A 115,343-nucleotide genomic window follows, 5' to 3' on the forward strand; every position below is an offset into this window, starting at 1 on the left:
AAAAGCAAAAGCAAAAGCAAATATTAAAAATACTTGAAAAATAGAAAGCTTAAGTAAGTATTTTAAAAATAATAAATAAAATCTATATATTGGAAAATATTTTAAAACATAATTAAAAATATAGGAGATTTTTATACTGGGATAGGTTATAATATTACTTTGGAGGTGATAAAATGAGTATACTTATTTGTCCTATAAACTATTTAGCAGCATAATAGATTTATTGAATAGGTCATTTAAGTTGAGCATATTAGAGGAGGAAAATCTTGGAGAAATATTTGAAGAACCCGATTACATGGATTGGATTAGTTCTTGTGGTTACGTGGTTTTTAACTAAAAGTAGTGAATTTTTGATTTTTGGTGTGTGTGTCTTGTTGTTAGTATTTGCTAGTCAAAGTGATTAAATAGAATTCATATCCAATTTATTTTTTTCTTAACAAGGGAGGTGTTTTTTAACATGACTAAAGTAGGGTATGCACGTGTCAGTAGCAAAGAACAGAACTTAGATAGACAACTGAAAGCGTTAGAGGGCGTTTCTAAGGTCTTTTCAGACAAAGCAAGCGGTCAATCGGTCGAACGCCCACAATTACAAGCTATGCTTAACTATATTCGTGAAGGGGATATAGTTGTTGTTACTGAATTAGATCGATTAGGACGAAATAATAAAGAATTAACAGAATTGATGAATCAAATTCAAATTAAGGGGGCAACCCTGGAAGTCTTAAATTTACCCTCAATGAATGGTATTGAAGATGAAAATTTAAGACGGCTGATTAATAATTTAGTGATTGAATTGTATAAGTACCAAGCGGAATCTGAACGCAAACGAATTAAAGAACGCCAAGCCCAAGGAATTGAAATTGCTAAGAAAAAAGGAAAATTCAAAGGGCGACAACTGAAATTCAAAGAAAATGATCCACGTTTACAACACGCTTTCGATTTGTTTTTGAACGGTTTATCCGATAAAGAAGTTGAAGAACAAACTGGAATTAATCGCCGAACGTTTAGAAGGTATCGATCAAGATACAACGTGACAGTCGATCAAAGAAAAAACAATGAAAAGAGGGATAGTTAATGAGTACGGTTATTTTAGCTGAAAAACCAAGCCAGGCATTAGCCTATGCAAGTGCTTTAAAACAAAGCACCAAAAAAGACGGTTATTTTGAGATCAAAGACCCAATCTTTGCAGATGAAACGTTTATCACGTTTGGTTTTGGGCATTTAGTCGAGTTAGCAGAACCAGGTCATTATGACGAAAAGTGGCAAAATTGGAAACTTGAATCATTGCCGATTTTTCCTGATCGATACGATTTTGAAGTGGCAACAGATAAAAAAAAGCAGTTTAAAATTGTTGCTGAACTTTTAAAACAAGCAAATACAATCATTGTCGCAACAGATAGCGACAGAGAAGGCGAAAACATTGCCTGGTCGATCATTCATAAAGCAAATGCCTTTTCTAAAGATAAAACGTATAAAAGACTATGGATCAATAGTTTAGAAAAAGATGTGATCCGTAGCGGTTTTCAAAATTTGCAACCAGGAATGAATTACTATCCCTTTTATCAAGAAGCGCAAACACGCCAAATTGCCGATTGGTTGATCGGCATGAATGCAAGCCCTTTGTATACGTTAAATTTACAGCAGAAGGGCGTACAAGGTACATTTTCACTAGGACGTGTTCAAACGCCCACCTTATATCTTATTTTTCAGCGCCAGGAAGCCATAGAAAACTTTAGAAAAGAACCTTTTTTCGAGGTGGAAGCTAGTATAAAAGTAAACCAAGGGTCATTTAAGGGCGTTATAAGCCCCACACAGCGCTTTAAAACCCAAGAGGAGCTTTTAGCTTTTGTTTCTTCTGAACAAGCTAAAATAGGCAATCAAGAGGGGATAATTGCTGATGTTCAAACCAAAGAGAAGAAAACGAATAGTCCGAGTTTGTTTTCTTTAAGTAGTTTGCAATCAAAAGTTAATCAGCTTTATAAAGCGACAGCGAGCCAAACTTTAAAAGCTATGCAAGGACTGTATGAAGCAAAATTATTGAGTTATCCAAGAACAGATACACCATTTATTACAGAGAACGAATTTGCTTATTTAAAAGCGAATTTTGGCAAATATAGCGGTTTTTTAGGACTTGATCTTGAAATGGTTCAAACAGAGCCTAGAAAGCGTTATGTGGACGGTAGTAAGGTACAGGAACACCACGCCATTATCCCAACAAAACAAGTACCTACCGAATCTGCATTAGCGAAAATGGACGATTTACAACGAAAAATATATGCTTTAGTCGTTAAAACGACCGTTGCCATGTTTCTACCTGATTATTTGTATGAAGAAACTAAGATACAAACCAAAGTAGCCGACTTACTTTTTCAATCAATAGGCAAGACACCAAAGCAAGAAGGTTGGAAAATTCTTTTCAAACAACAAACCAAAGAAGAAGAAGAGGACGTTCAAACGTTACCCTTGGTTATCATTGGAGAACATGCCGAGGTTGACGTTAAGAGTGCCGAAAAAGAAACACAACCACCGAAAGCTTTTACAGAGGGTACATTATTAACTGCTATGAAAACGGCGAATAAAACGGTTGATGATGAAGAAGCAATCAAGATTTTACAAGAAGTTGAGGGGATTGGAACAGAAGCGACAAGAGCAAGCATTATTGAAGCCTTGAAACAAAAAGAATATATCCAAGTGATTAAGAATAAGCTTGTTGTAACTGAAAAAGGAAAATTATTGTGCCAGGCAGTTGAAAGTCAGCACCTTTTAACGAGTGCTGAAATGACGGCTAAATGGGAAACGTATTTAAAAAAAATCGGTAAAAGAGAAGGCAATCAAGAGAACTTTATTACGAATATCAAAAAATTCATTGTTCATTTACTGGAAGCTGTACCTAACGATATAGAAAAACTAAATTTTTCTGATTACCAGGAACAGAAAGAAAAAGAAGCAGAAAAAAGTATTGTAGGAAAATGTCCTAAGTGTGGCAACAATATTGTATTAAAAAAATCGTTTTATGGTTGTTCAAATTATCCTGAATGTAAGTTTACTTTAGCTGAACATTTTAGAAAGAAAAAACTCACCAAAACAAATGTAAAAGAATTACTAGAGGGAAAAGAAACCCTGGTAAAAGGAATCAAAACGAAAGATAGAAAGTCCTACAATGCCGTTGTAAAAATCGGAGAAAAGGGATATATTGATTTTATATCTTTCTCAAAATAAACATAAAAGCCCTTTAAAGAGGGCTTTTATATATTAATCACAAATCACTTATCACAAATCACTTGTGATTTGTGATTGTTGATGATAAAATAAGAATAAGAAGAAATAGAAAGAAGTGAGTGATTGTGGGAAATTTAGGCGCACAAAAAGAAAAACGAAATGATACACCAATCAGTGCAAAAAAAGATATAATGGGAGATAAGACGGTTCGTGTTCGTGCTGACTTGCACCATATCATAAAAATCGAAACAGCAAAGAATGGCGGAAACGTAAAAGAAGTTATGGAAATAAGACTTAGAAGCAAACTTAAGAGTGTGTTGATAGTGCAGTATCTTAAAATTTTGTATAATAGGAATTGAAGTTAAATTAGATGCTAAAAATTTGTAATTAAGAAGGAGTGATTACATGAACAAAAATATAAAATATTCTCAAAACTTTTTAACGAGTGAAAAAGTACTCAACCAAATAATAAAACAATTGAATTTAAAAGAAACCGATACCGTTTACGAAATTGGAACAGGTAAAGGGCATTTAACGACGAAACTGGCTAAAATAAGTAAACAGGTAACGTCTATTGAATTAGACAGTCATCTATTCAACTTATCGTCAGAAAAATTAAAACTGAATACTCGTGTCACTTTAATTCACCAAGATATTCTACAGTTTCAATTCCCTAACAAACAGAGGTATAAAATTGTTGGGAGTATTCCTTACCATTTAAGCACACAAATTATTAAAAAAGTGGTTTTTGAAAGCCATGCGTCTGACATCTATCTGATTGTTGAAGAAGGATTCTACAAGCGTACCTTGGATATTCACCGAACACTAGGGTTGCTCTTGCACACTCAAGTCTCGATTCAGCAATTGCTTAAGCTGCCAGCGGAATGCTTTCATCCTAAACCAAAAGTAAACAGTGTCTTAATAAAACTTACCCGCCATACCACAGATGTTCCAGATAAATATTGGAAGCTATATACGTACTTTGTTTCAAAATGGGTCAATCGAGAATATCGTCAACTGTTTACTAAAAATCAGTTTCATCAAGCAATGAAACACGCCAAAGTAAACAATTTAAGTACCGTTACTTATGAGCAAGTATTGTCTATTTTTAATAGTTATCTATTATTTAACGGGAGGAAATAATTCTATGAGTCGCTTTTGTAAATTTGGAAAGTTACACGTTACTAAAGGGAATGTAGATAAATTATTAGGTATACTACTGACAGCTTCCAAGGAGCTAAAGAGGTCCCTAGCGCCTACGGGGAATTTGTATCGATAAGGGGTACAAATTCCCACTAAGCGCTCGGGACCCCTTGTAGGAAAATGTCCTAAGTGTGGCAACAATATTGTATTAAAAAAATCGTTTTATGGTTGTTCAAATTATCCTGAATGTACCTTCACTTTAGCTGAACATTTTAGAAAGAAAAAACTCACCAAAACAAATGTAAAAGAATTACTAGAGGGAAAAGAAACCCTGGTAAAAGGAATCAAAACGAAAGATAGAAAGTCCTACAATGCCGTTGTAAAAATCGGAGAAAAGGGATATATTGATTTTATCTCTTTTTCAAAATAAGCATAAAAGCCCTTTAAAGAGGGCTTTTATATATTAATCACAAATCACTTATCACAAATCACAAGTGATTAATCACAAATCACTTGTGATTTGTGATTCCTAATGATACAATATTACTATACAAAAAAAGAATGGGGCGTAGTTATGGAGAAGGAAGAACTCAAAATACTTGAAGAATTAAGACGTATTTTAAACAGTAAAAATGAAGCGATTGTTATCTTAAACAATTATTTTAAAGGTGGTGTTGGAAAGTCAAAATTATCGACTATGTTTGCTTACTTGACAGACAAATTTAATTTAAAAGTTTTAATGATCGATAAGGACTTACAAGCAACATTGACAAAAGACTTAGCAAAAACATTTAAGGTAGAATTGCCACGTGTTAATTTTTATGAAGGACTGAAAAATGGAAACTTGGCTTCTTCTATTGTTCATTTGACTGATAATTTAGACTTGATCCCTGGCACGTTTGATTTGATGTTACTGCCAAAATTAACTCGCTCATGGACTTTTGAAAATGAAAGTAGATTGCTTGCTACTCTTTTAGCACCTTTAAAAAGTGACTATGATCTCATTATTATTGATACTGTACCAACGCCAAGCGTTTATACAAATAATGCAATCGTGGCAAGTGATTACGTTATGATCCCTTTACAAGCAGAAGAAGAAAGTACAAACAACATTCAAAACTATATTTCCTATTTGATTGATTTACAAGAACAGTTTAACCCTGGACTAGATATGATCGGTTTTGTTCCTTATTTAGTTGATACGGACAGCGCAACGATAAAATCAAACCTGGAAGAACTGTACAAGCAACATAAAGAAGATAACTTGGTTTTCCAAAATATTATCAAGCGAAGTAATAAAGTAAGTACCTGGTCTAAAAACGGAATTACAGAACACAAAGGCTATGACAAAAAAGTTTTATCCATGTATGAGAACGTATTTTTTGAAATGCTTGAGCGAATCATTCAATTAGAAAACGAAAAAGAATAGAATCACAAATCACAAGTGATTAATCACAAATCACTTGTGATTTGTGATTGTTGATGATAAAATAAGAATAAGAAGAAATAGAAAGAAGTGAGTGATTGTGGGAAATTTAGGCGCACAAAAAGCAAAACGAAATGATACACCAATCAGTGCAAAAAAAGATATAATGGGAGATAAGACGGTTCGTGTTCGTGCTGACTTGCACCATATCATAAAAATCGAAACAGCAAAGAATGGCGGAAACGTAAAAGAAGTTATGGATCAAGCCTTAGAAGAATATATACGGAAATATTTACCTGACAAACTTTAAAAGGAGTGAAAATGAAATGGCAGTTACGTATGAAAAAACATTTGAAATAGAGATCATTAACGAATTATCGGCAAGCGTTTATAATCGAGTATTAAACTATGTTTTGAACCATGAATTAAATAAAAATGACTCTCAATTATTGGAAGTCAATTTATTAAACCAATTAAAGCTTGCAAAACGTGTAAATCTTTTTGATTATTCTTTAGAAGAATTACAAGCCGTTCATGAGTATTGGCGGTCAATGAATCGTTACTCAAAACAAGTTTTGAATAAAGAGAAAGTGGCTTAATATGGCAAATATAGTCAATTTTACTGACAAACAGTTTGAGAATCGCTTAAATGATAATTTAGAAGAATTGGTTCAAGTAAAAAAGCGGTTGAATCGCCAACCGCTTTTTTACTTGGTGGGCAATCAGGGTCAGGGAAAACCAGTTTGCGAAGAAGATGATTGAGCAGGCAGGAACAAAGTGATAAATTCAAATTGTGAGGGAAAATACAGATGAATCAAGGAAGAATTATTGTGATTACAGGCTCACCGGGGACAGGAAAAACAACAACTGCGTCAATTGTCGCAAAGGAATCAGATATGGATAAATCAGTGCATATGCACACCGATGACTTTTTTCATTACTTAAGCAAAGGCGCAATACCACCACATTTGCCAGAATCCAACAAGCAAAATCTGGTTGTCATTGAAGCCTTTTTAGAAGCTGCAAAGCGATATGCTCGTGGCGGATATGATGTAATTGTAGATGGGATTGTCGGGCCATGGTTTTTGGAGCCATGGAAAGCTCTTGCCCAAGAAGATTACGAGGTACACTATATTGTATTAAGAGCGAGTAAAAAAGAAACTATGAAGCGAGCTGTGGAACGCTCAAAATTAGATAGAAAAACAAATATTGAATTAGTGGAAACAATGTGGGAGCAATTTTCCGGTTTGGGGATATATGAATCAAATGTCATAGACACAACTACATTCACAATTAAAGATACGGTTTCCGCAATAAAAGAAAGAGTTGCATGTGGGACGTCTTTACTATCTTAGACATTCCCATTTGTCAGGAAGATAGCAAAGCCAGCCGAGCCAGTCAACGGTCAAGATGAACGGCGCATTTCATGCGCCGCCGTTGACAGTCACGCCCGTCTTTGCTAAAAAGTAATCAAGGCGGGAAAGCCCTAAAATGGCTTCCCGCCCATTTCAATTTTTAGAAAAGAAACGCTCCAAAATCAGAAAGAGAGCGTCCAAGCACTTTGAGGGATTGGCCGCCTTGTCCACCCATTCAGCGGGACAGCGGGCGGAGGTCAAGGCCGGGTGTAAACCCGTTCATTTCAGCTTAGAAACCCTTCATAAAACGGGCTTATTTAGCGATATAAGGCTTTATAATAGAGAAGGAGTGAAACTTCTATTCAAGTTTAGAAACGCCTTCCATTAGTCCGAAAGAGACCTTAGAAAGAGAATTAAATCGTAAAGTATCAGGGAAAGAAATTCAACCGACTTTGGAGAGAATAGAGCAAAAAATGGTTCAAAATCAACACCAAGAAACCCCTGAATTTAAAGCAATTCAACAAAAATTGGAAAGCTTGCAGCTACCTACACCACCAATACCCAAAACACCTAAACTTCCAGGACTTTAAACCTTAAAAAAGGAAAAGAGTAGTTACCAAAAAACGGTAACTACTCTTTTTTTATAAAAACCTTTCCTCATGTTTGAAAAGCTGATCGAGAAATAAAGCACACAACGGTATTCTTTCTTTTTTCAGTTGGTACATTTTGCAGTCTGTAACGTGTCATTTACTGTTTGTTACCTTAACATATCCAGTCGAAAACACAAGGGTATATAAACGAGCAAGCTCGCCCTTGTGTTTTCTTTGTGTCTATGTTGCGTTCTCGTCACAGCAAACGACACGAACACACTGGCGAAAATGAACCAACAAAACGAAAAAAGAAAGGAGCGTATACTGTAATTTATTTCTAGCTTTTAAAACATGAGGAAAACAGCTTCACTTCCTCAAACGCCTAACAAAAATGGTTGTCAAAAAACTAAAAATCAAAAAAAAGAAAAGAGGAAAAGAAAATGGAAAAAACAAAAAAATTACAATTAGAAGATTTTACAGAAAATGAGTTTTTTGGAACACAAGAACAGAAATATCTAAAAGCTCAAGTAAGAGAAGAGCTAAAAGAGCAAGGCTTTATCATAGATAGCAGTTTTGAGGGCGATTTTAAAACATGGATAGGTGTATACGCAAGACCAAAAGATAAACCGACCTACTTAGACCCTCAAAACGATAAAGAAGCAGAAGAACAAGAGCAATATTCTATTAACGGCTTTAAACAAGATTTTAGCGAATGGTTTGAGTGGGAAATAAAAAATTTGAAAATTAAAGAAATGTAAAAAAAAAGCCTAGCAAAAAAAGCTAGGTTTTTCTTTTAGGTAAAACACCAAAAAGAAAAACCTAAGAAGGATAAAATAAGTTGTTCCACTTGCGGTGCAGTTGCTCCTCGTTCCAAACCCAACTTATTTCTTTGCAAAGATATTTGTATTTGACTAACACCTTTCCTCGAATGGTAAAAGCTAACCGTTCGTTACTCTACCTCAGATACTTTCTTTTTTCAGTTGGTACATTTTGCAGTCTGTAACGTGTCACTTACTGTTTGTTACCTTAACATATCCAGTCGAAAACACAAGGGTATATAAACGAGCAAGCTCGCCCTTGTGTTTTCTTTGTGTCTATGTTGCGTTCTCGCCACAGCAAACGAAACGAACACACTGGCGAAAATGAACCACCTAAACGAAAAAAGAAAGGAGCAAGATATGTAGAACATTCACAGCTTTTACCATTCGAGGAAAACAGCTTCACTTCCTCAAACGCCTAACAAAAATGGTTGTCAAAAAGCCAAAAATAAAAAAGAAAAGGAATGATAAAAATGAAATACATTAAAAACGTTGAAACATTGGAAGAATTGAAAAAAGCCTACAAAAAGTTAGCTTTGAAGTTACACCCCGATTGTGGCGGGAATGAAGAAGAAATGAAAATTTTGAACAATGAATATGACGAACTGTTTAGCAAACTTAAAAACACTCATAAGAATAAAGAAGGTGAAACTTACACCAAAGAAACAACAGAAACACCCGAACAGTTTAAGGATATTATTAATAAATTGTTCAACCTAAAAATGGACGGCGTAGCAATCGAAGTAGTAGGAACATTTATATGGCTAACAGGTAATACAAAACCTTATAAGGACGACATAAAAGCCCTAGAATTTCGTTATTCACCAAAAAAATACGCATGGTATAAAGCACCAAGCGATTATAAAAAACGTAGTCGAAAAAATTATGATATGGACACAATAAGGGGAATGTATGGAAGTCAAAAGGTGAAGGAAGATAAAGAAGAAAAAAAATACTTACAAGCCAATTAAGGCTTGTAAGTTTATCAGAAAGGAAGTTTTAAAGTGGATATTAAAATAAAAAAAATAAATTTTGAAGGTAATATTTTAAAAGTTATAAAAGCGATAGTAACAGAAATGAGAGGAATAAATAATCATCAAAAATATGATTTTGATTTATATCAAATAGAAGCACGTTCGCCAATGTCAACAAGAGAAATAACTTTAACAGTTGATTTTATAGAAAAAAAAGTATCAGGTGATATTATCGCTTTTGGTGATTGGTACGATTTGGATATAGAATCAGTAAATGAAATATTAAAGCAATTAAAAAAGGAAGAACAAACATTAAGAACAATCAATTTTATTTAAAAAAGTATCAAAAAAAGGAAAATTATTTTTCCTTTTTTTGATACTTTTTAGGTTTATTTGCTTTAATATATTCAGAAAAAATTTTTAAAAATTCTTCCGTTTCTTCTACAGTTAAATAGTCAATTTCAAAATACTTTTCTAATAAAGCACCTTTTTCAATTAGACGCTTTGTTCTTCTTTTTCTGTTAATATTTTGCTCGCTATTCGCTCGCAAAATATTTTTTTGAATTTTTAGTTTTTCTATTCTTTTGTTGATGTCATTTAAATCATTATTTACCATAACTATTTAAGTAATTCAGAAAAATTTTGACTATTCGCATTTAATAAAGTTTCTAATTCGTCATAGAATAATTCTTTGTTTTCTTCAATCGATTCAATAGAAATATCATTTTTTGAAAGAGTAGAAAGGACAAAATCACCAATATCTGCTTTTGATTTTAGAATTAATTCTTCTTTCTTCTTTTGTAATTCTTTAATTTGAAGTTCAATATCAGAAACAGTTTTTTTCTTTCTCTTTTTTGGTTTTGTTTTTGGAATGATTTGTTCATTTTCTGTCTTGATGTTTTGATCTTGGTTTTCCATAAAATACCCCTCCTAATAATTTATATATGTCTATCATATTATATTATTTTTCTAAAATCAATAAATATAAATGGAAATGTCAGGATAAACATATTTACTTTTATAATGATAAGTGGTAAAATTAATTTATTAAGGATTCCCTTAGACGATTTACTAAGGGCGCACTATGCCATTACATTTATATCTATGATACGTGTTTGTTTTTTCTTTGCTGTTTAGCGAATGATTAGCAGAAATATACAGAGTAAGATTTTAATTAATTATTAGGGGGAGAAGGAGAGAGTAGCCCGAAAACTTTTAGTTGGCTTGGACTGAACGAAGTGAGGGAAAGGCTACTAAAACGTCGAGGGGCAGTGAGAGCGAAGCGAACACTTGATTTTTTAATTTTCTATCTTTTATAGGTCATTAGAGTATGCCAAATTGTCCTAAGTGTAATGGAGAATATACATATGACGATGGAACTTCTTATGTGTGCCCAGATTGTTTCTATGAATGGACGCAAAGAGATATGGAAATTCTTTTAGAAGAAGCTACAATAAAAGATGCATTTGGAAATGAGCTAAAAGATGGTGATAATGTAACAATAATAAAAGACCTAAAGGTTAAAGGTTCATCAGATGTATTGAAGCAAGGTACGAAAGTAAAGGGAATACTTTTAAGAGATGCAGGAGATGGTCATGACATCAGCTGTAAGATTGCAGGCTTTGGAAGTATGAATTTGAAGTCTGAAGTAGTGAAAAAAATATAACTTTAAGCCTCTTGGATAATTATCTAGGAGGTTTTTTGTGTAATTAAGTCAAAAATAGTATATAATACTAATATATATAGAAAAGAGGAAATATGGAAGAAGTAGAATTTAAAAAAATGGAATTAAAGAAAGAGATTTTAAAGGCAATAGATTTATTAGGCTATAAAAATCTAACTAGAGTACAAAAGGAAACAATTCCTTATGTCTTGAAAAAACAAGATCTAGTTGTGAAATCAGAGACTGGAAGTGGAAAAACACTATCATTTGCTATACCTATTTGTAATGATGTTATTTGGGATGAAAGAAGTCCACAAGCCTTAGTGATTGTTCCAACACGTGAATTAGCAATACAGGTAAAGAAAGATTTCTTTGAAATAGGAAGACTAAGAAGATTAAAGACAGTAGACATATATGGAAAATCTCCATATATGAGACAGGAGACTGCTCTTAAGGCTAGAACGCATATAGTAGTAGGTACTCCAGGTAGAATAATAGATCATATTGAAAGAGGAAATCTAAGAACTGACAAAATAAAGTACTTGGTATTAGATGAATCAGATGAGATGTTGAATATGGGATTTTTGGAGCAGGTAGAAACAATAATAGAAAACCTTCCAAGTGACAGAACAAATCTACTTTTCTCTGCAACTATGCCAGAAGATATTGAAAGATTAGCTTCTAAATATATGAATAAGGCAGAGTATATAGAGATAGAATCTAGTGAAAATGCATTTGATAGAATAGAACAAATATCCTATGAAGTAACTGCATCAAACAAATTAGATAGTTTAAGAAAGATAACTATATCAGAAAATCCAGATAATTGTATAGTATTTTGTAATACTAGAGATACAGTTGAAGAAGTGTATGATTATTTAGAAGAGGATTCTTATAGAGTAGATAAGATACACGGTGGTATGGAACAAGATGATAGAACTAAAGTAATGCAAGATTTTAAAATGGGTAAATTTAGATATCTAGTTGCTACTGATGTTGCAGCTAGGGGAATTGATGTTGAAGATATAACTCATGTAATAAACTATGATATACCAAGAGATATAGAGCCATATATCCATAGAATAGGAAGAACTGCTCGTAAAAAGAAGACTGGAAAAGCAATAACATTCTCTAGAAGCAATCAGAGCAAGTTTTTATCTGAGATAGAGTCTTATACAGGAAGAAATATAATAAAAAAAGATATTTCAGAAGTAATAGTAGAAGATGAAGATATAAGAAGCTTTGAAGATAAGATGAGAGAAAAGCAGGCAGGATCTAGATTAAAAGAAAAAGAATTAAATAAGGGTATCTTAAAACTACATATAAATGCTGGTAAAAAGACAAAGATGAGAGCAGGAGATATAGTAGGAGCAATTTCCAATATTGATGGTGTTAATGCTGAAGATATCGGTGTAATAGATATTATTCCAGTTTCGAGTTTTGTTGAAATCTTGAATGGTAAGGGAGAATATGTATTAAAAGAGCTACAGAATGTAAAGATAAAGGGTAGATTAAGAAACGTAACAAAGGCAACAAGACAATAGTAGGTTGCTCAAATATACTTTATTTAAAAATTAAATGTTGTAAATTAAAACTGGAATTTTAATATTAAAAGCTTAATTAATTTTTTTAAAATATTGGAATATTATATTTAAAATAGTATAATATAATCAGTTTGAAGCAAGTACAGCTTATTGTATTAATGAAAAATCTGAATTTTAGCTATACTTATTTATTTTTAAAATATGGAGGTGCTTTATGTTATTAGTAAATACAGACTATTATAGTGGTAAGGAAATTGAGATGTTAGGACTTGTAAGAGGTTCAACAATTCAGAGCAAAAATATAGGAAAAGATATTGGACAAGGATTAAAAACAATAGTTGGTGGAGAACTTAAGTCTTATACAAAGATGATGGATGAGGCAAGAGATATAGCAACTCAAAGAATGATAAAAGAGGCAGAAGGTTTGGGTGCAGATGCAATTATAAGCATAAGGTATGCAACATCTGCTATAATGCAAGGTGCTGCAGAAGTAATGGTATATGGAACGGCAGTAAAATTTAAATAAAAATAGTGGGAGGGATTCAAGGAATTTGAATTCCTCTTTTTTTATGTAAAATAAATACAATAGATATCTGTGTAAATCATATTTGTGTAGAATACCTTTGTATCCACTTGTAACATAATATGACCGTTTATCAATAAATGATTGAAATGAAACTGTTCAGATTGTACAATCAAATTAAATCAGTACTGAAGCATTTAAAATAATAAGGAGGATAAATATGTTTATAGGAAATATAGTAAAAAATGGTATGTTTTTTATATTCAAAATTTTTTAGTAGCTATGACAATGATATATTTTATTGCTGAATTCCGTAATGTATAATAAATATTAATAAAAATCAGAGAAAACTAGAATCCTATAATGGATAATAAAATATATAAAAGAGAATGCATATATAAGAGTGCATTCTCTTTTTTCTTATTTTCAGAAAAAAACGCCAACTTTATACCAAAAATTTAGTATAGTCAGAATATTGTAAAGATGTCAAGATATTGTCCTAACAATTTTAGATAAAAAATAAAATCATATAAAGCTTGAAATTTCAAGCTTATAAGAGATATATAATATAAAAATATTATAATTAAATTCGAAAAACAGAATAAACGTTGAGAAAGCTGACATATTATTATCAATAGCCAAAATAACTTATTATTTTGGCTTAACTAACTAAACTTTATAAGTAAAAAAGTTATTTATATAATAAGTTTTGCTAATAAATATACATATTGTTAAAAAACAGACTATTGGCATGATACTTGCATTATAGTATGATAGATAAAAAAAATGATAGATATTTATTAAAACAATACTAACTCTATCTACTAATTATAATTTTATAGAATATTTTTTATAGGAGGCGATATTATGGGGTTGGGTCCGAGTATCAAGATGACAACGCTGCATCACTTTAACTGCCCAATTACGAGGCTTTTACGAAATGAAGAAAATCTTGAGTTTGTAGGAATAATAGTAGATGGAGTATCAGAAGTATATGATGATAAAGTCTATACTGCCAAAAGAACAGCAGATCTTGCACAAGCAATGAGAGCCGATGCTGCAATAGTATCTATAGATGGATGGGGAAATCACCATGTGGATTTTGTAAATGTAATAGAAGAATTAGGTATAAAAAATATTCCCTCAGTAGGTCTTAGTTTTATAGGTCTACAGGGGAGACTTGTGTGCACTAATAAATATGTAGACTGTCTAGTAGATTTTAATAAGGGAGAAAGTGGTTATGAAAACTGTATTGTAGGAGATAATAATCTTACTGAATACGATGCTATGAAAGCTATAGCACTCCTAAAATTAAAGCTAAAAAGATCAGGAAAAGAAGTGGATAGTAAAGAATTTGAAAAAAAGATTTTAAAAAGATTGCTATTTAAAGAGTATGATATTAAAAAAGTTGAGTTTGGAGATGAAACTAAAATTTCTAGGTCTCTACTTACAATAGATAAAGATATAGCAGACAAGTTTAAAGATATGGAAGAAAGAATAGAAAATATAAAAGTCAATATAATAAAACCTTTTGAACATAATATTTTCGTTAACTCTAATTTGGATTTTATGCCAATTGCCTGCAAAGTTAGAGGGGAGTTGGGAGAGGGGATTAGCTCTTTATTGTCCGGAGTAAGTCTTATGTTGACAGGTGTTGAAAAAGTATCTGGCTATCAACCTTCGAATATTGGTTCATCAGAAGGAATGTTAGACAAGATAGTGAAATTTGGTCAAGATGGAACTCCAGAAGCTTCTGATTATATAATCCATGTAGATATTGAGTTTAGAGAGGGAGAAGGAAGAACAGCAGAGGGAATAATGGCAGCACATAAAATAGCTGATATGATTCTTTCTGATATAAGAAATGAAATTAAAAAAATAGATGATATCCCATATAGAAAAGAAGAGTTTTATGACTTAGCTAAAGAAAATAAAAGAAAAGTAGTTCTAATAAAGATTGTGTCTGGGCTTGGAAATATGTATGATACATCAATGTTTCCATATGAGCCAGGTGGATTTATTGGGTCTAGACAAATGATGAATTCTAGTAATCTTCCTTATGTAATTTCACCTAATCAATGCAAGGACGGAGCTATACATTCATTGTTATAAATTTAAGGGGGTATTCGAATGCAAAAGATGTATGAATTTCCACTTGTTCAAGGGGTGGGAGCAGCTAGTGAAGCAGTAGTAAATGAAGGAGAAAGAGTTTTAAGAGGTCAGTTGATAGCAAAATGTACAGATCAAAGTCTAGGACAAAATATTCATTCAAGTGTTACAGGAGTAGTAGATAATCTAGATAAAGAAAAAATAATTATTTTAGCAGATGAAGTTCAAAGTGATGACTTTGTGAAGCTTAAATCTACAGATCCTTTGGATATTATAAAGGAGGCTGGGATAGTTGGTCTGGGAGGAGCAGGATTTCCAACTCATGTAAAGCTAGCTAAAGCCTTTGAAAAGGGTGGAGTTGTAATAGTAAATGCAGCTGAATGTGAGCCGATATTAGATCATAATATTGAATTTATAAATGAAAACCCTGATTATGTTATCAAAGCATTAAAAACAGTTATGAAAATAGTTAATGCCAAAGATGGGGTAATAGGTATAAAGAATCTACATAAAGAAGAGATAGATTTACTAAATAAAAATATAGATAATAAAAATATTTCAATAAAAGGGCTTGAAAATATGTATCCAATGGGAGAAGAAAGAGCTCTAATAAGAGAAGTATTAGGAGTAATTTTAGAAGTTGATAAATTACCGATGGCAGCAGGTTCTATAGTAATAAATTTGGAAACTATATGTAGAATACAGGAAGCCATAGATTTAAAGAAACCTTTGATAGACAAGGATTTGACTGTTGGTGGAAAAATAAATGGTGATCTGATTAAAACTTTTAGAAATGTTCCAATAGGTACAAAAGTTGGCGAAATGATAGAAAGAGCTGCTGGCATATCTTCAAGTTATGGCGAAATCATAATGGGAGGGCCTTTTACAGGAAAGAGAACAACTCTTGATTCGCCAGTCGTTAAAACTACAGGAGGAATTATAGTAGCAGAAGAATTCTGGAAGGGACCAGAAAAGATTGGCTTGTTGGTGTGTGCTTGTGGTGCTAATAAAGAAAGATTAAAAGAAATAGCAGACAGCATGGAATCTAAAGTAGTAGGTGTTGAATATTGTAAGCAAGCAATAGAAATGAAAAACAAAACTCATAAGTGTGAAAATCCAGGAGTATGTCCAGGACAAGTACAAAAGGTTATGGCTTTGAAGAAAGAAGGAGCACAGGCTCTTTTAATAAGTAATTGTACAGACTGTTCAAATACAGTTATGTCTTGTGCGCCACAATTAAAATTGCCAGTATATCACTGTACTGATGGTGCACTTAGAGCAGTAAATATGAAATTGGTAAGAAGAATGAAGTAGAACTTTCCATCTCATTATAGAGGGATGTTAAGATAAATATTTTGGAAGGAGTGGTGAAAGTGTCAATAACACAAGAAACAGTAAAAGCACATTTGAAAGATCCAGCTATTTTCTGCTGCCGTAGAGATAAGGGGACTGTTATTAGTCCAGCAGATCTAGAAGACCCAGCTTTATTCGAGGATATGGTGGATGCTGGATTATTAACACTAACTGATGATGGTCTAACAATCGAACAGGTATTAGGAAAAACTTTGGTTGAGGATTGTGAGGCCTTGACTCCAATTACATCAAACATATTAGACGGTGTAAATGAAGTTGAAGAGTCTGTTGAAAGTGCAAAAAAGCCAGAAGAAATTGAAGTGATAGCCCCAGAACAGAAGGAAATATTTGGAGGAGGAAATGGTATGATTCATGTAAAAATCGACAAGTTAGAAGGACTTACTCTTGATATTCCAGCAGGAACTTCTTTAGGAGGTACTCCGCTTGCTGGAGAAGCTAGAAAAGCTGAAGAAAAAGTAGGCGAAAAAAAGGTTATAAGAAAATTATTAAAGCAGCATATAAAGATAGATGATGCCGAAATAGGAAAAGAAACTTCAATAAAAGATGGTAAGATAACTATAGATGAAGAGATAGTGAAAAAAGCTGTTTTAGAAGATAGTCTATGCAAGAGTTTGACTCTAGATATTATAAAGCCTGAAGATCGTCATATATACACAGAAACTATAATGGACGTTGTTCCTATAGCGACAAAAGTTGACGGTGAAATAGGTAGTGGTGTAACAAAGGTTGCAGACGGCGTAGTATTTATGCTTACTGGTGTTGATGAAGATGGAGTCCAGATACATGAGTTTGGTTCTTCAGAAGGATATCTTGATGAAAAGATGTACTTTGGTCATCCAGGTTGTGCTGATGAAGGCGATATAATAATTCGTTGTCATGCAGTAATAGAAAGACTATCAGGTATGACTAGACCAGGACCTTTCGCAGCTCACAAGTGTCAAGATTATATTATTCAGGCAGTAAGAGAAGAACTTAAGAAATATGAAGGTGAAGTAGTTCGTGAAGAAGTTTGTGAAGACGTTAGAAGAAAGGGTGCTCCTAGAGTTGTTCTAATTAAGGAAATAATGGGACAGGGAGCAATGCATGATAATGTACTTTGCCCAATAGAACCTTGTGGAGTAGCTGGGGGACAGAAAAATGTTGATATAGGTAACGTTCCTGTATTACTTACTCCAAATCAGGTAAGAGATGGTTCAATACATGCACTTACTTGTATAGGACCTGCAACTAAGGAAATGACTCGTCATTATATTCGTGAGCCATTAGTTGAAGGACTTGCTACAGATAGTGAATTTGACCTTATAGGTGTTGTATTTGTAGGTTCGCCTCAGGTAAATGATGAAAAACTTTGGGTATCTGAAAGATTAGGATCTCTACTAGAAGGTCTAGATGTAGATGGTTGCATAATCACAACAGAAGGATTTGGAAATAACCATATTGACTTTATTGAACATATCGGTCAGGCTGGAAAGCGTGGAATTCCAGTAGTTGGTGTATCATTCTGTGCATATCAGGGACAGCTAGTTGTAGGTAATGAATATGCTACAGCTATGGTTGAAGAAAATATGGACATGGGCGGATTTGAAAATGACGTAGCTGGTTGCTCTTGTGTTACTCCAGAAGTTGCAGTACGTGCTATACAGATGCTTAAGAATGAAATGCTAGGAATAGAAATAAAGCCAGCAGAGAAAAAATGGAATAATGATGTAATAAATGCAAACAACAAACTTTTAGGTCTACCAGAGACAGAGCTACTAGATAGCGGTACTCTTCACTAAGATGTTAAACTATCAAATAAATCCTGTACTAATGGGTGGAAAGGTGAAAAGTATTTCTGCAGAGGGAGTAGTAAAAATAAACCTTAATGGTAGACTAGGTGTTATTAAAGTTCCCCAAAATCTATTTATAAATAATGAAGAGTTGGACGTAGGTAAAAAGCTAAGATTCTTTTTTAGCTATGTAAAAGTAGTTGACAACTGTTTAGAATTTGATAATTCAGATCTTAATGCAGAATATGGAGTAGAACCAACATTATTAGGTGGCGTATTTAAAGAAGTTAATGATACAGCCGTTGAACTTTCTATTATGAATGGACAGGGCAGTGTAGCTGTGCCACGTCGTTGGATTTTTACAGAGAAAGAATTAGAAGAAAATTTTAACTGCGAGTTATATTTAAGTTGCATAGAAGTGCTAAATTAATATTACTCAAATATATATAAATTTAAGGAGGAAAATTTCATGAAATTAACAGGCAAAGAAGGAATGCAATCAGAAATATTTGTTCCGCTAACTCCTAAGGCAGTATTTACAGAATTAAAGAAGCCTTTAAGTGAGTGTAAGGTGGCATTTATTACTGCAGGAGGAATTCACATAAAGTCACAAACACCATTTAATACATCTGGTGATTTCTCATATAGAGCAATACCATTTGATACACCTTCATCAGAATTGATGGTTACTCATGGTGGATTTGATAACTCTGATATAAACAAAGACGTAAATGCAATGTTCCCTATAGATAGATTACATGAATTAGTTAAAGAAGGCTTTATAGGCTCTTTACCTAAAGAAACTTATACATTTATGGGCGGCGGAGGAAATGTTGAAAAATTCCAAAATGAAACTGGTCCTGAAATAGCTAAGAAATTAAAAGAGCAAGATGTTGATGTAGTACTTTGCACAGGTGGTTGTGGTACTTGTCATCGTTCTGCTACAATAGTAACTCGTTGCTGTGAAGAGCAGGGAATGAGCTGTGTTGTAATAGCTGCACTTCCTCCAATCGCTCGTCAGCAGGGGGCTCCAAGAATAACAGCTCCACATGTTCCAATAGGATCAAATGCTGGAGAACCAAATAATAAGTCAATGCAAACAGCAATACTAAAGGAATCTTTGGAATGGGTAAGAGATTGTCCAAGCTTCAATAATACAAAGATACTACCTTACGAATACAGACACAATGTATAGTATTTCAATTTTGCTTTATTAAAATAAATTCTCGAAAAATAGTGGTGATACCAAAGTATCACCACTATTTTGATTGGTGCTCAAAATAAAAATCAAATAAAAATTATTTTTCTACTATTTTATTTACTATTTTTTCAGCTAGAGGTATAAAAATATTAGCAAGTGGAACAGAGATAGCTGTACCTACAAGTGCAGATTTCAAGAATGCTATTAAAAAACCTTCTTTAAATCCATAATTTATTATTACCATTGCTAAAGAAATAGGTACAGAAATAAAAACAGCAGCAAGACATGAAAAAACAACGTTTCTGTATTTTTTATTGATTCTCAAAATGATCATCCTTTCTAGAAATAAAAGAGATTTTATTGTATTATAAATAATGTATATACAATTTGAAAAATTCCTAATAATACAATTATACTATAAAAAACGCCCATTTAAATAGAAAATCAAGATAGATTAAATTTATTTTAAAAAAGTGTTACATAAAAAGATAATTTGTATTAATCTATATATTATAGAATTAAATATTGTAGAAAAATAATTAAAATATTATAAATGTAGACTTAGTTTAAAGTATTAATACAAAGTTAGAGGGAGGTAAGAAATGATAAAAAATAGTTGGTATGCAGTTCTAAGTTCAAGAGAAATAAAAAATAATAAACTTTTATCAGCAAAAAGGCTTGGAAAAAATCTGGTTTTTTTTAGAGGAAAAGATGGAGAATTATCTTGCTTTATGGATAAATGCCTTCATAGAGGTGCAGCTCTAAGTGGGGGTAAAATAAAAGAAAATTGTATACAATGTCCTTTTCATGGGATTGAATATGATAAGGATGGAAAATGTGTATTTATACCTAGTGAAGGAAAAAGTTCTGAGAAAGATTTTTCGAGATTTAATTTAGAAAAGTTTCCTGTAAAAGAAGTTAATGATATGATATATCTATGGTATGGAGATGAAGAAGTAATAGGAGAACCTGATTATTTTGATGAAGTATCCAAGGAAGGCTATGTTTATAGTGAACTAGTAGACCATTGGAAAGTACATTATTCAAGAGTAATAGAGAATCAGATGGATGTATCTCATCTACCTTTTGTTCATTATAATACAATAGGAAGAGGTAATAAAACTCTTGTAAATGGTCCAAAGACGATTTGGATAGATGAAAATACCTTACAAACAAGTGCCAATAATGAAGTGGATAGAGGTCAAACTCCGCTAAAATCCGAGGAAAGTGTAATAAAAAGTACTAACTTAAAATTTAAATTTCCAAATAGTTGGCTAAATACTATAAGTGAAAAAATTATGGTAACAGCATATTTTGTTCCCATTGATCAAGAAAATACATTGCTTTATATCAGATTCTACAATAGGATAACACCTATAAAAGTTTTAAATAAGTTAATATCTTATATTGCTAAGTTTGCTAACCTTAAAATAGAGAGACAAGATAAAAAAGTGGTTGAAACTCAAATGCCAAAGGAAAGTTCGCTGAGAATGGGTGAGATGCTTCTTTCAGCGGATAAAGCAATTATAGAGTACAGAAAAAGAAGAGAAAAATTAAAAAATAATATAGAGAATTAAAGAAAAGATTTATGAAAATATAAGGAATTATTATTTGAAAACAGTAAATTAGCTCTTATTCTTTTATAATAGAAAGGAATAGTAATGATTAAAAAATTTGAAATAGAAGATCTAGATGAAATAATGAATATATGGCTAGAAACAAATATTTCAGCACATGGTTTTATAAAAGCATCTTATTGGAAAGAAAATTTTGAAATGGTAGAAGAAATGATGATGAGTTCGGAAATATATTTATATAAGGAAGATAATAAAATATATGGCTTTATAGGATTAATTGATGATTATATTGCAGGTATTTTTATAAAAGATAAGTATCAATCGCGTGGAATTGGAAAGAATTTGCTAGACTATGTAAAATCCAATAGAAATAGATTACTTCTATCTGTTTATAATAAAAACAATAGAGCGATAGAATTCTATAAGAGAGAAGGATTTATAATAGTCAAGAATGAAATCGATGAAGCTAATAATGAGAAAGAATTTGTAATGGAGTGGCAGCTTTAAAATATTTCTTATTGATATAAGGGAAGGAGAGTGTAGCTTTGTATACAGTAAATAAAATATTAATGGTAATTTTTGTTTCAGGGATGTTTGCCTGCTTTATAGCGATGGTTCTACTTTTAGCAAGTATGTTTGTAAAGAGCTTAAAGCTTAGGAGAAAATATTTAGCTATATTTTTTGTGATATCTATGGCAGTATTTTTTATCTCATCAATAGGATATACTAAAACATTATCAAAAGAAGAGATAAATGAGCTTCAGAAATATAATAGAGATATAAGAAATGATCAAAAGAAAATTGATTAAGAATTATTTTAAAACAAAAAACTAGAAAGTAATAAAGAGATAAGGTAATAAAGATAAAAAATTCTAAAAAATAAACTAAAAAGAAAGTTATATATAAAATTGACTTTTTAAATAAATGATGATATTCATTATTTAATGATATAAATAGGCTCGGTAGGTAAGGCTACTATGAGGATACGGATTGTTGCCGCGAAGTAATGGAGACATTATAAGTAGGTTTGAACAGTCAAGGTCGAGATTAAGGCCTTGAATAATACAATTTCATTGCCTCATAGAGTTAAAGCTCAAACAGGATTAATCGGTTTATTACCCACAGATATCTTGGAGATTTTTGTTTTTTTATATTATTAAATGGAATAGGAGGTGCGTATATGAGCATATATGATTTTGCAATAAGGCTATTGGCATCAATATTTTTTGGACTTATAATAGGTATAGAGAGAAATCTTACTGGTCATGCTGTCGGTATCAAAACAAATGTCTTAGTATGTATGAGTTCTTGTATGTTTGTTTTGTTCCCTACAATAGTTGGCTAGCCAGATATCGTAAGAAATTCAGCACAGGTAATAACAGGAGTTGGTTTTCTTGGTAGTGGTATAATATTTAAAGATGGGAGAAATGTAAGGGGAATTAATACTGCAGCTACTATATGGTGTACAGCAGCTGTAGGCATGATTACAAGCTCAGGAAAGATAACATTTGCGGCTCTTTCTACACTTTTACTGATTCTTATCAATTTATTATTAAAACCACTTGCAGAAAAATTGGATCCAAACTATGAATTTGATGAAGATGGAAATATATATCAAATATCAATTACATGTGATGATAAAAAAGAATTTTTTGTAAGGTCAATGATTATTAATGAAATGGAAACTTCAGCATTTAAGTTAGTTTCTTTGGAAAGTATTGATGTGTCTTGAGCAAAAGTAAAGATTATAGCAGAATTTTTGTGTAGTAAGAGAAGAGATCAGATAGCGGAGAATCTAATAGCGAAAATCAGTATGGAGGAGGGTGTATTTAATACTTACTGGAAGTTGGTATAGCATTATAAATACATTAAATACTAAGGAGAATATATTAATTATTATATTTAAGATAAAGCTTAATACTAAAGATAAGAGTTTAAAACAGAATTTAAAAACATAAATTAAAACAGAATTAAAACGGAAATTGGAAAGTATTAATAAAAATGACCTGCTAATAGTATTAAAAAATGATAGATATCTATAAGTAAATTGAAATTTGGAGGATATTATGATTGGAATTGAAGATTTTAATAAAGTAGAAGTAAGAGTAGGAACAATAATAGAGGCAAAAGTAAATAAAGGAGCTAGAAAGCCAGCTTATGCATTAAAAATAGACTTTGGTGAGGAAATTGGAGTTAAAAAATCATCTGCACAAATTACAGAACTTTATACAGTAGAAAATTTATTAAATAAACAGGTAATATGTTGTGTAAACTTGACGCCAATGCATGTTTCATCTGTAAAAAGTGAGGTTCGTATATTGGGATCTGATTCAGAGCAAGGGATTGTTCTTTTATCCCTAGATGAAAAAGTAAAAAATGGAGACTTAATTTGCTAGAACTCTATTATAAAAATATATTATACTGATTATGCTAGAAAATAGAGGATGGAAAATAAAAAAATATCAATAAATAGTTAATATGATTTTATAAGATTATCCAGATTTTAGTACATAATATAGAAAATTAAAGAAAAAAATTATGAAAATATAAAGAATTATTATTTTAAAATAGTAAATTAGATCTTATTTCATTTATAAATAGAAAGGAATAGTAATGATTAAAAAATTTGAAATAGAAGATCTAGATGAAATAATGAATATATGGCTAGAAACAAATATTTCAGCACATGGTTTTATAAAAGCATCTTATTGGAAAGAAAATTTTGAAATGGTAGAAGAAATGATGATGAGTTCGGAAATATATTTATATAAGGAAGATAATAAAATATATGGCTTTATAGGATTAATTGATGATTATATTGCAGGTATTTTTATAAAAGATAAGTATCAATCGCGTGGAATTGGAAAGAATTTGCTAGACTATGTAAAATCCAATAGAAATAGATTACTTCTATCTGTTTATAATAAAAACAATAGAGCGGTAGAATTCTATAAGAGAGAAGGATTTATAATAGTCAAGAATGAAATCGATGAAGCTAATAATGAGAAAGAATTTGTAATGGAGTGGCAGCTTTAAAATATTTCTTATTGATATAAGGGAAGGATAGTGTAGCTTTGTATACAGTAAATAAAATATTAATGGTAATTTTTGTTTCAGGGATGTTTGCCTGCTTTATAGCGATGGTTCTACTTTTAGCAAGTATGTTTGTAAAGAGCTTAAAGCTTAGGAGAAAATATTTAGCTATATTTTTTGTGATATCTATGGCAGTATTTTTTATCTCATCAATAGGATATACTAAAACATTATCAAAAGAAGAGATAAATGAGCTTCAGAAATATAATAGAGATATAAGAAATGATCAAAAGAAAATTGATTAAGAATTATTTTAAAACAAAAAACTAGAAAGTAATAAAGAGATAAGCTAATAAAGATAAAAAAATCTAAAAAATAAAGAGTGCAGAATAAAAGTAATAGAAGAAAAAATGATAGAAAAGAAATCAAAAAATATAGATTAAAAAAACAGAGGCTCATAGAAGTAATAAAATAAAAAAGTGTAAAATAGAAAGTGGATATCTAGAAAATAAAAAAACATAAAAATAGAAAGGGGATTTTAGTCTTCTTTCTATTTTTTGTTTTAAAAAATATTAATATAAAATTAAAATGATAATAAAATGAAAATATATACTAGATATTGATTCAATATATATCCTATGATAGAATTATATTAATATAATGTGTACTTTGGATTGTAAAGGAAAAGATTATGAAGCTAAAAAAGAAAAAATTCTTAGAAGATGTGAGGAAAAAATTAATATCTTTAAATCTACCAAAAGATACAATTGATCAGATTATATCTGAGATAGATGTAAAGTATAATTTTGAAATTGAAAGAGGAAAGTCAGATGAAGAGATAATAGAAAGCTTTTCAGGTGCAAGAAAAATAGCTGAAAAGTATGCTTCTATATTTGGGTATAATAAAAGTCATGTTCATAAATTCAAAGATAATATGGAATTAAGTATATTTGATATTTTTAAAGAAATAAAAAAAGAAGAGCTTAATAAGAAAGAAATAAAAAATGGAGAAGAGAATAAAAGACAGAAAAATAAATTGATATATAAAAATAGTAAGTAATAATATTTTGTATCTTTAGTTTGTATGTTTAGCTAGTTTTATGTATTTAAGCAATAAAGCGAATATTTTAAAATCCTATATTAAAAAATTCTAAGTCTAGGCTTCTATTTGATGTTTGAAAAATATATTATATTAAGGGGGAAAAATAGTGTCGTATAATATTAAAGCTATGCAGGGGGTATCCTCTCATATAGAGACATTGAAGATGAGTGAAGCAAGAAGTAAGACGTGGTGTATTAATTTTAATAACAAAGAAAAGCTTTGCAAGAAGAGACAGTCTGTATTTTACGGAAAATCTTGTAGAAATGTAAGGTATTGTCAATTTTATAAAGTTTCAAAAAAGGGTAAAAGAGCTTTTGAAAGAGATAGTATTGAAAGTAAAAGTAAAAGGAATTTGGATACAGAAGAAAAGCTAAAGAAAATATATTCTGAAAAAGGAAAAAAGATAAATCATATTAATTATGAAGCGGTAATACTAAATGGTGATAGAATAAAGGTTGAAAATCTGAAAAATAATGAAATAAAAACATATAGTATAATAATTAAAAACGATTTTAATAAATCTCCAAGAATATCTAAAATTTGTTATAAAAAACAAAAAGGTGATATTTTTGAATATAATAATCAACAGTATAAAATTATTGCTCATGGAAGATAAGTAAAGTCTATAAAAAATATGATATATAAAAGGCAGTCTATAATTAAGGGTCTGCCTTTTTTTTGATTTTGAAATATTTAAATCTAAGATTTGATTATTTTAAAGAGTTTATAATTTAAGCTATATATAAAAATCTAGATTAAGATATAAAAACAAAGTTATAAGCAAAAGTATATATAGATTAATAAATATAGATAAAAGCATAAATAAAAAATATAAATGATATTGGTAAAAAAGATATTACAAGAGTTTATTATATTTTTTGTATGTATATCATTTATTATACATTGAATAATTAAAAATAATATAGCGAAGAAGGTTTGATTATAGCAGTAATAAAATAAATTCTATAAAATATATAAAAAATATTAATAAAATATAATAGTATTTTAAAATTTATATTGCAATTATATATATTATGAGTATATAATAGTAATTAGTCAGTTAGCTTTTTAACAATAATAATCTTAAAAATAAGGAATAATAAAATGAAATATCTAGAAAACTAGCTTATAGATAAGTTGATGAATATAAATACTATATTAATTAAAAAGTTTTTCTGGCAAACTTTATCTAAAATTTATTTAAGAAAGTAGGAGGAAGAGTATATGTTAAAATTAATACGTGCACCACACAAATATGTTCAAGGTAAGGGAGCTTTAAATGACTTCTATAATCAAACAAAGGATTTAGGAAAAAGATTTTTATTTATTTGTTCAAACAGTGGAAATAAATACTGTAGTGGAGACATAAAAAATAGCTTTGAAGATGATAATGCATACACAAGATTTGAAGTATTTGGTGGAATCAGTTCCAATGGCGAAATAGATAAGATGAGAGAAATTGTAAAAGATGATAATATAGACGTTGTTGTAGCCTTAGGTGGTGGATCAGCAATTGATACAGCAAAGGCAACTGCATACTTTGAAAATAAAAAGATAGTGATAGTCCCAACAGTAGTGGCAACAGATGCACCATGTACAGGACTATCAGTAATATACAATGATGATGGGACTTTTGACAGATATATATTTTATCCAACAAATCCAGACGCAGTAATAGTAGATACTCAGGTAATAGCTAATGCACCAACAAAATTCTTAGTAGCTGGAATGGGAGATGCTTTAGGAACTTATTATGAAGCAAGAGCTTGTGTTCGTGTAGGAGCTCCTTCACTTGAAAATGGTGGAATCTCTAATTCAGCAATGGCACTATGTAAGCTTTGCTATGAGATACTACTTGAAAATGGAGCTATGGCAAAGGAAGCAGCACAGCAAAAGTTAGTAACTCCAGCGGTAGAATCAATAGTAGAAGCGGCAACATATTTAAGTGGTGTAGGTGCTGATAATGGTGGGTTGGCAGCGGCACATTCTATATATAATGGATTTACAAGTCTAGAAGAATGCGAAAAAACTAACCACGGTGAATTAGTTGCTTTTGGTACAGTTGTACAGTTGATATTGGAAAATGCACCAAAATCAGAAATAGATGAAGTAATGAACTTTATGGCTAGTGTAGGATTACCTTTAACTTTGGAAGAAGTAGGAGTTCAAGATTTATCTAGAGTAATAATAGCTTGTGAGAAGGCTTGTGCAGAGGGCGAAACTATACATAATATGGTTGGAGATATGACAGCAGAAGTATTAAGAGATGCTGTTTTGGCTGCTGATATATTAGGTAAAAAATATTATAGTGAATGTAAGTAATTTAATTAATTAGGCTACTCTTTATGAGTGGCCTTTTTATTTGGGAAAATTTCTATTATAAACTAGCAATTATATATTTGATAAAGATTAATTTAAAGTTATATTAAATATAAGAAAATTTATCCTTTAAACTCATGTATTTAATGGATAATTTATAATTTGTATTGATTGGGTATAACTCTTATTGATTATAAAAAGATGGCTATATTTAATAACTATCGAATAATATATATCTATTGAGAAAAGCTATTATAATTATAGATAAAGTGATTGATTAAAAACTTAAAGCTTGCTATAATTAAGTTGTTGAGCGTTATTGATGTGGTAAGACTGATGATATTCTATATTATTAGATGTGGTTGTTGTAATGAAAAATTATGCAATCTATAACTTAAATTATTCTGTATGAAGGAGGGCTTTGCCCTCCTTTTAAGTTTTTTGAAAAGAATAAATTTAACTATATATTAATTAGGCTTATATAAGATACTTTTGTATAAGTTAATATATAAGTATTTCTATGCAAGATAATATAGAAGTTTTATGAATGGAATGTATAAGCATTTTATGTAATATAATTTAGAAACATTATTATGCAAGCTTATATAGAAATATTTTGCGGAAAATAATTATAGAAAATTTTTTTCTTATTTATATTTAAAAATTTAGGCAAGTTATTACAAATAAAAAGAGATATTGGAACTCCAATATCTCTTTTATTTATAATAACTATTTATCATTATTCTAAGTTAAGTTTCCTACTCATTATATAAACTACTAGACCACCAGCAATTAATATATAAACTACAGATAGTAAATTTGACTTAAGCATAACATTTTGCATAAATGATGTCATTTCAACTAAGAATTTTCCGCCCTGATCAGCAGCAAATTGTTTAGACTCAAAGCTAGTAGACATATCTTTAAATAAGAAGTTAGATAAAACTGAAGATGAAATGTTAAAAGCAAAGTAAGTTAAAAATCCATATATATACTTATGATTTATACACTGTCTTAAATGTGCAACTGAAACAGAAAGATAAAGAACCAAAATTGAAGATATAGTAGAAATTATCATACCTATTACAATTTGGAAAATTAATAAAGGCATATTTAGATTTAGCTTATTTGCCTCTAAAATCATACCAGAAAAAGCTTCCTGTAGATTGAACATATCTATTTTAGAAATATTAGGAGCAGCGAATAATAAAACTGCTACTATAAATACAAGTATAGATATAAATGTATAAATAAGCATAGTAATCGCTTTAGAAGACATAAGTGTAAATGGGCTTACAGGAAGGGTGTTTGATAAATATCCCTCATCTCCAAATATGGATATTGAAAATCTTTTAATAGTCACATATAAGTTAACAAATATAAAAATTGCAATGATGGCTATTAATAGTGCAATCATAATTCCTGTAAAAATATTTCCGCTTCCATCGCTGATTGTGAAGCCATTAATTAAAAATATTGAGACAATGGCTACATATAAGGGCACGAAATATCGCGCACAAGCTTTAAATTCATATTTTATAAGTTTTCCTAGCATTTAAATACCTCCCTAAACAATGCATCTACTGACATACCTTTCTCTGTTCTTATGTCATCTGTATTTTCGTGTATAACAATTTCTCCGTTATTTAAAAATGCAACTTCATCACAGATTCCCTCGATTTCAGAAATTAAGTGAGTAACGATAATAAGAGTAGCGTCCTCTGGGTAATTGTTCAGTATAGTTTTTATAACATAACTTCTAGCTGCAGGATCGACACCGCCAATAGGTTCATCTAGAATATAAAGTTTTGCCTTTCTAGACATAACCAATATTAGTTGAACTTTTTCCTTTGATCCTTTTGAAAGATTTTTGATTTTTGAGTCTAGAGAAATATCTAAATCTTCTAGCATATTGTGCGCTCTTTCTACATCAAAATCTTCATAAAAATCCTCGAAGTATTCCACTATATCCTTAACCTTCATCCAGTCGCTAATATAAGTTCTTTCAGGAAGGTACGATACGAAACTTTTAGTTTCTGTACCAGGAGCTAGACCATCTATTAATACACTTCCTGAATCAGGTGTTAATAGGCCGTTTACTATTTTTATTAGCGTTGACTTACCACTTGCATTTGGTCCCATCAAGCCAACTATTTTTCCACTATCAATACTTAAATTAATATCTTTAAGTACATTTTTACTAGCATAGGATTTTTTTAGTCCTTGAATTTCTAAAATTTTACTCATTATAAATCCTCCTTTAATAAATGTTTAAGAGAAGTATAAATCTCTTGTTTTGAATATCCTTGAGAATAGAGTTTTTCTAACATAACTTTTATCTCTATTTCAATTTGTTTATCTCTTACAGATGAAATTAAATTACTGTCATCTGTAACAAATTTCCCTACAGCTCTCTTTGAATGAACTAAGCCTGATAACTCAAGATCTGAAAGTGCTCTTTGAACTGTATTTGGGTTGACCTCATACATATCTGCATAAGTTCTTACAGATTCTAATTTTTGGTTGGGCTCAAGCTTTCCAGAAATTATTTGGTTCCTAATTATTTCAGCTATCTGAATATATATAGGTATATTTGTATCAAATTCTTGCATAAAAAGCCTCCTAATAATATTTATTTTATAGTTTGACCCTATACTTGCTAAGCCTATCTTTATATATAGATAATAGCAAGCATTAGTTTGAGTCGTTGTATCACTGTATTAATTGATTAATACAATAATACAACGATACAGTTATCTTGTCAATAGATTTTATAAAAAATAATTAAGTTTTGGGGAAAATATTTAGTTTTGTTTAGAGTGTATCTTTTGTATAAAATTTTAAAATGGAAATCTATTGAAATTAGTGATAAAATTGTATAAAGAAAAATTTTAGAACTATTTTTAGAATTGTAGATAAAAGTGGAGGTAATTATGGCTATTAAATATGAAATAAAAGAAAATATAGGAACTTTATCAACTTCAACAAAGGGTTGGTTAAAAGAATTAAACTTAGTTAGTTGGAATGATAGAGAAGTAAAATTTGATATAAGAGAGTGGAGTGAAGATCATAGTAAGATGAGCAAGGGAATAACTCTTACTAATGAGGAAATTCGTACTCTTAAAGAGCTATTAAATAATATGGATATATAACGCTAGGGAGAAAAAATAGATTATATGTAAAGTTTATTAATTTTTATAGCTGAAAATTATAAAATTTAAAATCATTACTTAAATAAGAGCAGACTATATTTTAGAGATATAAATAAGGTCTGTTCTTTTATTTATTTAATAAGATATACTTGAAAAAATAAAATAAGAATGTTTGGAATTATTAGACAATTAAGTCTCTATGCCTAAAAATTGAACAAATAATAGGAAGTATCCAATGAAAGGAGTATGTATAAGCCTTATCATATATATAAATAGACAACAAAGATTACTCAATATGAGATCTAAAAGTTGTATATATCAATTAATAATATTTTATGAAAGCGGGGCATTATTATGAAACTTAAAACTTTTGATGACAGACTAACTCTTACAAATGGTAGTTATCACGCACTTGTAAATACAAGAAAGCCAAAAGGTATAGAAGATAAGAGTGCATATTTAGTGGGTACAGGTATAGCATCTTTGGCAGCTGGATGTTTTCTTATAAGAGATGCACATATGGATGGTAGTAAGATAACATTTTTAGAGCAGTTAGAACTTCCAGGTGGATCACTTGATGGTGAAGTTCTTGCTAATGTAGGATATGTAGCTCGTGGTGGACGTGAAATGGGACAACACTTTGAGTGCCTATGGAGCTTATTTAGTTCACTTCAATCAGTAGAAGATCCAAATATGTCAGTGCTTGATCATTTATATTATACAAATTACGATGATCCAAACCATAGTAATTGCCGTATTACAAAAAATAGAGGGGAAAGACATGACAATGGTAAATTTAATTTAGGACAGAAGTTGGCTACTGAGCTAGCAAGCTTTGTAAGTATGTCTGATGAGGAATTAGAAAATAAATCAATCGAGGAATTTTTCTCAGAAGATCTTTTAAATACAGATTTCTGGACTTTCTGGAGGACTATGTTTGCATTTGAAAACTGGCACAGTGCTTTAGAGATGAAGTTATATATGAATAGATTTATACATCATGTTGCAGGTCTTCCTGACTTGTCAGCACTTCAGTTTACTCGTCATGATCAGTTTACTTCTATGGTAACACCAATGGTTAACTATTTAAAAGAACACGGAGCAAAATTCGAATATGGTGTAACAGTTGATAATGTTGAATTTACTATATCAGATAATAAGAAGGTAGCTAATAGAATACATGCCTTGGATAAGAATGGGAAAGAAATATCTATAGATTTAACAGAAAATGACCTAGTATTTGTAACAAATGGTTCTATTACAGAGGGATCAGGATACGGTGATGATAATAATCCTGCACCTTTCAAGAAAGAACCACAGGGATGCTGGGAATTATGGAGAAATATAGCAGCTCAATGCGACGAATTTGGACATCCAGATGTATTCTGTACTGATACAGAGAAAACAAATTGGGAATCTTGTACAGTTACTTGTCACGATGAGAGAGTTCCTAAGTATATAGAAAAAATAATTAAAAGATCACCATATGGTGGAAAAACTGCGACTGGTGGTATAGTATCTGCTGTGGACTCTTCTTGGTTGATGAGCTGGACTATAAATCGTCAAGAACAATATTATGGACAGCCTGAAAAAGATATAGTTGTTTGGGTATATGGATTATTTACAGATGTACCAGGAGATTATATCAAGAAACCATTGAGAGATTGTACTGGTAAGGAAATAACAAAAGAATGGCTATATCATATAGGAGTTCCAGAGAATGAGATAGAAGAATTAGCAAATTCTTGTACAGCAATTCCGGTAATGATGCCATTTATAACTGCACAATTTATGCCTAGAGCAGCTGGAGATAGACCATATGTTGTACCAAAGAATGCAGTCAACTTTGCTTTCTTAGGACAGTTTGCTGAAACACTAGATGATCCAGGACGTGATACAGTATTTACTATAGAGTACTCTGGACGTACTGCTATGGAAGCTGTATATGTTCTAACAGGAGTAGAAAAGGGAGTGCCAGAAGTCTATGCATCAAGATATGATATTAGATACCTATTAAACGGAGCTCATAGCTTGTTAGATGGAGAAAAGCCTGATATTCCAATGTCACCTCTAGCTAAGAGAAAGATAAAGAAACAGTTGGCAGGAACAGATATAGAAAAATTATTGAAAGAATTTAATATTATTTAGTTCTATAATATGATTAAATAAAAAATAAAAATATATGATGACCAAAATCCCGTTTTGTATAATTCGGGATTTTGGCATATATAATTAGCTAAGGAGAATAAGTTATGACAAATATCTATGAAAATCATAATTCGCATATTCCCTCAATTAAAGAATTAAGAGCAAAGTATAGAGAAGAAAAAAGATACATATTAGAAATTAAAGAAAAAGAATCTATGGAAAAAAGCATAGATAAGGAAGGCAGTTTTTTTAATACTTTTAGAAAGTATGAATTTGAAGAGATAGAAAAATTCAATTATAAAAATGAGTATTATAGTAGATACAAGAAGTATATAGAAAGTGAGTTTATATCTAAGTCTAAAGAGATTGCTAGGATAAAGAACTGTATAGCTTATGAAAAGTTTTTTCTAGAATGGGAAAGAAAGCTTATATTTGATAAGGAAAATTCTTTTCTTAAATCTAATCCTGCAACAAGGTATAGAGTGGATAGGATTAAAAAATTGGAAGAGGAACTAGATGAGCTTATAACAAAATCTGAAATTGCTCACACTGTCTACAATAAAGAAAAGTTATTGGATGATATAGAAAATCAGAAAAATAAGAAACTTGTAAATGTAGACTATGTATTAGATGCAAAAAATAAGGTTAAAAGTTCACTTAAAAAGGGAGTTCCCGTAAATATAATAGGACATCTTGGCAGCGGTAAGACAGCACTTGCCACAGAGGCTGCGGTAGAGTTTACTATAGAAAATATGATACAGGAGCTTTTAGAAAAAAAGATGGAAGAATGGTATTTAAATAATAAAAATGCTAGCTTTGAAGAAGTTTTATCAGCGTTTGAAAGCTTTAATACTAGTATTCGAAAAAGATATAAAGAAATCTTAATAAATGGGAAAAAAGAAGATTTAGAAAAAATACAACCATTATTTATATCTGGGTCACATAATCTTAGCTATGAGGATATGTTTATAGAAAAAACACTTTCTTTAAACAGTAGCTTTTCTGGTGAGGATTTTGAGTATTATTTAAACTACTTGAGTGAGAATTTCTTTGATTGGATAGATAATCATCAAAAAGAGTTAGAAGAGATCCCAAGTAAAGAGGAGTTTCAAATAAAGGTAGAGATTTGGAAGTCATTGTCAGATTTATTGGTAGCTAAGAATAGCGCATTTGGTACAGAAATAAAAAAGATAGAAAAAGAAATACTAATAGCTGTAAAAGAAGGTAGGCCAGTAATAGTTGATGAACTAAATGCAATAGCTATGCAAAATTTAATAGCTCTAAATGATATATTACAAAAAAATATTGGCAGTACGGCTTATGTAACAGGCATAGGTCCAGTAAAGATAAAAAGAGGATTTGCATTTATAGGAACAGGAAACTTATCTACTAGATTGGTTAGCTATGAAGGAACAAATGAACTAAATCCAGCGTTTAAGTCAAGATTTATGACTATAGAGTACAATTACCTTCCACAAAGTTTAATAGGATCGTTATATGATCAAAGCGATAACTCTAAAAATGAACTATTTAGGGTCATTATTACTAGATTATTAGACGGAGAAGGGAACTTACATATAGGGAATCCTAGAAAAACACTGGATGAGCTTTTTAGATTTGCTCAGTTGAGTAGAGTAACACAGAATGTATTTATGGGAAAATGGAAAGATGCTGGAGATGAAGAGTCCACTTTAAATGAACTAGAGTTAAAAGAATCTGTTTTATCAATTAGAAATATACTACATATATTAGATGATTGGAATTTGGGTGAAGAAAAGGATATAGACTTAGCTCTCTGGGACTCATTTATTAGCTCAATTACCTACCCAGATGATCAAAGTTACATATTATCTCAATGTTTAAGATTTGGATTTTTTGCAGAAAGCGAAGGCTGGAAGGTAAAAACAAAGTCAATAGGAGAGGCAACTACTACATATGATGAGATTAGAACTAGACCTTACCAATATACTCGTCCTAAGATAGAAATACTAAGTTATTTAGATGTACTTGATATTATATTTGGGAAAAAAGAATTTAAAGAAGATGAAGCTCTAATGGAATTTCTAGAGTTAGATTCTGAGAATGATTCTATAAGCAGAGATGATTTACAAAAACTAGATAAAAAGATAAGGAAACTAGAGTATTCAAAAGACATTATGGACTATCTTTATAAAGAAAGAGATGGAGAAGAAAATGAAAGATAAACTACATAATGAGATAAAAGAATATACGAATCAAGTATGCAAGCTAAGAGAAGAATTTAATGAGATTAAGAAAACAGGTGTTCTAGAGGAAGACTTTGAGAAAAAGATAAATAGAGTAAACTTCAATCAAAATAATATATTAGAAAAGTTAATACCTTATTATAGGCAGGAGAATATAGAAAATACTGAAGTACTCTTTAAGGAATTAGAAAAAATAGGAAGCTTTGAAAATACGGCGATTATAGAGTCAACTATAGTGTTTGATGAGTCTAACTTGATAGTGAGCAATTCTAAAGGTGAGTTGTATATAGTAAAAATTGATATCAATATGTATATGGTAGAATGGTCAGAAAAATTGGATATAAATATCAAGTGTTCATATATAGAGAAAATATCAGAAGAAAGAATACTACTTTTAGGTCAATCTGGTGAAATGATTCTTTTAGAAATCTTAGAAAGAAAGCTCTATAATACATCTAAGAAAAGCTTTAAGCTGATTAGTCAAAAAAATAGGATAGATGAGTATGGCTTTTTAGATATTTTAAAAATAGAAGAGAATAAATATATAAGAAAAAAGGAAGAAAACTTACTGGAGATTTTCGAAATAGAAATTTCATCAAATAAAGTAGATATTGTAAAAGAAAAAAGACAGGAAATATATATAGAAAAAGAGATAATATCTTCAAGCTTAGTTCTTGGATTAGATAGAATTATTATAGGAACAGATTCTGGAAATGTGTATATATATAGGAAAAATAATAGTGAATATATATTTGATTATAGTCTGGATATATTTAATCAAGAAGTATCAAACATATCAAAGCTTGATAGTGATGGCAAAGATATAGCTATTTTTTCATCGGACGGTAATTTTAAAGTATATTCTTTTAATAATAAGGAGATACATCTAAAAGAAAATAAAAAAATAGATGGGAGTATCTTCGAGTTAGAGTCGAAAGAGTCTACTGGACTAATGATTGGACAAGAAGGAGTCGCATACATTATAGAAGAAAATATGGGAAGTTGGTATGTGAATTCAAAAAAAATAGAAAAATTCTTTATAGAAATACTGGCTCATGAGAAAGAATATTATTTATTGTTTGATTTAGATAGCAATATATATCTATTATATATTGACAGAATTAGATCAGTTGAAGATATGTATAATAAAATAAAGTTTAGTTAGGTGATGTTATGGTTGATTTATTAGATGAAGAAAAATTAATAGAAGTTTCTAAAAAAAATTTGGAAGAGTTTTTGGATAAAGAAGCTAGAGCATTAGCAAGCTATACATTAGATTCAAGTCTTATGTATCTAGCTGAAGCTAAACTAGAAAAATTTGTTTTTAATGCATCAAAGGGAATATTATACTTACCCTTAGCAAGTTTTTTGGAAGATGACATAGATCATCAACAAATATTATGGCATATATATTATGAACTTGCTTTATATCCTGATTGGAAGAAAAATACAAAACGGTATGCAAAAAGATATTTATATTGGGAAAGAGAGATAGAGTCTATTACTTTTTACATTATGAAAAAGATAAAGAGGGCAGATTTAGAAAATGATGAGGCCTATCAACTTCCTATGATAAAAAATTATGTTCAAAGAGAAATCATGGATTTTCTGTATGCTATTGATAAATATATAAGTTTTCTAAGAGTTTTACAATTATGCCCAAGATATAGAAAAAAAGAAAATTTTTTAAATATAGTAAACTATATGCAAAAAACTGGAAGGAGTATGGATAGTATAAATTCACTGCCAAAGCACTATGCATTTTCTAAGAGTTTTTTACTTTATGAGCTATATAAAGAGATACCGGATATTAGTAATACAGAAAATCCATTTAAATCTAAAATATTAAATAAGGATTATTTTGATTTTATAAGAGACAATTTTATAGAAGAAATAAATTCTTATCAAGGGATAGAGACAAGGGAAGAATTTGTAAGAACTTTTGTATACAGTGAGTTTGAAAGGTTATGGAAAGAAGAAATAGATGAAATGACATTGTATAGATCAAAAGGTAAGATGAAAGATGAGTTTAAGAAAGGGAAGTCTGGCTTTGAAAATGAAGAAAAGGAGCTGCCAAAAAATCTTGAAATATCTAGGGATGAACAAGAAGAGTTTTTAGATGAGATGTTGGATGATGATATAGGACTAGGTGGATCACCGACTAATATTGATCATATAGATTTATCGTCTTATGGCATAAGTCAAGATGATCAAGAAGTTTTCAATTATTATGCAAATAAAATGAAATATGAACGTGAAGAGATGCAAAAGTTTTGGAAAAAGTTAATAGGAAGTGCAAAAAAAGAAGTTAGTAAAAAACAAAAAAAGCAAGTTAAGGGTAAATTAGATATAGATAGTTTTATACAAGCCTATCCAGAGTTTGTAGAAGCGGAAAAAAAATCCAACTATAAAAATTTAGAGATATTTAGTAGATACCTTTTAGAAATAGAAAAAAACATACTTCCGAGCAAGATAGAAATATCATTTTTAATAGATAATTCTGGGTCTATGAATCCCTTAAAAATTGATGCTGCAAGAAAAGCTTTATCGGTAACATTATTGTCTATTGAAGATTTCAATAGATATTTGCAGAGTAATTCAGATAGACTAAATCAGAGTATAAAAATATACACAGAAACGTGGTTTTTCGGCAGTGGATTTTATAATGTGAAAAAATTCAATGAAAAATCTAGTTATGAAAAAGAAAAAAGTGACATAATTAGATCAATTATTAAATTAAATGCATCAGATGGTGCTACAGATGATGCTGCTTGTCTAAAAAAAATAAGAGAATCAATATCTGAAAAGCAAGAAAATGAACTTAAAAAGGGAAATGAAATAAAAATAATATTTGAAATAACAGATGGAGCTTCAAGTTTTCCAGGTTCAGCGAAAAATGAAATAGATGCTTTATCTTCTAAAAATGTACTTGTGTATGGATTTCAAATAGGTAAAATAAGTCAAAAAAGTAGGGATAGTTTTGATTTTATATGGAATGAAGGGAAAGAAGAAAGAGGGATAATTTTAGGGGAAGATATAAGTCTACTTCCAAAAGAATTATTGAAACTTATAAAGTCGAATATGAAGTCAATATTTATTTAAGCCACCATTATTAAGGTGGCTTTTTTAGTTAGAATTTGATAATTAGGATACTCTAACTTTAAGGATTAAATATTAAGGAGTGAATTGTCAGAAAATGTTGATTGCATATTTCTAATAAGTTGACTTATACTGTTGAATAAGATTAAAATTAAGTAAAGGCTAGGAAAAGTATTTATTAAGGAGTTGATTTTTTTGGTTCAACAGTATACAAAAGCAATGATAAGAAAAGAATTTATTGAAATGCTTAATGAAAAACCTATAAATAAAATTACAGTAAAAGACCTATCAACAAATTGTAATATAAATAGAAATACATTTTACTACCATTATTCGGATGTATATGAGCTATTATCGGAATTATTTCAGTTGGAGCTAGAAAAAGTAATAGATGAATATAATGACACACTTTCTTGGGAGGAAAGCTTTATAATGGCTGCAGAATTTGCTCTCAAAAATAAAAAGGCAATATATCATGTATATAATTCTATGCAAAGGGAAGAGTTGGTTAATTATATTTATAATATAGCAGGAAACATAATGAGTAAGTATGTGGAGAAACAGAGTGAGGAAATAGATTCATATAAGGAAGATATGGATTTGATAGCATCTTTTTATCAATGTGCATTGACTGAAATGGTGTTAAGGTGGATATTGAATGGAATGAAAGAAAATCCAGAAGATGTTATAGAAAGAATTGGTCAATTATTTGATGGTAATATTAAAATGTCATTAAAAAGAAGTGAAAAGTTGAAAAGAGAAGAAACATTTGAAGAAGTTAGGTAACTTTCTGGAGTTTAAATAATTAATTTAGGAGGTATATATGTCTTTTAATATTATAGAGGGAGATATCACTAAACTGGATGTAGATGCTATTGTAAATGCTGCAAATTCATCACTTTTAGGTGGCGGTGGAGTTGATGGGGCAATACATAAAGCTGCAGGTGAAAAGTTGTTAGAAGAGTGTAGGGGGCTTGGTGGCTGCAAAACAGGAGATGCTAAGCTAACAAAAGGATATAATCTTTTAGCGAAATATGTAATACATACAGTCGGGCCTATATGGAGATCTGGAGAGTATGGAGAAGAAAAACTTCTAAGAAATTGTTATAAAAATTCTCTAAAAATTGCAAAGGATAAAAATCTTAAAAGTATAGCTTTTCCCTTGATATCATCTGGTGTATACGGATATCCTATGGCTGGAGCAATTGATGTGGCAATATCAGAGATAAAAAAGTTTTTAAATAAAAATGATATGAAAATTATTTTAGTTATTTTTAATAGAGAAAGCTTTGTAATACCCAACACTAGTTTAAGAAAAGAAATAAGCAATATTCTTAATAAAGAAAATAAAGAGAGCGTAAATAAAGAGAGCGTAAATAAAGCTAGTATAGATAAAGCTAGTATAGATAAAGATGCTATAAATAATAAGCCTACTAATAACTTTTATGAGGATTTAATAGATTTAACAGAGGAAAAAAGTATAAGTTTAAAGGAATTATATAAAAAAGCAAATATAGATGAAGCAGAATTAGAAAAAATAGAAAGTAACAATGAATATTATCCAAGTAAAAATATACTTTTATCTTTTGTAATTGCATTTAAGTTTAGTCTTAAAGAAATGGAGACTTTGCTAGAAAGGTATGAATATAAAATTTCATACGATAAAAGATATGACCTTATTATAAAGTATTTTGTAGAAAATGAAAGATATGATATTTTTGAAATAAACACTGTATTATTTGCCTATAAAGAGAATTTGCTAGGATTTAAAGGTATGGAAAAGAATTAGCGGATTTTAAATTATTCCTCGAAATAATAGTTTTTAATATATTGAGTGTTATTTGCTTTTAAAATGTATTATAAAATTATTTCACATAATAAAAAAGAATTATTTTTAAAAATCTATAGTAAATAAATAGTAAATAAATAGCAGTTTTAAATTAAATCAAAGATATATTATATTTTAAAAATCTCTTAGTTTAATGATAATATCAATTTTAATAGAAGTTAAATTCAAAAAAATGATAGTCTACTGAGCGTGGATTGTTTAGTAATAATAAAATAAGTATAATAGTAGATGGTAAAGAATCAATTTTATGAATAAAGACTATTAGGAGGAAGATATGGATTGTGCTAAAACAGGTAAGTTAATAGCTCAGCTTAGAAAAGAAAAAGAATTAACCCAGCAAAATCTTGCGGATTCTATTGGAGTTACAAATAAAACAATATCAAAATGGGAGTGTGGACTGGGATTTCCAGATTCATCTTTATGGGCAGATCTATCTCAGATTTTGGGAGTTGAGATGGTTCAAATTATGGAAGGAAAAATAAGGGAAAATAAGCCTGATACTGGAAATATGTCTAGGATTAATTTTTATGTATGCCCAGTTTGTTCAAATGCATTAATTAGTACAGGAAGCTCTACAATCTACTGTTGTGGTAAAAAACTGGAAGCAGTAGAGTCAACATGGGATATTGAAGAAGAGGACTATAATGTTGAATTAATAGATATGGATTACTATGTAAGTGTCAAACACTCTATGCAAAAAAATGACTTCATATTATTTTTTGCCTATGTTAAAAATGATAGAGTTTATTTCTATAGAATGTATCCAGAACAGTCGCCAGAAGTGAGGTTTCCTGCTATGAAAAATGGCAATCTATACCTCTACAGCACCAGTAGGGGACTGTCTAAAGCAATAAAGATATAAAATTTTCTAAAAAAAGAAAAAAATAAGAGAAAAGGCCTATTTATTAATCAAATAATAGACCTTTTTTCGTTTTTATGAAAAAAGTGTATTTTTAGGTTGTAGAAAAGTACATTTTGATTCTAAAAATTCAATTTATTGTAAAAATAATAAATATTGATTAAATTATATAAAATTTAAAAAAAATAAACAGCCTTTGTTAATGAATACTTTAACTTCTTTTATAAGATAAGGAATATGGCTATTTTTATAATGAAAAGTAAGAAACGTTACCATAAAACAAGTATACGACATAATTAAAATAAATATGTTAAAAAAGCTTAAAAATATTGTTAAAAATAGTTGATTTAAAGATAGATTGTGGTATACTAGTATATGTAAAGTGATTGGAGTTGATGTTATGGAAAAACCAATCTCTTCGGAGGAAATTTATCAGGATATTCTCAATAGAATTATTAATCTTGAGTTGGAACCTGGTAATAAAATTAGCGAAAATAGAATTGCAGATGAGTATGGTGTTTCTAGGTCAGTTATTAGGAATGCGTTTGCACGACTTACTCAAGATATGTTTTTGACGGTTTATCCTCAGAGGGGAACATACGTCAACTATATAGATTTAGACTACATTAGAACGGCATTATTGATTAGAATAGCAATTGAAAAAGAAATGCTGTATCGCTTTATGAAGAAAAAGGATAAGTCTAATATAATAGAAAAGATGAAAGTAAACATAAAAAAACAAGAAGATTTTTATTATGCTAATGAGTACATGGAAGAGTTTCAAGGGTTAGATGAAGAGTTTCACGAGTATATAATCATTAGTGTTGAAAATGAAAATATACTTAATTTAATAAGTGTACATCTGTTACATATCTCTAGATGGAGAAATGTATATATTAGATTAGGATACAAAGTTTCTCATTTGATAGATGAACACAGGTTGATTTTGAAATATATTGAAGAAGATAATTTAGATATGGCATTACAGTGTATGACAAAGCACATAGAAACGGTGACTGGTGAAATACATATTGATCCTGAGTATAAACACTACTTCATGAGTTCTGAATCTGGCAAGAGATAAAGGTGAGTTTTGAGTGGATTTTTGTTTTTAATAAATTTGTTAATTTTTTTTTAACAATTATTTAAATTTACTTTACTTGTTAATAAAAAAATGTTAAACTGTTGTTGAGAAAAGGAACTGGTATACAAGTAGCCAAGGAAAAATAGTTTTTATATAAAAATAAAGCTGTTGACTAATGGGGGTTAGGGCTTGGTAGTTGTTTTGTAGTATTGGGGGTAAAAATATGGAACTGATAAACATGACGGTGAGTGAATGTTTAGAAAAAAGAGCGCATGAAACACCGAATAGTATCTTCATGAATCATGGAGATGAGGTTTTTACATGGGGCTGTGTTAATAATGTAACCAATAAAGTGGCGAAAATTTTAATGGAACAAGGTATTAAACCTGGTGATAGAGTGGGAATATTAGGTGTAAATAGCGCAAGTTGGATTATAGCTTTTCTCTCATTACAGAAGCTAGGAGCGGTGGCAGTCCTTATAAATCCTTGTTTTAAGGAAAAAGAACTGATTGACTGTATAAAAATAGCTGACATTAAACATCTTTTTTACACAAATCTTTGTGGTGGTGATTCAACTGAAGATGTGATAAAGAAGGTTAGAAAAGACAGAGAATCTAGTCATGTTAAGATTTACAATATTGAGCGAACTTATAAACAATGGCTAAAGTTAGTTGAGAGTAAACTTCCAGTGGAAAGAGAACTAGCAAAGCAAACAAATCCTCATGAGTTAGCGTGTATCTTATTTACATCAGGTACAACTAATAATTGCAAGGGTGTAATGTTGAGTCATTATTCAATAGTAAACAATGCAAGAGAAGTAGTGAAACAAATGAAATGGGATGAAAATGATAGAATGTGCCTGGCTGTGCCGTTATTTCATTGTTTCGGAATAACAGTTAGTTTATTAACTAGCATAATCGCAGGTATGCCGATATCATTAATACATAAATATAAGACAACGCATGTTTGTGATGTCATTGAAAGAGATAAATGTACGATATTAAATGGAGTTCCAAGTATGTTTTTAGCAATGGTTAAAAACCCTAGGATGAAAGATTTCGATCTTAGCAGTCTAAAGAGTGGAATAATAGCAGGCTCTCCTATATATCCTCATGAATATAAAGAAGTATGTAGTAAGTTAAAAGGAATGAGATTACAAACTTCTTATGGATTAACAGAAGCATCTCCTTGTGTTTCGATAGCAGGGTATGATGATTCAATAGAATTAAAATCAAAGTCATCTGGAAAAGTAGTAAGTAATATAGATGTAAAGATAATTGATTTAGACACTATGAAAGAATGTAAAAGAAATGAAGTTGGCGAAATATTCGTCAAGGGATATAGTGTTACAAAAGGTTATTTAGCATCTGATCCAGTAGTATGTGATGCAGTTCAACCAGATGGTTGGCTCAGAACAGGGGACTTAGCTTATTTAGACGATGATGGTTACCTGTATGTAGTAGGAAGAAGAAAAAACTTGATTATAAGAGGAGGAGAAAATATATCTCCAGTTGAAATAGAACAGTTTATAAAAGAGGCCAAAAGAGGCTTAGAAGTATATGTGTTTGGAATGAAATCAGAAGTACTTCAAGAAGAAATAGTTGCTTGTATTGAACATAAAAAAGATGAAAAGATAGAAAAACAAATAAAAGAATATTTGAAGAAAAATATCAGTACATACAAGATTCCTAGTTATTTCTTATTTATAGAAGAGTTTCCTAAAAATCCTACAGGTAAGATAAATGAAAAAGAAATCAGAAAAATTGCAACTGAAGAATTAAAAGAAGAAGTTGCAAGAAAAAATCAAGAAATACTAGAAAAGAAAAAGAAAAAAGCTGAAAAAGCACATGAAAAAGATAAGAAAAAGCATAAGCACAAAGAGAAACATCATCATGAGAAACACTAAGATGATGCGTTTAATTGCGGATGTTAGATAAGTAAAAAACAAACTAAGTGTTTGTTTAAATATAGCTAAGTTTGTTAACGATATATTTAAAAAATTAAGTTTAATAAAAATTTAAAAAATAAACAATGTTAAAAAAATGATAAATATATCAAAGACATTCAGGAGTATAATTAAATTACATTAAATTAAATAATATTTTGTGGGAGGTAATGTGATGAGCACTAGAAAACAACCATTAAAGGGGATCAAAGTCATTGAACTTGCTAACTTTATTGCTGCAGCTACAACAGGTAGATTTTTAGCAGATTTAGGTGCAGATGTTATAAAGATAGAAAGCGCTAAGGGGGATCCACTAAGATATACAGCACCTACAGAAGGTAGACCTTTAGATATGTATGAAAATACAACTTGGGAACTTGAAAATGCAAACAAGAGATGTATATCTCTTAATATGAAGGATCCAGCAGGTAAGGAAGCATTCTTTAAGTTATTAGATGATGCTGACGTACTTATAACAAACTGGAGAGTTCAGGCACTAGAAAGAGCTGGTCTTGACTATGAAACTTTAAAAGTTAAATATCCAAGCCTAGTATATGCTCTATGTACTGGTTATGGTGAATTTGGTCCAGACAAGGATCTTCCAGGATTTGACTTCACAGCATTCTTTGCTAGAGGTGGATACCTAGAAAACCTTAGACAAAAGTCTGACGTTCCAATGAACGTTGTTCCAGGTTTAGGTGATCATAATGTTGGTATAAACCTTGCAGCAGGTGTTCTTGCAGCGCTATATCATGCTAAGCTTACAGGCGAAGGTGAAAAGGTTGAAACAAGTTTATTCGAAAGTGCAATATTCAACATGGGTATGATGATTCAGGCAGCTCAGTATCCTGACCATGGAGTTAAGTATCCAATAAATATTAGAGAAGCAAGCAATCCATTTAACGCTTGTTGGAGAACTAGTGAAGGAAGATATATTCAGACTTGTATGCCTGACTATAACACATACTTCAAGAAGTTCCTTACAGCTTTAGGATTAACTGATATGGTTGAAGATGAAAGATTCTTCCCAGTTCAGAACCTACACGAAAATGGATTAGGAACTACTGTATATGATAGAGTAATGTCAACATTTGAACAAAAGAGTCATGAAGAATGGGCACAGATATTAACAGAAGCTGATATTCCATTCGCATTAGCAAAGACTTGGGAAGAACTTCTTGAAGATGATCAGGCTTGGGCAAATGACTGTTTCCACAAGATGCAGTATCCAAATGGAGAAAGAGTACTGGTTAAGCACCCAATTAAGTTTGCTGAAATGGGACCAACTCCATACAACAAGGGACCAATGATTGGTGAGCATGGTGTCGAAGTAATGAAGGAACTTGGATACAATGAAGATCAAATAAATGAGATGATAGAAAATAAAACTCTATACATTTGGGAAGATAAATAATACTTTTTTATGAGTATTACTAATTCGCCGTTTAAGTATTTTAGTAGAGTATGTTTGTAACTAATTTAAATAGTGAAGGATGATGAAAAAAATGAGTGAAATATATACAATGGGTATTGACATAGGTTCAACTTCATCAAAGTGTGTAATACTCAAAAATGGAAAAGATATAGTAAGTAAAGGCGTGGTCAACTTAGGCGCAGGAACAAAAGGCGTGGATCGCGTAATAGATGAAGTGATAAAAAAAGCTAATTTGACTTTAAAAGACATTGAAGTAATTGTTTCTACTGGTTATGGTAGAAACAGTTACGATGATGCAAAGAAAACAATGAGTGAATTAAGTTGTCACGCAAAGGGTGGATCTTATATATTCGGCGATGTAAGAACAATAATTGACATCGGCGGACAGGATATAAAGGTTTTGAAACTCAATAATAAAGGGCAGCTAATGAATTTCTTAATGAACGATAAGTGTGCCGCTGGAACAGGAAGATTCTTAGAGGTAATGTGTGGAGTGTTGGACGTTGAACTAGGAGATCTAGGGAAACTTGATGAACAAGCTACAGAAAAAACACCTATAAGTTCTACTTGTACAGTATTTGCCGAATCAGAAGTAATTTCTTGTATGGCAAAGAAGATTCCAATCCCAAATATAGTAAAGGGAATCCACTACTCTGTTGCTAGTAGAGTAGCGGGACTTGCTAAAAGGGGTGGACTTACACAGCCAGTAGCTATGACTGGTGGAGTTACAAAAAACTCTGGAATAGTTAGAGCTTTAAGTGGAGAATTAGAAACTGAAATAATGATTTCTGAAGATTCACAGATGGCAGGTGCTATAGGGGCGGCCTTATACGCTTATGAAGAATATTTAAAAAGCTAGAAAGGAGCTTATCATGAGTAATACAGGAATGGTAGAAGAAAAGCCAGCAAAGAAAATGTTGGGAGAAATTGTTGCAAAGCACTATCAGGAAGCATGGGATGCAAAAGAGAGAGGGGAAAAAGTTGGTTGGTGTGCGTCTAACTTCCCTCAGGAAATATTTGAAACACTAGACATAAAGGTTGTTTACCCTGAAAACCAGGCAGCTGCAATATCTGCTAAGGGTGGTGGACAGAGATTATGTGAAGTTGCAGAAAATAACGGATACTCAAATGATATCTGTGCATATGCTAGAATAAGCTTGGCTTATATGGATGTAAAGGATGCACCAGAACTTAACATGCCTCAGCCAGACTTCGTTGCTTGCTGTAACAATATATGTAACTGTATGATCAAATGGTACGAGAATATAGCGAAAGAATTAAATATTCCACTAATATTAATAGATGTACCTTATAATAACGAATATGAAGCTGGAGATGACAGAGTTGAATACCTAAAGGGTCAGTTTGACTATGCTATCAAGCAGCTAGAAGATTTAACTGGTAAAAAATGGGATGAAGATAAGTTTAATGAAGTTATGGAAGTATCTCAGAGAACAGGTAGAGCTTGGTTAAAGGCTACTGGTTACGCTAAGTATACTCCATCACCATTCAGTGGTTTTGATGTATTCAACCATATGGCAGTTGCAGTATGTGCAAGAGGTAAGCTAGAATCAGCTTTAGCTTTTGAAAAGCTTGCAGAAGAATTCGATCAGAACGTTAAGGAAGGTAAGTCTACTTTCAAGGCCGATGAAAAATACAGAATTGTGTTTGAAGGTATAGCTTGTTGGCCACACCTAAGACACACATTCAAACAGTTGAAGGATAATGGTGTAAACGTTTGCGGTACTGTATATGCAGATGCATTCGGATACATTTACAATAATACTTATGAATTGATGCAGGCTTACTGCGGAACTCCAAACGCTATTTCTTATGAAAGAGCTACAGATATGAGACTTAAGTTGCTAGAAGAAAACAACATAGATGGTATGTTATTCCACATAAACAGAAGCTGTAAGCAGTGGAGTGCTATCATGTATGAAATGGAAAGAGAAATCAGAGAAAAGACTGGAATACCAACAGCTACATTTGATGGTGACCAGGCGGATCCAAGAAACTTCTCAGAAGCACAATATGATACAAGAGTACAGGGTCTTATAGAAGTAATGGAAGCAAGTAAAGCAGCAAAGGAGGCACAAAGACATGAGTAATATAAATTTATTATTAGAAAAGCTAGATGTATGTCCATTAGAACAATTGGATAAATATACAAATGATGGCAAGAAGGTAATAGGTTGTGCACCAGTATATGCACCAGAAGAATTAGTATACGCAGCAGGAATGATACCAATGGGTATCTGGGGTGCTGAAGGTGAAGTTACTTCAGCAAAAGAATACTTCCCAGCATTCTATGCAGCTCCAATACTAAGACTTATGGACTTAGGTTTAGAAGGAAAGCTTGACAAGATGTCAGGAATGATAATAGGCGGTTTAAGTGATGGTCTTAAGGGTCTTAGCCAGAACTGGAAAAGAGCAGTAAAGAACGTACCTTGCCTATATATAGGATATGGACAGAACAGAAAGATAAAAGCTGGTATTGATTACAATGAAAAACAATATATAAAGCTTAAGAAGGAACTAGAAGAGATTGCTGGTTGCAAGATAGAAGACAGCAAGGTTGAAGAAGCTATAGTATTATACAACAATCATAGAAAAGCTATGAGCGAATTTAACCAACTAGCATCTACTCATCTAAACACAATAACACCAACACTTAGAGCAAGAGTAATGTCTAGTGCTTATTTCTTTGATAAGGCTGAACACTTAGCAATATTAGAAGAAATAAATAATATACTAAAGTCAACTCCAGAAGAAAAGTTTGAAGGTAAGAAAATTGTTACAACTGGTATACTAGCGAACAGCCCTGATATCATGAAGATATTAGAAGAATTCAAGCTAGGTATAGTAGATGATAACGTTAACCATGAATCTGGACAGTTTGATTATTTAGTTGATGAAGCTACTGACAATCCAGTAAGAGCTTTAGCTAAATGGATTTCAGATATAGAAGGTAGTGCATTATTGTACGATCCAAGTAAGCTTAGAGGACAGATAGTAATAGACAAGGTTAAGAAACACAATGCCGATGGAGTATTATATCTTATGACTAAGTTTAGTGAATCAGATGAATTTGATTATCCAATCATTAGAGATGAACTTAATGAAGCTGGAATAATGAACATTCTAGTTGAAGTGGATCAGCAAATGACTAACTTCGAACAAGCAAAGACTGCATTGCAGACATTTGCAGATATGATTTAATTAAACATTAAAAATTTTAAGGAGGCAATCTATGATTTTCGAAAAAGAACACGAATTAGTTCGTCAGCTAGCAAAGCAATTTGCTGAAGAAGTAATAAAGCCAACTGCTGAAGAAGTAGATGAAACAGGCGAATTTCCAATGGAAATATATCACAAAATGGCTGATGCTGGATTTTTAGGTATCAAGATACCAAAGGAATATGGTGGATCAGGAGGAGATCACCGTTCATATGCAATCGTTATGGAAGAGTTAGCTAAGGCTTCTGGCGTTTCAACTATATGGATATCATCTCCAAACTCACTACAGTCAACACCAATATTAAGAGATGGTACTGAAGAACAGAAGGAAAAATACCTAAGACCAATGGTTACAGGAGAAAAAATGTTCTGTTTCGCACTTACTGAGCCAGGTGCAGGTTCTGATGCAGGTTCAATATTAACTACTGCAGTTGCTGATGGAGATGACTACATCATCAACGGTAGAAAGACATTTATAACAGGAGCACCAGTATCTGACTATGTAATTTTATTCGCTAAGACTAATCCAGAATTAGGAACTAAGGGAATATCTACATTCATAGTAGACTCAAAGGCAGAAGGCGTATCATTTGGTAAGCCAGAAAATAAGATGGGTGTAATTGGTTGCCCAACTAGTGACGTTGTTCTAGAAAACGTAAGAGTTCCAAAAACAATGATGTTAGGAAAAGAAGGTAGAGGATTTATCAACGCAATGAAGACACTTTCAGTTGGTAGATTAGGTATAGCTTGCCAGGCACTAGGTATAGCAGAAGGTGCTATGGAAGAAGCTGTTAAGTATGCAAAGGCTAGAAATCAGTTTGGTAGATCAATAGCTAATTTCCAGAACACTCAGTTCATACTAGCTGAAATGGAAACAAAGATTTGTGCTATGCGTCACCTTGTATACGATGCTGCATATCAGATGGATATGGGTAAACCAGCCGATAAGGAAGCTTCAATGGCGAAGTTATTTGCTACTGAAGAAGGTAAGTGGATAGTAGATAAGGCATTACAGATTCACGGTGGTTATGGTTACATCAAGGAATATCCAGTAGAAAGAATGTATAGAGACATGAGAGTAACTTCAATTTATGAAGGTACTTCAGAAGTACAGAAGATGGTTATAGCATCAAACGTATTGAAATAAGGGGAGGTAGTATAAATGAAAATTGTAGTTTGCATTAAGCAAGTACCAGATACAACAGAGGTAAAGCTTGATCCTGTTAAGAATACTTTAATTCGTGACGGGGTACCAAGTATAATAAATCCTGACGATAAAGCAGGTTTGGAATTAGCACTTCAGATAAAAGAAGATGTTCCAGGTAGTACTGTAACAGTAGTATCAATGGGACCTCCACAGGCACAGCTTGCAATAAGAGAAGCATTAGCTATGGGATGTGATGATGGTATATTAGTATCAGATAGAGCATTCGGTGGAGCAGATACATGGGCTACATCAACAACAATAGCAGGAGCATTAAGAAACTTAGATTATGATATAATAATAGCTGGTAGACAGGCTATAGATGGTGATACAGCTCAGGTTGGACCACAGATAGCTGAACATCTACAGATACCACAGATTTCTTATTGTGAAAGCCTAAAGGTTGAAGATGGAAAGTTCATAGTTAAGAGACAATTCGAGGACAGATATCATATTATCGAAATACAGCCACCTTGTCTAATAACTACTTTAAGCGAAGAAATAACTCCAAGATATATGTCAGTTGGTGGAATATTTGACGCTTATAAGAAGGATATAAAGGTTTGGGGACTAAAAGACATAGAAGACAAACTTGATGTAGCAAATATCGGTTTAAAGGGATCACCTACAAATGTTAAAAAGTCATTCACTAAGCAGGCTAAGGGCAAGGGTGTTAAGCTAGAAGGTTTAACTCCAGAAGAAGCAGCAGATGCAATTCTTGCTAAGCTACAAGAAAAGTATTTAATATAATACTGTAAATTTTGAAAGATAATTTTAATACAATAATTTGAAAGGAAGATAACCCAATGAACAAAGATATTTATGTAGTAGTTGAACAGATAGATGGTGTCATTCAGAAAGTAGGCATCGAGCTTATCGGTATAGCAAATACACTAGCAGCAGACCTAGATCAGAAGGTAGTTGCAGTTTTACTTGGAAACAATGTGAAGGGATTAGCTGACACATTAATATACCATGGAGCAGAAAAGGTAATATGCGTAGATGATCCAATGTTAGACATATATGCAACAGAACCATATACAAAGGCAGTAAATGCAATAATAGAGGATAAAAACCCAGGAATAGTACTATTTGGTGCTACTTCAATAGGTAGAGACTTAGCTCCAAGAGTTTCTGCAAGAGTACATACAGGTCTTACAGCAGACTGTACTAAGCTAGAAATAGATCCAGAATCTAAGTTATTACTTATGACTAGACCAGCATTTGGTGGTAACATCATGGCTACAATAGTTTGTAAGGAATTCAGACCTCAGATGGCAACAGTTAGACCAGGTGTTATGAAGGCTCTTCCAAGAGACACTTCTAAGACTGGTGAAGTAGAAGACTTCAAGGTAGACTTCAAGCCAGAAGATATGAATATAAAGATAAGAGAAGTTGTTAAGTCAACTAATCAGTCAGTAGATATAACTGAATCTAAGATACTTGTATCAGGTGGTAGAGGTATCGGTAGTGCTGAATACTTCGATGTACTAAAGGAGCTTGCTGATGAACTTGGAGGATTAGTTACTTCTTCAAGAGCTAACGTTGATGCTGGTTGGATAAGCAGAGATAGACAGGTTGGACAGACTGGAAAGACTGTTAGACCAGATCTATATATGGCTTGTGGTATATCAGGTGCTATACAGCATTTAGCTGGTATGGAAGACTCTGAATTTATAGTAGCAATAAATAAGGACGAAAATGCTCCTATATTTGGTGTTGCAGACCTAGGTGTAGTTGGTGATTTACATCAGATTATACCAATACTAATAGAAAAAGTAAAAGCCCTTAAGAGTGCTGAAGAAGCAATGATGTAATTCATTGTTCTTAAGAATTAAGAGCATTTAACTAAGAGTTTGTAATAAATAAGTTTAGAAACTTGAAACGGTTTAAGATAATATAAAATATATTTATTTTATATGTAAGAAAAGCAATAATTTATAGTTTTGTGTATCTAGGGGGTGCTTATAACCTCCTAGATACTAACTATAATCGATAAAATATAATCAATATAAGTTATAATCAAAATAAAATGTTATTTATTTTCTTGTTTAGTATGGATTATTAACAAAGAAGGTAAAATTTTTTAATAATCTGGTTAAATAAATAACGAAATTAACTCAAATTTCTAAGGGGGAAGCAAAATGGTTAAGGTTAGAGTCACTTGCAACAAAAACATTATTGAAAGATTCGGTGTAAAGAAGCCAGAAGGATGGGATTTCCAGTATATTAACTATCCATGTAGCGATGAAGAATTAGTAGCACAGTGTAAGGATGCAGATATAATATTCTGTGGTCCAGTAGATCATTTTAGAAAAGAAGTTGTTGAACAACTTGATAACTGTAAGCTAATACATTCTTTAGGTGTTGGATTTGATAAGATAGATCTAGCTGCTACTAAAGAAAAGGGAATCTTTGTTTGTAACAACAGAGCTGTTAATGCTGTACCAGTTGCTGAATTAGCTGTTGGTCATATGATAAGTTGTCTAAGAAGAATGCCTGAAGCTGATGCACTAATAAAGGCAAAGGGAGTTGATGGATTCAACGAAAGCTTCAAGTCATATCAGGTTAAGGGACAGAGTGAGTTAAGTTCTAGAGTAGTTGGACTAGTAGGACTTGGTGCTATAGGTCATGCAGCAGTTAAGATGCTTAAGGCTTTTGGTTGCACAATCAAGTATTATGATGTATTTAGAGATGAGGAATTTGAAAAAGAACACGGATTAGAATATTGTACATATGAAGAAATACTAGAAACTTGTGATATTATATCATACCACGTTCCAGTATTAGACTCTACAAGAAATATGGTACGTAAAGAAACAATAGACAAAATGAAGCAAGATGCAATAATAATAAATGTTGCTAGAGGTGAAATAGTAAACAATGAAGATTTAGCAGAAGCGCTAAATAACGGAAGAATATTCGCTGGATTAGATGTTATCGCTCCAGAACCTCCAACAGCTGATCATCCAATATTTAACTTAAACGAGACTGGAAAGGCTAGACTTTCTATAACTCCACATATTGCTGGTACTACAGACGATGCATTCATAAGAATGTCTGAATGGTCATATGAAAATATGGTTAGAGTAATGAATGGCGAAAGACCAATAAATATAGTAAACGGTCTTTAATAATCTTGTAAATTTAAGTATGTTTTAAAAAATAGTTGCTGATTATCTATTTTTAGAAAAGGTGAAAAAAAGAATATGGAAATTAAAAAGAAAGACATAATGATTTGTGGGTTTGCACTATTTGCGATTTTCTTTGGTGCTGGGAACTTAATATTCCCGCCATATCTAGGTGTTTTAGCAGGCGATAGATGGTATGTAGCAATGTTTGCTTTCTTATTATCTGACCCAGTATTGCCTATACTTGGTGTTGTTGTAACGGCAAAATTAGGTGGTAGAGCAGATGACCTTGGTAAAAGAGTAAGCCCTAAGTTCTCTAAGTTAGTAGGTACAATTGCCATTTTGACAATAGGACCTCTTTTCGCAGTTCCAAGAACTGGAGCTACAACACATGAAATATTAATAAGACCTTTATTCCCAGGTGTACCTGGTTGGTTGACAAGTGTAGTATTTTTTGCAGTAACATACTATATTGCACTAAATCCAAGTAAGGTTATAGACATAATTGGTAAGTATCTTACTCCATGTTTATTATTAATACTAGGATTAATAGTCGTAGTTGCTATAGTAAATCCTCCAGATCCAATGATGACTACTGAAACACCTAAGTTATTTACATTAGGTTTCAAAGAAGGTTATCAGACAATGGATGCATTAGGATCTCCATTGATGGCAGGTATAGTAATCTCAGACCTAGTTAGACGTGGTTATGATGATGAAGAAACTCAGTTGAAGGCAAGTTTACAGGTTGGTCTAGTAGCATTTATACTTCTTGCTTTAGTTTACGGAAGTTTAACTTATGCTGGGGCAACAGTTGGTGGACATTTTGATGGGAATACCGAAAGAACAGCTTTATTAATAGGTATGGTTGACCTTATGTTAGGTAATGTAGGTACAGTATTTATGGGTGTTGCAGTAACATTAGCTTGTTTAACAACATCTACAGGACTGACATCTACTTGCGGTAACTACTTTGAGTCTGTATCAAATGGAAAAGTAAAGTATAAGCAGGTTGTAACAGTTGCTGTACTAGTATCATTTGGACTTTCATTCTTAGGAGTGGATGGTTTGATATCAGTAGCAGTTCCTATTTTATCTGCAATATACCCAGTAATGATTGTGTTGATTTTAATGTCACTATTTGATAGCAAGATTAAATATAACTTGACATATACGGGAGCAGTAGTAGGTGCATTCTCTGTATCTTTGGTTCAGAGTTTAAATATGGCATCTGTAATGAGAGGCGGAAGTCTTTTAGCAGGTCCAACAGCATTTATACAAACACTTCCATTAGCCAAGTTTGGTTTTGAATGGCTGATTCCAGCTATAGTTGGAGGATTAATATTTACTTTAGTAAGTAAGTATGCCAGCGTAGGTAAGACAATAGCTGATCCAGTATAAAGTTAATTTTTATTTTAACTGAAGTATATATGGAATTTTTAGAATAATTACTCAATACATATATATTAGAATAGTTGATCAAAAGATTGACTTAAAGATTAAGAGTAATATAAAGTTTTTATGTAAATTTAGGAGGTAATATTATGATTTCTCAAGATATGGTAAAGTTAGGTACATCTAAATCTGTAATAAGAGAGCTATCAGGTTTTGGTGCAGCAAGAGCTGCTGAAATAGGTGCGGAAAATGTTTTGGACTTTAGTTTAGGAAACCCAAGTGTTCCAGCTCCAAAGGAAGTTCAGGATGCTATAATAGATATAATCAAAGATAATTCACCAAAGGTATATCATAGCTACAGTTCAGGTGCAGGACACAACGGAACTAGAAAAGCAATAGCTGATAACCTAAATAAGAGATACGGAACTGATTATACACTAGATAATCTACTAATGACTTGTGGTGCAGCTGCATCATTAAATATAGTTTTCAAGGCTTTAGTAGCATCTCCAGAAGATGAAATAATGGTACTTGCACCATTCTTCCCAGAATATACTGTATTTATTCAGGCTCAGGGAGCAAAGCAAGTATTAGTTCCAGCTCAGAACGATATGCAGTTAAACCTTGATGGTATAAAGTCAGCTTTAACTCCAAACACTAAGGCAATAGTAGTAAACTCTCCAAATAACCCATCAGGCGTTGTTTATTCTTTAGAAGAAATAAAGGCTCTAACTGAATTATTAGAAGCTAAATCTAAGGAATATGGACATACTATATACCTAGTAACTGACGAACCATACAGAGAATTAGTATTAATAGATGGATTAGAAGTACCATTTATACCAAATTACTATGATAATACAATAGTTTGCTATTCTTGGTCAAAATCACTTTCACTACCAGGTGAACGTATAGGATATGTTCTTGTACCAAACAAGGTAGAAGACAAGATGGTAATGGCTGCTTGTGGTGGAGCTGCTAGAGCACTAGGTTATGTGTGTGCACCTACATTATTCCAGATGGTAATAGAAAGATGTGTAGATGTAGAACCAGATTTAACAGTTTACAAGAAGAATAGAGACTTATTATATGATGGATTAACAAAGTTAGGATACAATGTTGCTAAGCCAGCAGGTGCATTCTACCTATTCATCGAAGCTCCAGATGGAGATTCACAGAAGTTCTCAGATAAGGCTAAAGAATATGATATGTTAGTAGTTCCTGGAGCAGGATTTGGTTCAGCATCACATATGAGATTATCATACTGTGTTGAAACTGAAAAGTGTGAAAGAGCTCTTCCAATATTTGAAAAGCTAATGAAGGACTATAAGTAGTTAATATTGAATACTTTTAAATAAACTTAATAGTATTATTTTGCCAAAAGCAGAGGATGATTTCATCCTCTGCTTTATTTTTATAAAAAAATAGAAGATTTGATGTATTTAAATAGTATATAACTTTACTTTAAATATATTGTATATAGGGAAAATTCTATACTAAGCTGATTTACAGTAGGTTATTCTTAAGACTTAATATATGAAGTATTAAGAATTTAAATGAAAGGTTTTAAAACTTTCAGATAGAGACCATATTTTTATAAGCTTAAGTATGATAGTTCAAATACTCCATGTGAAAATATATAAATAAGTTTGAGTATAATGACCCAAACAAAGAATATAAATAAAAATAGGCAGTTGAGCTTGAATAGAATAAGTTCAAACAAACCGTATAGACAAAAAGCAAGTAGAATAGTTTAAACAAGTGACTTTAGGTATAAAGATAGTAAATCTATTAATTTAAAGCTACTGGAAATAGTAGTTTATAAAATAGCTAGTAGTTTTGAAAGTGAAAATAAGTACAAGGAAAATTTATATAAAGTACTAAATATTTAACTATCTTTAGTATTTAAAAAATCAATTGATAAAGATCAAATTATTAGTTTTTTTATTGAAAAATCTATATAAAAAGGGATGTATATTTAAATAATTGATTTTGCTATATAGAATATTTTTATTTAAAACAATAGCATTAAACAGAATATCTAGTAGCTTATAAAAAATAAACATTTTGTTGATGGAAAGTTAGTAAAATTCGGAATACTTAATAAAATAAGATATAAAGGCTGGAAAAAACAAGTAATATATAGTATAATAATACATGTAGACAGGGATACTATTTGATAGTTAACTAGTGAAGGTTATTTTATTAAGTTAAGAATAAGTTATGAATTAATAATTTGCTAAAAAACAAACTATCTTTAAAGAAAAAAAGTTAAAAAGGGGGATATGCAATATTTCTATTAAGAGTAAGTTTTCTTAAGTCTACATGAAAAAATGCTTAAGCAGAATAATATTTATTTTTTATCAATATCATAGGAAAACGATTTGCAGAGTTTACAGGAAGTTTTTTTAGAACTGATAATTAGAAAGATGGAAATTTAAATATCTGAAAGTTTTATAAATAGCAAAAATTCAGATACGCAAGATGATTAAATTAGAAAAAGTAATAAAAACCCAAATTGTTAGATTGAAATATTAAAGCTAGATCTTTTAAGTTTAGTTTTATTTAAAGTATTAGCAAATATTTAGAGGGATTTTTAGTTTAGATATGATATTTGTAGATAGGGAAGATGTAAGGTCCTTGTATACAAGTATGTAAATCCCATATGTAATGTAAAGATTATTATATTTATTGGCCAAATACTAGATCTTCCAAATTTAGACCTCCTCTTAGTTTATTTGACTATTACAGCTTTTGACTCCGCACAATTTAAAGTTTGATATTAGGCTGTATAATAAGTTGGCTAGACTATTGATTGAGGCATTGGTTAAAATTATAGACTTTTGAAAAAGTTTATAGCTATTTGTTAGGAAGTTGGTTACTTCAATTTAAAGGCGTGATGTGCTTTGATGGAAAGCACTTTGCTGAGTATTTTAGAAAAAGGTGAAAGAATATGGAAATTAAAAAGAAAGACATAATTATTTGTGGTTTTGCATTATTTGCAATTTTCTTTGGGGCTGGTAACTTAATATTCCCACCATATCTAGGTGTATTGGCAGGGGATAGATGGTATGTTGCAATGATTGCATTTTTACTATCAGACCCAGTATTACCTATACTAGGTGTTATTGCAACAGCTAAGTTAGGTGGTAGAGCGGACGATCTTGGTAAAAGAGTTGGTCCTAAGTTTGCCAAGTTGGTAGGTACAATAGCAATTTTAACAATAGGACCATTCTTTGCGGTTCCTAGAACAGGTGCTACAACACATGAAATATTTATAAGACCTTTATTTCCAGCTGTACCAAGTTGGTTAACTTGTTTGGTATTCTTTGCAATAACGTTTTATATAACATTGAATCCAAGTAAGGTAATAGACATTATAGGTAAGTACCTTACTCCATGTCTATTAGTTATACTAGCTTTTATAGTTATAACTTCAATAGTAAATCCTCCAGCAGAAATGGTTACTACTGAAACAACTAAGTTATTTACATTAGGTTTTAAGGAAGGTTACCAGACAATGGACGCATTGGGGTCTCCATTGATGGCGGGTATCGTTATATCAGACTTAATTAGACGTGGATATGAAGACAGAGAAACTCAACTAAAGGCAAGTTTTCAGGTAGGTTTAGTAGCATTTGTTCTTCTAGCATTAGTATATGGTGGATTAACTTATGCAGGAGCAACAGTTGGACAGTTCTTTGATGGAGACACTGAGAGAACAGTTCTTCTAATAGGAATGGTTGAACTTATGTTAGGTAATGTTGGTAAAGTGTTTATGGGACTTGCAGTTGCACTTGCTTGTTTAACTACATCTACAGGTTTAACATCTACTTGTGGTAACTACTTCTCAACTATAACTGATGGTAAGTTAAAGTATAAGCATGTTGTAACAGTTGCTGTTATAATTTCATTTGTAATCTCTTTACTAGGAGTTGATGGAATAATATCAATAGCAGTTCCAATTTTATCAGCTATATACCCAGTAATAATAGTACTGATCTTAATGTCATTATTTAATAGTAAAATTAAATATAACTGGACATATACAGGAGCAGTTATAGGTGCATTTGCAGTATCACTTGTACAGAGTTTAAATCTTGCATCAGTAATGAGAGGTGGTAACTTGTTGGCAGGTCCAACAGCAGCTATACAGAGTTTGCCGCTTGCTAACTTCGGTTTTGAGTGGATAGTTCCAGCAGTAGCTTGCTCAGTGATTCTTACACTTATAAGTAAGTTTGCTAAGGTTGGTAAGACAATAGAAGATACTCTTGAATAAATATTAAGAGATATTAAAGTATAGGCTTAAATATAATATAAATATAATTTAAAATAAAAATACAATTAAAATAGAATAGAATTTATTAAAATATATTTACTTCAATGGTTTAGTGTGGAGATTGAAAGTAAAGCATAGGAAATTTTATATAGTACTTTAGGAGGTAGCAATATGATTTCTCAAGAAATGGTAAAGTTAGGTACAGCAAAATCTGTAATAAGAGAGTTAGCTGGATTTGGTGCAGCTAGAGCAGAAGAAATAGGGGCGGAAAATGTTTTAGACTTCAGTTTGGGTAACCCAAGTGTTCCAGCTCCAAAGGAAGTACAGGATGCTATAGTAGATATAATTAAGAATAATCCACCTAAGGTATATCACAGCTACAGTTCAGGTGCTGGTCTTAATGCAACTAGAAAAGCTATAGCAGATAATTTAAATAGAAGATATGGTACAGACTATACACTAGATAATTTTTTAATGACTTGTGGTGCAGCGGCATCTCTAAGCATAGTTTTTAAGGCTTTAATTTCTTCAGCTGATGATGAAATTATGGTGTTAGCACCTTTCTTCCCAGAGTATACTGTTTTTATACAACAGCAGGGAGCAAAACAAGTTTTAGTACCTGCTCAGGCAGATATGCAGTTGAACATTAGTGGAATAGAAGATGCAATTACTCCTAACACTAAGGCTATAGTTGTAAACTCTCCAAACAACCCATCAGGAGTTGTTTATTCAGAGGATGAAATAAAAAAATTAGTAGAAGTTCTATCTAATAAATCAAAGGAATATGGGCATACAATTTATTTAATAACTGATGAACCTTATAGAGAATTGGTATTAATAGATGGATTAGAAGTTCCATTTTTACCAAACTATTATGACAATACAATAGTATGTTATTCATGGTCTAAATCACTTTCACTTCCAGGTGAACGTATAGGATATGTTCTTGTACCAAATAAGATAGATGATAAAATGGTAATGGCTGCTTGTGGTGGAGCTGCTAGAGCACTAGGTTATGTGTGTGCACCTACATTATTCCAGATGGTAATAGAAAGATGTGTAGATGTAGAGCCGGATCTTACAGTTTATAAGAAAAATAGAGATATTCTTTATGATGGATTAACAAAATTAGGTTATAATGTAGCTAAACCAGGTGGAGCATTCTACTTATTTATAGAGGCACCAGATGGGGATTCTCAGAAGTTCTCTGACAGAGCTAAAGAATATGATATGTTAGTCGTTCCAGGGGATGGATTTGGTTCAAAGGCATATATGAGATTATCATACTGTGTTGAAACTGAAAAGTGTGAAAAAGCTCTTCCAATATTTGAAAAATTGATGAAAGAATATAAATAGTAATAACATTAAAATGCTATATAGGAAACTTTTTCTATAAATTTAATCAGCAAAGAAGGGACATACGATTGTATGTCCCTTCTTACTTTGTATAAGCTTTAAAATTTATATAAGTAAATCAATACTATATACTAGTTATACTAATTTTTCTTTTCTTCAAGCTTACACCCTGAATCTTTATTTACATATTGTTTTAGTATTTTATATAGTGTAGCAGCTATTGGAACACTAAAGAAGACCCCAACAATTCCAGCAAGTCCGCCACCTATAATTATGGATGCTAAAACCCAAATTCCAGGAAGTCCAACTGATCCTCCAACGACCTTTGGATATATTACATTACCTTCAATCTGCTGAAGCACTGTTAGAAAAATAATGAAAAGGAAGGCCTTTAGTGAACTCTGTGTCAAAATCATGAAAAAACCAAATAGACCACCAATATATGCTCCGATCAAAGGTATCAAGGCTGTAAGTCCTACAACAGATCCGATCATTGCTGCATATGGAAAACCAAAAATAAATAAACCAAGTGCACATAAGGAGCCAAGTATAATCGCCTCTATAAATTGACCTGCAAAGAAAGAGGCAAATGTTGAATTTGCAATCTCTAATACATAATAGATTTTCTTTAAAAACTTATTAGGTATTATTTTTTTAAATAGCTTATCAAACTGTCTACCCAATTTTTCTCTGCTACCAACAATATATATAGATAAAATTGCAGCCATTACAAAGTTGGCAATTAATGTGAATACAGATCCTATAATATTAAATATGCTGTTTGTCCAAAGAGAGGCTGTTTTCAATATCTTTTGAATAGCTTCTTGTCCAGTCTTGTCAGATGATAAAAGTTTTTCTTGAAGACCAGGAATAGCACTAGAAAGTTCGATAGTCCTACTTCTTAAATCGTCATATAATTCAGGAAATTTATCTGTAAAAACTGACATTGATTTGATTAGCTGTGGTACAACCAGCATAAAAATCAGGTATAAAATAAGTATTATAGATAGGAAAGACAGAAGTATACAAATAGCCCTTCTACTTTTTAGTACAAATTTATTTTTAGATTTTGGAAAGTATATTTTTTCCCAAAGAGATACCATAATGTTTAAAATAAAAGCAATTACACATCCCAAAAATAAAGGTCTAAAAACACTTAAAAAACTTGAGCTACTAGCTAAAAATTCCTTTGCATTTAGCGATATAGCCAATACTACTCCAAACATAATAAAAATCGTAAATAAATTCTTGTATTTAAACTGATTCTCCATTTTGAAACCTCCTATTCAATTAGTTACACTCTATTTTACAATATATGAAAAGTAAATACAATGTTTGAAATATATGATAAAATAGAGTAAAGAAGAATTTTAATGGAGGTGTAGTTATGACAGCAAAATATAATGAAGAAAATGTTTTAGTTAGTTTTACAACACATAGAAAGTTGAGTCGTACAAATCTAGGTACTAACATGGTTGCAAACTCTCTTTTGGGACACAATAAAATGTCTGGCCCAGTTCCTGACTTGTATACTATATACTTGACTGAGGAAACTTTTTTTGCCGAGTATAGTAGAAAGAGCCTTCATGGAAGTATGCCAAAGAAGGTTACAAAATTAGATATACCTATTGAAGATATAGTAAAGATAGAATTAATGAATAAAGATGGTGAAGAGTGTCTTTATTTGAAGAGTGATTGGGGCAAAGAGTATTTCTTCAATATTGAAAGTAGTGTAAATAGAGAACTAGCCATACAGATGATAGAATATATTGATAATAAAAAGAGGAAATAATAATGGATTTTAAGTTAGTTTCAGATTTTAAGCCTACAGGTGATCAACCAGAGGCTATAGAAAAAATTTCAGAGTCTATAGAAAAAGGTAATAAATTTCAGACTCTTTTAGGAGTTACTGGATCAGGAAAAACATTTACAATGGCAAATATCATTAAAAATGTAAAAAAGCCCACATTGATACTGGCTCATAATAAAACTTTAGCAGCACAGCTTTATAGTGAATTTAAAGAATTTTTTCCAGAAAATGCTGTTGAGTACTTTGTAAGTTACTATGATTATTATCAGCCAGAAGCCTATGTAGCACATAGTGATACATACATAGAAAAGGATGCAAGTATTAATGATGAAATAGATAAGTTAAGGCATTCAGCCACAGCATCAATACTTGAGAGAAGAGATACTATTATAATCTCATCAGTATCCTGTATATATGGTTTGGGAGATCCAGAAGATTATAAAGAACTGATGTTGTCTTTAAGACCTGGAATGATAAGAGATAGAGATGAAGTAATAAAAAGATTAGTAGAAATACAGTATGAAAGAAATGATATAAATTTTGTTAGAGGAACATTTAGAGTTAGAGGAGATATACTGGAAATATTTCCAGCTGGCAATGATGAAAGAGCTATTAGATTAGAGTTTTTTGGTGATGAAATAGACAGGATAACAGAGATAGATTACATTACTGGTAAAGTTTCAGGACAGAGAAATCACGTCGTTATATTTCCAGCATCCCACTATGTAACAACTCCAGAACGTATTGAAACGGCAATTGTAGCTATAGAAAAAGAGTTGGCAGAAACTGTCAAAAAATTCAAAGAAAATGATAAGTTGTTAGAGGCACAAAGAATAGAACAAAGAACAAATTATGACATAGAAATGTTGAGAGAGATTGGCTTCTGTCAAGGTATAGAAAACTACTCTAGACATATTACAGGTAGGGAAAAAGGAGACAAGCCGTATACTTTAATGGACTTCTTTCCAGATGACTACCTTATTATAGTAGATGAATCTCATGTAACAATACCACAAGTTAGAGGTATGTATGCTGGAGATCAGTCTAGAAAAAAATCATTGATAGATAATGGCTTTAGACTTCCATCTGCTTATGATAATAGACCATTAAACTTTACTGAGTTTGAAGAAAATATAAATCAGATCTTATTTACTACTGCAACACCAGGTCCATATGAGATGGAGCATAGTCAAGAGTTTGCAGAACAAATTATAAGACCAACAGGACTTTTAGATCCGAAAATAAGTGTAAGACCTGTTGAAAATCAAATAGATGATTTAATTGTTGAAATAAATAAAAATATAGAAAAAGGTGAAAGAGTTCTGGTAACAACTTTGACAAAGAAGATGAGTGAAGATTTATCAGATTATTTAAAGGAACTGGGAATAAAAGTAAAATATCTACATTCTGATATAGTTACGCTGGAAAGAACAGAAATAATAAGAGATTTAAGATTAGGTAAGTTTGATGTATTAGTAGGTATAAATCTTTTGAGAGAAGGATTGGATATTCCAGAAGTATCATTAGTAGCAATATTAGATGCTGATAAGGAAGGATTCTTGAGATCTGAAACCTCACTAATACAGACTATAGGACGTGCAGCAAGAAATTCAGAGGGAAGAGTAATAATGTATGCAGATAAGGTAACTGACTCCATGCAAAGAGCTATATCGGAGACAGAAAGACGTCGTGAAATTCAGAGTCACTATAATGATAAGCACGGTATAACTCCAAAGACTATATCAAAGCAAATAAGAGATAGCATAGAAGCAACTAAGATAGCCGAAGAAGAAAGCTCATATGATTCAATTGATGTAAAAAAATTGAAGGATGTAAATGAAATAAGCGATATGATAATAGTACTAAAGTCAGATATGATGGAAGCAGCGGAAAAGTTAGAGTTTGAAAAAGCGGCAAAAATTAGAGATAAAATTATGCAGTTAGAAAAAAAATTGTAATATTAAAATTTATTATACTTATTTATTGTTTATTTATAGAATTAAAAAATTGAAGTTTTATATATAAAATTGTGATAGTTTAAATCTATCAAAATAAGGTAGTAATATAATAGGCTAATCAAGACACTCATGACTTTTGTCACGAGTGTTCTTGTTTAAATGGATAAATACAAGAAAAATTAATAATATATAAGGAGGAATAACTTGAACGATCAAATTATAATAAAAGGTGCAAGAGAAAATAATTTAAAAGATATTGATCTCACACTCCCAAGAAATAAATTCATTGTTTTTACAGGACTATCTGGATCTGGAAAGTCCTCTTTGGCTTTTGATACTATATATGCAGAAGGGCAAAGGAGATATGTAGAGAGTCTTTCATCATATGCTAGGCAGTTTTTAGGTCAAATGAATAAGCCTAGTGTAGATTCTATAGAAGGATTATCTCCTGCTATATCTATTGACCAAAAGACTACATCGAAAAATCCTAGGTCTACTGTTGGTACAGTAACAGAAATCTATGACTACTTAAGGCTTTTGTTTGCAAGAGTAGGAGATGTACACTGTACTGTCTGTGATAGACTTATAAGTCAAATGACTGTGCAAGAAATAGTTGATAAAGTAATGGAATATAAGGATAGAACTAGATTACAGATACTTTCTCCAATGATTAGAGGGAAAAAGGGAACTCATAAAAAAACATTGGAATATATTCAAAAGGAAGGCTATGTCAGAGTTAGAGTTGATGGAGAAAACTATGATATAGGAGATGAGATAAATCTAGAAAAAAATAAGAAGCATACTATTGAAGTAGTAGTTGACAGAATAGTTGTAAAGGACGGAATAGAAACTAGATTAGCGGATTCAATAGAGTCTGCTGTAAAATTGTCTGAAGGCTTAGTTATAATTCAAGAACTTGGCAGAGATGGTGAAGAGGATAAGGAAGTATTATTTTCGACAAAGTTTGCCTGCCCAGATCATGGAATAGGAATAGAAGAACTTTCTCCAAGAATGTTCTCTTTCAATGCGCCATTTGGGGCTTGTGAGGTGTGTAATGGACTTGGAGAGAGTATGGAAGTGGATATAGACTTGGTAGTACCAAATAAAGAATTAAGCCTAAAACAAGGGGCTATAGCAGCTTGGTCTACAAATGGATTAAATGATAATACATATTATTCAAAGATGATTCTAGCACTTTGTGACAAATTCAAAGTATCTATAGACACTCCTTTTAAGGACCTTCCTGATGATTTTGTAGAAGAATTACTATATGGAAAAGAAAATACAATAGTATCATTTATGTTTGATTCGAAATTTGGAGGATTAAAAGAATATAAAAACTATTATGAAGGTGTAATTGTAAATATTGATAGAAGATATAAAGAAACACACTCAGAAGCAATGAGAGATAGATTAGAAGATTTTATGGCAGAAAAGCCTTGTCCAAAGTGTAAGGGGAATAGATTAAAGCCAGAAGTCTTGGCTGTAAAAATAAATGATAAAAATATAATGCAGGTAACAGATTTATCAGTGGAAGAGCTATTTGAGTTTGTTGAAGGCATAAAGCTAGGTGAAAAAAAGACTTTCATAGCAAAAGATATTTTAAAGGAAATAAGGGAAAGAGCAAGCTTTTTAAAAAATGTTGGACTTGGCTACCTTACACTATCTAGGAAAGCAGGAACACTATCAGGTGGAGAGGCACAAAGAATTAGACTTGCAACTCAAATTGGTTCAGCACTTACAGGGGTCTTATACGTCTTAGATGAGCCAAGTATAGGTCTTCATCAAAGAGATAATGACAAACTGATAGGAACTTTAAGAACCTTGACGGACATAGGTAATACTTTAATAGTAGTAGAGCATGATGAGGATACTATGAGGGCTGCAGATTATATAGTAGATATAGGTCCAGCGGCAGGTATTCACGGAGGCGAGATAGTTGCTAAAGGAAATGTCGATGAAATAATGGCAAATCCAGATTCTATTACAGGTAAGTATTTAAGTGGAAAAATCACAATTCCAATGCCAGATGCTATTCGTGAAGGAAATGGAGAATTAGTAGAAATAAAAGGAGCAAGGGAAAATAATCTGAAAAATATAAATGTCAAGTTTCCACTAGGTAAATTCACTTGTGTGACAGGAGTATCTGGATCTGGAAAATCAACTTTGGTAAATGAGATTTTATACAAAGGTCTAGCTCACAAAATTAATAAATCTAGAGTGAGACCTGGAGAACATAAGGATATTACTGGCATAGAAAACATTGACAAGATAATAAATATAGATCAAAGCCCTATTGGAAGGACACCAAGGTCTAATCCTGCTACATATACAGGCGTATTTGATATGATTAGAGACTTATTTGCATCTACAAATGAAGCCAAAGCAAGAGGATATAAAAAAGGAAGATTTAGCTTTAATGTCAAAGGCGGCAGGTGTGAAGCTTGTAAGGGAGATGGAATATTAAAGATTGAAATGTTCTTTTTACCTGATGTCTATGTACCTTGTGAAGTATGTAAGGGCGAAAGATACAATAGGGAAACACTACAAGTAAAATATAAAGATAAGAGCATATCAGATGTATTAGATATGAATGTTGAAGAGGCTTTAGAGTTCTTTGAAAATATACCAAGCGTCAAAAGAAAGCTTGAGACATTAATGGATGTAGGTCTTTCTTATATAAAACTAGGTCAACCGTCTACTCAGTTATCAGGAGGAGAAGCTCAAAGAATTAAGCTTGCTACAGAGTTGAGTAAGAGGCCAACAGGAAAGACTATGTATATATTAGATGAACCTACTACAGGGCTTCATTCTGAAGATGTTAGGAAGTTGATAGAGGTACTCCAAAGACTAGCAGATACTGGAAATACAATAGTAGTTATAGAACATAATTTAGATGTAATAAAAACAGCGGATCATATTATTGATTTGGGACCAGAAGGTGGTAGTCAAGGTGGAACAATTGTTGCCACTGGAACACCTCAAGAAATAGCAAAGGTAAAAGAAAGCTATACTGGTCAATATCTGTCAAAGATGATATTTAAATAGAGAAATCTTTAATCACTGTTCATTTAGTAAAAAAAGTTAAAAGGACTGGTATTTATCAGTCCTTTTTGATATATAAAAATTATATATTTTAGTGTATAATATAGTATAAAGTAAGAAAAAATAAAAAGCTTATTCTAAGTATATTTCTAGGCCTATTTTTAAGCTAGCATATGAAGGATAAGTAAAGGATAATAAAAATAAAGAGATGAATAACTTTAAATAGAATCAATATTTTATAAAAATTAAAGTATTTCAAAAAAATAAAAAAGATAAAATTAGTATGCTTTTAAAATTAAAAATATAGAAAGTTAAATTATTTGAAAAGATGGTGAATAGATTGTTTGATATAAAGGAACATTTAAAGACACTTCCTGCAAGTCCAGGAGTATATCTGATGAAAAATAAAGCAGGAAAAGTAATTTATGTTGGAAAGGCTGTATCATTAAAAAATAGAGTGAGGCAATATTTTCAATCGTCTAAAAATCATTCAGATAAAGTTAAGTCAATGGTAAAACATATTGATAGCTTTGAGTATATTATGACAGATTCTGAATTGGAAGCTTTAATACTTGAGTGCAATTTAATAAAAAAATATAAGCCTAAATATAATATTTTATTAAGAGATGATAAGACATATCCATATATTAAGGTTACCGTTAAAGAAGATTTTCCTAGAGTGATGAAGGTTAGGAGAGTACTAAAAGACGGAGCAAAATATTTTGGACCATATACAAATGTCACAGCAGTAAATGATACTTTAGATATAATCAAAAATATATATCCTATAAGAACTTGTAATATAGATATAAAAAAAGCAATAAAAAATTCTGCTAGACCTTGTCTTAATTATCATATAAAAAGATGTGTCGGACCTTGCACTGGTAGAGTTTCAAAAGAAGAGTATAAGAAGATGATTGATGGAATACTTTTATTTTTATCTGGTAAAGAGGAGAATTTAATAGATTTACTAGAAGAAAAAATGAAGCTTGCATCCTTAAATCTTGACTTTGAAGAGGCAGCAGATTACAGAGATAAGATAGCAAGTCTTAAAGATGTAATAGAAAGGCAGAAAATATCTAATGTTCAAAATGATACAGATCAAGATGTTATAGCTATGGCAAACTTTGATGAAGAGGCTTGTGTTCAGGTATTTTTCATTAGAAATGGTAAAATATCAGGTAGAGAAAATTTTATGTTAGAGGGAGTAAAAGATAGTGAAAGGTCTGTAATTTTAGGATCTTTTATTAAGCAGTTTTATATGAAACAAGAGTATATACCCAAAGAAATAATTGTAGAAGAAGATTTTATGGATATGGAAATTGTAGAAGAAATGCTTTCTAATAAAAGGGGAAACAATGTATACGTAAGAGTTCCACAAAAAGGTGAAAAAAGAGCATTGGTAATGATGGTAAGAAAAAATGCTGATGAATATTTGACAAAATTTGATGATTTAAACAAGAAAAAGTATGAAAGAAGCATAGGAGCCCTTGAAGAGTTGAGAAAGTTACTTGAAATAGAAAAACCTCTTCATAGAATAGAGTCTTATGATATTTCCAATATTCAGGGCGTTGATTCTATAGGTACAATGGTCGTATATACAAATGGAGTAAAAGATAGAAAAGAATATAGGCGATTTAAAATAAAAACAGTAGAGGGTCCAGATGATTATGCATCTATGTCAGAAGTATTGGATAGAAGGCTAAAATATGGAAATTTACCAGACCTTATCTTGCTAGATGGTGGTAAGGGGCAAGTATCAGCCGTAAAAGAGATTATGAAGTTTAATGATGAAGATATTCCACTTTGGGGTATGTATAAAGACGATAAGCATAGAACAAAGGGGCTTACAAATATAGAGAAAAGTATAGACCTAGATAAAACTACAAGTTTATATAGATTTGTAGCAGGTATACAAGAAGAAGTACATAATTATTCAATATCTTATCATAGGAGTCTAAGAGATAAGAAAATGACAAAATCTGCACTAGATGATGTGCCTGGAGTAGGTCCAAAAAGAAAGAAGGCTCTTCTTCTTGAATTTAAAGATATTGATAGCATAAAAACGGCTTCTATTGAAGAAATAATGAAGGTAGAAGGAATAAATGAACAGCTAGCTAAAAATATAGCTTTGCATCTTAAAAAGGTTAGGTAAAATTAGAGTTAAAGGAAAATAGCTTTTTATTTATTTGAATAATATCTGAAAGGAATAGTTATGAAAAAAGTAACGGTTAGAGATTTAATAGATAATTTGGATTTAAAAGAGATAATTTCTCCAAAAGGTAAGGCAGAAAAAACAATTATAACAGAAAAAGAAATAAACAGACCTGGTATACAGCTTGCAGGTTATTTTGATTATTTTACTCCAGAAAGGATACAAATAATTGGAAAAACAGAATATACTTTTTTTGGAATATTTAAAGATGAAGATAGAGAAAATACACTACGTCAATATTTCTCATATGATATACCAATCGTAATAGTAACAAGAGATATGGCACTTAGACCAGATTTTTATAAATGGGCTCAAAAAACATCTACAATTGTTTGCTCAACAAAAAGGGAAACAACAAGATTTATAAATAAGCTATCTACTTATCTAGAAGATAGAATGGCTCCAAGACAAACAGTTCATGGAGTTTTGGTGGATATAAATGGTGTTGGAGTATTGATAAAGGGAGAAAGTAGTATTGGAAAGTCAGAAACTGCACTTGAGTTAGTACAAAATGGCAATAGATTAGTAGCAGATGATGCAGTAGAAATTAAAAGATCAGATGACGGAGTTTTATCAGGTCAAGCACCAGAATTACTTCAAAATTATATAGAAATTAGAGGCATCGGAATAATAGATATCAAGAGTCTGTACGGTGCCAGAAGTATAAACCCTAGAAAAAGGATAGACTTAGTGGCTTATCTTGAGATGTGGAATCCGGAAAAATATTACGATAGATTGGGCTTGGATAAGGACTATGAAGATATATTAGGCACAAGGGTAGAAAAAATAGTTGTTCCTGTAAAACCAGGTAGAAATGTTGCTATGGTTTTAGAAGTAGCAGCTATGAATTATAGACAAAGACAGCTAGGAAATGATGCTGCAATAGAATTTTCTAACAAATTAACAGATGTAATAGAGAATAAAGGAAAATAAAGAAAAATAAAACACAAAAAGTATTGTTATTTTTAGCTATTTTAGATATTATATAAGTTGGTATGTATTGTTTAAAATACGAAAGGAGGACATGATGGATAAGAAGGAAGTATACGAATCATTAAAAAGAATACTAAATGAAGATTTAATATTTATAGATGAGCCAATGAAAAATCATATTTCTTTTAAGGTAGGCGGTCCAGCAGATATATTGGTTAGACCGACAACAGAAGAAGAAATACAAGCAGTTTTTAAACTTGCTACAGAAAATAAATTACCATTCTTTGTAAAGGGAAACGGCACTAATATATTAATAAAAGACGGTGGATTTAGAGGTTTAGTGATAGAACTAGCAGATAACTTCAGCGATTATAAAATAGATGGAAAGCTTGTAACAGTTCAAACAGGAGCATTATTATCAGTAATAGGGAGAGAGGTAATGAAAGAGTCTCTCACTGGATTTGAATTTGCATCAGGAATACCAGGTTCTTTAGGTGGAGCACTTGCAATGAATGCTGGAGCATATGGTGGCGAAATGAAAAATATAGTAAAGTCAGCTAGACTGATGGACTGTGAAGGTAATATAACTGAATATACTAATGAGGAAATGAATTTTGGTTATAGACATAGTAGACTGACTGATGAAAAGAAAATAGCAATATCTGCTGTTATAGAATTAGAAAAAGGAAACTATGAAGAAATAAAAGAAAAAATGGCTGATTTAGCATATCAGAGAAGAAGTAAGCAGCCACTAGAATATCCAAGTGCGGGATCTACTTTTAAGAGACCAGAAGGATATTTTGCAGGTAAGTTGATACAAGATTCAAATCTTAAGGGGGTATCAATAGGTGGTGCACAAGTATCTGAAAAACACTCTGGATTTGTTATAAATAGCAATAAGGCTACAGCTAATGATATAATAAGTCTAATAGAGCATGTGAAAAGTACCGTTTACGATACTCATGGCGTACAGCTTGAAGAGGAAGTAAAGATTATCGGGGAGGATAAAGAGTAATCTGGAGGTGAATACTGATGAAGATTCTTGCAGATTACCATAACCACACTTTATTTAGCTGTGGTGGTAATGACAACAGAAGACATGCAACAGGTAAGGTTGAAGATAATGTATCCGTAGCCTTGGAAAAAGGGCTGGATACAATAGGAATTTCAGAGCATGGATTTAATCATTCATTTTATGGTCTTTCTAAGAAAAATGCAAAAAAAGAAAGAGATGAAATTGATAGATTAAATAAGAAATATCCACAAATAGAAATATTGATGGGAATGGAGTGTAATATATTAGATGATAGCGGGAAAATTGATATGCCAGAGGATATGAAAAAATATTTTGATTATATTCTAGCAGGATATCACTTTGGATCAAAACCGACATCTTTAAAGTCACTTCTTCACCATATAGATAACTTTATTACAAAAGGTTTGTTTTCTAAAAAATATAATACAAGGGCTATAGTAAATGCTATGAAGAATAATGATTTACTATATATTACTCATCCTGGAGATAAGGGAAGAGTTGATATAGATGAGATAGCCAGAGTTGCTGAAGAGACATCTACAGGACTTGAAATAAACGGACATCATAACAGATTAAGTGCTGATATGATAAGAAAGATAAAGGATAGAGATATAAAGTTTTATATAGGATCAGACGCTCATGATCCTGAAAACATAGGCAATTTTGAAAAGGCTCTAGCAATAGCAAAAGAAGCACAACTAGATCTTAGAAGAATTGTAAATATAAAAATATAATAAAATGATTGGGGGAAATATAATGAAGTTTGTAATAGTAACAGGCCTGTCTGGATCTGGAAAAAGTGAAGCGATGAATGCATTGGAAGACATGGGATTTTACTGTGTGGACAACTTGCCTCCAGCATTAATAATAAACTTTGCAGAACTTTTCTTTCAGGCAAGCTCAAATATTGATAAAGTAGCTTTGGGAATAGATATAAGAGGAAGAGAGTTCTTTCAAGCTTTAAATATTGCTTTAGAGCAATTGAGCACGGCAAATTACAAGTATGATATGATCTACTTAGATTGTGATGATGATGTATTGATAAAAAGATATAAGATGACTAGAAGAAATCATCCCTTAGCTGTAAACGCTCAGATACCAGATGGTATAAAGAAAGAAAGAGTAATAATGGAGCCTTTGAAGAAATATTCTAATATGATAATAGATACTAGTAATATGAAACCAAAGGACTTAAAGGCAGAAATAGCAAGTATGTATGATTCAGGGGATGGACTTGAAAGTCCAAATATCACTATATCAGTGGTTTCTTTTGGATTTAAATATGGACTACCTATTGATGCCGACTTGGTATTTGATGTAAGATTTTTACCTAATCCATACTATGTACCTGAGTTAAGGCCAAAGACTGGTGATTATCAAGAAGTTAGGGAGTTTGTTATGGATTCAGAAATTAGTCATGAATTCTTGGATAAATTATTTGATATGTTAGACTTTTTGATTCCTCAGTATATAAACGAAGGCAAGCAACATTTAGTAATTGGAATAGGATGTACTGGTGGAAGACATAGATCAGTTACCATTACTAATTATACTTATGACTATTTGTGTGAACATGGATATAGAGCTGTAAAGAAGCACAGAGATTCAAAGTTAGATTAATGGAGGAAGAAAATGCAGATACAGTTAAGCGGCATAGAATTAGTATTGTCACTTCTTGCATTTTTAGGAGTAGTGGCATTTATTATAGCTATCTATGTTTCATATAAATTTTTAAAGTTATATAGAAAAACACTACGTCAAAGTCAAATGACATTTCAAAAAATAGAGGAGAAAATATTTGAACCACATGTAGTTGTAATTGGTGGTGGAACTGGACAGTCAGTCTTTCTGAGAGGTTTAAAGCACGTTACCAAGAATATCACAGCAATAGTAACTGTTGCAGATGATGGAGGAGGATCTGGTGCACTTAGAGAGGATTTAGGAATGTTACCACCAGGAGATATTAGAAATTGTCTCTTGGCTCTTGCAAATATTGAACCGACTATGAATGAAGTGATGCAGTATAGATTTCCAGAAGGAGCCCTAAAAGGACAGAGTTTTGGCAACTTATTTATAGCTGCTATGACTGGGCTTTATGATAACTTTGAAACAGCAGTATATAAGATGAGTCAAATTTTTGCTATAACTGGTAAAGTACTTCCAGTTACAATGGATGATATAAACTTAGTAGCTGAGCTAGAAAATGGTGAGGTTATAAAAGGAGAATCAAACATACCTACAGAAGCAAAAAAAATGGAAACAAAGATAAAAAGAATGAGTCTGGATAAAACAGATGTAAAACCATTGGATGAGGTAATAGCATCCATAAAAAATGCGGATGCAATAGTAATTGGACCAGGGAGTCTGTATACAAGTATCCTTCCAAATATATTGATGGATGATGTTGTGGATGCTCTTTCAACTACAAAGGCTCCTAAGATATATGTATGTAATATAATGACCCAACCAGGAGAAACAGATGGAAAAGATGTTTTAGATCATGTAAAAGTTTTGATAGAACACGCGGGCATTAATTTTATAGATTATGTAGTTTCAAATAATGAAAAACTTCCAGTAGGAGTGTTTGAAAGATACGCAAATGATGGAGCGGAATTAGTGTTATTAGATGATGCTCAAAAAGATGAACTAAATAGAATGGGAATTACATATGTAGAACAGAAGTTAATAGAGATAAAAAATGGATATATAAGACATGATGCAGAGTTGGTATCTAACTCTGTAATGAAAATAGCAATAAAGCACAGCTATACAAATAACATTTGATTTTGTGAGGAGTGATATTATGAGAGAAGAGATAAGTGCAGGAGGTGTAGTTGTCCTTGGTAATACTATATTGCTACTGAGAAAATATAACGGGGACTGGGTTTTACCTAAGGGTAAAGTCGAAAAAGGTGAAAATCATGAACAGACTGCCTTAAGAGAGGTAAAAGAAGAAACCGGAGTAAAAGCCAGTATAGTAAAATACCTAGGGGAAATACATTACACTTATAAAGAAAACTGGGACCAACAAAAGGGAGTTCATAAAATAGTTTTTTGGTATTTAATGCATACTAAAAATATGGATACAGTACCACAGAGGGAAGAAGGATTTGTAGAAGCCAAGTTCGTACATATTGACAGAGTTTTGGATATTGCTAGATATGATGATGAAAAAGAAATAATAAAAGTAGCCCTGAAAGAAATAGAAAAAGAAAACAAGAGGGATGCTAGATAATGTCTTTTTCAACAGATACTAAAAGTGAATTATCCAGAATAGAAAATAAAGAAAGACGTTTAGATTTGGCTGAACTTTCCGCAATAGTAAGAAACTCAGGGACTATACAGTTATCTGGAAATATGCAGATAAGCCTTAAAATTACGACTGAGTTAAATGCAATAGCTCGAAAAGTGTTTAAGATATTAAAAAACAACTTCGATATAAATACTAGTATCACTGTAAATAAAAATCAAATGTTAAAAAGAAATAATAGCTATGTACTGACTGTAACACCAGAAATGGGTGCAAGTGATTTATTGATTAAGCTAGGAATATTAAAAAGTGGAAATAGTTTTTTCCCAAGAAATGATGTTCCTTCAGAAATTGTAAGAGAGGCCGATGAAGCAAATGCCTATATAAGAGGTGCTTTTTTAGGCAGTGGATCTATAAATGATCCTGAAAAAAATTATCATATGGAGTTTGTAACAAACAATGAAGATTATTCCTATGAACTTAGTGATTTAATAAATTCTATGGGATTTCATAGCAAGATAGTTGAAAGAAAGAATAATTATGTAGTTTATCTTAAAGAGAGTGAACAAATTTCAGATCTTTTGACAATAATGGGAGCAAATAGTGCTATGTTTGTACTTCAAAATGCCAAGATAGTCAAAGATATGAGAAATAAGGTAAATAGAATAGTAAACTGTGAGACAGCGAACCTATCTAAAACAGTAGATGCTGCAGTAAGACAGGTTGAAAGTATACTAATAATACAAAAGACGATAGGTATAAGTAAGTTACCAGCAAACCTACAAGAGCTTGCAATGCTGAGAATGGAATATGCAGATATGAGCCTCAAGGAATTGGGAGAAAATCTACATCCTCCACTTGGAAAATCTGGAGTTAATCATAGATTTAAGAAAATAGAAGAGATTGCAGATCGTTATAGAGATCAAGTCGCACCAGAAGAGCTATTTAGATAGGTCCAGTGCGACTTATTTTTTTGCCTTGAATAAATTCTAGGATTTAAGCTTATAATTAGGCATTTTTTACAAACTAAGTGTATAATAGTATGGTGAATATATTTTATAAAAATGATATAGTAAAGATGATTGATAGACTTGGAGTAAATGCTTGAAATAAAAAGCAAGAAAAATAGTATTTCATAGACATTAAAATAAAGATAAGTTATTTACAAAATATTTTGATAGATAGAGTTATTAGTGGAATTTATTAAAAAATTAAAAATAAAAGAGATTAAATAGAAAGTGTAGAGTTAAGAAAGGAGGAAATAATGGGAAATATAATAAATAATGAAGATCTTGAAGAAAGTGTTATAGAGAAGAAAAATAGGGATTTTTCTCACTTACATGTTCATACAGAATATAGTTTATTAGATGGGTTTTCTAGGCTAAAGTGGCTTATTCCAAGGGTCAAGGAGCTTGGAATGACTTCTTGTGCAATTACTGATCACGGCTCTATGTTTGGAGTAGTTGATTTTTATAAAAGTTGTAAGAAAGAAGGTATAAAGCCAATAATAGGTTGTGAAGTCTATATAGCGTCAAGATCTATGACAGACAAAGACCCTAATCTAGATAAGTACTCATCGCATCTTATATTATTAGCTGAAAATAATGAAGGTTATAAGAATCTAATAAAAATAGTATCCGATTCTTATGTAGATGGATTTTATTATAAACCTAGAACAGATAAAGAACAGTTGAGAAAGTATTCCAATGGAATAATATGTTTGTCAGCCTGTTTAAATGGTGAAATTCCAAAGGCACTTTTACAAAGAAATTATGATTTGGCTAGAGATTTAGCACTTGAATATAGGGATATATTTGGAAAAGATAATTTCTTTCTTGAAATACAAGATCATAAGCTGGCAGAAGATAAAGAAGTAAATGCTGGAATACTTAAAATATCAAAAGAACTGGATATTCCAATGGTAGCCACAAATGACTCTCATTATGTAAATAGGGAGGACGCTAAGAATCATGATGCATTACTGTGCATACAGATGCAAAAGACTATAGATGATCCTAGTAGAATGAAGTTTCCAAATGATGAGTTTTATATAAAATCTAGAGAAGAAATGGAAGAGTTATTTCCATTTGCTCCAGAGGCAATTGATAATACTCTAAAAATAGCAGATAGGTGTAATGTTGAGTTTGATTTTGATACCTACCATATTCCATCTTTTGATGTACCAGATGGTCTCACTCCTTTAGAATATTTGAAAAAATTATGTTATGAAGGGCTTTATGAAAGATATACTGAGCCAACAAAAGAAGAAATAGACAGATTGGAATATGAAATAAATGTAATATCTGGTATGGGATATATAGAGTACTTTCTTATAGTATGGGATTTTATAGACTTTGCAAAGAAAAATAATATAATGGTTGGACCAGGAAGAGGTTCAGCAGCAGGATCAATAGTTGCCTATACTCTTAAAATAACAGATATAGATCCTATTAAATATAATTTATTGTTTGAGCGTTTTTTGAATCCTGAAAGAGTTACTATGCCCGATATAGATATAGACTTTTGCTATGAAAGAAGAGAAGAAGTAATTGATTATGTAAAAGAAAAGTATGGAAAAGATCATGTAGCTCAGATTATTACTTTTGGTACTATGGGGGCTAAGTTAGCTATTCGAGATGTTGGAAGAGTAATGGATGTATCTTACAATAAAGTAGATTCTATAGCAAAAGAAATTCCATTTGCACTAGGAATGACTATAGATAAAGCCTTTGATATCAATCCAAACCTTGTGAGTATGTATGAAAGTGATGTAGAGGTTAAGGAAATAATTGATACATCTAAAAAAATGGAAGGTATGTTAAGACATGCATCTACTCATGCAGCGGGTGTTGTAATATCTAAAAATCCGGTATATGAGTATGTACCCCTATATAAAAATCAAGACTCGATAACAACTCAATTTACTATGACTACGCTTGAAGAGTTGGGTCTTTTGAAAATGGACTTTCTTGGCCTTAGAACACTGACAGTTATAAGAGATGCACTAGACCTTATAGAGCTTAATAGAGAAAAGAAGGGATATACTGAGTATATTAATTTTTCAAAGATGGAATATGATGATCCAAAGGTTTTTGAACAGCTGTCTCAAGGAAATACACTGGGGGTATTTCAGTTGGAAAGTAGCGGTATGAGAAACTTCATGAAACAGTTAAAGCCAAATAGCTTTGAAGATATTGTGGCTGGAATATCCTTATTTAGACCAGGCCCAATGGATTCTATACCAACCTATATAGAATGCAAGCATAACCCTGAAAAGGTAACTTATATGCATGAAAAATTAAAGCCAATACTTGAAGTTACTTATGGCTGCCTTGTTTATCAGGAACAGGTAATGCAGGTGGTTAGAGACCTAGGTGGATATAGCTTTGGGCGAAGTGACCTTGTAAGACGTGCTATGAGTAAAAAGAAGATGGATGTAATGGAAGAGGAACGTCAGTACTTTATATATGGGAAATTGGATGCTGACGGAAATACAGAAATTCCAGGATGTGTTGGGAATGGAGTTCCTGAAGATGTAGCCAATCAGATATTTGATGATATGATAGATTTTGCGAAATATGCCTTTAATAAATCACATGCAGCTGCATATGGAGTTTTGGCATATGAAACTGCTTACCTTAAGACTTACTATCCAGTAGAGTTTATGGCAGCTCTTATGACTTCAGTAATGGGAAATACGGACAAGGTTGTAGAATATATCAGGGAATGTGAAGCAATAGGGATAGATGTTTTAGCACCAGATATAAATAAGTCGTACTCAAAATTCTCTGTTGATGATAAATGTATTAGATTCGGTTTGGCAGCAGTAAAAAATGTTGGTTCAAATGTAATTGATAGTATAGTTAAAGAAAGAGAAGCTGCTGGAGAATTTACAGACTTTACCAATATGCTTAAAAGACTAGATTCAAAACTAACAAATAAAAGGGTAATTGAAAGCTTGATAAAGTGTGGAGCATTTGATTCTATGGGAGAAAATAGAGCAACTCTTATGTTTGGTTTTGAGGATTTACTTGAAAGTATTAATAGTGATAGGAAGAAAAATGTTGAAGGTCAAATATCTTTATTTGAAATAGCAGCAGATAATAATGAAGAGACAATAGAAGAAGAAGCTCCTCTTAAATTTATTCCTGAATATAAAGAAAAGATAAAGCTGGATATGGAAAAAGAAGTGCTAGGGGTATATGTTACAGGACATCCTTTGGCGGAATATGGAGAAGTGCTTTCCAAAAAAACATCAATAGACAATGGAGAAATCAATAAACTAAGAGAAGAACCAGAAAAACTTCAAGAGTTAAATGATCAAGAAAATATTATTGGTGGAATGATTATAGGAAAAAGAATGTTGAGCACTAAAAGAAATGAATTAATGGCATTTATAACAGTGGAAGATTTGTATGGAAGTATTGATATGGTAGTATTTCCAAATGTATTGAAAAAGTACCAAAATTTATTAAATGAGGATTCAATAATTTTAGTAAAGGGAAAAACTAGTGTTAGAGGAGATGATGATGTATCTTTTATAGCAAATAGTATAAAGGATATAGAAGATGATAGTCCATTTGAGGAAAAAAAAGATAATGGATTTAGATATTATAATACTAAAAAAAGAAATCTTGGAACAGGTAGAAAATTATTTATAAGAATAGACTCTATGCAAAATGAAGAATTGGTAAATGAAATTTATGATGTTATTAGAAATAATCAAGGAACAGATACTGTGGTATTATTTCCGACTGATGAAAACAAAAATGGAAGCAAGAAAACATATCAATTATCAGGACTAGGAGTCTATGCAGATGAAAAAGTAAAAGATGAGCTAATTAATTTTTTAGCAGAATCAGATGTGATAATTAAATAAAAATAAAAAATAGATAGTAAGTTTAAACTTACTGTCTTTTTTTTATATAAAAAATATAACAATTATGAATATAAAAGAATCTTTATTTAGTTTCATAAAATAGATATAATAAATTAAAATCATACTATGAAAACAATATCCTTATTTAAAAAGGCAAAAACTCCTAAAATTAATGTAAAAATATGGTAAAGCTATTCTTTAAATCCTTATATTATGTTATAATAACAAAAGATGCAATCCCAATATTTTTTTAACCATTATGGGCTATTGAGTGTACGGCGGGGACTTTATATGTCCCTAGAAAAATGGATTGCATATTAAATTGTTATGTAATTTGAGTAAATTAGTTATAGATTAGGTTATTTGCTAATGCAATAGGAGGAAGATATATATGAAAGCAATTGGTATTTTAACTAGTGGAGGAGACGCTCCAGGAATGAATGCAGCTATAAGAGCTGTTGTTAGAACTGCTATATATTATGGATATAAGGTTTATGGAATTGAAAAGGGCTACAAAGGGCTTTTAGACGAAGAATTTGTTGAGATGGATTTATCTTCAGTAGGAGATATTATTCAAAGAGGCGGTACTGTCTTAAAATCTTCTAGATGTGATGAGTTTAAAACTCCAGAAGGAAGAGAAAAAGCCGTAGAGATTTTAGAAAACTATGGAATAGGAAGCTTAATTGTAATTGGTGGAGATGGATCATTTACAGGTGCAAAGATGCTTAGTAACCTTGGGGTTGCCACTATAGGCATACCTGGCACTATTGATAATGATCTTGCTTATACTGATTATACAATAGGATTTGATACAGCTATGAATACTGTAATAGATGCTATAAGTAAGATTAGAGATACCTCATCTTCTCATGATAGAGTAAATATTGTAGAAGTAATGGGTAGAAACTGTGGGGATTTAGCGCTTTACTCAGGCCTTGCAGGTGGTGCCGAAACGATTATAGTTCCAGAGATGGAAATAAGAACTGATGAAATAGTAAATAAATTAAAGACAACACAAAAAAGAGGAAAAAAACACAGCATAATAGTATTAGCAGAAGGTGCTGATATTGATGGTGGTGCTTTGGCTCTTAAGAAAATATTAACAGAAGAAGATCATGCCGATGTAAGAGTAACTGTACTTGGACATGTTCAAAGAGGTGGCTCTCCATCATCATTTGATAGAATACTTGCAAGTAGACTTGGAAATAAAGCTGTGGAACTTTTAATAGCAGGTAAATCAGCTAGAGTTGTGGGTATGAAAGACAATAAGATTATAGATATGGATATTGAAGAAGCACTATCAATGGAAAAAGAGTTCGATGTAGATATATATGAAATGGCAAAGGTTCTATCTATATAGTTGTCAGATTATATAAATTGACAGAGAAGAGTATTATGAAGATATAAAATTGAGTATAGGCGAGTTATTTGATAAGCTCAATTTAGTTTAAATTAGAGGTGATTATGATGGTAAAATTTAAGAAAACTAAAATAGTATGTACAATGGGTCCAGCTACAGATTCAGATGAAATATTGGGACAGCTGGTATTAAATGGTTTGAATGTATGTAGATTCAATTTTTCTCATGGCTCACATGAAGAACACAAGATAAGAATGGACCGTACAAAGAGAATAAGAGAAGAATTAAATGAGCCAATCGCAATATTATTAGATACAAAGGGACCAGAAATAAGAACTGGAGATTTTGAAGAATCAATAATACTAGAAGAAGGCGAAAAGTTTGTAATTACAATGGATGATTGTATAGGTAATAAAGAAAGATGTACAGTATCGTATAAGGGTATGGTAGATGATGTTAAACTAGGAGATACTATACTTATAGATGACGGTCTAGTGGCTTTAAAGATAGTAGAAATAAAGGGAAATGATATAATTACAGTTGTAGAAAACTCAGGAAAAGTTTCTTCTAAAAAGGGAGTAAACCTACCTGGTGTAGTAATAAATTTACCAGCAGTTACAGATAAAGATATATCTGATATAAAGTTTGGTATAGAACAAGGTATTGATTTTATAGCAGCATCTTTTGTAAGAAAAGCGGCTGATGTTATAGAAATAAGAAAAATATTAGAAGAAAACAATGCTTCAGATATTCAGATTATATCTAAGATAGAAAATCAAGAGGGCGTTGAAAACATAAACTCTATACTACAGGTATCTGATGGTATTATGGTAGCAAGAGGAGATATGGGTGTTGAGATACCTAGTGAAGAAGTTCCAATAGTACAGAAGATGATAATCAAAAAATGTAATGAAGTATCTAAGCCTGTAATCACAGCAACTCAGATGATGGATTCTATGATTAGAAATCCTAGACCCACAAGAGCTGAAGTAGCTGATGTTGCAAATGCTATTTATGATGGTACAGATGCAATTATGTTGTCAGGTGAAACAGCTGCAGGTAAATATCCAATAGAAGCCGTTAAGACAATGAATAGAATTGCAATAAGAACTGAAGAAACACTTGAATACAAGGTTGAGGCAAAATATGCATACAATAGAGGAATAACTGTAACAGATGCTATAAGTCATGCAACTTGTACTACAGCTATGGATCTAGAGGCTCAGGCTATAATTACTTGTACATCTTCAGGATATACTACAAAGATGGTATCAAAGTTTAGACCACAAGCTCCAATAATAGCGGCAACTCAGAGTGATAAGGTAATGAGAAAATTATCACTAAACTGGGGAACATATCCAGTTAAGAGCGAACTAGGAGAAAATACTGATGAAGTTGTAAAGGCTTCTATTTTAGCTACAAGAGAGGCAGGATTTGCAAATTCTGGTGATACTGTTGTAGTTACAGCAGGTGTTCCAGTAGGTAAGACTGGAAAGACTAATCTAATAAAGGTAAGTGTAATAGCAGACTTTTTAGGTAGAGGTATAGGAATTGGTGATGAGGCAGTAGAAGGTGTAGCAAGAGTTGTAAAGCCAGGTGAAGATTGCCCAGAATTCAATGAAGGTGATATATTAGTAACTATTGGAACAGATAGAGAAATGGTTAAGTACATGGAAAAAGCTAGTGCAATAGTAACTGAAACAGGTGGAATGACATCACATGCTGCAATAGCAGGAATAAACTTAAAGACTCCAGTAGTTGTATCAGTAGAGAATATAACAAGCAAGCTTAAGAGTGGAGAAAAAATTAGAGTAGAAGCATCAAGTGGTGCTATAACAAGATAGTAATGTATAAACTATAATTAATAATTATTAAAAAGCTGTTGTAATATAGATTGTATCTGTATTTACAATGGCTTTTTATTTTTATGAAAATAGATTATAATAGATTAATGCAAAGAATAATAAAAAGCTAATAGCTATCGAAGCAGTTGGCAAATATAAAAGAGATAATAAATATTGAAAGAGCTAGCATAGACATAGATTATAGAGTAAAATATAAAAAGTGGATTTTAAAAAATTGATAGATTTAATATATATAAGGATTGGTGCAAAAATGCTTGAAAAAGGTAAAAAACATGAGTGTGAAATAGTAGATATAGGTCAAGGTGGAGTTGGAATAGGAAAGCATAATGGCTTTACTGTATTTGTAGATTCTGCTCTTCCAGGAGAAATAGTAGATGTCAAAATTACGAAATCTAAGAAAAAATATGCTGAAGGTGTAATATCTAAGATAAAAAAAGAGTCTGATTTTAGGGTTGAAAGAGTATGTTCTATGAAGTACAGAAACTGTGGAGGATGCCAGATTCAAGAGCTTGATTATAAAAAACAGTTAGAAATAAAAACTGATGAAGTAAGACAGGATATGAAGAGAATTGGAGAGCTAGACAATATACTGATACATAACGCAATAGGAATGGAAGAGCCTTTTAGATATAGAAATAAAGCACAATTTCCAGTTCAGAAGATAGATGGAAAATTAAAGATTGGATTTTATAAAAAGAAAAGTCATGATGTAATAGATATGGATAAATGCGTAATTCAACATGAAAAAAGTGACAAGGTAATAGAAATAGTAAGAGAGTTTATAGAAGAAAATAATATAAGTATTTATGATGAAAAAACTAATAAAGGCTTACTTAGACATATAGTGACAAAGGTAGGCTATACTACTGGAGAAGTGATGGTAGTATTGGTTGCAAGTAAAAAAAATATAGCAAATTTAGATAAATTAGTTGAATCACTAAAAATGAATATAGATGGTTTTAAAACATTAGTTGTAAATATAAATGATAAAAAAACGAATGTTGTTTTAGGAAGAAAAAATATAAATATATATGGAGACGGAAAAATAATTGATAACATAGGAGAATTAAAGTTTGAGATAAGTCCATTATCATTTTTCCAAGTAAATCCAGTTCAAACAGAAGTTTTGTATAATAAAGCACTTGAATATGCAAATTTATCTAAGGAAGATACAGTATTTGATATCTACTGTGGAATAGGCACAATATCTCTATTTTTAGCAGAAAAAGCAAAGAAAGTATATGGTGTAGAGATAGTGGAAGATGCCATAAATGACGCAAATAAAAATGCAAAGCTGAATGGAATAGAAAACGCAGAGTTTTTCGTGGGTAAAGCAGAAGAAGTGGTTCCAAAATTATATAAAGATGGAAAAACTGCTAATGTTGTAGTTGTAGATCCTCCAAGAAAGGGATGCGATGAAAAGGTCTTAGATACAATAGTAGAGATGGAGCCAGAGAGAATAGTATATGTGAGTTGTAACCCATCTACTTTGGCTAGAGACCTGAAGTATCTTGATGCAAAGGGATTTATATGCAGGGAAATTCAGCCTGTTGATATGTTTCCTCATAGCGTTCATATAGAAAGTGTAGCCTTGATAGTTAAGAAGTAGGGAGATATAAAATATGAATAAAATAATAATGTTAGATATAGTTTTTCAGTATGGAGATGAATTTAAGATTCTTAATCCAGTAGTTTTAATTAGTGAGAAAGACACAGTTCTAGTAGATTGTGCTTATACGGGACTTTTACCACTTATAGAAGAGGCAATGTTTCGTGAGGGAATAGATCCAAATTCTTTGACAAAGGTTCTGATCACTCATCACGATGATGATCATATCGGTGCTTTATATGAGTTAAAGGAGAAGTATCCAAATATAGAGGTTGTTTCAAGTGAAATAGAAAGTGATTATATATCACAAAACAAAAAATCTTTGAGGTTAATACAGGCTGAGGAGATGTTAAATGAAATGCCTGAAGAGGAAAAGGAATTTGGAAGGCAGTTTTGTGAGTCCTTAAAGAAAGTTATGCCAGTTGACGTAGATATAAAAGTAAAAGATGGAGATTATTTTGATTGGGCAGGCGGATGCAGAATAATAGCTACTCCAGGTCATATGCCAGGACATATATCACTATATTTGGAAGAGAGTAACTCAGTTGTAACTGGTGATGCAGCAGTGGTAGAGGATGGTAAGTTAGTTATAGCAAATCCATATTTTACTTTAGACTTAGAAAAAGCTGAAGAGTCACTAAAAAAACTAAAGGATATAAAGGCAGATATATATTATTGCTACCATGGTGGTGCAATTTAAAAATAAAATTATTTTAAATTTAGTTTTTATAAAAAATATATAAAATAATTTTGTACTCAAATTTATTAAAAGGTTAATTTAAATAACTTTTCATCTAATACTAAAATTTTTAAAACTTTAGTATTAGAAATGTCAATATATAAAAATAAGAAAAAATGTGAATAATTATTGATACTAAAATATCAGTTAATAGATAAAATTAAAGGGGGAAAATAAATGGACTATGAAATTGTTAGATTATATGATCATCCCGAAATGAAATTAAGAGCCGCTCAATGGTTTCATGAAAAATGGGATGTTCCTATAGAGGCATATCTTGAAAGTATAGAACAGTGCATTGATGAAAATTCATCTACTACTCAATGGTATATTGTTTTAGAGAATGGTGAAATAATAGCTGGCATAGGAGTAATAGAAAATGACTTCCATGATAGAAAAGATCTATCACCTAATGTATGTGCAGTGTATGTAGAAGAAGAGTATAGATGCAAAAGAATTGCTGGAGATATGCTCGAATTTGTTGCTAGTGATATGAAAAATAGAGGAGTAGATGTATTATACTTGCTGACAGAGCACATTTCTTTTTATGAAAGATATGGCTGGGAATTTCTATGTATGGTTCAAGGTGATGGAGAGGATCACGAATCTAGAATGTATATACATAGAAGTTAAAGAATTAGTTTAAAATTTTTAATAAAGTTATTAAAACAAATGTAAATACAAAGTATTATTTTTCAATCAATAATTTATAGATTTACTGTAGCTTCCATAGATTTATAAAAATATAAGACTATATAATTTATAAGTTTCTTAGAGGGTGGTTTTATACACTTAGATCAACTATAAATCTACTGAGAAAGATATGTATAGATATTATGATAAAGATAATCATCAAAATAAAAATCGATCATAATTGTATAGTGAGGTATATTTATGAGGGAAATAAATATAGGAAGCACAATAGTTAAAAATAGGAAATAAAAAACATAATTCAAAAGTAGTTAGTAAAGCATATAAGAGTATCCAAGTCTTTTATTTCCAAGTGAGTAAAGAATTAAACAAAAAAATATATAAAAAATATCAAGAAGAAAGTAGTAAAAATATTTAATTTAAAATCTAAAAACAATAAAATTGCAATAGTATAAGCCATATCTATAGATAAAAACTATAGGTGTGGCTTTATATATTTTATTTTTGACTTAATAAGTATTTAATAAATAAAAAACGTTTTATTACTTTTTATTTATGATATAATTACAAAAGATATAAATTATTAGGAGGCGCTTTGTAATGAAAATAAATAAAAAGGTATTAGCAGGGGTATTATGCTTGTCTTTAGTAGCTGCTGTAGGTTGTGGTCAGGAAAAGACTGTTGACAGTTCAAGCTCACAAAAACAAGAACAAAAAAAGGCTGCAGATGAGATAGCAGGTGTATCTCTAGATCAACCAATTAAGGTTGATAAGGAAGCAAAGACAGTAACAGTATTGACTAAGGTTAATGGGAAGTATTTCAATGAAGCTACTCGTCATGCTTCAGTTTTTAGTGAAGGTTCAAATGGAACAAAGTCAGTATTTACATCTTATGGAACTCCAGAAGATTTTTTACAAGGGCTGCTTGATATAGGGGCAGAAGCAGGAAATAATATGACTCCAGAAAACGCAACAGAAACAACTGTTGAAGGTTCTCCAATAAAAATGGAAGTAACTTGGGCAGGTGCAGATAAGACTTATGATGTTAATGAAGTTATAAAAGACAGTAATGGAAAAAAGATCGACTTCAAATTTGGTGGAAACTTAGAGAGAGCTAAAAATAAAAAGACAGGTTGTCTTACTTGTTTAGACAGTTGTCCAGTAGGCATAGTATCAAATGCTGCCTATACTTATGGTGCTGTGGAAAAGAGAAATGAAGTAACTTTCACAGGGAATGCAGATGTATTGCCAGAAGATGGAACATATGTAGCAACTATTTATAGCATATCAAAATAATTTATAAACCATAGTCTTTAGGCTATGGTTTTATAGTAGGAAGAAATTAGAAAGGAAGTGTTGAATTGAAGAAGTTAAGATCATTGTTTTACTATACTACAACAGGTATGGCTTTGGGATATTTGTTGTGTACGCTATTATTTTTCAGTGTTAGTCTAGAGATGATGGTGGGGTTAAATTTAGTCATGTATATATCAGTAGGCTTTGGAATAATGCTTGGAATAGCCTATAATAGAATTAATTTTAGATATTTGTTCTTTATTTTTGAAGGACTTGTATTAGCAATTTCACTTGCAACAGGTAGATTGGTTAATATATTATATATAACAAAGGAAAGCTTAAATTTAGATGTGCCTGTAAGCAATATAAAAATAGGATTCATAATAGGATTTATAATAGTTAATGCAGTAAATATATATATAGTGGCTACACTTAAAAAATATCAAACTGTATTAACTAAGGAAGAAAGAAAAGCAAAAAAGTCAGAAGAAAAGAAATTGAGTGACTTGAGAGAGGAAAAAACGCCAGAAGAAATCGCTAAGATAAAGAGTAGGAGAAAGAAGCAGAGAATAATTGCTTTAGCTTTAATAGTTTTATCTCTAGGAATATATTTTGTTAGTCCTAAGGTAAATAATACTATAAATCATGCTTTTGCAATACTTTCTCAGTTGGATACTCACGCGGTAATAGAGTATATTAGATCATATGGAAGTATGGCAGCGGTTATATCATTTATACTGATGATTTTACAGTCAGTAGCAGCTCCAATACCAGCATTTTTAATAACATTAGCAAATGCATCAATATTTGGTTGGGTAAAGGGTGCTCTTTTATCATGGTCATCAGCTATGGCAGGTGCTGCACTTTGTTTCTTTATAGCAAGAGCATTAGGAAGAGATGTTGTTGAAAAGCTTACAAGCAGAGGGGCAATGGAAGGCATAGATGTATTTTTTGAAAGATATGGTAAATATACAATATTAGTTTGTAGATTACTACCTTTTGTTTCATTTGACTTTGTCAGCTATGCAGCAGGACTTACAAATATGAGTTTCTGGTCATTCTTTATAGCTACTGGAATAGGACAGTTACCAGCGACTTTGGTTTATTCTTATGTTGGAGGATCACTTACAGGTGGTGCACAGAAGTTATTTATAGGTCTTTTGGTATTGTTTGCACTATCAATAGTAATAGGTATTATGAAAAAAGTATACGATGATAAGCATAAGGCAGTAAAGGAAGCTGAAGCAAGTCAAAGTAGTATAGATAAATAAAGAAATTGAAGCAATTTTTACTCTTGCTTTTATATATTTATGTGTAAATCTATGGTGAGATTTTATAATACAGAAAAGGTTATATTATGTCAAAAAAATTAAAACAAAAAATTCTTATAATCTCTATGATTATAGTATTTATATTAATATACAAGGTCTTTTTACAGGGCATTACAGCTCAAAGTATTAGAGATTGGGTTTCTGGATTTGGAGTAATGGCTCCAATAGCTTATATATTTGTTTGGGCTATTTTACCTATATTTTTCTTTCCAGTACCAGTGCTTGCTTTAGCTGGTGGCTTATCATTTGGTCTTGTGGATGGAACGATTTATACTCTTATTGGAGCTATGGTAAATAGTAGTCTAATGTTTCTTTTAGCAAATATACTAGCAAAAGATATGGTGAGCAAGTATCTTGAAGATAAACTGCCAGATAAATGGTGGGATAGATTCCAAAGTGCAGATGGAAAAGAAGGATTTTTGATAGTTCTTATATGCAGATTGATACCTATTATGCCATATAATGTAATAAATTATGTATCAGGTCTTACAAAAATAAGATTTAGTAATTACTTTTTGGCAACTTTGATAGGTATATTCCCAGGAACTGTAATTTTCCTAAATGTAGGTGATAAAATTTTGGACGTGAAATCGCCAGAGTTTATAATGTCTATAGTATTTGTAGTGATTCTTACAGTTGTATCTGTAGTCTTAGGTAAATATGTTTCAAAGAAATCTGAAAGAAATCGCTAAGTAATAGATGCTAATTGAAAATACTATAATCAAAGAAAGTTAATTATAGTTAGATATTTCGAATTTTATTCGGATAATAAATCCCCATAACTATGGGGATTTTATTTTATAGCTAAGGAGAAAAAATGGATAAAATGATTTCAAAAGAATGTATACACTGTAATAGATGTAAAAAAAATTGTGATTTTCTAAAAAAATATGATTTAGATTTGATGGCTTTTGAAGAAAGAGAGGACCTTGCATATAATTGTTTTATGTGTGGTAAATGTAAGATTGTATGCCCAAAAGATATAGATGGCAGAGAGATAGCTCAAAAACTTAGAGATGAAACTGTTAAAAAGAACAATGGAAAACTTTCTGATAAGGGATATGGCGGAATTGTATTCGAAAAGAAAAACTATATATTTAAAAACTATAAAAGTGCAGTAAAAAGTGAAAAAGAGAACGAAGTAAATACAGCTATATTTACTGGATGTAACTTTTTATCATATACTCCTAATACAGCAAATAAATTGATAGAAATAATGGATGAAAATGAGATTGGTGTTATTTTTGATTGTTGTGGAAAGCCAATTTATGAACTCGGTTTAAAGGATGATGCCGAGAAAATAATAGAAAAGATAAATAAAAATCTTAAAGAAAAAAATATAAGTAGATTGATTATGGTTTGTCCGAACTGTTATTATTACCTAAAAGGTAAGTTGGACGTAGAAATGATAGATATATACACTCTATTAAATGACCTAGGAATAGGTAAAAAGTTGGATAGAGAAGCTCTTATGTTTAGACCTTGTCCAGATAGAGAGACAGAAGAGTTACTAGAAAAGATTACTCCTTTTATGATTGATGGTAAAATTGAAAAATTAAATGAACAGTGTTGTGGTGCTGGTGGATGTGCATCTGTAAAAGAAGCAGAAGTATCAAAGGGATTTAGAATAGACATAAAATCTCAGGCAAAAGATGAAAAAGTATATACATACTGCTCTACATGCACAGGATTTTTTAAAAGTGAAGGTGTAAATATTAAGCATGTTCTAAGTGAAATTTTAGATGTAGATGAAAAAAATACTGGAAATTCCCTTATGAATAGATTGAAGTATAAATTTTATAGGAAGTAGGCTTTTTCTATTACTTTATAAGAGCTTACAAAAATAGTTTAACTAGAATTTGAAAATTTAATTCTTAAATATATTATTTAAAATATAACTTAAAACAAAGATAAAGATTTAGAAAGTAAAGATAGAATTTGTGAGAATATATTGAATTTTATAAAATTAAAATACTAATATGCCAATAAATAAAAAGTGTAGATATATATCTACACTTTTTATTTGTTGATTTTGCTATTGCTTTTGTATATAATAAAGTTTGTGCAAAATTATATTACTAATCATATATAAGCTAATTATAGAGCTTAAATTTGGGTATAATACTATGATAATGATAATTCAATTCAATTAAAATGATGAGTATTTTCTATTATTTTAAATAAGATAGATCGGGATAATTTATAAAAAAGAATATTTGAAAGGAGGAGGGGAGATTAAGTATAAAATCTCGCCCCTGATATTATGAAAGAATTTTTAAGAGAACAAGGAGTTTCAGAAAAACTATTAAAAGAATTAGAAGATTTCAGAAAATATTATAAGTTGGAGGATTCTTTACTTGATAGAGTTCCTAATCCAAGATATAAGTATTACGGTAAAGAGGTTTGGAGTAAGTCGATTGCTGCATTATTAGCTGGTTACAATATATTGCTATCAGGACCTAAGGCAACAGGTAAGAATGTACTTGCTGAAAATCTGGCAATGATATTTAATAGACCTATGTGGAATATATCTATGAATATAAATTCAGATAGCAGTAGTCTTTTGGGAAGTGATACATTTATAGATGGTGAAGTTAAACTAAGAAAAGGTCCAGTCTATAATGCAGCCGAATCGGGAGGATTTGCAGTATTTGATGAAATAAATATGGCTAAGAATGATTCTTTATCGGTTATTTATTCGGCACTAGACTATAGAAGAGTTATAGATGTTCCAGGCTATGAAAGAATAGATATGCATGAAGCAACTAGATTTATAGGAACTATGAATTATGGTTATATAGGAACTAAAGAATTGAATGAAGCATTGATTTCTAGGTTTATGGTTATAGATATGCCTACTATCACTGAAGAAAACTTTAAGATGATTTTAGAAAATGAATTTGCCTTGAAAAAGGATTATCTTGATATATTTGTTAGATTATTTATGGATTTACAGAAAAAATCTTTAAATGCAGAGATATCATCAAAAGCGATAGATTTGAGAGGTTTATTTTCTAGTATTGAAACAATGAAGAAGGGATTAGATATAAAATCTGCTTTGGAGATGGGAATAGTAAATAAGACTTTTGATCAATATGAAAAAGATATAGTTAGAGACGTTATAAATTCACTTCTTAGAGATGATGTTAAGTCTGAGGATCTTTTTATAAAATAAGTTAGAGAATTGGGTGATAATTAATGGATAACAAGCTAAGAAAAGAAAATGTTGTATGGACTGTATCTGAAGATTATTCATATATACCAATACTTAATTTATTTGATGACTATGGTGATTATGATATGGATTACTATAAGATGATGTTATTAGGTTGTGTGTATAAATTAATCAATATGGATAAATTTTTAGATTTTATGTCCATATGTATGGAAAAAACTGAATTAAAAGATGAATATCTAAAGCTAGTGGAAATATTTTTAGATGATGTTTTTTCTGATATATTGCTTGAAGAAAGAGCAGGAGCATATGACTACAAGAAAAAGTTTTTAGATAAAATATCAGATAAATATACTTTTTTAGAAGAAAAGTATAGGGAGGATTTCCTAAAAAAATTAAGTGTAGAAGAAGAGATTGAATATGTATATTATTCTTTGTTAGACTATAAATTTGTTCAAGGCAGAGCTGTAGCTGAAGAGTTATCTATGTATTTAAGAAGAAGGACTGCAAAATTAACTAAACTAGCGGACTCTTTATCAAAGGCTATAAAACTTCAAGACTCTAAAAGAAAAGTAAATACTCTAGATTTAAATGAAGATGAATCTGAAATGATAGATTTTTTAAGAGAAGAGTTAACAGATGAACTGATTAATGTTTTAAACGGTGCTTTTTTAAAATTTTTCTATCAAAATGTAAGACGAGAAAAATCAAAAGATGATGATAAAGACTTTAAAAAAGATGATAAGGATAAAGATAAAAGCAAGAAAAAAGCCAAAGAAAAAGAAAGAACTTCGAGACTGAACTTTAAAATGAAGAAAAAGCATATTGATAAAGCTAAGGATACAGATGGAATAGGAATGTTTTCGGTTGAGTCAGCAGAGTTTACTGGACAGATTTCAGATGACATAAAAATGGAAGATGAGAGATTAAAGTCTAATCTAACAGCTAGTAGTAGGGCTTCAAACGATAAAATAAAAGATATGCTACTTGCTAGATATGGTGAATCAATATATCCTGAGAATTTAACGAATTTTATTGAAAGTAAGCTTTGCACAGATATTCATCAAGGAATAAAGTTTCATTTTACAAAAGGAAATTTTATTGAAGGTAAATACGATAAATACTTTGCAAATTCAATTAAGAGCCAAAGAGAAAAAAATATAGAGTACTATAAAGACAATGAATTGATATTTAGAAGATCTATTAATGAGTTGAAAGAAATTCTAAGAAAAAAGATATTTTTAGAAGATGATGACTCAGCTGAACTAACTAGAAGCGGTGAATTAGTAGTATCTCAAATATGGAAAAACAAAATATTAGGTGATGAAAAAATATTTAAAAAGGTTAATAAAGATGAATTGGGGTCTTTATCTGTAGATATATTGCTAGATTCATCTGCATCTCAGATAGAAAGAGAGGAACTTGTTTCAGCTCAAGCATATATTATAGCAGAGGCATTGACTTCCTTGAAGATACCGACAAGAGTGTTTGGGTTTTGTAATTTTTTTAATTTCTTGGTGATGACTGAGTATAGAGATTATAGGGAAAGTCAATCAGCAAACAAAAGAATTTTCAACTACAAAGCTTCTGGAAGTAATAGAGATGGACTTGCTATTAAGTTTCTATCTAAACAGATGGAGACTCTAGAAGAAGATAATAAGGTTCTTATAGTTTTGAGTGATGGAAAACCTAATGATAAGATAGATCTTGGAACAGTGGGCTTTATGAAAGTTGACGGCGAAGATTATGAAGGTGAAGAAGCAATAAAAGATACGGCTCAAGAAGTGTTTAATGCAAAAATGAGGTCAAATAATGTGTTGGGAGTATTTACAGGAGAAGATGAAGATCTAGAGGCTGAAAAAAAAATATATGGTAAAGATTTTGCATATATTAAAAATCTAGATAGATTTTCACATATAATAGGTTTTTATTTAGAACAATTATTAGACTAGATATAGATATCTATGAAATATGAATTGATTAATTTAAGTAATATGATAATAGGGAAAATATTAGCATAGAAATAAGCTTTAATATTTTCTTTATTTTTTTACAGATAATTATATAAATGAAAAATTGAGATTTGAAAATGATTAAAATAATCATAAATATTGTAAAGATTTTATATACATTATATAATGTATATAAATACTAGAATAAAACTGTCGAAATGAGGTGAGTGTGTGTCGACAAAAGATAGAAGAAAGAAAATTTTAGAAAAGCTTAAACAGGCAGACAAGCCTTTATCAGCATCTTTGCTTGCAGAATATTTTGGGGTTAGTAGACAGATTATAGTCGGGGATATAGCTCTATTGAGAGCTGAGGATATAGAGATAATTTCCACAAATAGAGGCTATATATTAAATCAATCAAGTCAACATATTAGAGTTATAAATGTAAGTCATGATGAAAAATCTATGAGAGATGAATTGAATACAATAGTTGATTATGGCGGCAAGGCTTTAGATGTAATAGTAAATCATCCTATATATGGCGAAATAAGAGTAGATTTGAACGTTTCAAATAGATTAGATGTTGAAAAGTTTATTTCAGATATCAATAATCAAGATAATGTACCTCTAAGTGTCCTTACAAAAGATAAGCATAGTCATACAATAGAGGCTAATTCAGAAGAAAATTTAGATCTTATAGAAGAAAAATTAAAAGAGCTTAATATAATTAAAGAATAGTGTGATTTTGAAAGAAGTGATCTTTATGAAAAATAAAAAAATTTATGATTTTCATACGCATATTGCCGATTTAGAAACTATTGAAAAGTATTACGAAAGTAATGTTATACCAGTAATAAACTGTCAAAATGCAGATGAATTCAAAAAAATAAATAAAATGTTTGAAACCATTAAAAATAATAGAAGTTTTGAAGAAATAAGACCTTTTATGAGCATAGGTATACACCCGCATGATTCATGGAAATATGAAAAGGATATTAGCGATGTATATGAAGAGATAATAAAAAAGGTTCCACTAGTGGGAGAAGTCGGTATGGATGGTTGTTGGTGTGATGTTTCTTTTGATATACAAGAAAAGGTATTTAGAGAAAGTTTGAATCTAGCCAAAAAATATAATAAAGCAGTGATTCTTCATACAAAATCAATGGAAAAAAGAATCTATGAAATAATTAAAGATTATGATTTGGATTTTATTGTACATTGGTATAGCTGTAAAGATTATATAAAAGAATTTATTGATAAGGGATGCTACTTTACAGTAGGACCAGCTATCTTGATAGATGAAAATATTAGAAGTCTTGTAAAAAGAGCACCGATAGACCGCTTACTATTAGAAACTGATGGAATAGAAGCATTAGAATGGTTATTTAAAAAGGATTATAGGGCAGAAGATATAAGACGAAGTTTAGAAGTTGTGTGTGAAGAAATATCACTATTAAAGAATATGAGCAAGGAAGAAATGTTTCAGAATTTACAGAAAAATTCTGAAAGACTATTGAAAATATAATAAAATAATTTTTTTAATAAAAGGATACTCATGTAGAGTGTCCTTTTGTTTTTTTATGTATTTTTACGAAAAGAGTTTGTTTTTTAAGGGATATTATATTTAATATAAAAATGGTTAGATGAACTTTTGTGGGTGAAAACGTTTGATTTTTAAGCTTATATTTTGTGAATAACATATTTTTATATACAAAAATAGAGCTGTATGGTAATATAGAAGATATATAAAATAATAATAGCGAACTATATTTATTTAATTGAAAATTTTGTTCGAAAAAATAAAAGGAGTGACATTATGGTAAACTATGGCGAAGGAAGTAAGAGTCCTATTATAATTAACTACAAGAATACCTACTTTAAGGATATATTTGAGTTGGCAAATAGTAGAGAAATGGATGAAATAATATTAGAATATATATCTGTTATAAGAAAAAGAAATGGAAAAATTGCAGAATATATTTTAAGAGATAAGTCTGTATATCAGGCAGCTTCTGATTATATAGATTGTTTAAAGAAATTATTAATATTTGATTTAAAAGATATTGAAGATGAATATCTTGATGATACTGATTTATTCCTAAAAACTTTTGAAGATATATATACTTTTTTTAGAAGTAGATTAAAATTCAGTGTTATTGAATTAAATGATAGTGCATTAACATCAAAAAGATTTATGGATATAGACAACCACTACAATAATTTGGTATTAAATTTCTATAGAACAATAGGTGAAAAGGTTCAGGGACATGCAAATAAAGTATATAGGCAACTAAATCCAGGATCAAATGCATGTATTTTATTAAATAAAATTGACTGGCCTACTGGTGAAACTTACAAAAAGTTATCTGCAATACCATTTATAGATACAATAATGCTTCGTTCACCTTTATTGGTTCATCCAGCTTCAAATAAAAGAGAAGGTGGATTTGACGAAATATTCGAACACCCCATGAGAAACTTTAATGAAAGCCCAGAAAATTGGTTTTGCTACCCTGCTAAGATAGGGGAAAGTTTAGCGTATATATATTTCCATAAGGATTTTATAGCGAGCGGAGTGTCACTAGCAAATTTATTTGAACTAGCAAACGAAGATGAGATAAGGTATCAAAAACCAGATTTAATTTGTCTGTTCGGTATGACAACAGATACACCTGGATGCAAGTTCTTCTATGATAGATATGAAGATATATTCGTGGGGCAGGTTGCATATGATAAAAAAGCTGAATATTTTGGTTATATAAAAAAGACTTGTCTAACACTTCATAATGCATCTATGTTAAAGAAAAAGAAACTTCCTATACATGGTGCAATGGTAAGCATTACACTGAATAATGGAAGTATTAAAAATGTAGCATTTCTAGGGGACTCAGGTGCTGGTAAATCTGAAACGATAGAGGCTTTGAGGATAATATCTGAAGATTCAATAAGAGATATGGATATTGTATTTGATGATATGGGAAGTTTCTATATAGAAGATGGTCAGGTATATGCAAAGGGAACAGAGATAGGAGCCTTTGTTAGACTTGATGACCTAGAGAGTGGTGCAGCTTATAGAGATATGGATAGAAGTATATTCTTTAATCCAGAAACTACAAATGCAAGAGTAATAATACCAGTATCTACATATAAAGATATTACCAGAGGAACAAAGGTCGATATGTTCTTATATGCAAATAATTATGATGATAAGATTGGGCTTCACTACTTTGAAAATTCAAAAGAGGCTAAGTCAGTATTTGTAGAAGGAAAAAGAAGAGCCTTAGGAACTACTGATGAAAAGGGCATAAGTAAAACATACTTTGCAAATCCATTTGGACCACAGCAAAAACAAGAACTAGCAGAGCCATTGATAGATGAAGTTTTTGAACAATTGTTTAAGACTAATATAAAGGTGGGAGAAATTTATACTCAGTTAGGAATAAGTGGTTCAGGTGAAGGAATCAAGGAATCAGCAAGACAGCTTCTAGATGAGCTGTATAAATAAAATAAAAAGATAAATAGAATCATCTGGATCTTCTAGTAGAGAATTTGGATGATTCTGTTTGATTTTTTTGTAAATTTTGAAGATATATTAAGTTTACAATCTAATTGAAAAAAATATTCAGTTAGATTATAATGGTTATATAGAAATCTTTATGTATTATAAAATATAATAGAATCTAGGTGGTGATTATATGGATAAGAATAAAAAAATAATAAAAAAAGCCTATACTCATGGTGTAATAATATTTATACTATTTATATTAGTAAATTTTATTTTGGATAGAATAGGAATAAAATGGGCTATATATCCATATCAAACAATAATTGCTATTATATTTTCATCTGTAATAATATTTTCTGAGATGACTATAAAGGTAAATAAGCAACAAAAATATAAAAAAAATAGATTTATATACATTATGATGGGAGCAATTTCCATGATTACAATAATATCATATGCTAGAGATGTTATCAGTGGTGCTGTTAAGGTAGTAAAGGACGGTGTGTTAACTGTTGAAAGTTGTATGGCAATTATAAGTATGATGTTTATGATTCTATTTATTTCATATGTTTATAAAGAATTGAAAATAAGGAAGGAGATGAATTCATAGTAAATGGACAAACCTATGAGTAATTTTAAATTAATAAAAAGTGTAGCACCTTATTTCAAGAGATATAAAAATATTTTAATCCTTGACTTAATATGTGCTGGCTTAACTACTGCTTCAGAAATGATTTTACCACTGATTTTAAGGAAAATCACAAACTTAGGTATGGTCGGTGGATCTGCGCTAAGCCTTGAATTGATTGTAAGAATGGCGATGTTGTTTGTAATTATCAAGATAGTGGAATTAGTAGCAGTATATTATATGGCATCAATTGGGCATATAATGGGAGCAAAGATAGAAACAGATATGAGAAATGATATATATATTCATTTACAGACTTTATCTGACAATTTCTATAATGAAACTAAGATAGGGCAAATAATGTCAAGAATGACAAATGACTTATTCGATATTACAGAGTTTTCTCATCACTGTCCTGAAGAATATTTTATAGGTGCTATAAAAATCGTGATTTCATTTGTAATTTTAGTGAGTATAAATGTACCACTTACAATTGCAATATTTATCATGATACCTATAATGTTTATAAGTTCAAGTAAGTTCAAAGATAAAATGAGAGTTGAACAGAAAAAGCAAAGGGTACATGTAGGTAACTTAAACTCAAGTATTGAAGATAGTTTGTTAGGTGTAAAGGTTGTAAAGAGCTTTGCAAATGAAGAAATAGAGCTTGAAAAATTTGAAAAAGATAATAATAACTTTTTATCTATAAAGAAGAGATTTTATAAATCTATGGCAGGATTCAACACTGTTAATAGAGCGATAGACGGTTTGATGTATTTGATAGTGATTGTGTTTGGCGGAGTACAGATGATTCGTGGAATGTTAGATCCAGGTGATATGCTAGCCTATGTAATGTATGTTACAGCACTTCTTACAACTGTTAAGAGAATAATTGAGTTTACAGAACAGTTCCAAAAGGGAATGACTGGTATAGAAAGATTTAATGAAATTATGGGGATTGAATCAGACATTGTTGACAGTGAAGATGCAATAGACCTTAAAGACGTAAGAGGAGATATTGATTTTAAAAATGTAAGTTTTAGATACAATAAGGGCTTAGAATATGTATTAAAAGACTTTGATTTAAGTATTAAGAAGGGTCAAAATGTTGCACTTGTTGGGCCATCAGGAAGTGGTAAAACAACTGTTTGTACTTTAATTCCAAGATTTTATGATGTAACTGAAGGTGGAGTATATGTTGATGGAGTAAATGTAAAGGACTTTACACTTTCTTCGTTAAGAAACAATATAGGTATTGTTCAGCAGGATGTATATCTATTCTCTGGGACAATAAAAGAAAATATAGCATATGGAAAGCCAGAAGCAACAGATAATGAGATTATTGAAGCTTCAAAAATGGCAGGAGCATATGAGTTTATAATGGAACTTGAAGATGGCTTTGATACATATGTAGGAGAAAGAGGAGTAAAGTTATCTGGTGGACAAAAACAGAGAATATCCATAGCAAGGGTATTTTTAAAGAATCCGCCAATTCTAGTCTTAGATGAGGCTACTTCAGCTCTTGACAATCACAGTGAAGCTATAATACAAAATTCACTAGAAGTATTGTCTAAGGGTAGAACAACTATTACGATAGCTCATAGACTTACAACAATACAAAATGCAGATGTTATAATAGTTATGAATGAAGAAGGAATTATAGAAAGAGGTAACCATGAAGAACTGATGGAAAGAAGGGGTTACTACTATAATTTATATACAAAATCTGATTTAGTAGATTAATGATTAAAATGTATATTAAAATACCTAGGAGAATTCTCCTAGGTATTTTTTATAAAAAGAACTTTAGGAAAATATTTGAAAGATATTTACTTTTAGATTTATCTGTTATATAATAAGTATAAAGAAACATATGAGCAATCATTCATATATGAGTGATTGCATATTTTTAAAAATACATATGAATACTTGTTCATATATTGTTATATACTTTATAGAAGGGAAGAAGCATATGGAAGATAATAAAAGAAAAAAAATAAAAACAGAAGATATAGAAGTATGTCAGACTCATTGTATACATTTAGATGCAGTTGATTCAGTCAGAAAAGAAACTCCATCAGAGGAGATGTTAGATGATTTAGCTGAGTTATTTAAAGTATTTGGTGATGGGACAAGAATAAAAATAATATATTCTTTATTTGAAAAAGAGTTGTGTGTTTGTGATATTGCAGAACTTTTAGGTATGACTCAATCGGCTATATCTCATCAGTTGAGAGTCCTAAAGAACAATAGACTTGTAAAGTTTAGAAAATCAGGTAAGACAGTATATTATTCTCTAGATGATGAACATATTAGAAGAATATTTGACTGTGGTCTGTGTCACGTTAAAGAAATGTATTATTAAAAGTAATAAATTATATAAAATATAATTTAGAAGGGAGGAAGGGCAAAATTCTATAAAAATATAGAAGAATACTTGCCTTATTCAATATGAAAAGTATAGAAATAATATTGGGTGGTTTAACTTGTGCAAACTGTGCAAGTAAAATTGAAGAAAAAGTAAAAAAAATGGACGAGATAGAAGAAGCACATTTGAATTTTATAAAGAGCACTCTAAGTGTAAAGATAAAAGATGGTTATGAGGAAGAGGAAGTTCTATCAAATATTATAAAGCTAGTAGATAAGATTGAGCCAGGACTTAATATATCACTTAAGGCTGATAGTAACTTTGATCCTGCAAGCTCAAGCAAATATTGTTCATCATCTTCATGTTCTTCTGATGGTCATGGACACAATCACGAGGAATCAGATGGACATAGTAATGAACATAGTCATGAACATAGTCATGAACATGGTGATAATGATTTAAAAATACTGCTAACAGCTATAGTCTTATATGCAGCTGGAATGATTTCCAGTCATTTTGGAGCACCTAAGGCAATATACTTATTGCTTTTTGCTTCTTCTTATATAATAGCAGGATTTGACGTTATAAAAGCAGCAGTAAAAAATATTATTAATAAAAACCCATTGGATGAAAACTTTTTGATGACAATTGCAACTGTTGGTGCGATTGCAATAGGTCAATATCCAGAAGCTGTTGGTGTAATGTTATTTTATGGTATAGGAGAATACTTAGAATCAAGAGCTGTTAATAAATCAAGAAAAAATATAGAAGAATTAATGAATATAAAACCTGAGGTGGCCAATTTAATAGTAGATGGTGAAGTAAAAGAAGTTGCTCCAGAAACTATAAAAATAGGCGATCATATAATGGTTAGAGTTGGAGAAAAAGTACCACTAGATGGAGTAATAATAAAAGGTGAAAGTAGATTTGATACATCTGCAATTACAGGTGAATCAGTTCTCAAGAGCATAGCTGAAGGCGAAGAAATATCATCAGGTGTAATAAATAAAAGTGCTGTGATAGAAGTAGAAGTAACAAAAACATTTAAGGACTCTACAGTATCAAAGATATTGGATATGGTTGAAAACGCTACTAGTAAAAAGTCAGAAACAGAAAACTTCATTACAGTATTTGCAAGATACTATACACCGATAGTAGTTGCCTTGGCTATTGCGGTTGCAGTATTGCCTCCGATATTTATGCAAGAAGCATTTAGCAAGTGGCTTTATAGAGGACTAGTATTCTTAGTTGTATCTTGTCCTTGTGCACTAGTTATATCAATACCACTAAGTTATTTCTCAGGTATAGGTGTATCATCTAAAAATGGTGTCCTTGTAAAGGGAAGTAACTATCTAGAAGCTTTAAAAAAGGTAGATACAGTAGTAATGGATAAGACTGGTACGATAACAAAGGGCGTATTTGATGTTACTAATATTGTATTAGGAAAAGGAATAGAAGAAAAAGAATTACTAAAGTATGCCAATATAGCAGAGTCAAGATCATCTCATCCTATAGCAAATTCAATATCAAACTATTGTAAAGATAAAGTAATTATGGATTCAATTAAAATAGATTCATATGAAGAGATTGCAGCACACGGTATAAAAGTCATCTATGAAGGAAAAGAGATACTAGCAGGTAATTCAAGACTAATGACTGCAAATGATATTGAGTTTAGTGAAATAAAAAGCTCATCAACAAAAGTATATCTAGCAGTTGATAAAGTATATTACGGTTGTATTGAAATTTCAGATCAGATTAAGGATAATATGAAGTCAACAATAGAAGATATGAAGTCAGTAGGTATAAATAAGATAGTAATGCTGACAGGAGACTCTAAAAATGTTGCTAAAGAAGTCTCTGATGAAATAGGAATAGATAACTATTATGCAGAGTTGCTTCCAAATGATAAGGTATCCTTAATAGAAAAAATAATGTCTGAGAAGAAAGAAGATTCCAAAGTAGCTTTTATAGGAGATGGAATCAATGATGCTCCTGTAATAGCAAGAGCGGACGTAGGTATTTCAATGGGCGGTGTAGGAAGTGATGCAGCTATTGAAGCTTCAGATGTAGTATTTATGACAGATGAAATATCAAAGATAGTTCCAGCTGTAGAGATTGCAAGATTAACAGGAAAAATAGTATGGCAAAATATAATTATTGCCATAGGTATAAAAGTATTGGTATTAATTCTTAGTTCAGTAGGTCTAGCTAATATGTGGGCAGCAATTTTTGCCGATGTAGGTGTGACATTAATAGCAGTACTAAACTCTCTAAGAGTTTTGAGGTATAAGTAGTAAAGTTAACATACACAATCAATTTGTAAAATGTTATACTATTTATATATAAATCTCAAAAAAATATCTGAAATTGTAATAAATCATAGCAGTTTCAAGGATTTTAATATAAAAGAAAAAATTATAAGATTAGGTTAGAAAAAAAGAATAAAGCCTAAGTTAAACTTATATTTCATATATTTAAAAATAAAAAGCATTAAAAACCTATATCTAGAGTATAATTAGATATAGGTTTTTTTATAATATAAAATATAAATGCATTAAAAAGGTTTATTTTTTTAAAAATTTGACTATATTATATAAAATAATTTTAAAGAAAATGAAGGTGGTGATTTTTTTGAAGGTGGGAGATGTTAAAGTTCAAATTGACCAGTATATGAAAGAGTTTGATTTAGACCATGATCTTATAGAAAGTATTGAAAAAAACAATGAAGAAGTATATCTTGATGTCGAAGATCAAAATGATCATACTGATAGAATACTTGTCTGGAACAGTTCACATGGTGATATTTTGGCTAGGGAATTATTTATATTGGATAAGTTGGAATATGTAGAAAAGATAGTAAAGTCTGACTCAGATATGATAGGCTACAAACATAAGGGATTGGAAGAAGATGATTTAATACAGACGGGAGTAATAGGAGTCATAGAAACTATAGATAGATATGATTTTAGAAAGAGTGTAAAAGTAAGGACTTTTTTAGCATCTAGAATTAGGTTTGCAATTAAAAATGCCTATAGAAAATATGGATATGTTTCTATATCTAGAGAAGCAAACTCTGTATATAATAAATGTTCTAAGCTATATGATGTATCTAATGAAAAAATACCCATAGAAGCCTTAAAGTGCCTATCTGATAAATACGATATTGAAGCTAAAAAAATAACTGAATCTATACTTGCAGTTAAGACAGGAAACTCTGTACTACACTATGATACGGAAGGATATATAGAGGCGGACAATAAAACTTTGGGAAAGCATTGCAATAAAGTGGTAAGCCAATATCAAAATAAAATGGGAGAAATATTTGACTATAGATTAGCTTTAGATGCAATATCAAATCTTAATATTAAAGAAAAATATATAATAACAAAAATATTTATTGAAGATAAAACACAAAGAGAAGTTGCAAAAGAGTTATCTTATTCAGTAAATACAGTTGGTAAAATAAAAAAAAGAGCTTTAAATAAGATAAAAATAAAAATAGTAGATTATAGCGAATATAATGAAATAGAGTAATAGCATATAAAAAATAAATGATTTAGAGAGGTCAGCACTTGTAAAAATATCATAGTTAGAATGAATAGATAGTAAATAGATTATAGATTAAGGCTCTTTCTTATGATATACTAAGTATGTTATTATCAAAAAGGAGGACAAGCTATGAAGGTAGTATTTATTAATGTATTAATACTATTCATTTTGATGTTTATAGGCTATATTCTCGGTAAGCGTGGTACCATAGCACATTCATCTATTAATGATTTGACAAACTTATTGATAGATGTCAGTATACCAGCAACTATTATAGTGTCTATGATAAGACCGTATAGCTCTGAATTAATGAAAGATACAGTTAGAGTTTTAGTGATAATATTGATATATCATCTAGGAATAGCGGCTGCATCTTATCTTCTTACAAAGATATTGAAGGTAGATGACAAAAAAAGAGGGGCATGGATATTCGCTATGGTCTTTTCTAACAATGGATTTATTGGCTATCCTCTTATGTATGCAATTTATGGTCAGGAGGGTCTGTTTATAATGGCCATGGGAAATATTGTACAAAATGTATTAATATTCTCATTAGGGGTAAAGATGATTACTATGAATTATGAGCTGGATGAAAAAATCAGGTTGAAAAATATACTTTTAACAAGACAGAATCTAGCAATAGTGATAGGGATGACATTATTTATTAGCCAAATTCCAGTGCCAGGGGCAATCGTTTCCTTATTGACCTATTTAGGAAATCTTACAGCGCCACTATCTATGATAGTAGTAGGCCTATCACTTTCAAGATACAATGTGAAAAACATGTTTACAGATTCTGAAGCGTATAGGATGACCATTTTCAGAATGGTTATAATACCGATGATTATTTTAATAGGATTTAAACTAGGAGGAGTTTCTGCAAATAAGGATTTACCATTTGCTATATTATTTTATACAGCAGCACTTCCAAGTCCAGCACTTACTTCAATTATGGCAGAAAGATATAATACAAGTGCAGAATTTTCATCAAGGTGTGTATTTATTACAACGATAGCAAGTGTAGTAACTGTACCACTGTTTGCAGGATTACTTTAACGAAAAGGTTTACAAAGATAAAAAGTTGTGCTAATATAAAAATATAAGCTTGAGGCAGAGGATTAATACTTGTGTCTTGAGAGATTCAATATGAAAATAAAATATTTGTACAAGGGTGCTGATAAAAATCGGCTGAGATAAGAATGTGATTCTTGACCTTTTAACCTGATCTGGGTAATGCCAGCGTAGGAAGGAACATATATTAGTAAAATTATAATATACGTAAACGCGAGCATATACCTTAGGGTATGTGCTTTTTTTATGCCTTTAAATAGACTATAAGGCTTTTACTAAAAGGAGGAGATATATAATGAAGAAAGTAATTACGATAGCAGGATCTGACTCTAGTGGTGGAGCAGGTATACAGACGGATCTAAAGACTTTCGCATCTTGTGGAGTGTATGGTATGAGTGCTATTACTGCGATTACAGCCCAAAATACAATGGGTGTAAGAAGTGTAGAAAATATATCTGATAATATGGTTAAAGATCAGATAAAAGCTATATTTGAAGATATTGATGTAGATGCTGTGAAAATTGGAATGCTTTCGGATATAGAAATAATAAAGGCAGTTTGTGATATGCTTCTGGTTTACAAACCTAAAAATATAGTTTTAGACCCTGTTATGATTTCAACATCAGGTTTTGATTTGATAAATACTCAGGCAAAAGATATTTTGGTTAGGGAGCTTATTCCAGTAGCTGATATTGTTACTCCGAACTTAGCAGAAGCAAGATGTATAGTTCATCATATAGATAAAACAAAACTATTAGATCTTGAGTCTGCAGAGGATATGGTAGAGGCTGGAAAAATAATTAGTAATTATAGCAAAAATCATGTCCTAATCAAGGGTGGACACTTGCTAGACAGACCTTGTGATGTTCTTGTAAGAAAAGATTTAGAGGTATTTTACTATGACAACCATAGAATAGATACAAAAAATACACATGGAACAGGGTGTACACTTTCTTCTGCAATAGCATCAAACTTAGCTTTGGGATATTCAGTAGAAGAAGCAGTAGGAAATTCAAAAAGATTTATAACAAATGCAATTGAAAATTCTCTAGATATAGGACATGGATGCGGACCAACAAATCCTATGGGAGAAATATATAAAAGTCTTGGTTGGTAATAAAAATAGATAATTACACCATAATTATGGAGGTAGCATTATGAAGAAAAAAGCAATAATAAAAGAGTTATGTGAGGCAATTGAAAAAGTTAGATCAAAAAAGCCACTTATAGAACAGATAACAAATTATGTAACAATAAATGATTGTGCAAATGTAACACTAGCCATAGGAGGGTCTCCAGTAATGGCTGATGGAGAAAAAGAAGTTGAAGAAATGACTTCTATAGCAGATGCACTTGTACTAAATTTTGGGATAATAGATGTTCAACCGCTTGAGACTATTGTAAAGGCAGGTTTGACAGCAAATAAGAAAAATATACCAGTCGTATTTGATCCTGTAGGAATGGGGTCTATAAAGTATAGAAGTGAAGCGATTTTAGAACTTTTAGAAAAAGTACATATGGATGTAATAAAGGGGAATGCTTCTGAAATAATGTCACTTGCAGGTATAAAAACCAACACAAAGGGAGTAGATTCCAACGAAGATAGTATAGATGCAATAGATTCGGCTGTTAAGATAGCCAATAAATATAGATGTGTATGTGCAGTAACTGGAAATACAGACATTATAACTGATGGAAGAAATATAATAAAGGTATACAATGAATCAGATATTTTATCATATATAACAGGTACTGGATGTATGATAGCCTCTCTAGTAGGAAGCTTTTTAGGTGCGGGAGTATCACCTTTAATAGCAGCTTTGTCAGGAGTACTGGCAATGAGTATATCAGGTGAGCTGGCTATAGAAAGAGAAGAAGTAGAAAAAAATGGTATTGGAACATATAGAGTAGATGTAATGAATAATATATATCACTTTTCTCCTGAAATTTTAGAAAAAAATATCAAAATAGATTTAGAAAAAAGAGAATACAAGTATTCTATGTACTTAATTACAGATGAAGATGCCTGCCTAGGTAAAGATATATATCAGTGTGTAGAAGAAAGTTTAAAAGCAGGAGTAAATTTAGTACAGTTAAGAGAAAAAGAAATGTCTACTAGAGATTTTTATAAAAGAGCAAAAAAACTAAAAGAACTATGTCACAGATACAATGTTCCACTTCTTATAAATGACAGAATTGATATAGCACTTGCAGTGGATGCAGATGGAGTTCATTTGGGTCAGTCGGATATGCCTATAGAAGTAGCAAAAGAGATTATAGGACATCAAAAAATAGTGGGAATATCAGCTGGAAATATGGAAGAGGCTATATCAGCACAAAAAAGTGGTGCAGATTATATAGGTGTCGGAGCAGTATTTACTACTAATACAAAGAAAGATGCAGATTATGTATCAAAGGAAACTTTATCTGAAATGACTAAAAAGCTTCATATACCAGTATTAGCCATTGGAGGAATAAAATTAGACAATATAGACCATTTAAAAAATACAGAAATAGATGGAATATGTGTTATATCAGATATCTTGAACAATGATGATTGTAAGAAAAGAAGTGAAGACTTATTGAATGCTTTTAGAGAACTTTAAAATAATAATTGAAATTTCAATATTAAATAAAAGCCTATAAATATATAAAAAACTAAGAAGTAAATGGCATCTTGATTGACTCAAGTTCTTAGTTTATATAAATAATACTTTAAATTTACTTGGAGGTAATAAAATGTATAAAACACAAATGGAAGCTGCAAAAAAAGGTATTTTAACAGATGAAATGAAGAGAATATCAGAAAAAGAACATATGGATCCAAATCTATTGATGAAAAGGGTAGCTGAAGGAAAGATAGCAATACCAGCTAATAAGAATCACAAAAACTTAAAAGCAGAAGGTGTTGGAGAAGGACTTAGTACTAAGATAAATGTTAATCTTGGTATTTCAAGAGATTGCCCTGATGTAGATAAAGAGTTAGAAAAGGTACAAAAGGCAATAGAAATGGATGCTGAAGCAATAATGGATCTAAGCTCTTTTGGTAAGACTAAGGAGTTTAGACAGAAATTAGTAAATATGTCTACAGCAATGATAGGTACAGTGCCTGTATATGATGCTATAGGATTTTATGATAAAGAATTAAAGGATATTACATCTGATGAATTTTTAGATGTTGTAAGAAGACATGCTGAAGATGGAGTTGACTTTGTAACTATTCATGTTGGTATGAATAGAGAAGCTATGAATATATTCAAGAGAAATAAGAGAAAAACAAACATAGTATCTAGAGGTGGATCTTTAATGTATGCTTGGATGGAGTTAAATGATGCAGAAAACCCATTCTTTGAAAGATATGATGAACTATTAGATATTTGTGCAGAGTATGACGTGACTCTAAGCTTAGGAGATGCACTAAGACCAGGATGCATAGATGACTCTTCAGATGCAGCTCAGATAAAAGAACTTATTACACTTGGAGAATTGACTCTAAGAGCATGGGAGAAAAATGTTCAGGTAATAATAGAAGGACCAGGACATATGTCAATGGATGAAATAGAAGCAAATGTTGTAATGCAAAAGAAACTTTGCCACGGTGCACCTTTCTATGTATTAGGACCAATAGTAACTGATGTTGCTCCAGGATATGATCATATTACTTCAGCAATAGGCGGGGCTATAGCAGCTGCTGCTGGTGTTGATTTCTTATGTTATGTTACTCCAGCTGAACATCTAAGATTACCTAGCTTAGAAGACATGAAGGAAGGTATAATAGCAACTAAAATTGCTGCACATGCTGCAGATTTAGCTAAGAAGGTTCCTCATGCAAGAGATTGGGATAATGCTATGTCAGATGCTAGAGCAGATCTTGATTGGGACAAAATGTTTGATTTGGCAATAGACAATGAAAAGGCTAAAAGATATAGAGAAGAATCTACTCCTGAACACAATGACTCTTGTACAATGTGCGGAAAAATGTGTTCAATGAGAACTATGAAAAAAGTAATGTCAGGGGAAGATTTAAATATATTAAGAGAAGGCTAAAATATAGATTTTTATATTTTAAGCTATAAATCTCTAGTTAAATATATAGAGGGTAAAAAGATATGCCTATTTTAGATAAAGGCCATTTAAATAGTGATTAAAAATTCCTAATTTTAATAATAAATGAAAGAGGGCTCGTATTTATGCGAGTCCTTATTTCAATTGCTTTAAATTAATCAAAGTTTTCTTCATTATATATCCTAAAATACATTGTCAAAAAAGATTTTATAAAGATGATAAAAAGTTGTTTCTTATATGAAAAAATTATGAGAAAAATTATAGATACTAAAGAAAAAGATTATTTTTGAATTTCAATAGATTTTTTGAAATATAAGATGTATAATTTATCTATTAGGAAAATTAAAGGATAGAAGTATAAAGTTGCAAAATCAAGTGTGTATTAATATTTTGATAATAAGCAGTATAAATGGGTAAGTATATAGTATCAAATTATTATTTTATTAATTGTGGACTATATTTGTTGGCAGTGTTTTAGAATTTTGTCAATGAATTATTATTTATATAAAAGATGGAGGGAGCAATTTGATGAGTGAGTTTATTATAGCACTTCATGTATTGGTATTTTTATCTCATGATAGAAAATCAAGATCAAGTGAAGAGTTATCAGAAAATCTATGCACCAATCCTGTTAGAATAAGAAAAGTAATGTCTAGATGTAAAAAGGGTGGGCTTGTTACAACTAAGGCAGGCGTAAATGGTGGATATATGATAGCCAAAGAGGGAAAAGATATAAACCTAAAAGAAATATATGATGCAGTTGGTGTAGCGATTATAGAATCAAAATGGCATTCAGGCGATATAGAATCTGACTGTTTGATAGCAAGCGGAATGGCAGAATATGTAGATGAGTTATTTAATTACTTAAACAATGAAGTAGTAAGTCTTTTGGAGCTTATCACACTTGACAAAGTTGAAGAAAAGCTAGGTCAGATAAAGATAGAAAAAGAGCTTAGAGGTGAAAAAGTTTGTTCTGAGAATGGCAAATTAAAGACAGGCAGTTCAGTAGATAGTGAAGGAAAAGAGAAGTAATTAAAATAGGAGTATAGTACTTCTATTTTTTTGTTTAAAAAATGTACAAAAATGGTGTTTTATGTTATCATTAGGAGGGAATACTCTATTTGAGAAAGGGGGCAAAACATGGCTTCAAATAGCAGAAAAAGTACGAGATATACGTATAAAGGAAACAATAAAAAAGTAGAAAACAAGTATGCTAATATATATCAAGATTTAAGTGAAAAAGAAGAAATATATAAGTCTAATGTTTTGAAAAAAATTCATAAGCTGTCTGATGAAGAAAAAGAAAAAGAAGAAGAAGAGAAGGCAAAGAAATTAGAAAGTAAAATTTTATCTACAGAAGAGGCTGAACAAAATGCTCAAAGGAGAAGACAAGCAGCAAGAAATCAGAAGAGAATTGCAACACATAAATCCTCACCAGTATCATCTAGCAAAAGAGCTTCAGAGCTAAGTAAGCTTGAAAGCATTGAAAAGCTAAAAAGAGAAAAGTGGGCTTTAAAAAACAATAATACAGAAGATAATATTGATACAGATATAGATATTCAGGACACTTCTGAAAGGAAGAGAATAAATCTCGGTCAATTAGAAGATGATAATTTAGGATATACAGGAGATAGCTTTGAAGAATTGGGAGATATCTCTACAGTAGAGCCTATAGTCAATGATGCTGAATATATTCGTCGAAAGGCAAGAGAGCGTGCATTGATGGATAAGTCTAATGTAAAAATATACAAAGAATATTCTGATTTCGAAAGACCAAATATTGGTAAAAAAAGAGAAAATAAAGAAGACGACAAGTTGAGTATTTCTAGTGAAGAAGATAGCAGTGATTTTGACACAAAAATTTTAGACAGTTCAATCTTAGACATTCCAACTTTAGAGGAAAAGATAAGTGCTTATGAGGATGATGAAACTACTAAAAGAGAAATTTTAAAAAACGAGCAGGACATCAAAGAACGTGAAAGTGAAATTGAGAAGATCTTAAAGCTTAAAGAAGAAAAGTTTGCTGACACAAATGAATCGACAAACTCAGACAGAAGCTCAAGAAGAAAATCAAGAACGCAAAGAAACAACTTTGATGAATCAAGTTCGCAGTCAGTTAATAACTCAAGAGCTAACAATAGAAACAATGTATATAGGAAAAGTACTGCCAAAAAAGAAGGAAAATTAAATATTAAAAAAATAGGTGGTATAGTAATTATACTGTTTTTAGTAATTATTTTTGTGGCAGCGGGTATTGATAAGTTTAAAAGTGATAAAACAAAGACTACTCCAAAAAATACAGCTACTACTCAGGTAAAAAAGGAAGATGAAAAGTCTAAAACAGAGAAAAAAGAAGAGAGTATTGAAGAAAAAATCAATAAATTGGAAGTTATTAAAGGTAAGTTAAACGCAGATGAATCACAGAGAATGGACTATATAATTGAAAATATCAAGTCATATCCAGAAAATATGATTAATTTGTTAATAGCAAATCCAGAAACAATTGATTTTGTTTATAGCTATAAAGATAAAGATAAATATAATGCTAAAAGCTTAGAAGGTAATATAAGCTCTAGTTACTACGTTGATGGAAGCGTTCCTCTATATTTACAGTGGGATAGAAGATGGGGATATAGAAACTATGGCAAGGAAATGATTGGACTATCAGGATGCGGACCAACGTCTTTAGCGATGGTTGTAAGGCACTTTGATAGAGGGTCTAATGTTAATCCATATGATGTTGCAAAGTACAGTGAAGAGAATGGATATTTATCTAAAGATAATTTCACGAGCTGGAAGCTTTTCGATACTGGTCTTAAAAAATATGGACTAGAATCTAGGGATGTAGTTCCAGTAGAAGCAAAAATGAAAAAAGCTTTGGATGACGGACAGATATTAATAGTAAGTGTAAAGCCAGGAATTTTCACTGAAAGAGGACATATAATAGTTATTAAGGGTTATAATAAAGAAGGTGACTTCTTGATAAATGATCCAAACAGTATAGTTAATACCAATAAATCTTGGTCATATGACGAGCTGAAAAATGATCTTAGAAAAATATGGGCAGTAAGTGAAATTGGTTCTTCAAATTATAGCTCATCAGATGATACAGATAGTTCATCTAATACAAGCTCAGAAGCTGAAGGATCTTCATCAAAGAGTTCATCTGAATCAAGCTCGAATCAAAGTGACAATTCAACAGGAAACTCAGATGATCCTAGTATAATACAGGATATAGAGTAGTTTAAAAGTTTACAAATTAGATAATATATATAAGTATATTTTTAATCAAAAGATACTACATTTTGTAGAAAAAGCAAGATTTATATTATCAAGCATAGTGTGTATAGTATGATTTCTAAAAAAATAGTTTATTAAAAAAAATAAATTAAAAGAAAAATTGAAATGAAATATAATATAAAAATAACATTATATTATTAGGCTAAATGCAGGGCATAGATAATCGAAATAATAGATTTAGAAAGTATGGAATAAGATTTCTAATCAATTATTTTATCTATGTCCTGCTATTTTTATATTATTAATATTCAGTAGAGCTTATAAAAATTTTATGAAAATCATCTTAAATACACAAAAAGTGTAAAAAAAACACAAGAAAAAGTGATAAATAAAAAACAATTAGAAAATAATGAATATTGAATAAAAAAATTCAAAAAACTTGTAAATACCAAAGAAATGCACATTAAAGACATAATAACGTTTTCAAGTTTGTTTAATATATTAAACAAATATCCAAGTACTAGAAGAGGAAAATAAGTGTGAATAGCAATTAAAAAGAATATTGTATTGGGGAAAACTAACATAATAATAAGAGAAAAGCATCATAAATCTTTACTATATTAAATAATCTATAAAATAACAAAATCAAATTGTCTATAATATGATGCCCTTGACACCTTTATTATATAAAACTATAATAAAAGATGTAAGTTAAAAAATGAATAATAATTAATCTTTTCATCTAATAAGGTGGAAAAAATTAAGGAGGAAAAATTATTATGAGTAAGAAAAGTAGCGTAAAAGACATATTTGTATTTGGATTTGCATTATTCGCTATGTTCTTTGGCGCAGGTAATCTTATATTCCCACCGTACTTGGGAATTATAGCAGGTCCGAATTGGTTCACTGCATTTGCAGGTTTCACTTTTTCAGATGCGGGTCTAGCTCTGTTAGCGGTTATAGCAATAGCACTTTGTCAAGGACACATAATGGAATTATTTGGAAGAATAGGCAGAATTCCTGCACTTATACTTAGTTTTGTAGATATTATGTGTGTTGGGCCATTAGTAATCATACCAAGAACAGGGGCTACTACATATGAAATGGGTATAACACCTTTATTTGGAGACAATGTTCCACTTCTTTTAGTTGTAGTTATATTCTTTGTTCTAACATACTTACTGACAGTAAGGCCTTCAAAGGTTATAGATATAGTTGGACAAGTTCTAACACCATTTTTAATTATCGCATTATCAATAATTATAATAAAGGGTATAATATCTCCTCTAGGTCAGCCGATAGCTCAGCCTATGATTGAAAACGTATTCAAGAAGGGTATATCAGATGGTTATCAGACTATGGACTGTTTTGTTTCTATAGCGGTCGGATCAGTTCTTATGTTAACTCTTGTAAATAAGGGTTATACAGATCCTAAGGATCAGGTTAAGATATTAGTTAAGGCTGGACTTATAGCGTGTGTTGGACTAGCTTTAATATACGGTGGACTTGCTTACCTAGGTGCTACTGTATCAAGCATGTATGACATAAATGTACAGCAGTCAAAGATTATAGTTAATATAACAGAAAGCCTATTAGGCGGACCTGGAAAATCTATACTTGCAGTTGCTGTATCACTAGCTTGTTTAACTACATCAATAGGGCTTACATCAGCTACTGCAGAATACTTGACTATGATATCTAATCATAAGGTTAGCTATTCTAAGTTTGTATTGTTTATATGTATATTTGCAACAGCTGCAGCTACAATGGGTGTAACAGGATTAGTTAAATTTGCAAATCCAATACTTGCAATAGTATATCCACCTACAATTGTGCTTATATTCTTGGCTTTTGTTAAGGATAAAATTCACAGTGATTTAGTTTATAAGCTTTCAGTTGGTGTAACAGTGCTAGTAAGTGCAATAACAGTTTTATCAGAAAAAGTTCCTTCACTAGGATTTATAAATAACCTACCAGGTGGTGATTTAGGATTCAACTGGGTGCTTCCTGCAATAATAGCTGGAATAATAGGACTATTAATCAGTGGAAACAAAGAAAGTAAAAAAATTGCTAATTCTTAATTGAATGAATATTTTATATAGTAAGTCATATTTAATTGACTAATACTTCTTTTAGGTATATAATATAATTAAGCAATAGTATTATTAACTATTTAAAAGATTACTTTTTTGGCAGGAGGAGTGTTATTTATGAAAACTACTAAGATATTAGTTCCAATTGATGGTACCGAAAGAAGCATGCATTCTTTAGATTTTATCAAGAATATTTATGAACCAGGCGATATAGAAGTTACTATAATGAACGTTAAAGAGTTAGTGTTTGTAGACGGGATTTCTATGAGTGATGAAATTAAAAATTCAGAGAAATTTGGAAGAGAACTTCTTGAAAAAGCTAGAGAAGTAATGGACGGCTATGATGTTAGCCTTTACTTTACATTTGGTTATGCAGGTGATGAAATTGTTAAAAGGGCTAAGAATGATGATGTAGAAATAATTGTAATGACTAAGTCAACAAAGACAGGACTTACTAGAATAATAGGTTCTTGCACATCATATGTATTGAAGCATACGACTTCTACAGTGATGGTAATACCAGAATAATAATAAGGGCTACCTGCATAAGCAGGTGGTCCTTTTATAATTATATAACTTTTACATATCATAGATTATAAATTAGTTATATGTATGAGTCAGCAGTTTTTATAATATAAAGTTATAAGATATAAAATAAATTTTAGGATAAATTAATAGTGAAATAAAGAGAGAATTATACTATACTAAAATAAAAAAAAGATTTAAAAAGTAGTAAATGTTATCATTTATATGTTTTAATAAAACTATATCAGGGTATAATTATAATATTAGAGCGATAAATGTGTTATTAATTTATAGTAAGCTATTGTAAGTATTGGAATGATAGTATTATTTCCTATAAAAGTAGCTTGACAATTAAAAAAATAAAAGGTATAATCAATAGTAATAATAGTAATTATTACTGTTATTGTGACTGTAATATGTTTTTTATAAAAATTTAAGGAGGATGTTGTAATGACTATTGAACTAAAGGGAACTAAGACAGAAAAGAATTTAAATGAAGGATTTGCCGGCGAATCAATGGCAAGAAACAAGTATACTTACTTTGCTTCTCAGGCAAAGAAGGAAGGATATAATCAGATATCTGATATATTCCTAGAAACTGCTGACAATGAAAAGGAACATGCTAAGCTATGGTTTAAGGCTCTTAGTGGAGGAGAAATAGGAACAACTGAAGAAAACCTATTGGCAGCCGCAGAAGGTGAGCATTATGAATGGACTGATATGTATGTTCGTTTTGCAGAAGATGCAAAGGAAGAAGGATTCAATGAACTAGCAAGATTATTCGAAGGTGTTGGAGCAATAGAAAAGACACATGAAGAAAGATATAGAACTTTACTACAGAACTTAAAGGATGGTAAGGTATTCGAAAAGGATGAAGTAGTTGTTTGGAAGTGTCAGAACTGTGGACATTTCCACGTATCTAAGAAGGCTCCAAAGATCTGTCCAGTATGTAAGCATTCACAGGCATTCTTTGAAGTAAAGAGTGAAAACTGGAGATAGTATAAGCTGATTTAATTTAATGAAAGGGTGTTTGTGATGAAGAAATTTTCTAA

Annotated in this window: 103 protein-coding genes, 1 pseudogene and 2 riboswitches (1 of these 106 running past the window's edge); of the genes and pseudogenes, 97 read left to right on the forward strand and 7 right to left on the reverse strand. The window is 30.9% G+C overall.

What is annotated here, in order from left to right:
- Positions 1 to 266 precede the first annotated feature (266 nt).
- The 15 genes from UF10_RS09230 (at position 267) to UF10_RS02180 (ending at position 9,861) form a co-directional block, all read left to right on the forward strand.
- A complete protein-coding gene (locus tag UF10_RS09230; RefSeq protein WP_002321670.1) occupies positions 267 to 404 on the forward strand; it encodes a hypothetical protein in 138 nt (45 codons plus the stop codon).
- A gap of 53 nt (positions 405 to 457) precedes the next feature.
- On the forward strand, positions 458 to 1,075 hold the full coding sequence (locus tag UF10_RS02100; protein WP_002321671.1) for a recombinase family protein: 618 nt from the start codon (positions 458 to 460) through the stop codon (positions 1,073 to 1,075).
- The gene (locus UF10_RS02105) at positions 1,075 to 3,219 is read left to right on the forward strand and encodes a type IA DNA topoisomerase (RefSeq protein WP_002352589.1); all 2,145 of its coding nucleotides are present in this window, start codon (positions 1,075 to 1,077) and stop codon (positions 3,217 to 3,219) included. Before UF10_RS02100 ends, UF10_RS02105 begins: the two co-directional genes overlap by 1 nt.
- A 125-nt stretch (positions 3,220 to 3,344) precedes the next feature.
- Positions 3,345 to 3,578 carry a peptide-binding protein gene (locus UF10_RS02110; protein WP_000527320.1) on the forward strand — a complete coding sequence of 78 codons (234 nt, stop codon included), beginning with the start codon at positions 3,345 to 3,347 and terminating at the stop codon, positions 3,576 to 3,578.
- 46 nt (positions 3,579 to 3,624) lie between these two features.
- Positions 3,625 to 4,362, forward strand: a complete 738-nt coding sequence (gene erm(B) / locus UF10_RS02115; RefSeq protein WP_002292226.1) for a 23S rRNA (adenine(2058)-N(6))-methyltransferase Erm(B) — start codon at positions 3,625 to 3,627, stop codon at positions 4,360 to 4,362.
- Between the two features lie 145 nt (positions 4,363 to 4,507).
- Complete coding sequence (locus UF10_RS02125; RefSeq protein WP_073459356.1) at positions 4,508 to 4,792, forward strand: topoisomerase C-terminal repeat-containing protein; 285 nt, start codon at positions 4,508 to 4,510, stop codon at positions 4,790 to 4,792.
- A 144-nt stretch (positions 4,793 to 4,936) separates the two neighbouring features.
- Positions 4,937 to 5,791, forward strand: a complete 855-nt coding sequence (locus tag UF10_RS02130; RefSeq protein ID WP_002594335.1) for a ParA family protein — start codon at positions 4,937 to 4,939, stop codon at positions 5,789 to 5,791.
- A gap of 97 nt (positions 5,792 to 5,888) precedes the next feature.
- Positions 5,889 to 6,098, forward strand: a complete 210-nt coding sequence (locus tag UF10_RS02135) for a peptide-binding protein (protein ID WP_000527318.1) — start codon at positions 5,889 to 5,891, stop codon at positions 6,096 to 6,098.
- 16 nt (positions 6,099 to 6,114) lie between these two features.
- Positions 6,115 to 6,387: an antitoxin gene (locus UF10_RS02140; protein WP_000301765.1), complete on the forward strand. Its 273-nt coding sequence runs from the start codon at positions 6,115 to 6,117 to the stop codon at positions 6,385 to 6,387.
- Between the two features lies 1 nt (position 6,388).
- A complete protein-coding gene (locus tag UF10_RS09535; RefSeq protein WP_002304403.1) occupies positions 6,389 to 6,550 on the forward strand; it encodes a hypothetical protein in 162 nt (53 codons plus the stop codon).
- Positions 6,551 to 6,597: 47 nt separating this feature from the next.
- Entirely contained in the window at positions 6,598 to 7,143 is a 546-nt protein-coding gene (locus UF10_RS02150) for an AAA family ATPase (RefSeq protein WP_002304402.1), read from the forward strand.
- A 452-nt stretch (positions 7,144 to 7,595) separates the two neighbouring features.
- Positions 7,596 to 7,733 carry a hypothetical protein gene (locus UF10_RS09560; RefSeq protein ID WP_021388699.1) on the forward strand — a complete coding sequence of 46 codons (138 nt, stop codon included), beginning with the start codon at positions 7,596 to 7,598 and terminating at the stop codon, positions 7,731 to 7,733.
- 440 nt (positions 7,734 to 8,173) lie between these two features.
- On the forward strand, positions 8,174 to 8,491 hold the full coding sequence (locus tag UF10_RS02170; RefSeq protein WP_002333463.1) for a hypothetical protein: 318 nt from the start codon (positions 8,174 to 8,176) through the stop codon (positions 8,489 to 8,491).
- A gap of 533 nt (positions 8,492 to 9,024) precedes the next feature.
- Positions 9,025 to 9,522, forward strand: coding sequence for a DnaJ domain-containing protein (locus tag UF10_RS02175; protein WP_002325587.1), 498 nt, complete (start codon positions 9,025 to 9,027; stop codon positions 9,520 to 9,522).
- Between the two features lie 33 nt (positions 9,523 to 9,555).
- Positions 9,556 to 9,861 (forward strand): hypothetical protein, encoded by a 306-nt coding sequence (locus UF10_RS02180; RefSeq protein WP_002425015.1) that lies wholly within the window; start codon positions 9,556 to 9,558, stop codon positions 9,859 to 9,861.
- 22 nt (positions 9,862 to 9,883) lie between these two features.
- Here UF10_RS02180 and UF10_RS02185 read toward each other — a convergent pair whose 3' ends face one another.
- Both UF10_RS02185 and UF10_RS02190 read right to left on the reverse strand, forming a co-directional pair.
- Positions 9,884 to 10,141: a hypothetical protein gene (locus tag UF10_RS02185; RefSeq protein ID WP_002325623.1), complete on the reverse strand. Its 258-nt coding sequence runs from the start codon at positions 10,139 to 10,141 to the stop codon at positions 9,884 to 9,886.
- A gap of 2 nt (positions 10,142 to 10,143) precedes the next feature.
- A complete protein-coding gene (locus UF10_RS02190) occupies positions 10,144 to 10,443 on the reverse strand; it encodes a hypothetical protein (RefSeq protein WP_002325624.1) in 300 nt (99 codons plus the stop codon).
- Between the two features lie 412 nt (positions 10,444 to 10,855).
- On the opposite strand from UF10_RS02190, the gene UF10_RS02195 reads away from it, so the two are divergent.
- The 8 genes from UF10_RS02195 (at position 10,856) to prdB (ending at position 19,702) form a co-directional block, all read left to right on the forward strand.
- A complete protein-coding gene (locus tag UF10_RS02195; protein ID WP_106776185.1) occupies positions 10,856 to 11,191 on the forward strand; it encodes a zinc ribbon domain-containing protein YjdM in 336 nt (111 codons plus the stop codon).
- A 92-nt stretch (positions 11,192 to 11,283) separates the two neighbouring features.
- Positions 11,284 to 12,732 (forward strand): DEAD/DEAH box helicase, encoded by a 1,449-nt coding sequence (locus tag UF10_RS02200; protein WP_106776186.1) that lies wholly within the window; start codon positions 11,284 to 11,286, stop codon positions 12,730 to 12,732.
- Between the two features lie 214 nt (positions 12,733 to 12,946).
- Positions 12,947 to 13,258: a YbjQ family protein gene (locus UF10_RS02205; RefSeq protein ID WP_106776187.1), complete on the forward strand. Its 312-nt coding sequence runs from the start codon at positions 12,947 to 12,949 to the stop codon at positions 13,256 to 13,258.
- Between the two features lie 864 nt (positions 13,259 to 14,122).
- Positions 14,123 to 15,367 (forward strand): glycine/sarcosine/betaine reductase component B subunit, encoded by a 1,245-nt coding sequence (locus UF10_RS02210; RefSeq protein ID WP_106776188.1) that lies wholly within the window; start codon positions 14,123 to 14,125, stop codon positions 15,365 to 15,367.
- An 18-nt stretch (positions 15,368 to 15,385) separates the two neighbouring features.
- Entirely contained in the window at positions 15,386 to 16,678 is a 1,293-nt protein-coding gene (prdC, locus tag UF10_RS02215) for a proline reductase-associated electron transfer protein PrdC (protein ID WP_106776189.1), read from the forward strand.
- 59 nt (positions 16,679 to 16,737) lie between these two features.
- Complete coding sequence (gene prdA / locus UF10_RS02220) at positions 16,738 to 18,516, forward strand: D-proline reductase (dithiol) proprotein PrdA (RefSeq protein ID WP_106776190.1); 1,779 nt, start codon at positions 16,738 to 16,740, stop codon at positions 18,514 to 18,516.
- A 1-nt stretch (position 18,517) separates the two neighbouring features.
- Positions 18,518 to 18,937, forward strand: coding sequence for a CBO2463/CBO2479 domain-containing protein (locus UF10_RS02225; protein WP_106776191.1), 420 nt, complete (start codon positions 18,518 to 18,520; stop codon positions 18,935 to 18,937).
- A 39-nt stretch (positions 18,938 to 18,976) separates the two neighbouring features.
- Positions 18,977 to 19,702, forward strand: coding sequence for a D-proline reductase (dithiol) protein PrdB (prdB, locus tag UF10_RS02230; protein WP_106776192.1), 726 nt, complete (start codon positions 18,977 to 18,979; stop codon positions 19,700 to 19,702).
- A 103-nt stretch (positions 19,703 to 19,805) separates the two neighbouring features.
- On the opposite strand, the gene UF10_RS02235 is transcribed toward prdB, so the two are convergent.
- Positions 19,806 to 20,033 (reverse strand): DUF2798 domain-containing protein, encoded by a 228-nt coding sequence (locus UF10_RS02235; protein ID WP_170062431.1) that lies wholly within the window; start codon positions 20,031 to 20,033, stop codon positions 19,806 to 19,808.
- A 277-nt stretch (positions 20,034 to 20,310) separates the two neighbouring features.
- Here UF10_RS02235 and UF10_RS02240 point away from each other — a divergent pair, with 277 nt between their 5' ends.
- From UF10_RS02240 to UF10_RS02290, 11 genes and pseudogenes are all read left to right on the forward strand, one after another.
- The gene (locus UF10_RS02240; RefSeq protein ID WP_106776194.1) at positions 20,311 to 21,285 is read left to right on the forward strand and encodes an aromatic ring-hydroxylating oxygenase subunit alpha; all 975 of its coding nucleotides are present in this window, start codon (positions 20,311 to 20,313) and stop codon (positions 21,283 to 21,285) included.
- Between the two features lie 84 nt (positions 21,286 to 21,369).
- Positions 21,370 to 21,792, forward strand: coding sequence for an N-acetyltransferase (locus UF10_RS02245; RefSeq protein WP_106776195.1), 423 nt, complete (start codon positions 21,370 to 21,372; stop codon positions 21,790 to 21,792).
- Between the two features lie 62 nt (positions 21,793 to 21,854).
- Positions 21,855 to 22,094 (forward strand): hypothetical protein, encoded by a 240-nt coding sequence (locus UF10_RS02250; protein ID WP_146130763.1) that lies wholly within the window; start codon positions 21,855 to 21,857, stop codon positions 22,092 to 22,094.
- Positions 22,095 to 22,236: 142 nt separating this feature from the next.
- Positions 22,237 to 22,394, forward strand: a riboswitch (M-box (ykoK) riboswitch).
- A 71-nt stretch (positions 22,395 to 22,465) separates the two neighbouring features.
- A pseudogene (locus tag UF10_RS09475) lies at positions 22,466 to 22,795 on the forward strand (MgtC/SapB family protein); the annotation flags it as partial.
- A 63-nt stretch (positions 22,796 to 22,858) separates the two neighbouring features.
- Entirely contained in the window at positions 22,859 to 23,017 is a 159-nt protein-coding gene (locus UF10_RS09480) for a hypothetical protein (protein ID WP_330403924.1), read from the forward strand.
- Positions 23,018 to 23,351: 334 nt separating this feature from the next.
- Positions 23,352 to 23,681 (forward strand): tRNA-binding protein, encoded by a 330-nt coding sequence (locus tag UF10_RS02265; protein ID WP_106776199.1) that lies wholly within the window; start codon positions 23,352 to 23,354, stop codon positions 23,679 to 23,681.
- A 217-nt stretch (positions 23,682 to 23,898) separates the two neighbouring features.
- Entirely contained in the window at positions 23,899 to 24,321 is a 423-nt protein-coding gene (locus UF10_RS02270; RefSeq protein ID WP_106776200.1) for an N-acetyltransferase, read from the forward strand.
- Positions 24,322 to 24,383: 62 nt separating this feature from the next.
- Positions 24,384 to 24,623: a hypothetical protein gene (locus UF10_RS02275; RefSeq protein ID WP_146130763.1), complete on the forward strand. Its 240-nt coding sequence runs from the start codon at positions 24,384 to 24,386 to the stop codon at positions 24,621 to 24,623.
- A gap of 386 nt (positions 24,624 to 25,009) precedes the next feature.
- On the forward strand, positions 25,010 to 25,378 hold the full coding sequence (locus UF10_RS02280) for a DUF1700 domain-containing protein (protein ID WP_106776201.1): 369 nt from the start codon (positions 25,010 to 25,012) through the stop codon (positions 25,376 to 25,378).
- A gap of 148 nt (positions 25,379 to 25,526) precedes the next feature.
- Positions 25,527 to 26,036: a hypothetical protein gene (locus UF10_RS02285; protein WP_106776202.1), complete on the forward strand. Its 510-nt coding sequence runs from the start codon at positions 25,527 to 25,529 to the stop codon at positions 26,034 to 26,036.
- Between the two features lie 608 nt (positions 26,037 to 26,644).
- Positions 26,645 to 27,742: a glycerol dehydrogenase gene (locus UF10_RS02290; protein ID WP_106776203.1), complete on the forward strand. Its 1,098-nt coding sequence runs from the start codon at positions 26,645 to 26,647 to the stop codon at positions 27,740 to 27,742.
- 736 nt (positions 27,743 to 28,478) lie between these two features.
- Here the strand turns inward: UF10_RS02290 and UF10_RS02295 are convergent.
- The 3 genes from UF10_RS02295 to UF10_RS02305 are packed head-to-tail and all read right to left on the reverse strand — an operon-like array spanning position 28,479 to position 30,351.
- Positions 28,479 to 29,294: a hypothetical protein gene (locus UF10_RS02295; protein ID WP_106776204.1), complete on the reverse strand. Its 816-nt coding sequence runs from the start codon at positions 29,292 to 29,294 to the stop codon at positions 28,479 to 28,481.
- Positions 29,288 to 29,986 (reverse strand): ABC transporter ATP-binding protein, encoded by a 699-nt coding sequence (locus UF10_RS02300; protein ID WP_106776205.1) that lies wholly within the window; start codon positions 29,984 to 29,986, stop codon positions 29,288 to 29,290. The genes UF10_RS02295 and UF10_RS02300 overlap by 7 nt, the downstream gene beginning before the upstream one ends.
- Positions 29,986 to 30,351, reverse strand: a complete 366-nt coding sequence (locus tag UF10_RS02305) for a GntR family transcriptional regulator (RefSeq protein WP_106776206.1) — start codon at positions 30,349 to 30,351, stop codon at positions 29,986 to 29,988. Before UF10_RS02305 ends, UF10_RS02300 begins: the two co-directional genes overlap by 1 nt.
- Before the next feature lie 321 nt (positions 30,352 to 30,672).
- On the opposite strand from UF10_RS02305, the gene UF10_RS02310 reads away from it, so the two are divergent.
- The 22 genes from UF10_RS02310 to UF10_RS02415 all read left to right on the forward strand — a co-directional run bounded on the left by UF10_RS02310 (position 30,673) and on the right by UF10_RS02415 (position 60,140).
- Positions 30,673 to 30,891, forward strand: a complete 219-nt coding sequence (locus UF10_RS02310) for a YdbC family protein (protein WP_106776207.1) — start codon at positions 30,673 to 30,675, stop codon at positions 30,889 to 30,891.
- 354 nt (positions 30,892 to 31,245) lie between these two features.
- Complete coding sequence (locus UF10_RS02315; RefSeq protein ID WP_106776208.1) at positions 31,246 to 33,039, forward strand: oleate hydratase; 1,794 nt, start codon at positions 31,246 to 31,248, stop codon at positions 33,037 to 33,039.
- Positions 33,040 to 33,143: 104 nt separating this feature from the next.
- The gene (locus tag UF10_RS02320; protein WP_106776209.1) at positions 33,144 to 35,243 is read left to right on the forward strand and encodes a P-loop NTPase family protein; all 2,100 of its coding nucleotides are present in this window, start codon (positions 33,144 to 33,146) and stop codon (positions 35,241 to 35,243) included.
- Positions 35,233 to 36,429, forward strand: coding sequence for a hypothetical protein (locus tag UF10_RS02325; RefSeq protein ID WP_106776210.1), 1,197 nt, complete (start codon positions 35,233 to 35,235; stop codon positions 36,427 to 36,429). The genes UF10_RS02320 and UF10_RS02325 overlap by 11 nt, the downstream gene beginning before the upstream one ends.
- A gap of 8 nt (positions 36,430 to 36,437) precedes the next feature.
- Positions 36,438 to 38,366 carry a vWA domain-containing protein gene (locus UF10_RS02330; protein WP_106776211.1) on the forward strand — a complete coding sequence of 643 codons (1,929 nt, stop codon included), beginning with the start codon at positions 36,438 to 36,440 and terminating at the stop codon, positions 38,364 to 38,366.
- Between the two features lie 192 nt (positions 38,367 to 38,558).
- On the forward strand, positions 38,559 to 39,149 hold the full coding sequence (locus UF10_RS02335; protein WP_106776212.1) for a TetR/AcrR family transcriptional regulator: 591 nt from the start codon (positions 38,559 to 38,561) through the stop codon (positions 39,147 to 39,149).
- A 37-nt stretch (positions 39,150 to 39,186) separates the two neighbouring features.
- On the forward strand, positions 39,187 to 40,152 hold the full coding sequence (locus UF10_RS02340) for an O-acetyl-ADP-ribose deacetylase (RefSeq protein ID WP_106776213.1): 966 nt from the start codon (positions 39,187 to 39,189) through the stop codon (positions 40,150 to 40,152).
- Between the two features lie 334 nt (positions 40,153 to 40,486).
- Positions 40,487 to 41,074, forward strand: coding sequence for a helix-turn-helix domain-containing protein (locus tag UF10_RS02345; protein ID WP_106776214.1), 588 nt, complete (start codon positions 40,487 to 40,489; stop codon positions 41,072 to 41,074).
- A 397-nt stretch (positions 41,075 to 41,471) separates the two neighbouring features.
- Entirely contained in the window at positions 41,472 to 42,155 is a 684-nt protein-coding gene (locus UF10_RS02350; protein ID WP_106776215.1) for a GntR family transcriptional regulator, read from the forward strand.
- 223 nt (positions 42,156 to 42,378) lie between these two features.
- On the forward strand, positions 42,379 to 44,061 hold the full coding sequence (locus UF10_RS02355) for a class I adenylate-forming enzyme family protein (protein WP_106776216.1): 1,683 nt from the start codon (positions 42,379 to 42,381) through the stop codon (positions 44,059 to 44,061).
- 214 nt (positions 44,062 to 44,275) lie between these two features.
- Positions 44,276 to 45,514 carry a CaiB/BaiF CoA transferase family protein gene (locus UF10_RS02360; RefSeq protein WP_106776217.1) on the forward strand — a complete coding sequence of 413 codons (1,239 nt, stop codon included), beginning with the start codon at positions 44,276 to 44,278 and terminating at the stop codon, positions 45,512 to 45,514.
- A gap of 91 nt (positions 45,515 to 45,605) precedes the next feature.
- A complete protein-coding gene (locus UF10_RS02365; RefSeq protein ID WP_106776218.1) occupies positions 45,606 to 46,394 on the forward strand; it encodes an acyl-CoA dehydratase activase in 789 nt (262 codons plus the stop codon).
- A 13-nt stretch (positions 46,395 to 46,407) separates the two neighbouring features.
- Positions 46,408 to 47,646 carry a 2-hydroxyacyl-CoA dehydratase subunit D gene (locus tag UF10_RS02370; RefSeq protein ID WP_106776219.1) on the forward strand — a complete coding sequence of 413 codons (1,239 nt, stop codon included), beginning with the start codon at positions 46,408 to 46,410 and terminating at the stop codon, positions 47,644 to 47,646.
- A complete protein-coding gene (locus UF10_RS02375) occupies positions 47,639 to 48,757 on the forward strand; it encodes a 2-hydroxyacyl-CoA dehydratase subunit D (RefSeq protein ID WP_106776220.1) in 1,119 nt (372 codons plus the stop codon). The genes UF10_RS02370 and UF10_RS02375 overlap by 8 nt, the downstream gene beginning before the upstream one ends.
- A gap of 31 nt (positions 48,758 to 48,788) precedes the next feature.
- Positions 48,789 to 49,922, forward strand: coding sequence for an acyl-CoA dehydrogenase family protein (locus UF10_RS02380; protein WP_106776221.1), 1,134 nt, complete (start codon positions 48,789 to 48,791; stop codon positions 49,920 to 49,922).
- A 15-nt stretch (positions 49,923 to 49,937) separates the two neighbouring features.
- Positions 49,938 to 50,729 carry an electron transfer flavoprotein subunit beta/FixA family protein gene (locus UF10_RS02385; RefSeq protein ID WP_106776222.1) on the forward strand — a complete coding sequence of 264 codons (792 nt, stop codon included), beginning with the start codon at positions 49,938 to 49,940 and terminating at the stop codon, positions 50,727 to 50,729.
- Positions 50,730 to 50,785: 56 nt separating this feature from the next.
- Positions 50,786 to 51,796, forward strand: a complete 1,011-nt coding sequence (locus UF10_RS02390) for an electron transfer flavoprotein subunit alpha/FixB family protein (protein ID WP_106776223.1) — start codon at positions 50,786 to 50,788, stop codon at positions 51,794 to 51,796.
- 327 nt (positions 51,797 to 52,123) lie between these two features.
- Positions 52,124 to 53,113: a 2-hydroxyacid dehydrogenase gene (locus UF10_RS02395; protein WP_106776224.1), complete on the forward strand. Its 990-nt coding sequence runs from the start codon at positions 52,124 to 52,126 to the stop codon at positions 53,111 to 53,113.
- A gap of 75 nt (positions 53,114 to 53,188) precedes the next feature.
- The gene (gene brnQ, locus UF10_RS02400) at positions 53,189 to 54,511 is read left to right on the forward strand and encodes a branched-chain amino acid transport system II carrier protein (RefSeq protein ID WP_106776225.1); all 1,323 of its coding nucleotides are present in this window, start codon (positions 53,189 to 53,191) and stop codon (positions 54,509 to 54,511) included.
- A 143-nt stretch (positions 54,512 to 54,654) separates the two neighbouring features.
- On the forward strand, positions 54,655 to 55,839 hold the full coding sequence (locus UF10_RS02405; RefSeq protein ID WP_106776226.1) for a pyridoxal phosphate-dependent aminotransferase: 1,185 nt from the start codon (positions 54,655 to 54,657) through the stop codon (positions 55,837 to 55,839).
- Positions 55,840 to 57,458: 1,619 nt separating this feature from the next.
- The gene (gene brnQ, locus UF10_RS02410) at positions 57,459 to 58,784 is read left to right on the forward strand and encodes a branched-chain amino acid transport system II carrier protein (protein ID WP_106776227.1); all 1,326 of its coding nucleotides are present in this window, start codon (positions 57,459 to 57,461) and stop codon (positions 58,782 to 58,784) included.
- Positions 58,785 to 58,955: 171 nt separating this feature from the next.
- Positions 58,956 to 60,140 carry a pyridoxal phosphate-dependent aminotransferase gene (locus UF10_RS02415; protein ID WP_106776228.1) on the forward strand — a complete coding sequence of 395 codons (1,185 nt, stop codon included), beginning with the start codon at positions 58,956 to 58,958 and terminating at the stop codon, positions 60,138 to 60,140.
- Positions 60,141 to 60,280: 140 nt separating this feature from the next.
- Here the strand turns inward: UF10_RS02415 and UF10_RS02420 are convergent, their stop codons facing one another.
- The gene (locus UF10_RS02420) at positions 60,281 to 61,411 is read right to left on the reverse strand and encodes an AI-2E family transporter (protein WP_106776229.1); all 1,131 of its coding nucleotides are present in this window, start codon (positions 61,409 to 61,411) and stop codon (positions 60,281 to 60,283) included.
- Between the two features lie 116 nt (positions 61,412 to 61,527).
- Between UF10_RS02420 and UF10_RS02425 the strand changes: the two genes are divergently transcribed.
- The 41 genes from UF10_RS02425 to UF10_RS02625 all read left to right on the forward strand — a co-directional run.
- A complete protein-coding gene (locus UF10_RS02425) occupies positions 61,528 to 61,932 on the forward strand; it encodes a hypothetical protein (protein ID WP_106776230.1) in 405 nt (134 codons plus the stop codon).
- Between the two features lie 2 nt (positions 61,933 to 61,934).
- The gene (gene uvrB, locus UF10_RS02430) at positions 61,935 to 63,908 is read left to right on the forward strand and encodes an excinuclease ABC subunit UvrB (RefSeq protein ID WP_106776231.1); all 1,974 of its coding nucleotides are present in this window, start codon (positions 61,935 to 61,937) and stop codon (positions 63,906 to 63,908) included.
- Between the two features lie 204 nt (positions 63,909 to 64,112).
- Positions 64,113 to 66,956 carry an excinuclease ABC subunit UvrA gene (gene uvrA, locus UF10_RS02435; protein ID WP_106776232.1) on the forward strand — a complete coding sequence of 948 codons (2,844 nt, stop codon included), beginning with the start codon at positions 64,113 to 64,115 and terminating at the stop codon, positions 66,954 to 66,956.
- A 337-nt stretch (positions 66,957 to 67,293) separates the two neighbouring features.
- On the forward strand, positions 67,294 to 69,108 hold the full coding sequence (gene uvrC, locus UF10_RS02440) for an excinuclease ABC subunit UvrC (protein ID WP_106776233.1): 1,815 nt from the start codon (positions 67,294 to 67,296) through the stop codon (positions 69,106 to 69,108).
- A gap of 60 nt (positions 69,109 to 69,168) precedes the next feature.
- Positions 69,169 to 70,101 carry an HPr(Ser) kinase/phosphatase gene (gene hprK / locus UF10_RS02445; RefSeq protein WP_106776234.1) on the forward strand — a complete coding sequence of 311 codons (933 nt, stop codon included), beginning with the start codon at positions 69,169 to 69,171 and terminating at the stop codon, positions 70,099 to 70,101.
- A gap of 94 nt (positions 70,102 to 70,195) precedes the next feature.
- Complete coding sequence (gene murB / locus UF10_RS02450) at positions 70,196 to 71,116, forward strand: UDP-N-acetylmuramate dehydrogenase (protein WP_106776235.1); 921 nt, start codon at positions 70,196 to 70,198, stop codon at positions 71,114 to 71,116.
- Positions 71,117 to 71,133: 17 nt separating this feature from the next.
- Entirely contained in the window at positions 71,134 to 71,871 is a 738-nt protein-coding gene (locus UF10_RS02455) for a PHP domain-containing protein (RefSeq protein ID WP_106776236.1), read from the forward strand.
- A gap of 22 nt (positions 71,872 to 71,893) precedes the next feature.
- Positions 71,894 to 72,757: an RNase adapter RapZ gene (rapZ, locus tag UF10_RS02460; RefSeq protein ID WP_106776237.1), complete on the forward strand. Its 864-nt coding sequence runs from the start codon at positions 71,894 to 71,896 to the stop codon at positions 72,755 to 72,757.
- Positions 72,758 to 72,769: 12 nt separating this feature from the next.
- Positions 72,770 to 73,921: a gluconeogenesis factor YvcK family protein gene (locus tag UF10_RS02465; RefSeq protein ID WP_106776238.1), complete on the forward strand. Its 1,152-nt coding sequence runs from the start codon at positions 72,770 to 72,772 to the stop codon at positions 73,919 to 73,921.
- A 19-nt stretch (positions 73,922 to 73,940) separates the two neighbouring features.
- A complete protein-coding gene (locus UF10_RS02470) occupies positions 73,941 to 74,372 on the forward strand; it encodes an NUDIX hydrolase (protein WP_106776239.1) in 432 nt (143 codons plus the stop codon).
- On the forward strand, positions 74,372 to 75,340 hold the full coding sequence (gene whiA / locus UF10_RS02475) for a DNA-binding protein WhiA (RefSeq protein WP_106776240.1): 969 nt from the start codon (positions 74,372 to 74,374) through the stop codon (positions 75,338 to 75,340). Before UF10_RS02470 ends, whiA begins: the two co-directional genes overlap by 1 nt.
- A gap of 311 nt (positions 75,341 to 75,651) precedes the next feature.
- Positions 75,652 to 79,266, forward strand: a complete 3,615-nt coding sequence (locus tag UF10_RS02480) for a DNA polymerase III subunit alpha (RefSeq protein WP_106776241.1) — start codon at positions 75,652 to 75,654, stop codon at positions 79,264 to 79,266.
- 391 nt (positions 79,267 to 79,657) lie between these two features.
- Positions 79,658 to 80,626, forward strand: a complete 969-nt coding sequence (pfkA, locus tag UF10_RS02485) for a 6-phosphofructokinase (protein WP_106776242.1) — start codon at positions 79,658 to 79,660, stop codon at positions 80,624 to 80,626.
- A 104-nt stretch (positions 80,627 to 80,730) separates the two neighbouring features.
- Complete coding sequence (pyk, locus tag UF10_RS02490; RefSeq protein ID WP_207654559.1) at positions 80,731 to 82,470, forward strand: pyruvate kinase; 1,740 nt, start codon at positions 80,731 to 80,733, stop codon at positions 82,468 to 82,470.
- Positions 82,471 to 82,741: 271 nt separating this feature from the next.
- Positions 82,742 to 84,100 (forward strand): 23S rRNA (uracil(1939)-C(5))-methyltransferase RlmD, encoded by a 1,359-nt coding sequence (gene rlmD, locus UF10_RS02495; protein ID WP_106776737.1) that lies wholly within the window; start codon positions 82,742 to 82,744, stop codon positions 84,098 to 84,100.
- Positions 84,101 to 84,113: 13 nt separating this feature from the next.
- Positions 84,114 to 84,800 (forward strand): MBL fold metallo-hydrolase, encoded by a 687-nt coding sequence (locus UF10_RS02500; protein ID WP_106776243.1) that lies wholly within the window; start codon positions 84,114 to 84,116, stop codon positions 84,798 to 84,800.
- 216 nt (positions 84,801 to 85,016) lie between these two features.
- Positions 85,017 to 85,472 carry a GNAT family N-acetyltransferase gene (locus tag UF10_RS02505; protein ID WP_106776244.1) on the forward strand — a complete coding sequence of 152 codons (456 nt, stop codon included), beginning with the start codon at positions 85,017 to 85,019 and terminating at the stop codon, positions 85,470 to 85,472.
- A 618-nt stretch (positions 85,473 to 86,090) separates the two neighbouring features.
- Positions 86,091 to 86,786, forward strand: a complete 696-nt coding sequence (locus tag UF10_RS02510; protein ID WP_106776245.1) for a YdjY domain-containing protein — start codon at positions 86,091 to 86,093, stop codon at positions 86,784 to 86,786.
- Between the two features lie 65 nt (positions 86,787 to 86,851).
- Entirely contained in the window at positions 86,852 to 88,057 is a 1,206-nt protein-coding gene (locus UF10_RS09485) for a TVP38/TMEM64 family protein (protein ID WP_106776246.1), read from the forward strand.
- 86 nt (positions 88,058 to 88,143) lie between these two features.
- Positions 88,144 to 88,809 carry a TVP38/TMEM64 family protein gene (locus tag UF10_RS02520; protein WP_106776247.1) on the forward strand — a complete coding sequence of 222 codons (666 nt, stop codon included), beginning with the start codon at positions 88,144 to 88,146 and terminating at the stop codon, positions 88,807 to 88,809.
- A gap of 125 nt (positions 88,810 to 88,934) precedes the next feature.
- Positions 88,935 to 89,927 carry a (Fe-S)-binding protein gene (locus UF10_RS02525; protein WP_106776248.1) on the forward strand — a complete coding sequence of 331 codons (993 nt, stop codon included), beginning with the start codon at positions 88,935 to 88,937 and terminating at the stop codon, positions 89,925 to 89,927.
- Positions 89,928 to 90,380: 453 nt separating this feature from the next.
- A complete protein-coding gene (locus UF10_RS02530; RefSeq protein ID WP_106776249.1) occupies positions 90,381 to 91,292 on the forward strand; it encodes an AAA family ATPase in 912 nt (303 codons plus the stop codon).
- A 23-nt stretch (positions 91,293 to 91,315) separates the two neighbouring features.
- Complete coding sequence (locus UF10_RS02535) at positions 91,316 to 93,244, forward strand: vWA domain-containing protein (RefSeq protein WP_106776250.1); 1,929 nt, start codon at positions 91,316 to 91,318, stop codon at positions 93,242 to 93,244.
- 231 nt (positions 93,245 to 93,475) lie between these two features.
- Positions 93,476 to 93,982 carry a transcription repressor NadR gene (locus UF10_RS02540; protein ID WP_106776251.1) on the forward strand — a complete coding sequence of 169 codons (507 nt, stop codon included), beginning with the start codon at positions 93,476 to 93,478 and terminating at the stop codon, positions 93,980 to 93,982.
- Between the two features lie 25 nt (positions 93,983 to 94,007).
- Positions 94,008 to 94,769 carry a TatD family hydrolase gene (locus tag UF10_RS02545; protein ID WP_106776252.1) on the forward strand — a complete coding sequence of 254 codons (762 nt, stop codon included), beginning with the start codon at positions 94,008 to 94,010 and terminating at the stop codon, positions 94,767 to 94,769.
- Between the two features lie 291 nt (positions 94,770 to 95,060).
- Positions 95,061 to 96,749, forward strand: a complete 1,689-nt coding sequence (locus UF10_RS02550; protein ID WP_106776253.1) for a phosphoenolpyruvate carboxykinase — start codon at positions 95,061 to 95,063, stop codon at positions 96,747 to 96,749.
- Between the two features lie 190 nt (positions 96,750 to 96,939).
- A complete protein-coding gene (locus UF10_RS02555) occupies positions 96,940 to 97,359 on the forward strand; it encodes a hypothetical protein (RefSeq protein ID WP_106776254.1) in 420 nt (139 codons plus the stop codon).
- 15 nt (positions 97,360 to 97,374) lie between these two features.
- Positions 97,375 to 99,120, forward strand: coding sequence for an ABC transporter ATP-binding protein (locus tag UF10_RS02560; protein WP_106776738.1), 1,746 nt, complete (start codon positions 97,375 to 97,377; stop codon positions 99,118 to 99,120).
- A gap of 229 nt (positions 99,121 to 99,349) precedes the next feature.
- Positions 99,350 to 99,742: an ArsR/SmtB family transcription factor gene (locus UF10_RS02565; protein ID WP_106776255.1), complete on the forward strand. Its 393-nt coding sequence runs from the start codon at positions 99,350 to 99,352 to the stop codon at positions 99,740 to 99,742.
- 86 nt (positions 99,743 to 99,828) lie between these two features.
- On the forward strand, positions 99,829 to 102,042 hold the full coding sequence (locus UF10_RS02570; RefSeq protein WP_106776256.1) for a heavy metal translocating P-type ATPase: 2,214 nt from the start codon (positions 99,829 to 99,831) through the stop codon (positions 102,040 to 102,042).
- 343 nt (positions 102,043 to 102,385) lie between these two features.
- Positions 102,386 to 103,282: a sigma-70 family RNA polymerase sigma factor gene (locus UF10_RS02575; RefSeq protein WP_242969051.1), complete on the forward strand. Its 897-nt coding sequence runs from the start codon at positions 102,386 to 102,388 to the stop codon at positions 103,280 to 103,282.
- Positions 103,283 to 103,426: 144 nt separating this feature from the next.
- Positions 103,427 to 104,353 (forward strand): AEC family transporter, encoded by a 927-nt coding sequence (locus UF10_RS02580; protein WP_106776258.1) that lies wholly within the window; start codon positions 103,427 to 103,429, stop codon positions 104,351 to 104,353.
- A 101-nt stretch (positions 104,354 to 104,454) separates the two neighbouring features.
- A riboswitch (TPP riboswitch) is annotated at positions 104,455 to 104,563 on the forward strand.
- Between the two features lie 100 nt (positions 104,564 to 104,663).
- Entirely contained in the window at positions 104,664 to 105,485 is an 822-nt protein-coding gene (thiD, locus tag UF10_RS02585; RefSeq protein WP_106776259.1) for a bifunctional hydroxymethylpyrimidine kinase/phosphomethylpyrimidine kinase, read from the forward strand.
- Between the two features lie 40 nt (positions 105,486 to 105,525).
- Positions 105,526 to 106,974: a hydroxyethylthiazole kinase gene (gene thiM, locus UF10_RS09490; RefSeq protein ID WP_106776260.1), complete on the forward strand. Its 1,449-nt coding sequence runs from the start codon at positions 105,526 to 105,528 to the stop codon at positions 106,972 to 106,974.
- Between the two features lie 133 nt (positions 106,975 to 107,107).
- A complete protein-coding gene (thiC, locus tag UF10_RS02595) occupies positions 107,108 to 108,415 on the forward strand; it encodes a phosphomethylpyrimidine synthase ThiC (protein ID WP_106776261.1) in 1,308 nt (435 codons plus the stop codon).
- 546 nt (positions 108,416 to 108,961) lie between these two features.
- Positions 108,962 to 109,465: an RrF2 family transcriptional regulator gene (locus UF10_RS02600; RefSeq protein ID WP_106776262.1), complete on the forward strand. Its 504-nt coding sequence runs from the start codon at positions 108,962 to 108,964 to the stop codon at positions 109,463 to 109,465.
- Positions 109,466 to 109,573: 108 nt separating this feature from the next.
- Entirely contained in the window at positions 109,574 to 111,676 is a 2,103-nt protein-coding gene (locus tag UF10_RS02605; RefSeq protein ID WP_106776263.1) for a C39 family peptidase, read from the forward strand.
- 776 nt (positions 111,677 to 112,452) lie between these two features.
- Positions 112,453 to 113,754 (forward strand): branched-chain amino acid transport system II carrier protein, encoded by a 1,302-nt coding sequence (gene brnQ, locus UF10_RS02610; RefSeq protein ID WP_106776264.1) that lies wholly within the window; start codon positions 112,453 to 112,455, stop codon positions 113,752 to 113,754.
- 129 nt (positions 113,755 to 113,883) lie between these two features.
- Positions 113,884 to 114,294: a universal stress protein gene (locus UF10_RS02615; RefSeq protein WP_106776265.1), complete on the forward strand. Its 411-nt coding sequence runs from the start codon at positions 113,884 to 113,886 to the stop codon at positions 114,292 to 114,294.
- A 447-nt stretch (positions 114,295 to 114,741) separates the two neighbouring features.
- Positions 114,742 to 115,290, forward strand: coding sequence for a rubrerythrin (gene rbr, locus UF10_RS02620; RefSeq protein WP_106776266.1), 549 nt, complete (start codon positions 114,742 to 114,744; stop codon positions 115,288 to 115,290).
- Between the two features lie 36 nt (positions 115,291 to 115,326).
- Positions 115,327 to 115,343, forward strand: the start of a protein-coding gene (locus UF10_RS02625; RefSeq protein WP_106776267.1) for a Fur family transcriptional regulator. It continues 373 nt past the right edge of the window; only the first 17 of its 390 coding nucleotides appear in the window; the start codon lies at positions 115,327 to 115,329; the stop codon falls past the right edge of the window.

The organism is Peptostreptococcus russellii (assembly GCF_003012055.1).
Lineage (GTDB): Bacteria > Bacillota > Clostridia > Peptostreptococcales > Peptostreptococcaceae > Peptostreptococcus > Peptostreptococcus russellii.

Excerpts from the sequence above, each read along its gene's own strand:
- UF10_RS02190 (WP_002325624.1), bottom strand. The coding sequence starts at position 10,443 with ATGGAAAACCAAGATCAAAACATCAAGACAGAAAATGAACAAATCATT.
- UF10_RS02275 (WP_146130763.1), top strand. The coding sequence starts at position 24,384 with ATGGTAATTTTTGTTTCAGGGATGTTTGCCTGCTTTATAGCGATGGTT.
- UF10_RS02340 (WP_106776213.1), top strand. The coding sequence starts at position 39,187 with ATGTCTTTTAATATTATAGAGGGAGATATCACTAAACTGGATGTAGAT.
- UF10_RS02455 (WP_106776236.1), top strand. The coding sequence starts at position 71,134 with ATGAAGATTCTTGCAGATTACCATAACCACACTTTATTTAGCTGTGGT.
- UF10_RS02175 (WP_002325587.1), top strand. The coding sequence starts at position 9,025 with ATGAAATACATTAAAAACGTTGAAACATTGGAAGAATTGAAAAAAGCC.
- UF10_RS02100 (WP_002321671.1), top strand. The coding sequence starts at position 458 with ATGACTAAAGTAGGGTATGCACGTGTCAGTAGCAAAGAACAGAACTTA.
- UF10_RS02510 (WP_106776245.1), top strand. The coding sequence starts at position 86,091 with ATGAAAATAAATAAAAAGGTATTAGCAGGGGTATTATGCTTGTCTTTA.
- brnQ (WP_106776264.1), top strand. The coding sequence starts at position 112,453 with ATGAGTAAGAAAAGTAGCGTAAAAGACATATTTGTATTTGGATTTGCA.
- UF10_RS02480 (WP_106776241.1), top strand. The coding sequence starts at position 75,652 with ATGGGAAATATAATAAATAATGAAGATCTTGAAGAAAGTGTTATAGAG.
- UF10_RS02395 (WP_106776224.1), top strand. The coding sequence starts at position 52,124 with ATGGTTAAGGTTAGAGTCACTTGCAACAAAAACATTATTGAAAGATTC.
- UF10_RS02225 (WP_106776191.1), top strand. The coding sequence starts at position 18,518 with ATGTTAAACTATCAAATAAATCCTGTACTAATGGGTGGAAAGGTGAAA.
- rbr (WP_106776266.1), top strand. The coding sequence starts at position 114,742 with ATGACTATTGAACTAAAGGGAACTAAGACAGAAAAGAATTTAAATGAA.
- UF10_RS02545 (WP_106776252.1), top strand. The coding sequence starts at position 94,008 with ATGAAAAATAAAAAAATTTATGATTTTCATACGCATATTGCCGATTTA.
- UF10_RS02200 (WP_106776186.1), top strand. The coding sequence starts at position 11,284 with ATGGAAGAAGTAGAATTTAAAAAAATGGAATTAAAGAAAGAGATTTTA.
- UF10_RS02370 (WP_106776219.1), top strand. The coding sequence starts at position 46,408 with ATGAGTAATACAGGAATGGTAGAAGAAAAGCCAGCAAAGAAAATGTTG.
- UF10_RS02300 (WP_106776205.1), bottom strand. The coding sequence starts at position 29,986 with ATGAGTAAAATTTTAGAAATTCAAGGACTAAAAAAATCCTATGCTAGT.
- prdC (WP_106776189.1), top strand. The coding sequence starts at position 15,386 with ATGCAAAAGATGTATGAATTTCCACTTGTTCAAGGGGTGGGAGCAGCT.
- UF10_RS02265 (WP_106776199.1), top strand. The coding sequence starts at position 23,352 with ATGATTGGAATTGAAGATTTTAATAAAGTAGAAGTAAGAGTAGGAACA.
- thiM (WP_106776260.1), top strand. The coding sequence starts at position 105,526 with ATGAAGAAAAAAGCAATAATAAAAGAGTTATGTGAGGCAATTGAAAAA.
- UF10_RS02570 (WP_106776256.1), top strand. The coding sequence starts at position 99,829 with ATGAAAAGTATAGAAATAATATTGGGTGGTTTAACTTGTGCAAACTGT.
- UF10_RS02295 (WP_106776204.1), bottom strand. The coding sequence starts at position 29,294 with ATGCTAGGAAAACTTATAAAATATGAATTTAAAGCTTGTGCGCGATAT.
- whiA (WP_106776240.1), top strand. The coding sequence starts at position 74,372 with ATGTCTTTTTCAACAGATACTAAAAGTGAATTATCCAGAATAGAAAAT.
- rapZ (WP_106776237.1), top strand. The coding sequence starts at position 71,894 with ATGAAGTTTGTAATAGTAACAGGCCTGTCTGGATCTGGAAAAAGTGAA.
- UF10_RS02580 (WP_106776258.1), top strand. The coding sequence starts at position 103,427 with ATGAAGGTAGTATTTATTAATGTATTAATACTATTCATTTTGATGTTT.
- UF10_RS02170 (WP_002333463.1), top strand. The coding sequence starts at position 8,174 with ATGGAAAAAACAAAAAAATTACAATTAGAAGATTTTACAGAAAATGAG.
- prdB (WP_106776192.1), top strand. The coding sequence starts at position 18,977 with ATGAAATTAACAGGCAAAGAAGGAATGCAATCAGAAATATTTGTTCCG.
- UF10_RS02240 (WP_106776194.1), top strand. The coding sequence starts at position 20,311 with ATGATAAAAAATAGTTGGTATGCAGTTCTAAGTTCAAGAGAAATAAAA.
- UF10_RS02350 (WP_106776215.1), top strand. The coding sequence starts at position 41,472 with ATGGAAAAACCAATCTCTTCGGAGGAAATTTATCAGGATATTCTCAAT.
- UF10_RS02320 (WP_106776209.1), top strand. The coding sequence starts at position 33,144 with ATGACAAATATCTATGAAAATCATAATTCGCATATTCCCTCAATTAAA.
- UF10_RS02280 (WP_106776201.1), top strand. The coding sequence starts at position 25,010 with ATGAAGCTAAAAAAGAAAAAATTCTTAGAAGATGTGAGGAAAAAATTA.
- UF10_RS02315 (WP_106776208.1), top strand. The coding sequence starts at position 31,246 with ATGAAACTTAAAACTTTTGATGACAGACTAACTCTTACAAATGGTAGT.
- UF10_RS02520 (WP_106776247.1), top strand. The coding sequence starts at position 88,144 with ATGTCAAAAAAATTAAAACAAAAAATTCTTATAATCTCTATGATTATA.
- UF10_RS09535 (WP_002304403.1), top strand. The coding sequence starts at position 6,389 with ATGGCAAATATAGTCAATTTTACTGACAAACAGTTTGAGAATCGCTTA.
- UF10_RS02210 (WP_106776188.1), top strand. The coding sequence starts at position 14,123 with ATGGGGTTGGGTCCGAGTATCAAGATGACAACGCTGCATCACTTTAAC.
- UF10_RS02355 (WP_106776216.1), top strand. The coding sequence starts at position 42,379 with ATGGAACTGATAAACATGACGGTGAGTGAATGTTTAGAAAAAAGAGCG.
- UF10_RS02550 (WP_106776253.1), top strand. The coding sequence starts at position 95,061 with ATGGTAAACTATGGCGAAGGAAGTAAGAGTCCTATTATAATTAACTAC.
- brnQ (WP_106776225.1), top strand. The coding sequence starts at position 53,189 with ATGGAAATTAAAAAGAAAGACATAATGATTTGTGGGTTTGCACTATTT.
- UF10_RS02140 (WP_000301765.1), top strand. The coding sequence starts at position 6,115 with ATGGCAGTTACGTATGAAAAAACATTTGAAATAGAGATCATTAACGAA.
- UF10_RS02305 (WP_106776206.1), bottom strand. The coding sequence starts at position 30,351 with ATGCAAGAATTTGATACAAATATACCTATATATATTCAGATAGCTGAA.
- UF10_RS02345 (WP_106776214.1), top strand. The coding sequence starts at position 40,487 with ATGGATTGTGCTAAAACAGGTAAGTTAATAGCTCAGCTTAGAAAAGAA.
- UF10_RS02500 (WP_106776243.1), top strand. The coding sequence starts at position 84,114 with ATGAATAAAATAATAATGTTAGATATAGTTTTTCAGTATGGAGATGAA.
- UF10_RS02600 (WP_106776262.1), top strand. The coding sequence starts at position 108,962 with ATGAGTGAGTTTATTATAGCACTTCATGTATTGGTATTTTTATCTCAT.
- UF10_RS02535 (WP_106776250.1), top strand. The coding sequence starts at position 91,316 with ATGGATAACAAGCTAAGAAAAGAAAATGTTGTATGGACTGTATCTGAA.
- UF10_RS02360 (WP_106776217.1), top strand. The coding sequence starts at position 44,276 with ATGAGCACTAGAAAACAACCATTAAAGGGGATCAAAGTCATTGAACTT.
- UF10_RS02505 (WP_106776244.1), top strand. The coding sequence starts at position 85,017 with ATGGACTATGAAATTGTTAGATTATATGATCATCCCGAAATGAAATTA.
- pyk (WP_207654559.1), top strand. The coding sequence starts at position 80,731 with ATGATGGTAAAATTTAAGAAAACTAAAATAGTATGTACAATGGGTCCA.
- UF10_RS02380 (WP_106776221.1), top strand. The coding sequence starts at position 48,789 with ATGATTTTCGAAAAAGAACACGAATTAGTTCGTCAGCTAGCAAAGCAA.
- UF10_RS02205 (WP_106776187.1), top strand. The coding sequence starts at position 12,947 with ATGTTATTAGTAAATACAGACTATTATAGTGGTAAGGAAATTGAGATG.
- UF10_RS02415 (WP_106776228.1), top strand. The coding sequence starts at position 58,956 with ATGATTTCTCAAGAAATGGTAAAGTTAGGTACAGCAAAATCTGTAATA.
- UF10_RS02330 (WP_106776211.1), top strand. The coding sequence starts at position 36,438 with ATGGTTGATTTATTAGATGAAGAAAAATTAATAGAAGTTTCTAAAAAA.
- UF10_RS02325 (WP_106776210.1), top strand. The coding sequence starts at position 35,233 with ATGAAAGATAAACTACATAATGAGATAAAAGAATATACGAATCAAGTA.
- UF10_RS02465 (WP_106776238.1), top strand. The coding sequence starts at position 72,770 with ATGCAGATACAGTTAAGCGGCATAGAATTAGTATTGTCACTTCTTGCA.
- UF10_RS02615 (WP_106776265.1), top strand. The coding sequence starts at position 113,884 with ATGAAAACTACTAAGATATTAGTTCCAATTGATGGTACCGAAAGAAGC.
- UF10_RS02605 (WP_106776263.1), top strand. The coding sequence starts at position 109,574 with ATGGCTTCAAATAGCAGAAAAAGTACGAGATATACGTATAAAGGAAAC.
- UF10_RS02365 (WP_106776218.1), top strand. The coding sequence starts at position 45,606 with ATGAGTGAAATATATACAATGGGTATTGACATAGGTTCAACTTCATCA.
- UF10_RS02375 (WP_106776220.1), top strand. The coding sequence starts at position 47,639 with ATGAGTAATATAAATTTATTATTAGAAAAGCTAGATGTATGTCCATTA.
- UF10_RS02130 (WP_002594335.1), top strand. The coding sequence starts at position 4,937 with ATGGAGAAGGAAGAACTCAAAATACTTGAAGAATTAAGACGTATTTTA.
- UF10_RS02290 (WP_106776203.1), top strand. The coding sequence starts at position 26,645 with ATGTTAAAATTAATACGTGCACCACACAAATATGTTCAAGGTAAGGGA.
- UF10_RS02530 (WP_106776249.1), top strand. The coding sequence starts at position 90,381 with ATGAAAGAATTTTTAAGAGAACAAGGAGTTTCAGAAAAACTATTAAAA.
- thiD (WP_106776259.1), top strand. The coding sequence starts at position 104,664 with ATGAAGAAAGTAATTACGATAGCAGGATCTGACTCTAGTGGTGGAGCA.
- brnQ (WP_106776227.1), top strand. The coding sequence starts at position 57,459 with ATGGAAATTAAAAAGAAAGACATAATTATTTGTGGTTTTGCATTATTT.
- UF10_RS02105 (WP_002352589.1), top strand. The coding sequence starts at position 1,075 with ATGAGTACGGTTATTTTAGCTGAAAAACCAAGCCAGGCATTAGCCTAT.
- rlmD (WP_106776737.1), top strand. The coding sequence starts at position 82,742 with ATGCTTGAAAAAGGTAAAAAACATGAGTGTGAAATAGTAGATATAGGT.
- UF10_RS02470 (WP_106776239.1), top strand. The coding sequence starts at position 73,941 with ATGAGAGAAGAGATAAGTGCAGGAGGTGTAGTTGTCCTTGGTAATACT.
- pfkA (WP_106776242.1), top strand. The coding sequence starts at position 79,658 with ATGAAAGCAATTGGTATTTTAACTAGTGGAGGAGACGCTCCAGGAATG.
- UF10_RS02245 (WP_106776195.1), top strand. The coding sequence starts at position 21,370 with ATGATTAAAAAATTTGAAATAGAAGATCTAGATGAAATAATGAATATA.
- thiC (WP_106776261.1), top strand. The coding sequence starts at position 107,108 with ATGTATAAAACACAAATGGAAGCTGCAAAAAAAGGTATTTTAACAGAT.
- UF10_RS02560 (WP_106776738.1), top strand. The coding sequence starts at position 97,375 with ATGAGTAATTTTAAATTAATAAAAAGTGTAGCACCTTATTTCAAGAGA.
- murB (WP_106776235.1), top strand. The coding sequence starts at position 70,196 with ATGGATAAGAAGGAAGTATACGAATCATTAAAAAGAATACTAAATGAA.
- UF10_RS02270 (WP_106776200.1), top strand. The coding sequence starts at position 23,899 with ATGATTAAAAAATTTGAAATAGAAGATCTAGATGAAATAATGAATATA.
- hprK (WP_106776234.1), top strand. The coding sequence starts at position 69,169 with ATGAAAAAAGTAACGGTTAGAGATTTAATAGATAATTTGGATTTAAAA.
- UF10_RS02250 (WP_146130763.1), top strand. The coding sequence starts at position 21,855 with ATGGTAATTTTTGTTTCAGGGATGTTTGCCTGCTTTATAGCGATGGTT.
- UF10_RS02565 (WP_106776255.1), top strand. The coding sequence starts at position 99,350 with ATGGAAGATAATAAAAGAAAAAAAATAAAAACAGAAGATATAGAAGTA.
- UF10_RS02385 (WP_106776222.1), top strand. The coding sequence starts at position 49,938 with ATGAAAATTGTAGTTTGCATTAAGCAAGTACCAGATACAACAGAGGTA.
- uvrB (WP_106776231.1), top strand. The coding sequence starts at position 61,935 with ATGGATTTTAAGTTAGTTTCAGATTTTAAGCCTACAGGTGATCAACCA.
- UF10_RS02150 (WP_002304402.1), top strand. The coding sequence starts at position 6,598 with ATGAATCAAGGAAGAATTATTGTGATTACAGGCTCACCGGGGACAGGA.
- UF10_RS02525 (WP_106776248.1), top strand. The coding sequence starts at position 88,935 with ATGGATAAAATGATTTCAAAAGAATGTATACACTGTAATAGATGTAAA.
- UF10_RS02310 (WP_106776207.1), top strand. The coding sequence starts at position 30,673 with ATGGCTATTAAATATGAAATAAAAGAAAATATAGGAACTTTATCAACT.
- UF10_RS02390 (WP_106776223.1), top strand. The coding sequence starts at position 50,786 with ATGAACAAAGATATTTATGTAGTAGTTGAACAGATAGATGGTGTCATT.
- UF10_RS02555 (WP_106776254.1), top strand. The coding sequence starts at position 96,940 with ATGGATAAGAATAAAAAAATAATAAAAAAAGCCTATACTCATGGTGTA.
- UF10_RS02420 (WP_106776229.1), bottom strand. The coding sequence starts at position 61,411 with ATGGAGAATCAGTTTAAATACAAGAATTTATTTACGATTTTTATTATG.
- UF10_RS02195 (WP_106776185.1), top strand. The coding sequence starts at position 10,856 with ATGCCAAATTGTCCTAAGTGTAATGGAGAATATACATATGACGATGGA.
- UF10_RS02185 (WP_002325623.1), bottom strand. The coding sequence starts at position 10,141 with ATGGTAAATAATGATTTAAATGACATCAACAAAAGAATAGAAAAACTA.
- UF10_RS02405 (WP_106776226.1), top strand. The coding sequence starts at position 54,655 with ATGATTTCTCAAGATATGGTAAAGTTAGGTACATCTAAATCTGTAATA.
- UF10_RS02425 (WP_106776230.1), top strand. The coding sequence starts at position 61,528 with ATGACAGCAAAATATAATGAAGAAAATGTTTTAGTTAGTTTTACAACA.